Raw genomic sequence first — 115,343 nt, forward strand, 5'->3', positions numbered from 1 at the left:
TATGTTCTTCATAGTCAAAATCTGTATGAAACCGCTGATAGTTCTTGCCGACAATCTTATCAGCCGAACGGCCATAATATTCCTCCAGCTTTTTGTTGACGCGCAGGATTTTGCCGCTTTCATCCAGAAGGATAACGCAATCTGATACCATATTGAGCATGGTCCTGATCAGGTCTACATCCAGACGGTACTGTTCCTTTTGTTCAAGGTTTTCCTTTTTTAAACGGTAATTATAATAGAAAAAGGCAGTTACAATCAAGGCAATGATCAACAGCCAAAGGCTGATGTTGCCAATCAGGTTGAATATTAAAAATGTATCCATAAAATCTTCCTCGATTTTCTGTACTCATGCGCCAGTCCAAACTCTCTTTATCTATTTTGCACCATCATTCACTATTTTTCAATATAAAACTGAGTTGCCTTAGGGATTTTATGATAAAATAATAATATCCTGAGTATACCATACTCAAAAAAGATTAAATTTTCCTAAGAATATTGACCTTTTATAAAATAAATGTTATTATATCACCACATCACTTTATTGCGCTACTGCAATAAATCATCGGAGGAAAGCAATGCTCGAAAATTACACGATTGATGGCTTTGAAAATATTCAGTATCAGGGCTATCCCGCACTGCAGAAAATAGAAAATAACCTGGGGCAGCTTTTTGAGCTGTACGGTTATCATCCCATATCAACACCGACCTTTGAGGCCTATGACCTGTACGCTGCCGAGGATTCCATCGCCAGCGATGACCTTTTTAAACTTGTCAACCATCAGGGGAAGGTACTTGCCCTTAAGCCTGACGCCACTCTGGCTGTCACCCGCATGGCTGCCATTAATCACCACGATCCCGACGAAATAATCAAATTTTCATATTTAACCAATATTTACCGCAGTTTCGCATCACCGGAAAGCGTTAAAAAGGAAATGACTCAGATGGGCGTTGAGTATTTTGGGAATAACAGCCCCGAGTGCGATGGTGAGATCATCGCACTGGCCATTGAATCCCTTTTATCAAACCGCATTGAGGACGTCCATATTGACCTCGGACACGTTGGCTTTATCAATCACCTGATGGATGAGCTGGCCTTCAGTGTTAAGGAAAAAACGCAGCTGTTTAAATATATCGAAAATAAAAACATCGGCGATATTGGTGAATTTTTAAACCGTAAAAATCTCAATGCTAAAGTCGCAGCTATTATTTTAAAATTACCCAAACTTTATGGAGAACCACAGCAGGTTTTCAAAAAAATGGAAGCGCTCTGCATAAACGACGCCATGAGACGTGTTGTGGATAAGCTAAAGGCCATTTACCATCATCTGGAGGTTACGGGCTACGCAAAATATATCTCCTTTGATTTAGGCTTCACCAATCAGATGAACTATTATTCCGACCTTATTTTTAAGGGCTATATTAACAACTGGGGCGAACCCGTGATCAACGGCGGCCGTTACAACCATTTATCTGAAAAGTTCGGCATTTCCCGTCCTGCCTGCGGCTTTGGGATCGACCTGCTGAAAATGATGGAATATATGGAGCAGTACCATCTTCTGCCTCAATCTGAAAAGCGGAAAACCATCATTCTCTATGCTCCAGAAGACAAATGTGAAGGGTATAAAACCGCAGGCATCCTGCGTCAAAAGGGGCAGCCCACTGAGCTGTTTGTCTTAAAGACCACTCCTGAAGAATGCGCAGCAGCCCTTGCACAGAACGCGCTCTACCAGAATGCCCATTATTATCTGATCCGTGACCAGAAGAACTACCATTTTACAAAAAAGGGCTTCCAAGCCATTGACAGCATTGTCGAAGCAGAGGTGAATTAAGATGCAGATACGTTTAGCTTTAGCCAAGGGCCGGGTAGCCAGAAAAGCCATCGAGCTCTTACAGAAAATCGGATATATTTTTGAAGATTATGACGAAAAAAGCCGGAAGCTCATTTTTCAGGATACCACTGGTGCCATTGAGTTCTTTCTGGTAAAATCTCCCGACGTTCCAACCTATGTGGAAAAAGGAGCGGCGGACATCGGCATTGTCGGCCGGGATGTTTTAATGGAGCACCCCGCCAATGTCTATGAGCTTTTAAACCTGGATATCGGCCAGTGCAAAATGTGCGTAGCCGGCTTTAAGGATTCCAAGCCTCAGTTCGGTAAAAAACTGGTGGTGGGAACAAAGTATCCAGCCATCGCCAAAGATTATTTTAACAGCAAGGACGAGCCTGTGGACCTGATTAAAATTAACGGTTCTGTGGAGCTGGCTCCTCTTTTAGGCCTGTCAGACTGTATTGTGGATATTGTGGAAAGCGGCAGTACCTTGCGAGAAAACGGCCTGGTGGTGCTGGAGGAAATCTGCGATATCAGCTCACGGCTCATTGTCAACAAGGTCAGCCTTAAAACCAAAGGCGCCATGATTGACCCGATTATAGAAAGATTTGAAGCTAACCTTTCGATCAATTAAGGAGAATCCCATGAAAACTTACACATACAAAGAAAGCATTAACAAGCTCGACACACTTCTCAAGCGCGATGAGGGCGAGAATCAGGAAATCCGCCGCCGTGTTCTGGAAATCATCGACACCGTCAAATCCCAGGGTGACGCGGCGCTTATAAACTATACTGAAAAATTTGACGGCTGCCGTCTGGATACCCTGCGTGTGACTGACGCTGAAATCCAGGAGGCTTTTGACCTTGTAGGACGGGAGATGGCCGCTGTCATTGAGGAAGCCGCAGGCAACATCCGCGCTTTTCACGAAAAGCAAAAGGAGGAAACCTGGATGTATAATCCCGGTCCGGGCATTACCCTTGGGCAGCACATTACGCCTCTGGAGAGAGTTGGCCTCTATGTGCCCGGCGGTAAGGCCGCGTATCCCTCCACGGTGCTTATGGACAGCATCCCAGCCCTTGTCGCCGGTGTAGATTCCCTGGTCATGGTAACCCCACCGGGAAAAGACGGAAAGATCAACCCAAATATTCTGGCCGCTGCCAAAATTGCAGGCGTTCATGAAATTTACAAGGCAGGCGGCGCACAGGCGGTCGCCGCACTGGCCTACGGCACTGAGAGCATCGCCCCCGTCAACAAAATTGTCGGCCCTGGCAATATCTATGTGGCTACCGCCAAGAAAGAGGTCTTTGGCAAAGTCGCCATTGATATGATCGCAGGGCCCAGCGAGGTATTGATCCTGGCCGATGGAACCGCCAATCCTGTTTACGCCGCCGCTGATCTGCTTTCTCAGGCTGAGCACGATGAAATGGCCATGCCGATTCTGGTCACTACCGACGCCGATTTTGGGGAAAAAGTTATCACTGAGGTTTACCGCCAGATTGAAGCTGACCTGGGGCGCAAGGAAATTGCCCGAAAATCGGTGGATAATTACGGCTTTGTCTTTGTGGCAGAAAACCTGGAGCAGGCTTTTGAACTCTCCAACGCCATCGCGCCTGAACATATGGAAATTCTTCTTCCCGAGCCAATGCAGTATCTGGAACGCGTCCGCAACGCCGGCGCTATTTTCCTCGGAAGTTATACCCCAGAGCCGCTGGGAGATTATTTTGCAGGACCAAACCATACGCTGCCGACCTCTGGCACCGCCAAATTTTCTTCACCGCTTGGTGTTTACGACTTTATGAAAAAATCCAGCATTCTCTCCTATTCCGAGGATGCTCTGGAAAAGGTTTATACAAAGATCGCTGCCTTTGCCCGCTCCGAAGGGCTTGACGCCCATGCAAAATCCGTGGAGCGCCGCTATGAAAATAAGTAAAGGAGTCCGCCATGAAAAACTTTGCGCGTAAATGTGTTAAAGACCTCGAAGCCTATAAGGTCGAGGCCCCGCAGTATGACATTATCCTCAATGCCAACGAGAACCCCTGGGATTTTCCTGAAGCGCTGAAAAAAGAGCTCTGCGACGAGATCATGAAAGCACCGCTGAACCGCTATCCGGAGGCCTGTTTTCCAGAGCTTCTGGCTGAACTTTCAGACTACACTGGCGTACCGGAAGACCAGATTATCTGCGGTTCCGGCTCAGACGAGCTTATCGCCATGATCAACCAGTCCTTTATGAATCCTGGTGATACAGCGGTCACCCACACCCCGTCCTTTGCCATGTACCAGATCTGGACAGCCATTGCCGATGGACAGTTTGTGGGCGTACCTGATAAAAACGGGCACATCCCTGATGTGGAAGGAATTATCTCCGCCGCCAAGGTAAATGACGCCAAGCTCATCTACCTCTGTAATCCCAACAACCCCACCGGCTATCTCTTCCCGCGCTATGACATTGTCCAGATTCTTGAGGAAACCAATGCTCTGGTTATCCTGGATGAAGCCTATATGGAATTTAAGGGCAGTACACATGTGGATCTGATCGAAAATTATCCAAACCTTCTGGTTTTAAGAACACTTTCCAAAGCTTTCGGCATGGCAGGCATCCGCTGTGGTTACTGTCTGGGGAACAAAGCGCTTATTGACGTGATGTACAAGGTCAAATCGCCCTATAATCTCAACGTACTCACCCAGAAGGCAGCTGTCATCGCCCTTAAAAACCGTGAAAAGCTTCTTGACCGACTGAAAACCCTGAATGCTGAACGCCATAAAATGTACAAGGCACTGCGGGATATGCCCCTGGATTCGCTTTATCCTACTGCCTCCAACTTCATTTACTTTGAAACCGGCAAAGGCGAAGCAATCTATGAAGCCATGAAGGAAAATGGCATCCTCATTAAATTTTTTAAAGGAAACGAAACCATGCCTGCCAGTATCCGGCTGTCCATCGGCACCCCCGAGGAAAACCGGAAAGTACTTGAAATATTGAAAAAGGTATTATAAGATGGAAAGAAAAATCACATTAACAAGAAAAACCTTTGAAACCGACATTGAGTTGAGCCTGAATCTTGACGGCACCGGCCAGTGCGACGTCTCTACCGGTGTTGGCTTTTTTGATCACATGATGACCCTGTTCACCAAGCACGGCCGCTTTGATCTAACCCTGAAAGCAACAGGCGATGCTGCTGATAACCACCATGTACTGGAGGATATCGGCATTCTTCTCGGCAAGGCCTTTGCCGAAGCCCTTGGCGATAAAGCCGGTATCACCCGCTATGCTTTCCAGTTTACCCCAATGGATGAGGCTCTGTGCCGTATCTGTATTGACATCAGCGGACGGTCTTATCTGGTTTACGACGTTCCACTGACGCGAGAGTATATCGGGGAATTTGAAACCGAAATGCTGGAAGAGTTTTTCATCGCATTTACAAATAACAGCAAAATGACCATCCACGTAGCCTCTCTTTATGGCCGTAACAACCACCATATTGTGGAGGGGATATTTAAATGCTTTGGCCGTACCCTGAAACAGGCAGTCACCATTGACCCCAATGTTAAGGGCGTGCCAAGCACAAAAGGAGTTTTGGAATGATCGCAATCATTGATTATGACGTGGGCAATTTAAAAAATGTCTACACCGCATTAAAGGATGTGGATCTGGAAGGCGTGATCACCCGTGACCCAAAGGTCGTGGACAACGCCGAAGCCATTATCCTTCCTGGAGTCGGTGCTTTCAGCGACGCCATGGAACATCTCAGACAGTTTGACCTTGTCAACTGTCTGGACAAAAATGTGCAGTCCGGAAAAACCCTTATGGGTATCTGCCTGGGCATGCAGGTTCTGTTTGATAAAAGCACCGAGGATGGTGAGTGGACAGGCCTCGGCTATATTCCCGGAGAGATCGTCAAATTTGACGCGCCGGGGCTCAAAATTCCGCACATGGGCTGGAATAACCTTATCATCAATCGTGATGATTCGCTGGTTAAAGGCATCGGCAGCGAGGATTACGTTTATTTTGTCCATTCCTATTACGCACAGCCAAAAAGCTTTGATGACGTTGTCGCCTATGCCGACTATTCTGTTAAGGTACCCGGCATTGTCCGGAAAGAAAACGTCATCGGCATGCAGTTCCACCCTGAAAAAAGCTCGAGGGTCGGAACTCAATTACTTATGAATTTTAAGGAGAATCTCAAATGATCATATTCCCCGCCATTGATATTAAAAACGGAAAATGTGTCCGCCTGAAGCAGGGAGTTAAGGACGATGAGACCATTTATTTCGACAACCCTGTGGAGGTCGCTAAGCGCTGGGAATCCGAAGGCGCTGAATATCTGCATCTCGTAGACCTTGACGGCGCTTTTGACGGAAAGCCCCAGAATCTGGAGGTTGTCAAAGATATTGTCAAAGCGCTCGACATCCCGGTTGAGTTGGGCGGCGGTATCCGCGACGAAGAAATTGCAAAAATGTATGTGGATATCGGCGTCAGCCGCATTATCATCGGCACACAGGCCGTAAAGGATCTTGGCTTTATCGAAAGGCTTCTGGCCCTGTATGATGAAAAGGTCTGTGTCTCCATCGACGCCAAGGACGGCATTGTCTGTACAGAGGGCTGGGTGGAAAGCAGCAATATCGAAGCGCTGGAACTTGCGGCAAAGCTGGAGCGACTCGGCCTGTCCACCCTGGTGTACACCGATATTTCCAAGGACGGCATGATGAGCGGTCCTAATTTTGACATGTTAAATGTCCTCAACCTGCATCTGAACATGGATATTATCGCCTCTGGCGGCATCGCCTCTGCTGATCATCTCAAAAAACTGGAGGAAATGAACCTTTACGGCGCAATTACCGGCAAAGCCCTGTATGAGGGCACCCTCGATCTGGCCGCCTATCTCAAAGGAGAATGCTAAAATGCTGACCAAACGTATTATTCCCTGCCTGGACGTGGACCACGGACGGGTTGTCAAAGGAAAGAAATTTAAAGATATACAGGATGTAGCGGACCCGGTAGAGCTGGGGCGCTATTACTCCGAGCAGGGTGCAGACGAACTGGTTTTCTACGATATTACCGCCTCCTACGAGGAGCGCGATATCTTTATCAATATCGTGGAGAAGGTGGCTGAGGCTATCCGAATTCCCTTTACCATCGGCGGAGGCATCAGCCGGGTGGAGGATTTCCGTAAAGTTCTCATGGCCGGGGCAGACAAGGTTTCGGTCAACTCCTCCGCGGTTAAAAATCCCCAGCTGATCCGCGACGCTGCCCTTAAATTCGGCAACCAGTGCGTAGTGCTCTCCATCGACGCCAAGCGCAATGACAGCGGTTCTTGGGATGTTTATGTAAAAGGCGGCCGTGAAAACACTGGCATCGACGCCATTGAATGGGCCAAACGCGGCCAGGAGCTGGGCGCAGGTGAAATCTGCATCAACTCCATTGACACCGACGGTGTTAAGCGCGGCTATGACCTTGAGCTCAACCGCAAGCTGTCTGAAATTCTCACGATTCCCGTTATCGCCTCCGGCGGCGCGGGAGAAAAGGCACACTTTTCTGAGGTCTTGAAGGCCGGGGCAGACGCGGCCTTAGCCGCATCTGTCTTCCATTATAAAGAAATACCAATCCCTGAGCTAAAGGCCTATCTGGACAGCGAGGGCATCGCAGTAAGAAAATAAAATTTAGGAGAAACGAAATGAATAATGATATCGAACTGAAATTTAACCACCATGGCCTGATCCCGGCAGTCCTTCAGGACTATTACACCCGTCAGGTACTCATGGTGGCTTATATGAACAGGGAAGCCCTGGACAAAACACTGGAAACCGGCAAAGCCACCTTCTGGAGCCGCAGCCGCAAAGAATTGTGGACAAAGGGCGAGACCTCCGGCAACTACCAGGAAGTCGTCGCCATCGACTATGACTGCGACGCCGACACCCTGCTGGTACAGGTGCTCCCAAAAGGCCCTGCCTGCCACACAGGCGAAACTTCCTGCTTCTACCGTAATCTGTACACCAATGAAGAAAAAGCCACAGGAAACATGGATATCATCCATAAGCTGGCCGACCAGGTACAGGACCGCCGGGAAAATCCTGTAGAAGGTTCCTACACCAACTACCTCTTCCGGGAGGGCGTTGACAAAATCTGTAAAAAGATTGGTGAAGAATCCGCAGAAACCATCATCGCCGCTAAAAACGATTCAAAGGAAGAGCTCACCTACGAGGCATCTGACCTTCTTTATCATCTGACTGTGCTCTTAAATAACCAGGGTGTGACTTTTGACGATTTGTTTGTCGAACTAACTAAACGGCATAAATAAGCCTTATTAAAAAAAGAACCTGAAATTAAATTTTCAGGTTCTTTTTTTTATTTTGATTTTTTGTTTAAGATAACATTTTAAGGTTTTTATTATAATGCCGCATCAAAACTGCGACCATAACAGCGATGATCATCTCTGTAATGGGCATTGCAAACCACAGCGCTTGCGCGCCAAACAGGGCGGGCAGCGTATAAATAAGCAGTCCGCTTACCACCATTCCGCGCAGGACAGACACTGCGAGGGAGGCCTTCGGTCTCATGATGGCTTGGAAATAATAGGTCGAATAAATATTATAGCTTAGCAGCAGGAAGGAAATAAAATATTTCCGCATGATATCCGGCGCTATGGCCAGTACCTCTGGCGTCGGGTTCATAAAGAGGCGGATGAGCGGCTCTGGCAGAGCCATGGTCAGGGTCGTCCATACAATACTCAGCACCGCAACCGTGATCAGGCTCAGCCGCAGTGTTTTCCGGATACGATCTCCCTTCCCCGCACCATAGTTCATGGAAATGATGGGCTGGGCTGCCTGTCCCACACCGTATGCACAGGCCTGCACCAGGGTATTGACATTGATGATAACACCGTAAACCGCCAGTGCCGAGCTGCCGCTGTATTTCATAATCTGATTATTAAACATCATGGATAAGATCCCCATGGCGATATCAATGAAAAAAGTTGAAAACCCTGTGAGCACAATCTGACGGGTCATATGACCAAAGCCCACGGGCCTTTCAAACCTGAGACGGCATTTTTTTCTCAGAAAATGACTGCACAAAATACAGATTGACAGCACCTGTCCCAGAGCTGTCGCCAGACCTGCACCGCTGATCCCCATGTCACATACAAAGACAAAAATATAATCTCCGATAATGTTAAAAACACCCCCGGCCATGACAGCCATCGTCGCCGTTGCCGGCGCATTGTCATTTCGTATAAAGGCGGCCAAAAACTGCCCGAACACAAACAGCGGCGCCACAAATTTTATCCAAAAAAGATATTCCGATGAATGCCATTGTATAAAAGCTGTTTCCCCGACGCTCATCTCCCGCGCCCTTTGCCGCGCTCATCAAAACTGAACCGCCGATACCAAACAGCAGGCCCAGACTGTAGATAATATTCCAGACAGGCGCCACGGTCGCCAACGCGGCCACACCGTCTGGCCCTTCATACTGCCCCACCATTACGCAGTCCACCAGTGAGTAGACGGATACGATCAGCGCGCTGCCAAAGGACGCGAACAGATATTTAAAGTATATCTTTTTCAGATTTCCTTTTAGTAAGTCCATTGTACTGCTCCTCTATTTTCTAATATTCCCGGAAACGAAAAAAAGCCGGATAAAATGGTATCAACCATCTTATCCAGCATATCAATCTCATAGACTGTACACCCTCCGATGAACGCCTCTATTTTAGCAAAAGGTATTTAGAATGTCAATATATAACAAGCGGTTTACTCAAAGGGAATGACAATTTCCGTCATATATTTATTTTCGTTTCCCCTGAAAATGGCGCCCGGTCCTTTTATGTATTTTTCCCGTGATGGAATCAACAGCTTCAGGTCCTGTGCCCTGGAGTAATCCAGCAAGGCCTTGTAAGCGTGATTAAACTGGCTGTAGCTGCCCTGATGTATGGTCGAAACAGCACGTTCCACTGCCGGGAGCGTTCTGCACTCAATTCCAGCGGCTTCAATATAGCGCTTGACAGGCACACAGATTTCGATATCCGCTTTTTCCTGGTAGGCTTCATTGTAGTACAGGTTAAAGGGGATACCACCAGCGTTCCCCTTCACCGCCTTATAGATCCTGGCGATATATTTCCCCACCTCACTGTAAAGACCCTGATAGCGAATAGATGCGACAATTACGGGTTCCAGACGTTTTACCTCAATTTTATACTGCATAGGGCTTTCCTCCTGACCGGTTGGTTCGATATAGAGGGAGATTTTTTTCAGCAGTTTCTTTTCCTTTTCAATTTTATGCTCGATCATGGCTTTCTTTTCTTCCAGAAAATAGGCCAGATCGGTGTCCTCGTCAAAGTTTTCCATAACATCCCGCAGTTCGGAGATGGAAAATTCAAAGGACCGCAGCAGCGCAACCAGCTGTGCCCGTTTGAAATCCTCTTCGCTGTAGTAACGGTAGCCATTCTGACTGTCCCGATGGGATGGCACCAGGATTCCCTGCTCGTCATAATAGCGCAGAGCCTTGACCGTTAAATTGGTTATTTTGGAAAATTCACTGATTCTGTACATGATTCTCACCTCATATTTATCATACAGCCTGCCCCGCAGGGGAAGGTCAATCCCTTTCTACAGATACCCCAGCACCGTTTCCACCAGAAGCACCGCCGCACAGGCAAACACAGCCACTGTAACCAGCCCTTTTTCCTTCATGGCCAGAAGAATGGCGACGATCAGCCCCGCAGTGGCAGAGTACAGGCTTCCAGTCGAATAGAAAATAGCCGGAAAAGTCATGGTTCCCAATACCGCGTAAGGCACATAATAGAGAAAGGATTTCACAAACTTGCTTTCTATTTTCTTTTTAAACAGAGCCAGCGGCAGCACGCGTATCAGGTAAGTAACGCCCGCCATAACCAGGATGTATATTAGCAAAGTCGTCGTCATATTTCCTCCTCCTCACTGATGGGAAAGAACCAGGCGCCAAAGGCCGACGCGGCAATAGTGCAGATGATAATGGTAAAACCCGTTGATACCTGGCTCAGGATTGGCGCAAAGGTAAAAATACAGCTTAGTGCCACTGCAAAGATCAACACGGCTCTGACCGATTTTTTCTTTCTTGCCGGCGGTATGATAATGGCGATAAACATACCGTAAATGGCGATTCCCAGAGCGGAACGTATGAACTCCGGAAGAATAGTGCTGGCCGCCGCGCCAATGAGGGTTCCGCCCGACCAGCCAATATAAGGCATCACCATCAGGCCAAACATGTACCATTTTCCCAGCTTTCCAGGCTGCCCGCTGCTCACGGCAAAGATTTCATCGGTGTTTCCAAAGGCGATCAGGCAGCGCTCCAGGGTCGTCACAGAGTCTTCCAGTTTTTGCGACAAGGACAAAGACATGAGCGCATACCGCAGATTGATGATCAGCTGAGTAAGCGCCATCTCCACAAAGGGAGCGCCAAGTACAATCAAATCCAGCCCGGCAAACTGCCCCGCTGAAGTCAGGTTTGTCATGGAAATAAGTACCGCAGACCAGGCAGGAAGCCCCTGGGTGACGGCCATCATTCCAAAGGTAAAAGCCACCGACAGGTAGCCCAGGCCTATGGGAATCCCATCCTGCAATCCCTTTGCGAAGCTGTTGTTAATGATGATCTTTTCTTCTGTCGTTTCCATTCCTACTCCTCATAAACTCCAAATTCAATTTTTCGTACCTCATCCTCCTCACCGCAGACCCAGAGCTCGTAATCCGAAGCCAGCTCCAGACGTCTTAAAGAAACGCCTCCAGTCTGGCAGCCCTCATCAAGGATTTGGTATTCTTCCCCTTTTTGCTGTATCTCAAAGGCGCTCAGCGGCAGGGCAAAACCCAGCCCCCGGTATTTCATATAACTTTCCTTCTGCGCCCACAGCCTGTAAAATGCCTGTGTCCGTTTTTCATCGTCCAGAGCTTCCAACCCCCGGACCTCTCCGGGCGACATAAAACGCTTTGCCAGGGACATCATCCGTTTTGTCCGGTCAATCCGCTGCACGTCCACACCCACTGGGTTTTGAGACATGGCACATACCAGATAATCTCCCGAGTGTGAACCGTTAAAGTGCAGACTGGGGTATTCTTTCAAAAAAGGCTTTCCATAGCGGTTCTTTTCCACTTTCACCGGAACTGGCAGTCCCTTTTTCTCAAATATTTTATTTAAGAGCACCTCGACATGCACTGTTTTTCCTGTAACCGAAAAAAAATGCGTATCCAGCGTGTACACATCAATCATGGATTTTCCTCCAAAAGGTGATAACACTACTATTATACGCATTTTTTTACTGTAACTCAATTCTATTTTGGGGGAATCCCCTAAATTAATCTTTATTCTACCGCGGTATCCACTTCTTTTACGATCTTTTTATCTTCCCCTGTGCCCGTATGCTTCTTAGCATAACGGCGCACCAGCAGCGAAGCGCCAATACTCAGCACCGCGCATACGATAAGGATCCCGAAAATAGTGGTAAAGGCCGCGTTTCCCTGTCTGTCGATCATACCACCAAACCATTGGTGCATAAAGCTTTCCGGTAAAAAGCCAATGACAGAAACCATTCCGGTTGCCGCTCCGAATACATGAATAGGTACCTTGGTTTCTGTGAGCTGTGACGAGGCGATGCCAAAGGCACCGTTTCCCACAAACCCCAGAACCACCATGATCACGGCAACGACAATGGCCATGGCCGCTGTCTTTGGCAGGATCAGAAAAGATCCGTAGCAGAGGGCAGCCACTGCGGAAATAACCATAATAACCTTGGCCGGCGAGTTGATTTTTTCCGCTACCTTTCCAAGAATCGGCGATGAGATCAGGGTGATACCATAGGTTCGTATCATTCCCACTACGGATACCAGCCCAAGAGACGCGCCAAAAACATTCGTCAAAAACGGCGTGGTGTAATTCATGCCCTGATAGACAAAGCAGATAAAAAACATGGAAATTGAGGCCAGCCATACACCCGGATGCTTTAACGCTTCGGCAAACTCTGACAGGTTAAAAGACTTGCCGTCGGTTTTAATTTCTCCTTCAAACTTCGGGATAAAGAAAAAGGAGAGGATGCCAAACAGCAGGATAATGGCGCCCATAATGATCAGCACCGTAGTCACTCCCCTGGTCTGGTCAGCGATCATCCCGAAAACACCGAGGGCGATCATGTTGAAGATAAGCCCCGCCACACCGTAAAGGCCGTAGCTGAAGCCAATATTCTTAGGATATTCCTCCTCAGAGGATACCAGCCGGACCAGTTTGAAACGGGTGCCCCACCAGATCAGAATAGTAGTGACTGCCATCAGCCCAAAGATAAAGAGCAGCACGCCGTAAGACGGCATGGCAGCGTACCAGAATACGGCCAAGGCCGTCGCGGCAAAGCCTACCCAGGCCAGAGTCCGTACCCTGACCTTATCTGCTACAATACCAGAAGGTATATATAAAATCGTCGCCATAATGCCGTACATTCCCACCAGCGCGCCAAGCTGCTCATTGGACACGCCAAGGCCCACCATCAGCGGTTCATAAAAGACGTTTTTTAAATAAACCGGCATATAGATTATAGAGCTTCCCATACTGATAAGCACAATGAGAAACATTTTGTGAAATCTGGACAAGTCACTCAGCTTTTTTTCACCCTTTAAAAAATTCATTTATTACCTCACTTTTTATTTACATAAGGATCGCCGATCCTCCATTCTGCCTAAAGGTCAAATTTATATTGTTCCGGCAGCTCAGTGTTCAACAGCTTTTTTTGTTCCAGTGTGGTATCCGGCAGCTCATAAGCCTCCATGCGGGCGTCATAGACTTTCTTGGCGCGATCCCGGATATCGCCCTGCTCTTCACGGGTGTTCTCCTTGCAGCCCTTGCGGTTAAACACCTCGGAGGCCAGATAGTTATCTTCCCGGTATTCCTTAGGGGTACGTCCTCCCAGAAAGTTTCCTCTTGGACCTACCTTGGTGATATCCTTCAGCGCTTTTTCCTTCCGCTTGTCTGACACTTCAAAGCCCCTGCGCAGACGCATGAGATAGCGGATGGTTTCTTCATCCATGATGAATTTTTCATAGCTGGTCAGATTAAAGCTGCCCATTGTGCCGCAGCCGTGAGGTATCATCGCCGCCTGGCTCAGCATCGGCGCCATCAGCCCTACAAAGGATTCGACACCCGCCTGGTAATCGGTCTTAAAGGCATCCCCCAGAGCGCCGCCGACACGTACCGGAATTTTATAGAAATTTGCCAGGGCAATGTGTCCCAGTGTGATCAAAGCAAATTCCGGCGCGCCCATGCACAGCTGCACATAGCGCATATCCGACATGGAGGAAAGACTGGTATATAATACCGGAAGGCCCGGATTCATGAGCTGGGATAAAACCACAATGGATAAAATCGCCGCCGCATCCTCTACAACCGATCCATACAGAGAGCCCGGAGCGGTCAGGTTCGTCATGGAGCAGGCCGTAATGCTGATGGGCTGGTTCTCCTTAATGAAGCCCATAAAATGATCCATGGCCTCCCAGCCAACACCCAGTGGTGAGATGACGCAGGTGCCGCTGTAAATAACATATTTGTCATCATAGCCATAATATTTTTTGGCAAACTGAATATTCTCGCGCACACCCTGGGCTACGCTGCCTTTTTTGTAGTTGTGGATGGTCGCGCCCAGAATATTGTAGATAGGCTTGTGGCTGTATTTCATCAGCAGCGCCGTCTGCGCCAGCAGCGAATCCTTCGTTTTATCAAGACCCGGTACGTCCACAGCGATCTCACTGGTGACCTGCATCACATCCGAGGTGTCGATGAGCTTGTAAAAATTGACTAAATCATCGGTGTTGGTATCCGAATAAGAACCGTCAAAATTGAGTACCAGCGGTGTGCCGTTTGTCGGGATAACCACCGGGTCGTGGTCGAGGCCGACCTGTACTGTGCGGTCAAAACCCTGCAGCTCAAAGTTTGCTGGAACGGTTTCCAGTGCTTTGTTCAAAAGAGCCTCCCCAATATAAACCGTACCGTCCTCTACCCTCGCGCCATGCTGTTTAAAAATTTCAAGCGCTTCATCATTCTCAATTTTAACCCCAACTTCGCTTAAAACGCGTAAAACACCCTCATGCAGATTTTCAACATCATCCTTTGTAAAAAACACATCAGTTAAACTGTTACGAATCATTTGTCTCTCTCCTTAATCTCTCAAAAATTTTTCTAGTTAGTTGATGCTGTATATTAATGCAAGGTTTATGCCAAAACAGATTTCTCTATTTCTCACAGTTTCTTTGATTCTTATGTTTAATAAATATATTATTTTTAATACACTTATCTTATATTTCCTTTTCTATTTCTTTTATAAAGGGCTAATTAAAGGGAGTTGCCCCTTTGATTCATAAATGATACAATTGACCTGAAAATAAAACAAAAGCAGAACAAGCTTATTTTTACGAAGCAGAGAGGGCTGAAAATGAAAAAATCTGACCATGATCCTGAATACAGCGCTTACCTGAACAGCCTCCCCAGGGAAATGCTGTTGTCCATATTGGAAAATTGTTATAACGAAATTTTTGTCAATGACCGTGATGGCAGGATCGTCTATGTAAACCCGGCCTGTATCCGCCATTATGGCCTGAAGCCAGAAGATCTGGTCCACGCCAAAAACGCTGATGTTTTTCAGGGGAACTGGACGCCCATGGCTCTGGACTACGCCATTGATGAAAAGCGCATTATCTTTGCCAAGCAGCGTTTTATCCCCGCTGGCGAAGAGCTGGTTACCATTTTGACCCCGGTTCTGGATGAGGCCGGCAATATCGAGCTCATCATCGGTAATGTTCAGGAAAATGAAATCACCCACTGGGATGTTTCCTATAAGGATGACGACCTGAAAACCAGCCGTCGGCACAAGAGCAGTCATTTTAACTCCAATGAAACGCCCATCATCAGCCGTTCCTTTAACTATTGGAAAATCATCACTGAGCTCAAGCAGGTCTCAGACTCCACCATTCCAGTTCTCCTTCTGGGCGAATCCGGTACAGGGAAAACCTATGTGGCTGAGTACATCCATGAGAACAGCGGACGCGACGGGCTGTTCATCACCCTCAACTGTACCGCCATTCCTGAATCCCTGTTGGAATCCGAGCTTTTTGGCTACGCGCCCGGAGCCTTCACAGGCGCCAGCAGCAAGGGGAAAATAGGCCTGATCGAAATGGCCAGCAACGGCACATTGTTTTTGGATGAAATCGGCGACCTGCCCCTCTACCTTCAGGCCAAGCTTCTGGATGTGCTTGAAAACCAGCGGTATATTCCCGTCGGCGGCACAAAAATGGAGTATGTGAACATCCGCATCATCACTGCCACCAACAAAGATATCGACACACTGGTAAAGGAGGGAAAATTCCGAGAGGATCTGTACTGGCGTATCAGTACCTTTAATACCATTTTGCCGCCGCTGAGAAAACGGCGGGATGATATTCTTCCCCTGTCCAACTTTTTCCTCAAGCTGTTCAACGAAAAATACGAAAAAAATAAGACCTTCTCGCAAGAGGTCCTCAGCGCCTTTATGCGCTACAGCTGGCCCGGCAATGTGCGCCAGCTCAAAAATATGATCGAGCGCCTGGTGGTCGTCACCATGGGCAATATCATCGACCTCCAAAAGCTCCCGGAAACCATGCTCAGAGAAAACCACAATACCCCAGACAACAGCGCTCTTACCCTTGACGAACGTGTGGAGGCATTAAAAAAGGACATCGTCCGCGACGCCTATAGGAAAAACCAGACCGTCCGCAGGGCTGCCGCCGCACTTGGCATTACCGCCTCCAAAGCACAACGGCTGATTAAGGAGTACTGCGGAGATTTACAAAAAGAAAATGAAGGGTAGCTCTACCCTTCATAATTTTTTCTTATAGCCTGCATTATCTTCCTGATAGCCATTCGCTTCGTAAAAACGGCAGGCATCCTTCCGATTCTCTTCTGTTACCAGAATGATCTGGGTGCATCTGCGTTCTTTTGCCTGCTTTTCCAGAGCGCCAAGCAGAGCCTTACCAATATCGCTCTGCATGTCGAAAAACTGCATTTTTCTTATTTTCACAGCTATTCCATCCTTTTGAGCTGCTCCATCTGTCTCCTGAAGTCCGCTTTGTTTTCCTCTGGGGTCTTGGTGGGATCAGGGGTATCGAAATAGCGGCGGCAGGGCAGCTCTCTGCATTTTCCACAATGAGACTGTTTCCTCTCAAGGATACAGCATTCATAAATACCGCAGACATCCCCTCCGGTATACTCAAGCCAGAAAGCTTTCCCCTCAATGGCTGGACAGCCCGCACAGGTTTCAGGGTAATACTCACAGCTTGTACAGACAACGCCGCAGCAACTGATGATTTCTTTCATGATATTCCCTCCTTAAGGATTCGTGGAACAAATGACTTCTTTAAACCCAGCATAACGGAACTAAAGTCTTCTGTCAATCTTTTTACAGTCTGTATAATAAACTTGAGAGATGAAGCCTTTTACCTAAGAAAGAAAAAACGTTCTGCGGGTACTGGCCTCACACCGATATCTGTTTCACTAAAGTTGATACTTCATCTCGCCAGTGTCCGGCTGGGCGGATAATTTTACACGATTTCTGGCCGTTATTCAAAGCGCCTGAACTTTTTTTCTTATCTGGATAAAAGGCGCAGTCTCCAGCCGCGGCACTTTTGACAGTTTGAAACGAAGGGCTCACACCCTTCGTTCATTGCCCATTATTCTATAAATCAACTTTCTCAAACCGCCGGATGGAAACACGGCAGGCCACAAACATGCCCAATATGTAAATGACGATTCCGGCTGCCAGAACCGGCAGCTGTCTCAGCATCATAGATGGGTTGGTAGTGTCCAGATATGTACCGGACGCCGGAAAATGCACCAGAGCTTCCATCACAATAATATACAGCCACAGAGGGATCTGCGCTATGATAAAAGCTTTTCCAACATTATAGGCTGTTTTATAAAACTGTGTCAGAAATATTACGTTAAAAATGGTAAACATGATCAATACAAAGCCATAAAATGCAGGATTCGGCTCAATCCCTACCGGATTCGGCGGCAGCACATACGCCCGCAGAACCGCAAATGGAACAGAGATAAGCACCTCACCAAGCTCCACCAGCACTACCAGAAGGCATCTTGCCCTGACAACATCTCCTTTTGAGATGGGCAGCGCTGCGGTATAAAAGGTATCCTTGTTTTCGCGCCCGTTCTGAAAGGTAAAGAAAAGCCCAAGGCAGCCAAAGAAAAAAGGAACATAATAGGGATAGCCAGGAATCATCAGCATGGCGCCAAAGAACATAAAAATAAACATCGGCGGCAGACTGGTTAAAAGCAGTTCTTTATAAAGCAATGCTCTCATCATATTTTTTCCTTTCCATATGAACCATAATATCTTCCAGTGACAATTCCGGGTCGCTTTCATTATCTTTAAGATACTGGAAATGACGGACAAATGCTTCCCGATCTTCACTGGCGAGAATGGTGCCGTCCTTAATATAGGTAATCGTATCCGCGCATTTTTCCAGGTCTGATGTGATGTGCGTTGAAAACAGAATGCTGCGGTCACCCGACTGCACCAGTTTTTCAAACAGCATCAGCAGATCCTCTCTCGATACAGGGTCCAGGCCGCTGGTCGGCTCGTCAAAAATCAAAAGTCTGGCGTGGTGAGAAAGCGCCAGCGCTATGAGGTATTTAACCCGCATGCCGGCAGACAGCTGGTCCACCGTTTTACGCTCATCAAGCTCAAAAAGCTTTAAAGCCTGCTGATACTTTTCGTCATCCCATTTTTCATAAAACCGGCTGGTCACTTTTGTGATGGTCTTTAGCTTCTTTTTGGGATAGTAATCAATTCCTCCCAGCACCACACCGATATTCTGCTTGCACCATGCTTCGTTTTGATTGAAATCTTTTCCCAGCATTTCAATGGTGCCGCTGTCTGGATGGACCATATTCAGCATGGCCTTGAGGGTGGTGCTCTTTCCCGCCCCGTTTTTTCCAATAAAACCCATAATGCTGCCCTGCTTTACGTTAAAGGAAACCTCCTTTAACTCAAAAGCCGGATATTTTTTGCTGAGATTTTTGACAGATAACAGATTCATCTATTCCTCGCCTCTTTTCACTGCGTCCATGATCTGGGCGGCAAGCTCCATAAAAACATCTTCCTTTACAATGGCAATACCGGCTCTCTCAGGGTCTTCATCGCCAAGAACCATCAGCCGGTCACCGGGCTTTATATCAAAAATTTCGCGTGCCTTTTTGGGAATAACAATCTGCCCCCGCTCACCCACACTTACACAGCCAAACATATGCTTATCCTTTGGTGGGATGGCCAGTCCATCCTTTTCTTTTTCATTATAATTCACAAGGTCATCCAGGCTCACATTGTACATTTCAGCCAATGCGTTGCAGTTAATGACATCCGGCGCGCTTTCGCCGTTTTCCCATTTTGCCACAGCCTGACGGCTGACGCCGATTCTGGAGGCTACCTCTTCCTGCGTATACTGGTTCATTTTCCGGAGTGCTGTCAGATTCATACTTAAATGATTTTTCATATTTTTCATACCTCCTGATACCCATTTTAACAGAATCTGACCAATTGTCTACCAACCATCATTAACAAAATATGTTTGTTCTGGTTGCATTAAAAAAGGATGCCCTGAGGCATCCTTTAAGCTTCAACCTGCTTTTTACTGATAATGGCTTTGTTTTCCCACTTTTTACTGCGGTAGCGGATATAATTGACCAAAAGACCGACGCCCCATCCCATGGGGATAGACCACCAGATTGCGCTGGAACCGATCATTCCTGCCAGAATATACGCTGCTGCGATACGGACAACAAAGTTTGAAAGAGAGCCCATCATAAAGGCTGTGGCATCTCCTGCGCCGCGCAGCACACTGCCGGCTGAAAACATGAGTCCCATGACCACATAAAACACTGAAACGATACGGATATATTCAACGCCAACCTGAATAACACCCGCGTCTGCCACAGAATCCACAAAAGCGCCGATAAAGACATCCCCGAATAAAAAGATCAGCCCGGAAATCGCAAGGCACATGATTACAACAATCAGAATTGTTACCTTAAAACCCTCGTAAACACGCTCTGTACGGCCAGCGCCGATATTCTGCGCCGTAAAGGTGGACAGCGACATGGTGACGCTGAGCAATGGCTGAATCGCGATGGAGTCGATCTTAGTCGCTGCGGTATACCCTGCGATAAAGACCGAGCCAAAGCTGTTTACCAGGCCCTGGATTGCCATCATCGAGAACGATACAATACACTGCTGCACCGTTGAGGGAATGGCATAGGCCAGCAGATCCTTCAGCATTTTAAAATCAAAAACACAGTCTTCCCTGTGGAGCTTGAGCACCGGCACTTTAAAATAAACATAGATCAGGCAGGTAACTGCCGATACGCCCTGGGCGATCAGCGTAGCCCAGGCCACACCAGCCACACCCATGTTAAAATAAATAACAAATACCAAATCCAGCACAATATTCAAAAGAGCCGCGACAATCAAAAAATACAGTGGGGTTTTTGAATCGCCGACTGCACGGCATATTGCGGCCAGGCCGTTATAGGTAAACAAAAAAATGCAGCCCATGTAATAGATGTTTATGTAGGTGGACGCGCCTTCAAAAATATTGGCCGGCGTCTGGATTAAATGCAGCAGCCAGTCTGAAATCGCAAGGCCCAGCACACAGACCAAAGCTCCGACAGCCAAAATAAAAACCATGCTGGTAAACACCGCACGGCGCATATTTTTCTTGTCCCCCGCACCAAAATACTGGGAAATAAGTACAGAACAGCCCATACTCAGCCCCATGGCGACCGCCACCAGTAAAAATACCATTGCCGCCGTCGAGCCCACCGCTGCCAGCGCATCTGCGCCGACATAATTTCCAACAATAACGGTATCAACAATATTGTAAAGCTGCTGAAAAATGTTTCCGAGCAGCATGGGCAGCATAAAAACCATTAAAATTTTCGCCGGTTTGCCCCGGGTCATATCATTAACCATAAATTTTCACTCTCCTCCAAAATTCTCATTTTTAAGACGGCCTGCCTCAGCCGTCACTTTCCTGATTAAGCTTCCAAACTTTTACTGCTATCCTTTCTGACAGCTCATCAAACAAGGCCTTTTCCTCTTCTGTAAATTCTGCCATCACTTCTTCTTCCAGCTGCCTTCTGCTTTCCTTGATAAGGACTACCGCCTTATTGCCGGCCTCGGTCAGATAAACGCGCTTTTCTCTTTTGCTTTCACAATTGGTTTCACGTTTAATGAGCCCCATATCTTCCAGCGCGGACAGCGTTTTTGCCACAGTGGTTTTGTTAAACTGAAAAAAACGGGCAATGGCGTGCTGGTTAACACCGTCATTGTGTTTTAAATACAAAAGAATGGACTGCTCTGTATTATTGAGCTGCATACCGCCCAGCCGCTTTTGAAATAAGATTTCGCTGTGGCGGTAAATGATTGAGATATTTTTAAAAAACATCGTTTCCTCCATATCGTTTGGCCGTAAACAGTTTCTAGCTAAACAGTTTACCTATAAACTATTTTAAATTTAATTTTGTTTTTTGTCAATCAAAAAAAACAGGCAGATCGCCTGTTTTTCGTTTTCTAATTTTGACTTCCCAGCAGATTTTTAAGCTCAGGGATATATGATTCCAGTGAAGCCGCCGCGGTTTTTACCTGTTCGTTAGCTGAGGACAGCGCGTCATAATCTTTGTTTTCGATACCGGTTTTATATTTTGCCACCGCTGGTTTAAGCTGATTTGCCACATCGGTAAGCTTACTGTGAAGATCCACATAATTCTGAGGCACCTTATCATAACCAATAATGGCGTCACAGGCTTTATCCACCTGATCCAGCTGCTTATCCATATCCGATACCCACGCGCTGTCAGACAGAGAATCCTCTGTAAAGCCTGACAGTTTATCCTGAATATTCTGTACTGTAGTGGTCATCGAGGTAAACTGGCTGCCAAGAAATCCAAGGTACTCAGCCTTTCCTGCTGGCCCGTCCTTGCTGCCGCAGCCAGCCAATACCAATGAAGTCACCAAGACCGCCACTGTAGACATAAAAAGCTTCTTTTTAACTTTCATGTTTCCCTCCGCAGCCTCCACAGCTGCCGCAGCCCTTTCCTGAAGCTCTGCAGCACGCAGCGATTGTGTCTTCTGTAATGCCAAACCAGTTGGCGATTTCCGTGTTGGACGGGTAACCGCCCTGCTTTACCAGCACACCGTCGATCAGGGTAATGGGCAAAACCTCAGGTCCTTCGGCGTCCAGCAGGTTTTCAACCATTTCGTTTTCGGCAAAATCCTTTTTCATTCCGATTATATCATAGCGCTTCACCGTTTCCCCGGCGTTAACAAGTGCCTGAATCACCGCGTCCATACGCGCGTCTTCATCCGACACGTCAATGGCCGCCGGCTCGAAAAGCTCTAATACTTTCATTCGAATCCTCCCAATTTATGATAATCTCATTGTAACACCAAAATCTTAATAAATTCAGTTAAAAGTAAAGATATTCTTTCAAGACCACAAAAAAACAGCCCTTCTATCATTTACAAGGCTGTTTTTCTGCCGCTTCAGAGCAACGCGCTCAGAATATTTTCTCGGCCTGCCACCGCACCATGTCCTGGCAAAAACTGCTGACAATTGGTTTCAAGCAGCTTTTGTAAAGAGTTTTTTACCTGCCGCTCATCGTTGGCAAAGGGTGGATAGACCTGCTTGTTTCTATGGATAATAGCATCGCCAACCAATGCAATATCTTCATTCAAAATCAGACTCATGGAGCCCTTTGTATGGCCAGGTGTGTGAAGCACACGCAATCCCGGCCCAATGTACTGTCCATTTTCAACCGCCATGACATTTCTGCAGGGCTCAAAGCAAGTCCAAAGCCCAAGGGCTCCCGCCACGCTCACAACTTTTTTGGTAAAGGGAAGCGTTCCCTGGGGCAGCGGGCAGCAGCCGTCCCGAAGCGCTGTCCGCTCATGAGCATGTACGTAGACCAGACAATTGAATTTCTTTTGAAAACAGGCAGCATTTCCCACATGATCGGTATGGACGTGGGTTAAAATAATACCGTCGAGCCCGCTGATTCCAAGCTTCTTAAGCTGCCGTTCAATACTCTGGCGCTCCATCACCACGCTGGTATCTACCAGATAGACAGCGCCGGCACACTGAATCACATAGCAATTACATCTTAAGGTATTTAAACGCTCAATGGTGATCCCGCCTGAGGTTGTCCATCTTTTCATCTCCGTCCCCCCTTCTGTCAATTCACATCTTTTATCCCGCCTTGACAGGCCGCCGGAACAAGCGTACAATGAATTCATTCTGATTACAAGTGAGGATAAATATGGAACCTATCTACCCTACCGACATTTATGAATACCTGCCCCACAGCAACTGCAAACGCTGCGGGGAAGATAACTGCATGGCCTTTGCCGACAAACTTTCTAAAAATGAAGCCAATCTCAGCAGCTGCGCTCCACTCCGGCTTCCTGAACAGGAGAGAAACCGGAAAGCGGTGGAAAAACTGCTGAATGGCTGACGTTTGCTTCGTTGCGCTCAGCCTCCCGCGCAGACGGGCACAAAGGTGACGACATCGCTGGGTTTCAGGCCTGTCCGCATGCCGTTGTGCAGATTGACATTATCGCTGTTCAGCAGGATCAGACACCGCTTGGCTTTCGCTGCCGCCTCTTTTCCATGGGCGGCTTTTATTTTTGCCAGCACCTCTTTAATATTTGCCGCCTCCAGGCTCTCCTGCGCTGTGCCGGTTAATGCCCTCAACGCTCCGAAATATTTTACTGTAATCATAAGCTTCCAAGCCCCAGGCGCTTGAGCGTTGGCCATGTTGGCACACCGCGCTCATCCCAGCCCCTCACCTTGTAGTATACCGGAAGCATTGTCTCGAGATCTACCCTGGTGCTGGGATCAGTTGGTTCCTGAAGTTCGTCTGTCAGCCGGCCTGGCAGGCTGTCATTCTCAGCAGTCAAACCTTCCCGCAGATTAAAGAGCCGTTCAATGGTAAAACCGCGCTCACCAACTTGAAGGAACTCTCCGGTCGTCATACGCATACCGGTAGCCAGCTCAATGGCCTTGCAGTGGGGCATCAGATACATGGTTTTAACAGGTAGCAGTCCCGGCATCAAAGGCCACATATTTCCAAGAACTCCCCGGGCCATGATCATAGCCTTTCCTGCCGTATGGGTTACCGGGCTGACTGGTCCCATATGATACAAAATCGACGGGATCATGGTCTGCATGGTGAACAGGCAGAAGCCTGCCGCCGAACCGGCTTCCATGCCGTTCTGCATAAAAGCGGTAAGCTCAGGCTTTCCCTTTGTTCCCTGTGCACCGACACTCATGACACCCACGGATTCCATCAGCGCCAGATAGCCGCCGTTCAGATGACAGCCTCCGCGGTTGGAGGTCGCATAGCCAAGGCCCATGCCAACTGAGCGCCGCGGCTCATAAGATGCCAGTTCCATGCCCTTAGCGTTGATGGCAAAATCTGCCCCGCCGTATTTTTGGGCCAGCCTGGCGCTGCCCTCAGCCAGCTCGTCACCAATGTCCTGGCGATACGCAATTTTTTCGATGATCTCCAGCAGGTTGCCGGTTTCCCCAAAGCGAAGTCCAAAGTCTGCCATTTCCCTTTCCTGAAGTTCCATGGCAAAGGCCAGTGTACCCGCCAGGGAAATAGTATCCAATCCCAGAATATCGGCTTTATAATTAATCTCATTGATCAATTCCAGATTGCTGTTTTCAATATTTGAGCCAAAAAGACCCACGGTTTCAAACTCCGGCCCTTTTACCTCGCGCCCGTCAACCATCACACGCCGCTCACACCGTATGGGACAGCTTACACAGCCACTGTTGCGGGTCAGGTACTTATCCGCAAGGGTCTCCCCGCAGATTTCCTCCGCAGCTTCAAACTGGCCCCTTTTAAAATTATGGGTCGGAAGCGCGTGTGAGGCATTGGCGTTATTTACCAGACCGGCAGTACCGTAATGGGGCAGGCTGTCACCCGTCATGGGATGATTCTGAATGAATTTCACCCACTTTTTCACATAGGCGTCAAAAGCTGGTTTGTTGTAAAGCTCTGGCCGTTTGGTTCCATAAGCCACAATACCTTTCAAATTTTTAACGCCCATTACCGCGCCGCAGCCGCATCGTCCGGCTACCCGTTCGCCTGAAACAGCGCAGGCATAGCGCACCCTATTTTCTCCGGCCGGCCCGATGACCACCTTCCCATAAATCTTGGGAAAGCGTTCCTGAACAGCCTCGGCATCCAGCCCCCACAGGTTTTCTGCGTCACGAATCGTCACCTCGCCGTCCAGAATTTCCAGATATACCGGTTTTTCTGCTCCGCCCACCAGAATAAGCCCGTCCACTCCGGCGCGCCGCATCATCATACCAAAGCTTCCGCCGCAGTTGGATGAGGCGATTCCCCCAGTCATCACATTTTTAAAGGTCATGTTAAAACGACTGGATGAGGGCGCACCAGTGTCCGTCATAATTCCTGTGTTGATAATCAGAATATTTTCTTTTGACAGAGGGTCTACACCCTTTGGCAGCAAATCATAAAGCAGCTTGGCTGCCAGCGTTTTACCGCCTAGATATGCCCTCACAACCCCTTCTTTGATGGGCAGCGGGCGTATTTTACCTGTGCTCAGGTTAATATGCAAATAATTCAAAGGCTTCATTGAATCACCTCCATGCGAATTGCTGAAAGAGGACACAGGCTTTCGCACAGGCCGCATCCCACACAGGCCTTTGGTTTGACCAGATCTGCGTATACGCGGATATCGCCTTTAAAAGCCGGCATCGAAATTGCCAGACATCCAAATCGGCAGCCGTCCACGCACATTGAGCAGGCACTGCACACAGCTGGTTCTATCATTGGTTTTTTCCATTGATCCTTTGGCTCTTTATTCGTGATCTCTCCTCTGTTGTCCAAAATGGCAGCCTGTGGACAGGATCTTCCGCAAACACCGCAGTCGATACAGCGCTTGTCATTCACCACATGCTGCTTTTTCTTTTCACCGGTGATGGCCATCACCGGACAGTTTCTCGCACAGATCGTGCATCCGATACATTTCTCTGTAATGGTATAGGCCATCTTTATCCCTCGCTTCCTTGTTTATTATCTTTATTATAACAGGTTTTTTGTGAATTTGGGGAACAAAAAAGACTCTGATAAAAACTCAGAGTCTCTTGTTCTTTTGTATTCTTAATTTTAGAATTGACTTTACCGCGCTCGTTCTCTCGCTGTCGCTCGCTCCTTACTCGCTGCCAATTTTGTTTTTCAAAATTGGACGGCTTCGTCTTTATTTGTAAAAAACTTTATTCCTCCTTCGGAGGTTTTTTTCAAACAAGACGTTTGCTTCGTTGCGCTCGTTCTCTCGCTGTCGCTCGCTCCTTACTCACTGCCAATTTTGTTTTCCAAAATTGGACGGCTTCGTCTTTATTTGTAAAAAACTTTATTCCTCCTTCGGAGGTTTTTTTCAAACAAGACGTTTGCTTCGTTGCGCTCGTTCTCTCGCTGTCGCTCGCTCCTTACTCACTGCCAATTTTGTTTTCCAAAATTGGACTCAGCTTCAATAATCAACTGGTTCTTCGACGCAGTCCATGACCATTTTGGCGAAGGCCATGCAGGCGGTTTTACAGGCGGACTGAGTCCCGGTTACGATGGCGCCGCCGCGGTTGGAGACGGTTGGCGGTCCAAAGAATTTTACAACCTCTACATCAGCGGCTGTCAGAGCTTCATCGACGCCCATCATAGATTCCAGCGGAGGGCCGACAAGATAGGCGACGGATGAACCAACAGGCAGATCACAAACTTCTGCGAGGTAAGTACCAATTTTTGAGATAACCTGTGCATAAAATTGTACCCCGTCATCTTCACGGGCGCTGAACAGACAGGCATTGTGCTCGGTAAAATGTGTAATGGTCCGCAGACCGCTCTCAACATCGCTGATAGATGGCCCTGAGATAATGCCGATCATTTCTCCACCGTAGGCACAGCCAAGTCCCCCGTAGGTCGATTTGGCATAGCAGACCTGCACATTGGCCTTTTTGGTCGCTTCATCTGCCGCCACATAGCCAATATCCTCATTATCGGTGGTAAAAAGGCCGATGTCAATGTGGCCTTCAGGCAGACCGAATTCTTCAATCATGATATCTTCAATGTCTGTCATCAGTTTGCTGGACAGAACATGTGCTTTCAATAAATCCCCGGTCATTTTTTGAACTCCCTTTTTTAAGATTTCTGTATTGTTTATTATCATACCATCTGTTATTTTGTTAGTAAAGAAGAAACTCTGCCCGAGTCATGGAAAAATTTGCACCAAAAATGATATATACCCCCTTTCCACAGACTATTCACACTTTTATCACGAAAAAACACAGTTTATCCACATGGTTATGCACAACCTGTGGACTTAATTCCTGTAATTTTCGTTAAAAGCCATTTTTTATTCTAAAACTTATCCACATTATCCACGTTAAAATGTGGACAAAAAGTGAACAAAAAGTGGAAAACTAATCTTTATATTCCTCGCAGGCTTGAACAAAAGCCTTAAGAGGAGGTGATAAAAACTTGTTTTTGTGATAAATCAGCGTAAAACTCCGCAGCAAACGGATTCCCTGGATCGAGAGTATGCAAAGCCGCCCCTGCTCAAAATCCCGTTCTACCAGGCGTTTGGAGAGCACTGCCAGACCCTGGCCATCCATTACTGCATTCTTAATGGCTTCTGTATTTGTACAGGTCCATTTTTCCACAATCTCCACACTTTCTCTGTCCAGTATCTTTTCAAAAAAGCTGCGGGCTCTGCTGCCTTTTTCACGTATCACAAAATATTGTCCCTGCAGTTCATCAAGACTGATGGTCTTTCGGCCGGCAAAAGGATGCCCCGTGCCACAGATCAACACCATTTCATCCTCCACTGCCGGTATCTGGATAAGATCCTCGCTGCTTACCTCGCCCTCAACAAGCCCGAGGTCCAGATCACTTTTTAAAATCATAGACTCAATGACTGGTGTGTTGTCCACCAGAACTGTCAGTGTAACTGGCGGATTTTCTGCCTCAAACCGGCTCACCAGCTCGCTGAGAATGGTAGTTCCAACTGTCACTGTTCCGCCGATTTTAAGGGTTGTATGTTCAGTGGAATACTTCATCTCCAGTTCCATTTCATCAAACAGCGCCACAATATGCCTGGCGTAATCTAAAAGCCTCTCACCTGCCGGCGTGATGTAAAGCTTGCGGGAAAGCCGTTCAAACAGACGTACATTATAGTATTTTTCAATATCTGCGATGGCCTGGCTGACAGATGGCTGGGCAATAAACAGCTGGTCGGCAGCAGCGCTCATCTTGCCTGTCTCCGCAACTGCCAGAAATACTTTCAGATGCCTGATAGTCATAATTATCCCCCATTGTTCTTCTATAGGTATTTAGCTATTAAACTGATTATAAAATACTATTTTACAATCGTCAAGAAATCCGTTAATCTATAGACTGAAGAACAAAGAATATTTTCACCTAAACGGAAAAGGAGATTTACAAGCTTATGAACATCGCACCTGAAGAAATTAAACGCGTCAAGGGACAGGGCTTCCTGTTCAATAATGACCACGAACATTTTGCTGCCCGCGTTATCACAGAGGACGGCGTTTTAAACGCCGCTCAGTTTGCCTGCCTGAGTGAAGCGGCTGAGAAATTCGGGAATGGCAACATTGCCTTTACCACTCGTCTTACCGTGGAAGTACAGGGCTTGACCTGGGATGATATTGTACCTTTTCAGGAATTTATCGCTAAAGAGGGCATGGTAACCGGCGGTACTGGCCCAAAAGTCCGCCCTGTTGTTGCCTGTAAAGGAACGGTCTGCACCTATGGCCTGATTGACACACAGGGTCTTGCCCGCGAAATACACGAGCGTTTTTACGAGGGCTATCGGGACGTTACACTGCCTCACAAATTTAAAATTGCTGTTGGCGGTTGCCCAAATAACTGCGTAAAACCTGACCTCAATGACTTAGGTATCGTCGGCCAGAAAATCCCCAATTATAATGATGCGCTGTGCAAGGGCTGCAGCAAGTGCTCTGTTGAGGACCGCTGCCCAATGGATGCTGCCACTGTAACAGACGGAAAACTCGTCATTGACGAGGAAAAATGCAACAACTGCGGTTTATGTGTTGATAACTGCCGTTTTGACGCGATTCCTGACGGTGAAGTCCGTTATAAAGTTTATGTTGGAGGCCGCTGGGGAAAATCGATCCGCCGCGGCACTGAACTAAAAACATTGTTTACCCGCGGCGAAATCATGGATGTTGTGGAAAAAGCCATTCTCTTATACAAAAAAGAAGGGCAGAACAGCGAACGTTTTGGCTCTACCGTTGAACGCCTGGGCGCGGAAGCTGTAGAGCGCGCTCTGACCACTAATGATTTATTAGACGAAAAAGACAATATTTTGGGTATTGCGACCGTATCTGGCGCTACCTGCTGATTTTTTTAAAGGCCTCCAGAAACAATGGAGGCTTTTTATACGTTGTTTTTCACAGAACAATCTTCTATAATGAAATTATAATCAGGAGGTAACGCCTAATGTCTGTATCACTCAACGAAAAATTCTATCGTGTCATCGCAAATATCCCAGAAGGCCGGGTAGCCACTTACGGGCAGGTAGCTCTTCTGGCTGGCCGTCCCCGGGCTGCAAGAGCCGTGGGCGCTGCCCTCCGCCATGTTCCCGCTCATCTGGAACTCCCCTGTCACCGGGTTGTCTTCAGTGACGGCTCCCTTTGCAAGGGACTTATTTTCGGCGGTCCTGGTATTCAGGAACAGCTTTTGAAAAAAGAAGGCGTGGCTTTTCTGCCAAACGGCAAGGTCAATATGCGGTGCTGTCTCTGGAAAATTGCTGAAGACTTTTCCCATTAAAAGGGAAAGCTGACAGCTTCACATCCTTAAAATACAGCTCCCTTAATACCGCATTATCCGCTGGAATACCAAGATTTTCAGCTATACCCTCAAGATGGTAATAGACCTCACGCACATCTTCCAACAGCTTTTTTTCTTATAACAAAATTTCTGTTTTTCATGTCCGCTGTCTGATTTTATGGTAAACTATTAAAAAACTCTGGGGTCTCTGACATGAAATCAAAAAATATTCAGAATACCCTCATTGCCTTTATTCAGACCTTTCCGGCACTATTGGCTTTTGAGGTTGTATATAAAATACTTTGCTCCGTTCTGCTGAAACCGCTGCTGTCATTTATCATGCAGATTTTTTTGAACCTCAGCGGCTACAGTCTGGCATTTAACGAGCGAATTCTTAATTTTTTTACCAATATTCCCGGGGTCATTACCCTCATCATCATGCTGGCGCTGGGCGCACTTATGGTTTATTATGAGTTTTCTGTCATCATCTTAATGCTCTACCACAGGCTTCATAAAAATCCAATCCGCCTTGGCACTGCCATGAAAATGGCTTTAACGACCTATAAAAGCCTTGAAAATTTTGGCTCGGTTGGTTTTACTGCCTATGCGCTGGGGCTCCTGCCGCTGATACATATCGGCTTACGCCCGTCGCTGCTGCCGCAGACCCGGATTCCCAATTTTATCACCGGAGAGCTGTCAAAAACCCTGCTTGGAAATATTGGTGTTTACCTGTTTTACGTGGTTATATTTGTACTTTTTGTTATTCTGCTTTTCGTACTGCCCGCCATGGTTCTGGACCGCGTTTCGTTCATGAAGGCTTCACGGCGAAGCTTCAGTATTTTAAAAAAAGGGCGTCTGCCTGATGCTTTAGCGCTTGGCATTTACCTGATTTTATGGATTGTTTTGTTTAACTTTCCAGGGTTTGTACCCACTTATTTCCCCGGTATCTCCGGCAACGGCCCTTTCACTGTTTTCCTGAGTCTCTTTTCAGGAAATATGTTTGCGCCGCTTATGGGCTTTCTGCTGGCAGGCCTGCTGCGCATCACCCTCATTCTTTTGCTTTTAACGATCCTGACTGCGGGCTACAGCAGGCTCGATGGACGGGTAAATATTGACGGGGAAGCCCTTCCCTTTATTGACGAAAGGCTTGGCCACACAAAGGAAAAGGCCATGAGTTTTTTTCATATTTCACGCCATACGGCCAAAAGCGCCTGGACGCATATCAAAGCCCATCCCTTTTTTATCAAACACCAGAAGCCCATTGCTCTTGGCGTTGTTATTCTGGCTGCCGTAGGCATGTTCAGCCTCTTTTATAATCCACCCGCTTTGCACAGCCCCATCGTCATCGGGCACCGCGGAAGCTCGGAGGGTGTGGAAAATACCCTCGGCTCCATCCAGGGGGGGATTGACCAGGGCGCTGACTACGCGGAAATTGACATTCTTTTATCTAAAGATAACGTGCCAATGGTCATCCACGACAGTAATCTCCAGCGTCTTTCCGGCGAAAATGTCAACGTCTATGACCTGACCGCTAAGGAGCTCGGTGAACTGACCTTGTTCCAAAACGACGCTAAGGGGAAGATATCAACTCTCGAAGAAGTAATAAAGGCCACAAAAGGACAGATCAAACTGCTCATTGAGTTGAAAACCCACGGACACGAAACCGCTGACGTTGCCGCTGAAACCGCCAAAGTCGTTGAAGCGCAGAATGATGAAAAAAATTGTATGTTCATGTCCCTGGACTACAGCCTGGTGGAACAGCTAAAAACCCTGCACCCCGAATATACGGTTGGCTACTGTGTCTACGGCAATCTGGGCAAGGCAGACACAAGGCGGCTGGTCAATATGGACATTGACTTCCTCACCGTTGAGGAGAATATGGTCACAAAAAGCCTGATCAGCAAAGCCAGAAAAGCATGGCTCCCGGTTTATGTCTGGACGGTGGATGAGTCCAAGGCCATGCGACAGTATCTCGATCTTGGGGTGCTCGGCCTGATTACCGATAAACCCGCCGCAGGCCGTGAGGTTATTGACCAACAAAACCCATGAAGCCAGTCGATGTTTGAAGCTGTTTAAAATGGGTATTTCTATTTTAATAATTACTAACCATTATAAAATAGAAGGAGATAATTGATATGTTTGATTTGACAGATAAAGTAGCGGTCGTCACAGGCGCCTCCAGCGGGTTAGGCGCAGATTCCGCAAGAGCATATGCGCAAAACGGCGCAAATGTTGTACTGCTTGCCAGAAGAAAAGAAAAACTGGAGCAGGTGGCCTCCGAAATTTCCGGAATGGGCCGAAAGGTTTTGGTCATTTCCTGCGATGTGACTGACGAAGAATGTGTTAAAAAAGCCGTTGAAGAAATAATCGAAAAATTTGGCAGAATTGATATTCTGCTCAACAACGCCGGCGTTGCTGTCCGCGGCGGTGTAGATACCCTGACCGTAGAAGACTGGGACCACGCCATGGATGTCAATGTCAAAGGGATGTTTATTATGAGCAAATATGTCGTCCCGCATATGAAAGAACAAAATTACGGAAAAATCGTTAATATCAGTTCTGTCAACGCGCTGATCGGGGACAAGGCCGATATGTTTATCCGCCACTCCTACAACGCCTCCAAAAGCGCGGTTCTTGGTCTGACAATCGGGATGGCTGCCTCCTATGGGCAATTTAATATCACCGTTAACGCCGTATGCCCAGGGCTTTTTGAATCCGAAATGACAAAGGATACGCTCTTTAAGTCTGAAGCCTTCCTTCAGGGGTACAGCGCCCAATGTCCTATGAGCCGTCCTGGAAAACGCGGCGAGGTCAGCGGACCGGTACTTTTCTTTTCCAGTGATGCTTCCAGCTATGTCACTGGCCAGCACATTGTCGTAGACGGTGGCACTTCAATCGTCTGACAAATAAATTTACGCCCTGTCATCTCCCCTCCGCACTGCTGCGCATAGTGGAGAGACAGGGCTTTTTATTTTACAGTCCAAAAATACGGCGGGCTTCCTGCATATTGACAACAACATCCACACCAAAGGGACAGCGCTTCAAACAGCTTCCGCATTCGATACAGTCTGAGGCGTGCACCGCCAGCGCTTTATAATGCTCAGCTGTGGCTCCTGGTAGTCTGCCCCCATGCTCTCTGGCGACATCCAGATATTTTGTCACTGCCGCCACATCAATGCCCATGGGGCAGGGCTGGCAGTGATTGCAGTACATGCATTGCCCCTGCATCTGAAAGCTGGGCGCTTCGGCAATAGCGCTGTAGTCCCTTTCCGCCTCAGTGCTCTGGCAGTAGGCTGCCGCCTCGTCAATTTCATGAAGCGTGGAAAGGCCAGGCAGCACAGACACTACTCCAGGACGATCCAGCGCATAGTGATAGCACTGCGCCGGTGTCATGGCTTTTCCAAAAGGTGAGCTTTCCGCTGACAAAAGCCGCCCTGCAGCCAGCGCTTTCATGACAGTAATGCCAATTCCAAGGGCCTCACAGAGCTGATACAAAGCGATTCTGGCCGGAGCGATCCCCAGCGCCCTTTCATCCACCGATACGCCTCTAAATTCCATGATATCCTCAACCTCCCTCTGTCCGTGGTCCAGATCATAGGCTGGGTTGAGGCTGAACATGAGCATCTCGTACAAGCCGGTCTCCACCTGTTTCATGGCAGTAACAGCATTGTGCGAGCTAAATCCAAGCTTTCGGATAACGCCATGGCTCTTTAAATCCAGGGCATACTCCAAAATACCGCTTTTTTCTACTGCTTCACAATCCTTTTCCGAATCCAGAAAATGAATTATCCCAAAGTCCACGTGGTCCTGCTTCAGCCGGTCCAGCATATCCTCAAAGGAGCGCTTCACCTCTTCCAGATTTCTGCTGCGGATATACTGCCCATCACCACCGCATACTGTACATAAATGCCCCTGTATCATCATTTTGCCAGGGTGCGTCCTTATTGCCTCTCCAATCGCATCTCTTATTTCCGGCTGGGGCATGTAAAGATCCAGCAGGTTAACGCCAAGATCCATGGCGTGGTGGATCATCTCAATGATTTTCTCCCCGGGCATTCCCTCCAGATAGACGCCTCCAAAGCCAATCACACTGACTGGTGTCTCGATCCCCTTTATTCTTCGATATTCCATAGCAATTGCTCCTTTCCCCATTTAACCGTATTATATCACCCTTTTCTCCTGCGAAACAGATGTAAAATTTCGTCGGACAAAAGCCCTTTTCTTCTTGACCCTGCTCCCTCTTCAGACTTACAATAAAAGCAGCCCACCAAAGGAGTTCTTTATGACTAATTATAAAACCAGTATTTTCAATGATGTGCTGGGGCCTGTGATGACTGGACCTTCCAGCTCCCACACAGCCGGCCCAGGCCGTATCGGATACTTTACCGGCAGTCTGATGCCGGATTTTAAATCCGTTCAGCTGATTTTTCCCAAAAGCAGCTCATATGCCACCACCTATAAAGGTCAAAAGTCGGATATTGCCTTTGCCGCTGGCCTTCTTGGCTTGCCGCTAAACCATCCTGACTTTAAAAACAGCCTCCGCCGTCTTAAAGAAAAAAGCATTGGCTTTGATATCTGCCTGACCGACACAGCCTGCGAGCATCCTAACACCTGTGACCTTGTTCTTGGGGGCCCTTCCGGGCGTCTCTGTGTCACTTCTCTTTCCATAGGCGGCGGAATGTTCTGCATAACTGCCCTCAACGGTGCCCCCGTCGATTTCAAAGGGGACTGTCCTGTACTCGCAGGATTTTACACTACGGAAACACAGGGCGCTCTCAGAACCTTTCTGGAGACGCTGCCACCAGCCATCGCTGACACCAAAAGCCTGATCTGCGGCACTGGTTTTTATGCGCTGCCGCTGAAAGCATCCACTTCGCCCGATGAAATTAAAAGACTCATAAAAACAGCACCGGAAACACTGCGCTATATTCCCGCCATCCTTCCTGTACCCACGCCCGCGCAAGCAGCGCTGCCTTTCAGCACCTCTGGCGCGCTCACCGCATTTTTAGACAAAAATCCCATGCCACTCTGGCAGGCCGCAGTTGAATATGAAGCCGCCAGGAGCGGATGGGCTGCGGAGAAAGTGCTGAGCTATTCCAAAATGCTCGTAAAAACCATGCATCAATCCATAAGCTTTGGTTTGCTGGACGCTTCAAATGGCGAAAGCCTTACAAACCGTTCGGCCCGGTCAATGGCAGCGGCAGCTTCTGCCGGCAGGCTTCTTTCCGCCAGTCCTTATCAAAACGGAGCAGTCTACAGCACCGCTGTCATGGAGGCCAGCAACGCCATGGGCGTCGTGGTCGCCGGACCAACGGCAGGCTCCTGCGGCGTGCTTCCCGGAGTGCTCTTCGCACTGCTTCAAGAGACAGGAATACCCCCTTCTTTCCCGCCTGTTTTACCTGAAAAGGCTTTAGAACAAGCTGCGAAGGCCTTACTGTGCGCTGGCATCATCGGCGTATTCATCGCAGAGCAGGCTACCTTTGCCGCCGAGCTTTGCGGCTGCCAGGCAGAGAACGGCGCTGCCAGCGCCATGGCCGCAGCGATGGCGGTCTCCCTCGTGAACGAAGACCCGATCTTATCTCTGCGCGCTGCCTCTACCGCGCTGCAGAATGTCCTTGGACTCATCTGTGACCCGGTTGCCTGCAGAGTTGAGATCCCCTGTATCAGCCGGAACGCCATGTCGGTTTCCAATGCTCTGACCAGCGCGGAAATGACGCTCGGCGGCTACGATTCCCAGATACCTCTTGACCAAACCATCGAGACAATGTACCGCGTGGGCCGCCAGCTCCCATCTGAACTTCGCTGTACTGGAAACGGCGGACTCTGCCTTACTCCGGCTGCTCTTGCGATGGCAAAAAATGCGGGACAGCCGCACGAATGACGCTTTTTACCGCTTAAATAAACTCACGATTTTTTTAAATTGTGCTATAATGATAAAAAGCCTAAAATGAAGAGGAACAGCCATGATAAAAATTGCCATCTGCGACGACCAGCCCGATGAGCTGGCTGAGCTGGCCGCCATTATAAAAAACTACTGTAAAAGCAGACAAAAGACGATCTCTCTGGACTGCTTCCAGTCCAGCCATGCCCTGCTGGATACCGTGGAGGGGCAAAACCACTTTGATATTCTAATTCTGGATATTATTCTGCCAGAGATGGATGGCATCGCCTTAGCCAAGGCGCTTCGGACCATTGATGATGAGAGCACAATCATCTTTTTGACCACTTCCCCAGACTATGCGCTGAAATCTTATGAAGTAAATGCTTTTCAGTACCTTCTTAAGCCCCTTGACAGACAAAAATTTTATGACATCCTGGATAAGCTGTTGGACCGACTGACGCTGACCCAGACTCAGCGTCTTGTCATAACTACCCCTCAGGGCATCCAGAGCCTGAAGGCCTACGACATTACCTATGTGGAGCATATCAGTCATGTGCTCTATATCCACAAAAAGGACGGCGCCGCCATTGCCACGGCCAACTCGACCATTACCCTGACCGAACTCGAAAATCATCTCAATGATCCCGGCTGTTTTTTGCGGCCACACCGCGCATTTATAGTAAATCTCCATGCTATCAGCACCTTAAATTCAGACAGCTTTATTCTGGAGGACGGCACGATTATCCCCATTGCCGGACGCCGTTACACAGCGGTCAAGGAACAGTATCTCAATTTTCTTCTGCATAATAAAGGCGGCCTCCTGCTATGATGTCCGGAACCTTCTGCCAGTCATTTTTACGGGCGTCTTTATCCCTTTTATGTACCATTAGCCTGATTTTTGTTATGACAGAGTTCCGCTATTCCCGCAGGAAGTGTTTTTTGATCATTTTCTTTTTCTTTGTAGCCGCTATGACGATCAATGGCATTATTCTCTATGCAGCAGGTCTTGACGTGCTCTTTCGATATTTTCTGTTCACCACGACCCTGCCCTGTGTTATTCTGCTGGCCGTTTTGGCAAAGGATGATATCTTTAAAGCCCAGTTTAACTTCTGGACCCAGATCAACCTTTTTTTTGCCATTGTCATACTTTCCTATTATGGCACACAGGCCCTGGGCGGCGGTTTTTATACAGAACTGCTTCTGAGGCTTCTGCTCTATGGGGGTGTCTTTCTGCTTTATACCCGGTATCTGCGCAAGCCCTTCCGGCTTTTCGCAAAATCATTGGAAACTGGCTGGATTTTGATCTCCTTTGTACCGGCACTGTTCTGTACAGTGATCATTTCTCTGGTGCTTTTTCCCACAATTTTTTATGAAAGGCCCCAGGTCCTTCCTACACTGGGGCTGGTCTACCTGACCATGTTTGGCGTTTATGCGGTGATCTTTATTACCTTTCAGCGTTCCTATGAGCTCACCAGCGCCCGCCGGGAGGCCGAATTTCTAGGCCTTCAGATCAATCTGCAAAAACGCCAGTTTGATACTCAGCAGCAGAAAATGGAGGTTATCCGCATGTACCGGCACGATATGCGCCACCACATTGGTATTATCATCGCTTTTTTGCAGGATGGACACCCGGAGAAGGCCGAAGCCTATTCCCGCCAGATACAAAGCATGATTGATGAAACTTCCTATTATCAGTTCTGTGAAAATTATCTGGTGAACACGCTGGTTTCTTTATACACGGATCTGGCCATGACAAAAGGCATCACGATCTGCAGCGATCTGTCCATTCCCAGAGAGCTTTTTGTAGAGGATACCGACCTCTGCGTCATTTTCTCAAACGCCCTTGAAAATGCCCTTAACGCCTGCAGCAAGCTCCCTGCTTCTGATGAACGGAGCATTGATCTGATCTGCCGGAAGTATCCGGATAAGCTTGTCATTGAAATCAGCAACAGCTTTAACGGCCAGGCTGAGTTTAATGAAGAAGGCCTTCCCGTCAGCCACGACGAGCATCATGGCATCGGCACACAGAGCATTGCTTTTATTGTAAAAAAATATAGCGGCATTCTGCATTATAAAACAGAGAACCGCCTGTTTACACTCCAAATTTTGCTGAACCATTAAAAAAACGGCAGTATGCCGTTTTTTTAATGGTTCATTTTACAAGCTCAGACAAATTTTCCATAACGCTCACGTGAGGCACTGTTTCAAAATCTGCGGCGGTGGTTGTGCCTGTGGTCACGGCTGCAAAGTGCACCCCTGCATTCTGGGCGGTGCGGGCATCAACCAGACTGTCACCGATATAGAGTGTTTCTTCTCTGCCACATTTCAGCCTGTCCAACGCCTTCCAGACCCCTTCCGGGCTTGGTTTGGCTGTTTCCACATCCTCGCCGCCGATAACCAGGTCAATCAATTCATCCATACCATAAAGGCGGATAGTGCTCTCAATCCGATAGCGGTATTTCGTGGAGATAATCCCTGTTTTCACTCCCTGTTTTTTTAGTTTTCTAAGCATGGGCAGCGCTTCGGGGAACAGCTTAGTGTTTGCCACCATCACTTCATCGGACTTCTCGACATACTGTTTCCGGTAGCCGGCAACGGTCTCCCGGTCCTTAATGCCCGTCAGCAGCATAAACGCCTCCTCCAGGGTTAAGCCAATGGTTTTCTTAATGGCATCCTCCTCAATCCCTTTAAAGCCATTGCGTTCAAAAACATGCTGGAAACACATGACGATGCCCTTTTCTGAATTTGCCAGTGTATAATCAAAATCAAAAAGATATGCTTTGTAATCCATTTTCTACCTCCTGGTATCACAATAGCTTTATTATAGCAGTTCTGCTGTCTTTTTTACAGCTTTCCCTTTGTTTTATGGTAATCCGGCGTTATAATAGAATTCAGAATTTAAACGAAGAAGGGATCAGTATGTTTGGAGAATGCCATGCCCACATGATCATGGATGGTGTATGCTTCCGTGAAGCCGCGGCAAAACACAGAAACGGCCCCGATGAAGCCCTGATCCGGCAGGTCCTGTCAGCCTACCAAAAACGGAATGTCCTCTTTATCCGTGACGGCGGCGATAATCTGGGCGTTTCACGGCTGGCTGCCGACCTGGCGCAAGAATACGGTATTGACTACCGGACGCCGGTATTTGCCATCCACCATCGGGGTTACTACGGCGGAATCGTTGGCTTTGCCTATGACAGCCTGAAGGAATATGCCCGGCTTGTTCAGAAAGCCCGCTCCTATCGGTGTGATTTTATAAAAATCATGACTGCCGGCATCATGGATTTTGACCACGCCGGACGTTTAAGCTGCCCGGGCCTGCCAGGGCAGGAGGTGGCTGAAATGGTTCGTATCGCCCATTCTGAAGGCTATTCAGTCATGACCCATGTCAATGGCGCCGATCATATAAAAGTTGCCCTGGAGGCTGGTGTGGACAGCATTGAGCATGGCAACTTCATGGATGCGGAATGTCTTTCTCTTTTGAAGGAAACCGGAGCAGTCTGGTGCCCTACCATTGCCATAACCGGTAATATCATCGGTAGCGGACGGTATAATGACACTGTTCTGACAAGCATCCATGAGCGGCAGCTCGCCAATATCCAGAGAGCCTTTGACCTCGGGGCCGCCGTAGCCCTTGGCAGTGACGCCGGAGCCTTCCGGGTGACGCATCCCCGGGGGGTTTTTGATGAGTATGGCTATTTCAGGCAGGCTGTACCTGACCAGGCCTTTCTGGACGCCCGGCTTGCAGAGGCAGAGGCAACGGTGCGGGAAAGGTTTAAGGCTGGAGGGATTATAATGGAAAATTGAAAATGGAGAATTTTTCATTTTTAATTTTCGTATGCAGCAGCGTCTTTATTGAGAAAAGCCCTCCTTTGGAGGGCTTTTCTCAACAAGACGTTTGCTTCGTTCCGCTCGTTCGTTCGCTGCCGCTCTCTCCTTACTCGCTGCCAGTTTTGCTTTGCAAAACTGGACTCAGCTTCATTTTACCCCTGCCCAGCTGGAGATGACCATGCGCTGGACTTCGGAGGTGCCTTCGTAGATTTCGGTAATTTTGGCGTCCCGCATCATCCGTTCTACCGGGTAGTCCCTTGTAAAGCCGTAGCCGCCGAAAAGCTGGACGGCCTCACAGGTAACGTCTCTCGCTACTTCTGACGCGACGAGCTTGGCTAAAGCGGCAAGATGATTATAGGGTTTTCCTGCATCTTTCGCGCAGGCTGCCTGATAAACCAGCAGGCGCGCCCCTTCTGCCCTGGCGATCATGTTGGCCAGCTGGAACTGGGTGTTCTGGAAAGCCGACAGCGGCTGTCCAAACTGTTCCCTGCCCTTGACGTAAGGGATGGTTTCATCAATGGCTCCCTGCGCCAGTCCCAGAGCCTGAGAGGCAATGCCGATCCGTCCGCCGTCCAGGGTTTTCATGGCGATCTTAAAGCCCTTTCCGACTTCGCCGAGCAGGTTTTCCTTTGGCACAATACAGTCCTTGAAGATCAGCTCGGTTGTGGAGGAACCGCGGATTCCCATTTTGTCCAGCTTTTTGCCGATGGAGAAACCCGGAAAATCCTTTTCCACAATAAAAGCGGTGATACCGTGGTTGCCTTTTGTGATATCCGTCATGGCAAAAATAACATAGGTATCGGCTTTTCCACCGTTGGTAATGAATATTTTGCTGCCGTTTAAAACATAGTGGTCGCCTTCAAGAACAGCCGTCGTCTTTTGTCCCGCCGCGTCTGTTCCAGCGCCCGGCTCCGTCAGGCCAAAGGCTCCGAGGTGTTCACCTTTTGCCAGTGGCACCAGATATTTACGCTTTTGTTCCTCTGTTCCAAAGGCAAAGATCGGCCATGCGCACAGAGAGGTGTGGGCTGAAATAATAACCCCGGTGGAGCCGCAGACCTTTGAAATTTCCTCGACGCACATGGCGTAGGCCAGATTGTCCATACCCGCTCCGCCGTATTCTTCCGGAAAAGGGATCCCCAGCATACCGGCTTCAGCCAGCTTGGGAATGGTCTCTTCTGGAAAACGTTCCTTTTCATCCAAATCCTTGGCGATGGGCTTTACTTCCATCTGGGCAAATTCACGGAACATTTCACGCAGCTCCTGATGTTCCTTGGACAGTTCAAAATTCATGGTTTCTTCCTCCTCGTCCGTATGGGTTTTATCAACCGTATTAATCTTTTTAATCTCACGCTTTGGTCCTCTTTCTAAAGGAACCGCTGCTGTTTCTTCTTTCTTCTCAATTTCAGGCGTCTGATGTTCCTGGTCCTTAGATGCTTTTTCTTCGAAATAAGCCGCCTGTGTATCGGTTGGATTCTGGCTCCGCTCTGCCGGTGATCTGAGCTGGCGCTTTTCACGGATCATCCCGGCAAGGGCCGGAACCACCTCGAACAAATCGCCAACCACACAGTAGTGGGCAATTTTAAAGATAGGGGCCTCTGGGTCATTATTGATGGCGACAATAATATCCGAGTCCTTCATGCCCATCGTGTGCTGTACCGCCCCGGAAATACCGCAGGCGATATAAAGCTTCGGGTGGATTCTTTTACCAGTAACGCCTACCTGATGCTCAATGTCAATCCAGCCATCCTCCACTGTTGGCTTGGAAGCGCCGACCGCAGCGCCAAGGGCGTCTGCCAGCTCCCGTATGACATCAAAGCCCTCGGGACCTCCGAGGCCGCGTCCGCCGGCCACCACAATATCTGCTTCCTCCAAATCATCCGCAACCTTTGAGACTGCCTCGACATATTCCAGCAGCTTCACCCGCAGCGCGCTTTCCTTTATCGGAATATCTTCCTCGATCACCTCAGCCTTCAGGCCCTCCACTGGCAGGCCCTTGGCAAAAATACCAGAGTGGACACTGCCGATCTGGGGACGTGTGGCCATGGTAATTTTGGCGAACTCCTTACCGTCGTAAGCCGGGCGGATAAAGGTAGCGGCATTATTTTCTTCCAGTTCAATCTCTGTACAGTCCGCCGCAAGGCCAAGCTCCAGACGGGTTGCTAGACGTCCGCAGAGGTCACGGCCATTATGGGTCGCTCCCACCAGCAGGAGATTCGGCGTGTAACGCCGGATCAGGGCTTCCATCGCATCGGTATAGGTGTCGGTGCTGTAAATTTCATAGCCATCGCCCGGGACATTTAAAATAATATCCGCCCCATAACCTGAAAGCTCGGTGGTCATATCACAGGAAAGATAGCCAAAAACCACAGCAACCAGCTCGCCATCTTCATGCTTGAGCTTTTTTCCCTTGGACAAAAGTTCAAGACTTACGCGCCTGATCTGCTCCTCCTCTTTTTCAATAAAGATCCAAATCGCATTTTCTTTCATGATGTTTCCTCCTTACCACACGCCCAGGCTTTCCAGGGTTTCAAACAGGACTTTTGCGCCTTTCTGACCGTCCTTCGCGTCAATCCGGACGCCAGTATCCAGAACTGCTGGTGAAAAAGTCCCGGCCACCTGGGTCGCTGAGCCCTTAAAGCCAACATCATCCGGTGTTAACCCAATATCCTCCGCTGATAATGTCCGGATCTCCACACTTTTTGATTTCATTTTGCCCTTTATCGAGGGGTGTCTCGGCGCATGGGCTTTTTCCGTAATAGTGCAGACTGTTGGCAGCGCGGTCTGCAGGATTTCAACACCATCTCTATTTTCACGTTCTGCTGTCAAAACATAATCTTCAACCTTCAGCCGGTTCACATAAGTGACCTGAGCCCAGTCCAGCCGTTCGGCAATTCCAGGGCCCACCTGCCCTGTATCGCCGTCGCTGGCCTGCTTACCGCAGAGTACCAGATCATAGCCGCCCAGCTTCTCGACCGCTGCAGCCAACACGCGGCTTGTGGCAAGTGTATCTGACCCCTGCAAAGCGTCGTCACAAAGCAGAACCGCTTCATCTGCCCCCATGCCGACACACTCCCGGAGCGCTTCCTCGGCCTGGGGCGGCCCCATGGTTAAAACCGTTACCCTGCCTCCATGCTTTTCCCGAAGTCTGAGGGCCTCCTCCAAAGCATTTTTATCACAAAGGTTTACAACCGCAGGCACATCCTCTCTCAACATTCGGTTTGTGCCCTTTTCAAGCTTAATTTCCGACACAGCAGGAACCTGCTTAATACATACAGCAACATTCATCTGATTACCTCCTTTTTTCAATCGGTTTCAAATAAAAAAGCAGCATCTTACGTGCAGCTCAAACAAACACAATTGTCAGGCATTTAACTTATAACATGAATATATTTACCCATTTGTTTGTATTTTATCCACTAAAAAAGGTCTCTGCAAATAAACACATATTTCGCAGAGACTTTTAAGCGGCTATTCTTCTTTCATTTTTGACCATACAGTGACCATCATGGTAATAAAGCAGGCTGCTCCCCCAATGAAATTGGAGATGGGCTCTGCCAGAAAAATACCGTTGACACCAAGGCCGAAAACCGTTGGCAGGAACATGGTGAGCGGGATAACAATGATTGCTTTTCGAAGCAGCGAAAAGAAAATAGCCTGCTTCGATTTGCCGAGGGCAATGAAAACGGTCTGGCCTGAGAATTGCAGCACCATCATAAAAAACCCGAAAAAATAAATATACAAAGCTGGCACACCAAGCCTTATAAGCTCCGGCTCACTGTTGAAAATATGGATAAAGGCCTGGGGCGTAAGCATCAGAATCAACCAGGCAATAAAGGTGTACGCCACCCCGATGATGGCTGTAAACTGAATTCCCTTCCGCACTCTGCCGTAAGCCCCAGCCCCATAATTAAAGCCGAGTACCGGCTGCGCCCCATTGGTAATCCCCTGCACTGGCATGGTGAGCACCTCACGAATGGAGTTTAAGACGGTCATAACGCCCACGTAAATATCTCCGCCATAAAACTGAAGACTCGCATTGCATACGATCTGCACCGCGCTGTTGGTGACCGACATAATGAACCCCGACAGGCCCAGCCCTGAAATCTCGCCGATCAGCGAAAAATCCAGCCTCATACTTTTCAGACTGAGGCGGTAGATGGCTTTTTTTCCTGTCAGAAAGCGTAAAACCCAGAGGGCTGAAAGCAGCTGAGACAGCACTGTCGCCAGAGCTGCGCCCCTGACGCCCAAACCAAAGATAAAAATAAATACCGGGTCCAGCAGAATATTAACCAGGGCCCCCAGGGCCACAGTCATCATTCCAGTTTTTGCAAAGCCCTGTGAATTGATGAAGCTGTTCATTCCCAGGCCGATCATCACAAAGAGACTGCCGCAGAGATATATTTCAACATAGTCGTCAGCGTACGGAAAGGTCTGGTCACTGGCGCCAAAGGCGTATAAAATCGGCCTCTTAAAAATCAGGCATACGATCATGAGCAAAACGCCGGAGATGAGCAGCATGGCAAAGGAATTCCCCATAATACGCTCTGCCCTGCGGTCATCTCCCTTCCCCCTGGCAATGGAGCAGAGCGGCGCGCCGCCCATGCCAAAAAGGTTGGCAAAAGCCGTAATGATCATGATAATTGGAAAGGTAAGACCCAGACCTGTCAGCGCAAGTGTCGAGGCATCCGGTAAATGGCCGATATAGACGCGGTCAACCACACTGTACAGCACATTAATCAGCTGTGCGGCCATCATCGGAAATGCCAGGCGCATAATATTGCCGGATATGCTCCCTTTAGTAAAGTCATTCTGTTTTTCCACAGGCATCCCTCCCTTTATTGTAATATTATAACATTAGGCAGAGATTTTAAGAGCACTTTTATTTATTCTTTTAACACTAGCTTATTTTCACTTTTTAAACTTAATTTTTATATATATAGAGAGAGTCTTTTATATAATCTTTTAAATAAATACGATCCAAAATATCATACAATTTTAAAAATAAATGGGCCAAATTAATGGTGCGAAAAAAATGTAAACTAAAAAACATATTAGAAGAAGTGGCAATCCTATTTTCATATAATCTTTAAACTGATATCCTCCACTGGCCATGACAATTGTATTACTTCCTGTACCAATAGGGGTGATAAAAGCACAAGAAGCCGCAACAGTTACCGCAATCACGATAACTTTAGGATTACAATTCAAACCACAAGCGACAGCAATTGCAATCGGGTATAAAAGCGCTGCACTTGCTGTATTAGACATAATTTGTGTAATACCCGCAGCTGCAATAAAAATTAAAGCTGTAAATATAACAGGACTTGCTGTCTCGCCTCCCAGCTTAATCAGATTATCTGCAATCAGCTTAACGCCTCCTGTTTTATTTAATGCGAGTACTAAAGGAAACATTCCCGCTAAAATACTTAACCCTGACCAATCAACCATGTTTACCATTTCCTTCTCATTAATGACACGAAAAAACAAAAGTAAAAGCATTCCAATAAATGCAGTAATATGAACCGGCATCTTAATTCTGTTTTCAAAAATAAATCCTAAAATACAGAATACAAAAATCACCGTAGCAAAAATTTTATTTCTATATTTTGTTTTTGGAGAAATACTCTTTTTTTCATTACTTGTTACCGTTTCCTTTATCGTTCCATTTACAGGCAACATTTTATATCCCCAGAAATAAAAATATAAAACCCCTGCTATCGAAAATAAAATTCCCATTTTAGAAAGTTCAAAAAATCCTAAACTTTGCATTTCATTTATCTCTAAAATGGAATTTGCGAGAAGATTATGGGGTGCTCCGATCGTTGTATTCATTCCACCCAGGGAACAGGCAAATGCCATGGGCATTAACAAGCGCGACGGAGAGTACTTAGCCGATCTGCATACCCCAAGTGTTATTGGTAACATTATCATGGCTGTGCCAATATTACTGAGAAAGGAAGACATTAAAATTGTAGCAAGCATAATGATGACCACAGCGCTTTTTTCACTCTTAATATACTTTATTATGTAGTTTCCTATATCCTCTGCTACCCCTGTTGACAGTATACTCCCGCTGATCACAAACATGCAACCTGCTAAAATTACACTTTCATTGGTGAACGCAACAAAGATTTCGTTAATCTCCAGTACTCCGGTAAGATATAAAAGAATAGGGATACTCATCGATATTGCCAAATAGGAAAATTTTCCACAAACATAAAGAATAACCGCCGCAAGTAAGATTAAAAGTGAAATATACATAGGGTTCATTGTCTTTCCTCCATAACCAAATAGTTTTTACTACTTTTTGGTGAACCATGTGCCACTGCGCCAATAAAATCCGGTCTAATCGGCGCAGTGGCTTTTTCTTACATTTCGATTAAAATCATTCGAAATGCTGAAACAATTTTCTCTCTTTTTTGCGGATCACATTCCCAAGAAGCGTCCTCTGCTAATTCTTTTAATAATTCATCCAATGTTTTTTCTTTCATTTTAATTTCCTCAATACTTTCCATATTCATGTGCAAATTGATAGACAGCAAATAAGTTTTCCGGATTCACATCATTTTCACTAATGAGCGGTTTGTCTGTTGTGAAAATGAAACCTCCTCCAGGCGCAAAGGTATCAATGGCTTTTTTAGCAATATCCAAACATTCCTGCTTTGATAAACATTTTAATTGATTTGTCGTAATACCACAAGCAATGGTAGCATGATCGCCTATTTTCTCATAAACTTTATAAGGATCATCTTCCATATCTAATTGAAGTATGAATGAAGATTTAGGACAATCCTTTAATACGTCTAAAATATGCCCGCACCGTCCTTCACTTTTCATAAAGATCCTTCCGCCTTCTGCAATAATGGGGTCAACAACTTTTTTATAGGTAGGCCACCAAAATTTTTCAAAATCAGACTTTCGAATAAAAGGAACCGCATGACAGGCAGTAAAAGGAAACGGCACGGTGGATCCATTTTCCCTGAGTTTTTCTAATCCGGGGTTTCCATAAACCTCAAACACATGTTCCAGTGCGGTTAACAACTCATCCGGCTTTCGCTTCATGTCAAAAATTGTTTCTCTAAATCCTCGAATACGATCAAACATTGTATCGCAGGCTGCCTTTGTTCTTCCTCCACATACCGCAACAACGCCCAGTTCATTTTGAAGGGCAGCACTAAGTTTACCGGCTGCTTCCATGTGCTTTGAAAATGCCATAATCGCATTTTTTAAGACAGCGTAGTTTTCATTGTCCGAACCATTCAAATTAGAAAACTTACGTTTTGGCAAAATATTTAAAATAAAATTTTCCGTGTCCCTGATCAGCTCTCCATACTCTTCAGCTTCCATCGTGCAATTCTGCGTATGCTGAATGGTTACTTCATCTTCCGAAATAAAGTATCCTTTTCCGCCAAGTATATTTAAAGCAACCAATGGATAAGGAATTCCTGCTGAGGTAATGCAGTCACAATATATTTCCCTGAGTGTTTTCGTAAAAGTTCTTACCATTAAATCTGCATCTTTGATCAAATCCGCCGTTTTCTTTTTCTGATATGCGATCGGCCAGGAAATCACATCTAACATAACCGGAACATATTGAGGCTCCTGATGCCCTGTCGTCGCAATTAAATCCGCTTTTCTGTTTTCATACTCTTGTAATTTTGTCAACATAATCTTCCCCTCTATAAAAATAACATCATAATAAATTTGAACATCTCTTCTTCATAATTCTGTATTTTTTCTGTTTTACACGCGTTATCAGAAATATTCAAATGTTCTTCTTGATATTTTTCCCATGTCGTGTAGTATTCTGATTCAAACATATTCTCCTCCTAGTAATTACCATGTAACGAAACATACTCCAGCACCGCACGGTAATTCTCCGCAACAGAACCTTTTAATGACATAATATTTTTATCAACATTAAAAATGTATCCTCCATCAGGCGCGAGAATATCCAGTAATTCCTTTGCCTTATCAATACACTTTTGTTTTGTCTCTGTTTGAAGCAGGACGGTTGGATAAAATCCTGTAATAATATGTTTATTTATCTTTTTCTTTGTTAGCTGAGGGTCTCCATACTCGAAGCGCATGTACATCCGCCCTGGCAACTCATTGAGCTTATCTAAAAAACGCATCCAATCCTGCTCCATAAAAAGGTGTAATGTCTGTCCTGCCGACACACACCTGGAAATTAATTTTTCAAAAGATGGCCAGAAAAATTCGTTTACCGATTTATCTCCTAAATAAGGCGCCATATGCAGCGGTACACTCGCATAACGATACTTCATCGGCTTAGGTGGAATAAGCGTCTTTTCTATTAATGGTACGGCAGCATCACATGCCTGTTTCACTTTATCAGGATATCTTCTTATATCCTTAGAAATTCCAGTAAATGATCGGAGCAAATCCGAAAGAAAATCAAAGGGTGCTTCACCGAATCCTGCACCGCCAATCACAGCATACTCATAAGGCTCCGCTGCCTCACGACTGGCCTTCCGGGCAATATTATCTTCATCTGTTTTTGCTTTAAATGCTTTTGCTAAAACCATCGCTGCTTGCATTGGAGAAGTGTCCAACTCCGTATACAACCGGGGTAACAAGATATCACACATAAATTTAAACGGATCTTTTATAAAATCATCGTATTCATCTGGTTCCATAGCTGTAATTTCAGGATGCTGCATTACCCCCGTCTCTGACATTACATAACTTTTTGCCCCTAAAATTTGATAAAATAGCGGATTACGCATTGTCGGACTCGTACAGGGTGCGTCTGTTTGAAAATCCTCATTTATTTTTTTAAACACTTTATACGCAATTTCGCTGTCCCATTGTCCTTGCTTTAAATCAAATCCAGCATACTCAATGGCTGCTTCATACATGATATTCCCCATAACAGGTACTCTTTCAGGTATTTTATTGTCGATAACATCATTAAAAAGCTGTTGTCGTTCATTTATTTTTTGTTGTATCATTTTAACTCCTCTCAGCTTCAAAAAACAATTATTTATAAAATTTATTCTGTTTTACACTTATTTAATTTGTTCTGTTTTTACAGCTGATGTACACTTTCTTTCATCAATTTCCTGCTGCATCTCTGCTACTTTTTTAGAATTTAACCGGAAGCCGAAAAGTATTAATAAGGAAGCGATCAGAGCACCTGTCGCCGGAAAAATAATGTATGCGTTGGCAATCCCAACCTGAAGCTCTGGCGTTGGCGCCGCTCCTGCCACAAAGCCGGCAGCCGCCAATGCGGAGGCAATAATCAATCCTTTCAAAATCTGCGATATCTTAGAAGGTACAACAATCATTCCCATAATAAAGGATGCCGTATTTTTACCAGTTTTCCACTCACCATAAACAATCGTATCACTGTAAAGAACTACCGTAAGTGCCTGAAGCCCACCTACGCAAAATTGAACCATTGATAAGCAGAACATAAACACTGGAACATTCTGATAAAAAACACGCCCTAATACCAAGAAAACAGTAATCCCTGCAAACAGAATGACACAGGACATCTTCGCCTGGAGTTTTTTACCAATAAACTTAGCAAAATAAGCGCCCAGCACTGCTGCACATGCTGTGATAAACAAGTGTAACGGAAATAATCCCATATCCTCTGCAATGTACTTATAATAGTAACCAGCCAACGCTGACATTAGCATATTAACAAGCGTTCTCCCGGTATCTGCAAGAATAATAACCATTAAAGGATAATTGGTGAGAAAATTCCTTATTAAGTCTTTCGCCTTAACTTTCTCCCCATTCGATTCTTTCCTGATTTCCTCCTGAGTTGGCTCATATCCCTCTGTCATTTTAAAATGCGCAAAATAACCTATACAGAATAACAATGCACAAAGGCCAGCCAGTATTGTATATCCTGTTACTTCATTATGCAAAGCAAATCCAAGATAAATCGCCAATGGTGGTCCGATATATGAAAAGAATACTTTCGCAAGATTATTAAACATACCTCTTCGCGATGTAAGAATAATTTTATCATCTTCATTACTTGAAAGCATCGGAACAAGCGAAACGTTTGCAACTGTAGCTAAATTCCAGGCAGCATGGCTAATAATAAATCCCAAGCAAACTATTACTGCAGCAGTTATATCTGAACCTATCTTAGAAAACTGAAATATAAAAGTCATTAAAACAATTGGCGGACAGATCAACAACCACGATCGAATTTTACCCCACTTCATTGGCTTAACCATATTTACGATTGCCCCGCTAAATAGCGAAATAATTGCATCTACAGCCCCCGTTATCGTTGTTATGGCTGCAACTATTCCTAAAGGGAATTTAGCAACATCCGTCAAAAACAGCATAAATAAAGACAACTCAGCAGCAGTCATCATACAAAAACCAAAGTCACCAACTCCATAAAACCTTTTTAGAGTTTTACTTAATGGCTTTTTCATATTTTTACACCTCCATCTTTTTTATTTGAATTCCGGCCGGAAAAACAAACTTTTTACTTTACATGTTATATTTTAACTTTACATGTAAAGTAAGGTTATGGTATCATGTTTTTATCGTAAAATCAACATTTTTTTATTTTATTTTTTAATTTTATTAGAAAAATGAAAAAAACTATGCTAAAATACTAAAATATGGAGGTGTATAATGGCCGAAAAAACCGAAATACGCGAATTATTGTTAGAAAAAGCAAAAATATCTTTCTATGAAAAGGGCTATCAAAAAACTTCTTTTGAATATCTGGCCAATGAGTGCGGTGTCACAAAACCAACAATCTCATATTATTTTAAAAACAAGGTTAATTTAGCCAACGAAGTCTATTCTCGCTATATTAGTACAATACGAAAACTAATTTCAGAAAGAATCATGATTACGTATGGAACACAAGATTTTCTTACAGTATCCGCTGTACAAATCCGTATGCTTTTGGAGATGTACCATCAGGATAAGAACGCTTACCGATTTTATCACGAACTGATCAATTGCGGGTTCACCTCTTTTTCTGTAGAACCATCTTTGAACTATAATCGTCTGATTCATCAACAATACCATCTAGATATTGATGAAAATATTGATGAAGTACAATTACTGACCTATGCTATTCGCGGTGCTGCTACTTCATTAGTTGTCGCTTTTTTTGACGGGAATTTAAACTGTACATATGAACAATTTATGAAATATCGTTTAACAATTGTGTTTAAAATTATGAATCTGCCAGAAACAAAAATCGAACAAATTTTAGAAGACGCTGATAAAATCATACAAGATTTAAACTTTAAAATTAAACCTTATTTTCAAATTGTATAATTAAAAAAGCTCTATATCCCTCTTAATTTGATATAGAGCTTTTTTAATTTGTATCTTTTTTACATTGCAAGCCACAATACTGCAATTCTTTAAGAATCTTTTATTGTTTTTCTTTTCATTTTAGAAAATTTATTATATAATATAAAAAGAATTTATCGAACCATTGGAAGGTTTTTATGCATATCATAAACGCGCAGACACTGACCCAAGAGCTTGTCCGTATCGACAGCTCAGATCCCGGCGCATACGAGGGGGCCATCAGCCTTAAAATCGTAGAGCTTCTGGAATCAGCGGGCGTTCCTGTTGTCAAAGAAGAGGTTCTGCCCGGCCGTTTTAATGTCATGGGCAAAATCAAAGGAGAAATTGACGATCCAGCGCTTATTTATATCTGTCATATGGATACAGTGACATTGGGAGAGGGCTGGAGTATTCCGCCACTCTCTGCCAAAATAAAAGACGGACGGCTTTACGGCAGAGGCGCCTGCGATATGAAATCCGGCCTGGCCTGCGCCCTTTCCGCTTTTCTAAAAGCCGCTGTTTCTGGAAAACAACCGCGCCACTCCTTTGTTTTCATCGGAACAATCGATGAAGAATACTATATGCGCGGTGTGGAAGCTGCCATCGCCTCAGGCTGGGTAACTGAAAAAAGCTGGGTGTTGGACACCGAACCCACAAACGGGCAAATTCAGGTTGCCCACAAAGGCCGCACCTGGTTTGAACTGACGGCAGACGGCGTAACCGCCCATGCCAGCACACCCTGGAAAGGGGCGGACGCCATTTCTGCCATGGCAGAAATGATCGTTGCTGTGCGGAAAGGAATTGAGGCAACAGCACCCCATCATGACCTCGGCCGCTCCACAGTCACTTTCGGGCAGATCAATGGCGGCTATCGCCCATACGTAGTCCCGGACCACTGCACAGTCACCATTGATATGCGCCTCGTGCCGCCTATCACCACTGCTGCTGCGGAATCCATTGTAAAATCAGCCATATGCCGGGCAGAAAAGCAGATTCCTGGCGTCCATGGTCATTATAAAATTACCGGTGACCGTCCTTTTGTTGAAAAAGATGGGCACTCCTACCTTTTAAAAATGTTGAGAGAAAGCTGCGCAGCCGTAACCGGCAGCCCTGCCCAAGTCAGCTTTTTCCCAGGCTATACCGATACCGCCGTTATCGCGGGAAAACTGAATAACCACAATTGCCTTTCCTACGGCCCCGGCGACCTTGAACTGGCCCACAAACCCGATGAGTACGTTCCTCTGGCCGATATCGCCCGATGCGAAAATGTACTGACCGACCTGGCAGACAGGATGCTGTTTGTCTAAGTTGTTTTTCAAAAAACAATACGCCCTGCCAATACGGCAGGGCGGTAAAATATGGACCGGTTCTATTCCACCATTCCTTTTTCCTGATAGTATGCTTCGTCAATCCCAACTGATTCCAACTGTTCTGAAATCCTCAGGGGTGTAAAACAGCTGATTATTTTAAGCATGACAATGGTTAGCACAAAGCTGTAAAGCATGACGATAACCGCGCCCGCAAGCTGTGTCAGCATCTGCCCTGGATTGCCATAAACCGCACCTGTTACAGCATTGATTGCAGGACTCGCGAAAATACCCGTCATAATAATGCCAACGGTGCCTCCGACTCCATGCAGCCCAAAAACATCCAGTGTGTCATCCAGATTCTTTTTAATACGCAGCTGAATCATTCCATAACAGCACAGCGTGCCCGCGACACCAATTATCGCTGCCGCCCACGGTTCCACAAATCCTGACCCCGGGGTTATACATACCAGCCCTGCCAAAGCCCCCATCATTGCACTGAGAACACTGGGATGTTTTTCCTGTATCCAGCTGGCAATTATCCAGGTCATAAGTCCAAAGCCCGCCGAAATCTGTGAATTGGTGATGGTCATTGCTGCAATTTCATTGGCCGCCAGGGCGCTTCCTCCGTTAAAGGCAAACCATCCAAACCATAAAAGCCCTGCGCCAATAGCGACATAGACCATGTTATGTGGAGTATAATCACGTTTTTTTCGTCCGCCGATTACAAGCACTGCCGCCAAAGCCGAGAACCCTGCGCTCATATGAACCACTGTACCACCGGCAAAATCTGCCAGACCCATCTGAGACAGAAAACCTCCGCCCCATACCCAATGCGCTACCGGAATATAAACCAGAAGGCTCCACAGCGTCAGAAATACCATATAGCTTTTAAGCGTCATACGCTCTGCCACCGCGCCGCAGATGAGCGCAGGCGTCACCAGCGCAAACATCAGCTGAAAGACAAAAAACGCAATAAACGGAATGGTCGGAGCCCAGAGTGCCGAGGGCGCGAGACTGACATTCTGTAGAAATGCAAATTCCAGATTACCGATTATTCCCGAAACATCATCGCCAAAAATCAGGCTGAAACCACCCATAAACCAAAGAACCGTTACAATACCCATGGCAATAAAGCACTGAAACATAATATCAACAATATTTCCTTTTCTCAGCAGCCCTGCGTAAAAAACAGCTAACGCCGGTGTCATCAGGCACACCATTGCCGCACAGACAAGAATAAATCCTGTATCCGCAAAATTAATCATACTTCCCTTTTCTCCTCATAAAATCATACAAAATTTATATTCAAGATTATCAGCTTTTACTTTGTCTGTCAAATGAGTTCTCTATAAATTTTATCTTTATAAATCTTATAATTATTTTTGTTGAATTTTTACTTTTCTAGTGCAAAGTTTAACTGCATATTATCTTTTCTCATAAATTATGATTTTTTAATTTTTGTGAAATTATTTTTTAAGTCATAAAAATTGATTTCCATGACCTTTATTATAAAATAATTTGAAAATTCCACCCAACAAATCTCTTTAAAGCCTTTCTGCACACGCTAAACTCCCTTTTTTTTGTGTAAAACCGCATTTTATGACAAATTTCACTATTCAGTTGCAAATACGCTGTCTTTTTACTGCTTTGCAATGTATACTTGCAATAATCTTTATCGAAACAAAGAAAGGAATATACAATGCTTAACCAATCTCAATTGATTCTCGAGATGAGCGATTACCTGGCAAATGACCCAAGACGAATCCATCATTTTCTCAAAGTACTGGGATTTGCCCAAGTTATCAGCAGTTGTGAGCAGCTTGACCCTTGCACGGCGACTATCCTTGAAACCGCTGCAATTGTCCACGATATCGGAAGTAAGATCAGTGAGGCAAAATATGGTCAAAGTAACGGCAAGCTGCAAGAGCAGGAAGGCCCCGCTGAAGCCCGAAAGGTACTTGAAAGCCTTGATTTTCCATCGAATATCATTGATCGTGTCTGCTATCTTGTTGCTCATCACCATACCTATAACACCATTGCAGGCTTAGACTATCAGGTTCTTATCGAAGCGGATTTTCTTGTCAACGCCTATGATCACAGCCTGTCTCCTGAGTCAATCCAAAGCTTTGGCAGCCGATATTTTAAAACACAAACCGGAAAATATCTCCTTGAACGCCTGTACCTGAAAGATCATCGCACTTAAACCATCAACTGTTTTCTCAGGGGGCAGATCTGCACTGTCTCTAATTCACAAAAAAAGAACCTCTTACCCAATGTAAGAGGTTCTTCTCCATATGGTATTATCCAGCGTATGTCTGTTGAATTGAAATTTACTGTCTTACTGAAAAATAAGGACCATTCCATTTTTCAGCCTGCATTTCCGCAGGTCCTGACCTGCGCTGCTCCTGATCTTGCCCTCTGTGACTCGTTCCAGATAATCCTTCTGTGACAGGCACAGCTTATCCCGCACCAGTGTGGAAACCTTGACTGGAAACGGGTATTCGCTTTGTATCTCCACCTCCGATACTTCTCCGGATGCGGGAATATCGCCTAAAACAGAGCAGGATGGCCGAAGGACATCGGCGCCGTTTCCTTTCAGAAATTGAAAATCCATGGCATACTGCCGGGCAAGCCCTTCTTCATTGCTGTAAAAGCCTTCCAGCAAATTGGCGTTCAACGCCTGTGGTGAAACACGCGAATAAACCGCCGCATTCCAGGTTGTGTCACATTTTGCGCATTTGTAAATCAGCCAAATATCCAGATATTTCCGCTGGGCATTGACACGAAATTGTCCCGAACAGCTAAACTCTGACGTTTTACCACATTTTTTGCAATGCCTCAACACCAGGGGCAGCCCAAGGGGTTCTATTTTCCAGATAATTTTTTTCATTGTCTGGCTCCTTTCACTATTATAAGAAAGAAGCCTAATAAGGTGGATTGTCACAAATTCTTTTCATCCTGTGCCTCCCTGATTCGTATTTCTTTTATGAATCCATTGTAGCATGATGCTTCTGTACGCCCTACCTAATACTCTTTTCATAAATAAACATAAGAAAAAAGCTGACCCAGTCTGTAAAACTGAATCAGCTGTCATTAGCCGTTATTCTCTTTTTTTAACTGCCCGACAATTCTCTGGATACTCTTCAGGCTCAAAAAGTATTTCTCCGCCAGAACTTCCATAGACGCTCCGGCCAGATAGTCTGCGTAAATATTGGTATTCCGGTCCTTCAATTCCTGACGGGTCGAGGTTGATGCGCCCCAGACTTTTTTATTGTCAGAAATTCTCGGAATGTAGATAAACTCTCCGTCAATATACTCCTGAACCTTTTCCAGAAGCTCCCGCGGCAGAATATGTGTTGCTTTCTTATAGCTCATTTTGCGCTCCTGATATTGTTTTTCAAACGGGAACAGCAAAGCTACCGACAAGCATTTATTCAATTTATAAACCGTTGCGACAGCTCTGCCTACGCAACCATAACGATAGGATTAAGCATAAAACTTCACCCCTCCTTCTTCATTGTTCTTTTCCTGTCCAATTCTATCACAATCTAAAAAAAGACAAAACCTCATTCTTTTTTATTAAAGGAAAATGAGGTTTGTCTTCAAGTATGATATCATATTTTATTATTTTATTTTTTCGTAGTAAAAATATACAATCAATTCCATTCCATACATAACAATCAAAAAAATAGTTAACCCCAGTACAATACCGATAAATAAAAGACTGGGCGTAAAATAATTCAGTGCAGCCGTCAAACATAAAAGAATAACACAAGCGATTTTAGCATATCTAAAGGCTAAAGCTCCGGCTTCCAGCTTCAAATACTGTTCTCGTTCATCTTTATAAATCACTATTCCCGCCCGGGCATCCATGATCCGGCTGACCTGCTCTAAACCTGCGGGAATAATAATGCATAATATCCACAACTGATTTTGAGGTGCTCTGTTTTCTATCAAGTCGCTCAACACCAGGAAAAAAGAAAAGCCAATACAAATTATTAACACTACTAACCTTATCCAAGGCATCCAGCTATAAATTTTCCATTTCATTTTTCAGATTCTCCTCCAGACAATATAATGCTTCAATCGTTGTACCAAACAGACGCGCAATTTTGTAGGCTAACATAATCGACGGATTATACTGCCCTTTTTCCAGCGAAATAATCGTCCGAGTCGACACGCCCACCGCATCTGCCAGCTGAAGCTGCGTCAACCCCTTTTCTTTTCTCAGCTCTTTTATCCTGTTTTTCAATTTATCCCCAAATTTGAAGTTCCTTTCACGTGAAGTATACTTCATATTGTAGCACGTTTTATGGGAAATGCAAAATGTTTTAATTCTTCTTAAATAAAAAAGGATGAAAATAGTATACACTGTTTTCATCCTTAAAATTCAACACACTTTTCTATGATTCTTCCCCATCAATTCTTAGTCAGGATAAAAATCAATTTATCCATTATTTTATCTCTCTCTATTTCCTGCATTTCACTATCTGTCTTTTCTTGCTTCAGACGTTCGAATAATTCTTTTACGGTATTATTTTTTTGCGTGCTTTCCATTTTTCCACCTCACAAACAGCTTTTTAGTAAGTTCCATACATTTTGACTGCCTCAATCATTGCTTTGATATTTTCAGGCTTTGCATCTCCTAAAGTGAGAATCCCTTTGTCTGTACTGATCATAAACCCGCCGTCCGCTGCGCAGTCATCAATCATCCTTTTCACGCAATCCTTCACTTCTTCTTCACTTCCGAATGCCAAGAGGCTGATCGGAACACCGCCGCACACACAAAGCTTATTGCCAAGCTTTTCTTTAAACTTTTTACAATCGCCGTTCTCCTGCAGACAGACCAGCTTCCCATCATTATCCGGAAGCTCCTGGAGCAATTCGTAGTATGGCTCCCAGTTGCCCTCCATAAACACCCCCACGGTATAGCCGCAGGTATTCATTGCATAATCCAGCTGCGCGCGGAAATAAGGAAAATAGAATTCCTCAAAATCCTTTGGTTTTAAAAATGGCGCGATATGTGTTGCGCAAAACAGAAAGTGTGCGGAATCTTCCCGCTTCCTGTATCCATCACAACTATTATGAATAAGAAAATCATTAAAGCTTTCCATGGCGTGCTTCAGCTCATCTGGGTGTCTGCGGATGTCTGTCATAACTCCGGAAAAATCTCTGCAAAAATCCATAATACTGTCTAATGGGTGGTTAATAGCTCCGTTTGACAGCACTGGATAGCCGTCTGCCTCAATGCGCATATTGGCTTCAATTGTTTTTTTCATATACCAGCCAAATTTATCAAAGGCCTCGCACAAAGCCTCGTAAGCCTTTTCTCCGGTCTCGTTGAGGACAGGATACTTTCGGGGCAGTAAATAATCACGGAAATAGGCAGCTGGATCTTTTGCAAGCAATGGATACTCATCTTCATTCATAACATTACAACTGAGGTTTGAAACCTGCAGGCCCTTTTCCGTTACGATATAATGTCCGCCTCCAAGCGCGTTTGTAGCTGGAATCGGTACATTATTCCCCATGGTAAAGAATGCGTCAAAATCAAATTCTTTAGCCAGACGCGAATGGACATCATAGGTCAATTCTGGTTTTGTGTCATAAACCTCTTTGACGCTGTAGCCATAGTAGTTTTCTGCCCATGCATAAATATTCGCCACAACAGGAACCCTGTCCGGCACTTTTCTCTGAATTGCTTTTTCACAGCGTTCAAGTCGTTTTTGATATCCGCTATTTTTATTTTCCATTTTAAACTTTCACCTCATGTCCTTAAATAAATCCAACAATACTGCCAGCTAACGGGAACCATACCGCCATCAAAACAACCAGTATTACCTGAATAAGGGCGGTTGATTTCGGCATTTCGCTCATCTTGTAAAAACCTTTGGAATAGGTAATCATTGGAACGGTATCGAGCGGCAGTAAATAGGCATTGCCAGCACAGATCCCGAGAATAATCATCAGAATTGCCGGGCTGTATCCACAGTTTGCAGCAACAGAAATCATGGCTGGTGCTAAAACAGCAATAAACGCCGGAGCGACTGGAACAACAATCAGCATCGCAAAACCAATGAAGCCGCAGATTGCAATAAGAATTGGCCCTGTGATACTCATTTGTTCCGGCATAAACGACGCAACCAGCCAGTTTCCAATCCCATTGGCTGAAATGGCCGTACCCAGTGTAAGCACCGTACCCACCAGAAAGAAGACCTGCCAGCTGACACTTTTTACAAATTCATCCCATGTGAGCGCACCAATCTTTGGTAAAAAGAGACAGAATAATCCACACAAAGCGACCATTGTCACATTAAATACAGGGAACCAGGAACTGGCGATCCAGCATACCAGCATGATCAATGTTACCAGAATAACAAATTTTTCCTTTATGTCCATCTTGTCATGTGTATTTAACGTGTTGACATAGGCCTTCAAACGATCCGGGTCCATGTCTGCCGGATGATAAACCTTGGTAATAATCAGCCAAGCAGCCGGAAGTATCACAATCGCAAGCGGTATTCCAAACACCATCCATTGAACAAAGCTGACTGTAATACCTGTCATTTGCTCAAGCATACCGATAACCAGCAAGTTAAGTGATGAGCCGGCCGGCGTCATAACGCCCCCAACCATTGCGCTGACTGGAATGGCAATCATCAGCGCCTTACCGGTTCGCTTCTTTTCATCTTCATCTTCAAAAATATCAAGGAACCCCAATGCGATTCCCATAAAAATGGCCGTCGTCGGAATATTTGATACCATGGATGAGAACAGGGCTGTGTACACCATGATTCCAAAGATAATTCCCCGGGTACTCCCTTTTAACAGTCTGATAATAACCAATAGAATTCGATGGGCAATCGGCATTTTAGCGATCGCCGCTGAAATCCCAAAGGATGCCAGAATGAAAAAGGTAACAGGGTTCGCAAATCCTGTAAACCCATCTCCAATACTTGGAACCGCTCCCAATACAGGCATCAATATCAGAGTAATGATACAGATAACCCCAGCCGGAAAGGCTTCGGTTACAAGCAAAATCAGAAAGACCAGCAAAATACTGATCGTTCGCCATCCAGCTACACCCAGATCTGCCGGTGCCGGCATAAAATACATAATAATGACAATTGCAATGCTGACCAGCATGCCAATTATCTGCTGTTTTTTTATTTTGTTATCCTGCTGCATTTCGGATCCTCCTCTTTATGCACTCTATAAAAACAAACTGAAAATAAACCGGTATAAATCTTCTTCATAGGGCTGAACATACTGTGACGCATCAAATTCATCGTCTGAATTTAATTGAGAGCTCCTACGTTTACATTCTTCTTCATAATTATGATAATATGCGGGCTGCATTTGTTTTCACCTCCTGTCATTATATTGTCTCTACCTCTGCCGTATATATTTAATAGCGTCCGTAGGTTTTCACAGTTTCAATTACGGCTTTGAGGTTATCCGCGATTTTACCTTCTAAAGAGTATATTGTTTTATCTGTATTAAAAATATATCCGCCATCCAGAGCAAGTACATCGAGCAAAGCCTTTGCCTTATCGGTACACTCTTTTTCGGTACCAGTCTGGAGCAGGGTGATCGGATATAATCCCGATATAATATGCTTATTTCCCAATGTCTGTTTAATCTTTTGGGGATCACCATATTCAAATTGAAACTCAACTCGGTTGCCGAGTTCACCCAGATGATCAATTTTATCTCCCCAGTCATGTTCCACAAAGGCCTTTACCCCTACGTTTTTCTCAGCGATATAATCCATTAATTTTTTAAAGGTTGGCCACCAAAATTGATCAAAATCTTTTGGGCGCATGAACGGAGCCATGTGCAGCGGTATAAAGGTTCTTGAATACCGGGAGGAACTCGGCACAACCGCTAATTTCTGCATGTGCGGCAGAACTGCATCACACGCCTTAAGCACCTTCTCCGGATATCTTCGTATATCTTTTGCAATGCCGCTAAAAGAACGAATGAAATCCGCCAGAAAATCAAAGGGCGCCTCGGTCATCCCTCCTGCTGGAAAAGCAGCAAACTGATATTTTTCAATCATCTCCGCCATGGTTGCTCCCATGACTGCACCCGTTCTGTTCTTCGCATGAAAAGCCCGGGCTAAATTCAGCGCCTTTTCATCTTTACCGGCGTCCAGCCCTTCATAAAGCCGTGGAAGAAGTTTTTCAACCATACATTGGTATGGGTCTTCAATAAAAAGATCATATTCCTCCGGTTCCAGGCAATATATTTCAGGATGCTGCATATAGCCGGATTCACTCATTATAATTGCCTTTGAACCAAGCAGCCAGTAATGAACCGGATTTCTCAATGTGGGCATGATCGGCGATTTATCCGTGTTAAATTCCTTGCAAACCTTATCAAAGAAAACCCCGTAAAGTTCTGTATTCCACTGCGCTTCTTTCAGTTCAAGACCGGAATACCGAATTGCCGCTTCCCATGAAACCGACACCTCGACAGGAACCCGTTTAGGAATTCTTCCCTCATAAACGTCTTGAAATAATTCTATCCTTTCAGCCTGACTTTCTGTAAATTTTCTTTCTCCCATTTCTCCTCCAATTTAGGCTTTTTATTAATTTCACCTATTTAATTATAATTAAATTATACCTATATTTCTTTTTTTGTCAATATTTTTATATTTTTTCTTAAAAAACCTATTTCAAGAATGTCAAAACAAGTGTTTTCAGGCATTTTCTTCAGATTTTTATGATAAATTATGGATAAATATAGTAATGCTGTAGTATAATGGGCTTAAACAAGTAAAAGAAAATCTGGAAAGTAGGCTGAAAAAAATGGCTGTATCGAAATCTAAGAGAGGTTTAAAAACCCAAAAGTTAATTCTTCAAACAGCAAAAGAATTTTTTTATGAAAAAGGCTATGAAAAAACAACGATAAAAGAAATCTGTGAAAAAATTGATATAAGGACAGGTAATTTGGCGTATTACTATAAAACCAAAGATGACCTTGTCAAAGCGATCTATGATGATCTTTTCTTAGAATCCTATACTTTTGTGTCAACTCATCTTGAACATAAAACTTCTGCACTCGAACGGAACACCATCAACAGTCTCGTCGACTTCCGCGCACGGCTCCGGGACAAAAATACGACAAGATTCTATTTAGACAATTTGAAAAAAAAACAGTTGTCACTCTACCTTGACAATAATTTAATCCGTTTTGTAAAGCAGTTTATTACCGAATTAAAATTGGATATTTCTGAAAAGGAGCTTCAGGACATTCTATACGCCGAGTATGGCCTGCGCCGCGAACTTACGATCCGTATGATCGAAAATCCAGAGGAAAATGATTTTTGGGATTACTTTACAACGATCAATATTTTCAGATGCCGGCTCTATAAAATTGATGAAAACCTGATGCGCGCCTTCTTGTTTAACGCAATGGAGTTTGAACGGAAGAACGACTTTTCACAAATCCGGCTATTGATTTAAAATTTTCAGCTGTGGTCGGATTGCTCTACAACAATCGAGAACTCTGTCTCTTTTAAAATAATACAAGCCAGCATCTTTAGATGCTGGCTTGTATTATTTTAAACAGACAGCAAGTGCCGTTTCCCTTAACACACCTTACTTCCTGCCGGCATTGTGGAATCCTCTACTGTCAGCAGCGAAAGTCTTTTCCCCCCGATGGCGGACAAAATCATTCCATTGGATTCTACGCCGCGCAGCACAATGGGTTTGAGATTAACGCATACCACAACCGTCATTCCAATCAGATCTTCCGGTTTATAATATTCCGCAATTCCTGAAACGATCTGACGTTTCTCACTGCCCAAATCAATTTGAAAAACCAAAAGCTTATCCGCGTCCGGATGCTTCTCACAGGCTAATATCACGCCGATTTTCAATTCTACCTTTGAAAAATCATCGATAGTAATCTTATCGCTGTTTTGTATTTCAGCTTTCTTCTGCTTTTCCTTTTGCGCCGCCTTGTTTTTCTTATTCTGCTTTTCTGTCTCCACTCTTGGGAACAGCACATCGCAGTTTTCTATCTTGATGTTCTCTGGATATTGTCCAAACACCTCAAGGCTTTTCCAGGTTCTCAGTGTTTCTGGCACGTTTAAGCTTTCAAGTATTTTTCTGCCTGTTTCCGGCATCACCGGACCTACCATAACGGCCGTAAAACGCAGAGCCTCTGTCAGGTTATACATAACTGCCGCCAGACGACTGTGGTTTTTCGGGTCTTTATACAAAATCCATGGCTCGGTTTCATCAATATATTTATTGGTTCGGCCGACCAATCTCCAAACCGCTTCCAATGCTCTGCTGAAATCCACCTTGTCCATATACCCCGCAAAAACCTCTGGGGTGTCCTGTGCCAGTTTAATCAGCTCAGAATCCAACGCGGCGGCTTCCCGCTGCCCGGGTATTTTTCCATCAAAATATTTCACAGTCATTGCTGCGGTTCTGCTCAGGAGATTTCCAAGGTCATTGGCTAGGTCCGAGTTGATACGGTTTATCAGCAGCTCCTCACTGTACACGCCGTCTGCACCGTCCTTCATTTCCCTGAGCAGGTAGTAGCGCAGGGCATCCACTCCGTATTTACCGGCCAGCTCTACAGGGTTTACGACATTGCCAACCGATTTTGACATCTTTCCGCCCTTAAGTAATATCCATCCATGCCCGTAAATCTGGTTGGGCAGCGGCAAATCCAGCGCCATCAGCATAATGGGCCAGTAAATGGTATGAAAGCGTATGATGTCTTTTCCTACCAGATGCACATTGGCTGGCCAGTACCGTTCCATCAGGTCAGGCTTATCATTGAGATAACCCAGGGCTGACAGATAATTTGGCAGCGCATCGATCCAGACATAGACGACATGCTTAGGGTCAAAATCAACCGGAACACCCCAGCTAAAGGAGGTTCGTGAGACACAGAGATCCTGAAGGCCAGGCTTGATAAAATTATTGATCATTTCATTTTTCCGAGACTCTGGTTTAATAAAATCCGGATGGGTTTCAATATGCTCAAGCAGACGGTCTGCGTATTTGGACATTTTAAAGAAGTAAGCCTCCTCTGAGGCCATCTCCACTGGCAGGCCGCAATCCGGGCATTTTCCGTCGACGATCTGGCTTTCTGTCCAGAAGGACTCACACGGGGTACAGTACCAGCCCTCATATTTTCCTTTGTAGATATCGCCTTGGTCATAGAGCTTTTTAAAAATACGCTGAATGGTTTTCATGTGCTCGGGATCTGTGGTGCGAATGAGCTGGTCATGATCAATCCGCATCAGCTTCCAGAGTTCAGCGATACGCGCAGCCTCTTCGTCCACAAAAGCCTGGGCAGACATGCCCTTTTCCTCTGCCACCTTTTCAATCTTCTGTCCGTGCTCGTCAATCCCTGTAATCATGTAAGCATCGTAGCCCTGAAGCGCCTTAAAGCGTTTGAGGGTATCTGCCGCCACAGTTGTATAGGTATGGCCGATATGCAGGTCACTGCTCGGGTAATAGATGGGCGTTGTAACATAATACTTTTCTTTCAATTCTGTCTCCTCTTTACCTGTTAATTTTTGACGCCAGGCAGGCAGCGCCGAACCCATTGTCAATATTCACAACCCCAATGCCGCTGGCACAGGATGTCAGCATTCCCAGCAATGCCGAAACGCCGCCAAAGTTTGCACCATATCCAATACTCGTAGGTACGGCGATGACTGGTTTATCCGTCAGTCCGCCAACCACACTTGCCAGGGCGCCTTCCATCCCGGCAATGACAATGATCACGCCTGCACGGTTGATCCGTTCTACATTGTCAAGCAGCCTGTGGATACCTGCAACTCCGACATCATAAATCCGGTCCACACAATTTCCCATGACCTCCGCACAGACTGCCGCTTCCTCCGCCACCGGGATATCCGAAGTTCCTGCGGATACGACTGTAATACTTTTTTCACTCACCTTAAATGCCTGCCGCTTGACAACAACAATTCTGGCATCCTCGTAATACTCGGTTTCATCAGAAAGCTCCGCGATGGTTTTGTAAACATTCTCGTCAGCCCGGGTTGCCATAATATTTCCATCTGTACGCTCAATCATATCCTTGACAATGCCACGGACCTGCTCAAGGGATTTCCCAGGGCTGTACACAACTTCCGGAAAACCATTGCGCAATTCTCTATGATAGTCGACCTTTGCGTATTCCAGATCATGATATGGTATATCCTTTATTTTTTCAAAAGCGCTGTCAACACTGGTTTGACCGCTCTTTACCTCACCTAATAAATCTTTTAATTTTTTTGCATTCATTTTCTGTCCTCTGTTCTTTTTAGATGAAAGACTGGAAAGGAAAAATCCTTTCCAGTCTGTTACTTGCAAAACAACCTGTTTAGCTGAAAAAGCCAATAAACCCTGTCGCAAGGAAATATATGAATACCGGCACAGTGAGGAACTTGTATAAAACATCTTCCCATGCTCCGTATTTGACAACAGAGGTCGGATTAATCCACTCCTCACGTACCCGCTTTGCCTTATAGAACCATGCCAGGTAAACAGCAAGGCCAGTGGCAGCGGCAGTATACAGAAATGTCCCAACCAAGTAGTCGAAATGTTCCAAGAATTCAGAAATCCAGATGCATGGAACCGCGCCGATAATAGCGACAAGTGTCACGATAATAACCGCTGTTCTCCGCTTCATTCCAAAGCTGTCAATTAAAACAGTAACTGGAACCTCCCAGGCGGAAATAGTGGTGGATAAACCAGCGAATAGTAATGCAATCAGGAAAAACACCAGCCAGACAGGACCGCCAGCAAGCTGTTCAAAAACCTTCGGCAATACCATGAAAATAAGACCGCTGCCTGCGTCTGGGTTCATTCCAAAAAGAATAACCGCGGGAATCATGGCAAAGCCACTTAAAACACAGATTAGCATCTGGGTAATATTGACAGTTACCAGGTCTGTCCCGATATCCGCTTTGTCGGAGCAGTAGCTCCCAAAGGTTATGAGGTAGCCCGGCCCGCAGCCTATTGCAAACAGCGCCATACCGGCCGCTTCAACCCAGAGCTTTGGATTTGCCCATTGTGAAAAATCTGGACGGACATAAAATTCAATCCCTTCCATAATCCCTGGCAGTGTACAGATACGGACAACCAAAACGACCAGAATAACAAACAATGCCGGTAAAAGAATTTTACACGCCTTTTCAATACCGCCCTTGATACCGCCCAGACAGATAACACCTGTCAGAATATCAAGCCCGGCAACCACCAGAAACACGACGATTTTATTGTTTGCAACAACATTGTAAAATCCTTCAGGATCTGCCAGAAACGGCGACCCTGCAACAGTATAATAAATGTATTGCACAACATTCGCCATAATAACAGGATAATAGAACATTAACAAAAGCGGAATCAGTGCAATGAATGTTCCGATCACTTTTCCTTTTTTACCGGCCAGAGACTCAAGCGCACCGGCCACACCGGATTTTGTATGTCTTCCCAGTCCAACTTCTCCCCAAGCGGCCGGGATTACAATAATAATACTGATTAGAAAAAACGCCAGGACAAATGCGCCTCCACCATACTTTGCAGTCAGCATTGGAAAACGCCACATCGCACCGACGCCAATCGCCATCCCCAGGGTTGACAGAATATAGCCTATCCGTGATCCCCATGCCCCACGGCTTTTTTTATCACTCATTTTATTTCTCCTCTTCTAAATCTCTTTATTCCTTAACGAATGCGCAATTAGGGCAATACTGCCTCCACCGAGAACAACGCCGTAAAATATCAACATAATCCAAGTACCAATCGACATTTTTAACCTCCTGATTTTTAAAACACTTTACCAATTACTGTCAAATTAATAGATTTTCACTAATCATGCCGATAAAACTCGATCTTCTTGAGAAATAAAATGAATTTTTAAAATAGACTTGCTAATTATAAAAACCGTGGTATTATTAGTACAAGAGAGATTAGTGAAAGATAACCCTTAAAGAAAAGCTTTGCTGTGCGTCTATTCCAATAATCAGCAATCTGCACTGCTTTACTTTTTTGCTATTCTCTTTTATTTATTATACAAAAGGGCTCTGACCAGCTCTTTTGTATATATTCTGTGTCATACTTGAAAATATTTTTAGACTTTTCTTATCAAAGGGGAGCTTCTAAATAAACACGAAGATTTTCCAGCACTTTTTCACTCAGCCGAACTTTAGATAGTGTTGATGTCCCTGCGGTTTTATTTGGACAAAACACATTTGGATACCTAAGCAGCTCTTCTGCACCAAGCCCGCCTGCCGTATCGCTCAAGGCATAATTTTTCTCATTGCTAAGCCATCTTTTCAAAGCATTAATATTGTGTGATGGACCGATTGATGTGTTAACAAAAATTTTTCCAGCTCCAAAAATTTCAAACTCACGCTCATTCATTAAAATGACATTTTTATTGAGGCATGTACACAGAATATCTACCTTTTCAAGCAATCCTTCCTTGTTCATCCATATAAAACCTTCCTGCTCTTCAACATCTGGTTTTCTTGTCCTGCTATAGTAATGCACATTTGCACCAAAGAATTTCAAAGCTTTAGCGACCATTGTCCCACTGGTTCCCAATCCCATAATACCAACGTTTATATTTGTCAGTTCCATCGGAAAGCTCTTCCACATAGTGCCGCCAAACCCATGCAGCAAACGTACAAGCTCGCTGATTACATATTCTGGCACGCCTTCATCGCCATAATCACGGACCCCTTTAACCACAATTCCTTTTTCCTCTGCCGCAGCGATATCCACATTGGCGTTCTCCGGCGCATACAGGCTACAGCACATCCCAATATACTTAATATTCGGGCAGGCATTCAGCACCTCACTGTCAATCTGGCTTGTATAGCTCAGAAGTACCGCGTCGGCATCGCCGATCCGTTTGATAATCGCCGGATTATCCTCTGGAATACTGTAGTAAAACTGTACCTTTTCTGCATACTGTGAAAGCCTGTTTTCAGCTTCCGGTGTCAGATTTAACCGTTCAATTGCCACCATTTTTTTGAACATACTTTTCCCCTTATATAAGTCTGTCGAATTAAAACTAATTTATCTTTTCTTCATCCGCATCGCTGTATCTCCGGCCAACCTTTACTTCATCGCCGACAATACCTTGTACAACAAAAACATTTCCTGGAGGACACCCTTTTACAGAACGGCCTTTACCCTTGAGCGGATTGGTGCATTTACCGATTAGCACAGTATTTTCTGGTGTGGATTCCGGCGGCAGTTCTTCTTCTTTTACCGGCCCCACCACCAAGATTTTTCCTTCCAGATACTGGGTTAATTCCTGGCTTTTCAAATCCATCAATGAGCTGATAACGGTATTTCGACAGCCTGTACAGGCTCCTTCAGCAAAAATCAGCTTATATGGCGGCAGACCTTCAATTTCCACTTCACTTGAGCGTTTAAACCGGTGTTTAACGTCTTCAATAGGTTTTCCTTTAATCTCAATTTTATCAAGGTCCATTTCCCCAAGCCCTCTGGCATTTGCCTCAACCGTGAGCATTGGCTCATCCACCTTGTAGCCCATAATAACACTGGCCACCGCGTCACAAGCGACAACATCCTTTGAAGCAACAATGAGATCCATTACAACTGTTTCGCCAAAAATCGGCCCCAGACCCTGCTGACAAAATGTACCATCAATAACATTGAGGACAGGCTTTACCGTCTGGATAATATCGATGACACCGTTTATTACGCCAATGGAATGAAACTCCTTTTTCTGAACATCGCCGATCAGCCCCTTAAGATTTTTCAGTCCAAGGGTAACCTCTGTCTGGTCATGTGTTTTCATAACAGGCACTGTGATAATGGCGTCAGCCTCTGCCACAACATCCCAGGAGCTCAGCTCACTGATCAGTTTTCCGTCCGGCACAGGAATTTTAACTTTCTTTGCCTGCTTTTTTAAGTCGATAACCGAATAGCCTTCTTCGCGCAGCTGGTCATACCCGCACGCTTTTATGACTTCCTCGGTATCAACGCCCGCTGCGCTGGACTCCGCAATGATCGGCACGCCTCCCTCCTCCTTCACCATCTCGGCAATGGCCTTAACAACTTCCCAACGTGTAACACCACCGGACAAGCGGTCATCAGGGACGGCCACCAAATTGGGCTTAATTAGGACTTTGTACCCTGGCTTTACGATGTCACTGAGACCGCCGCAATCAGCAATGGCTTTCTGCACAGATGCCTGAATACTCGCATAATCGTTTCCTTCAGTTTTTTGAATCGATACTACTGACATTCTTTTTACTCCTTTCTGCTTTACTGGAACGCGCTTTTTGCGATTCCACTATATGGAATTATTAATTCCATATTATAGTCAAATTATATCCGGTATCTGTGCAATTGTCAATATGAAATTTATTGTAAAAACCATATTTCAAAATAGGGAACTGTTTTTAAATCCGCAGTTACATGATTCTCTCATTATAAAAATCAACTGCTTCCAACGCCTCTTCAACCCCAGAGGCAAGGTGTTCATTTTTCAATTGGTATAGCGCATCATCATAATGATTCTCCCTGATACCTATGATGATTTTCCTCATACTTTCAATGACCTGTTTTGCATAATCATTATCCCTTTTGCGGTATTTAAAAATCAAAACCATAATTCTCACAAGCTCATCCTGAAGGTTGAGGTAAATCTGATCAATCCTTTTATTGTCTAAAACACTGACCATTGTCCGGTGTACCTCGCTGTCCGCATATTCAAAGGCATAGTAATCATGGTAACTGGCCTTCATACGGACAAATTTTTCTTCAAGCTTAAATGAAAAATCCCAATTCAACTTTTTTTCAAAAATGGTGTCCAGAGCCTTGACCTCCAGAATTTCCCGGATTTCGTAAATCTCCCTTACATCCTTTACTGAAATTCCCTTCACATAAACTTTTTTGCGGAAGCCTGTCTCAATCCATCCCTCATTGGTTAATTTTTGGATCGCGATATGAACCGGCATACGGCTTACTGAAAATTCCTCAGCCAGATTTGCTTCAGTAATGGCAATCCCTGGTGGATAATCAAGTGTCAGTATCCTTTCCTTAATTTTTGAGTATACTTGCTCTGTTAGTGATTTTTCCTCACTATATTTTTCTTTCATAGTTCCTCCACATTTAAATACAATATATATTTTAGTATACTAAAACATGTGTTGTATTCATGGTATTACTTTCCTGTTTTCTTGTCAAGCTATTTTCGTAATTTATTACTTTTATCCAAATTAAAAAAGTCCTTATGATATATAATGTTATCACAAGGGCTTTTTAAGCATTAACGGATTGTTGAGGATAGCTTATCTACATCAATATATGTAAATCTTTTTTTCAAATCCAGTGAAATCTGAGATGCTGTGGACTGCATCATACCTATAATATTCTCTTTATTGCTTTCATTCAGTCTTATCTTAGGGATACTCGTGCTGATTGCCGCGACAACACGGTCATTCGCGTCCCATACCGGGGCAGCGATGCAAAAAAGTCCAGGCTGAAACTCTTCATCCTCTGTCGCATAGCCATTCCGCTCAACTTCTTCCAGCATTTCATGAAATTCGTTGATATCTTTATTAAAATTCGGCTGCAGCCTGATCATTCTCTCAACCTTATCCCACGGCTGGTATGCCAGCAGACATCTGCCAAGAGCGGTATTCAGCGCAGGATAGGCTGTTCCTACTGTAAAATTGGGGCGCAGAATATGCGGGGAGTCCACCTTTGTCAGATAAATGACGCTCTTTCCCTGCAAAATAGCCAAATTGACGGTTTCCTGTGTCTTTTCGACCTGTTCTTCCATATGCGCTTTGGCCACCTCTACCCAGTCACGGCTGTTGGAATAACGGCTGCTGATATTAAAAAACGCAATGCCCAGCTGATATTTTAAAGTATGCGGATTTTGCACCAGATACTGCTTCATAACAAGGGTATTTACGATTCGCTGCACGGTGCTGGCAGGGATTCCCGTACTCTCGCTGAGCTCCTTGATTCCAAGCTCATCCGCTTTGGAATATTGTTCCAGAATGCTCAGTGTCTTCAGGATCGATTTTGAAAATGAGGTTTCCTTTTCTGCGGTTTTCCCTTTTGCCGCTGTGTTATTTTCATTTTTAGCCGTATTTCTCACCTCGATTCTTTAATTTAGAATTCCCGATTCTATATTACTAACTATATAACAATTATTCTATTTTTTCAATTCTTTTTTTATGTCTGCAATTTACAGAAAAGCCCGAATCGTATCGACCAGTCCCTCAGCGTTATTATCGCAGGACACACCAAGAGCGCGCAGATCATCGCTGACGTCCACGGCCAGATCACTGCCATCCTTGTTTTCATTGAGAAGCCCGCCCATGATCAGGTGCGCGTCCATGCCGCTCTTTTCAAGGCCTTCCAGCATTTCCCGGGCAAAGCTGAGCGCAATGCCATTAAAACTGCTCATCACAATAAAACGGCTTTCACTTTCAATCATCGTATCCAGGATATCCTGCACCGGAACGCTTTTACCCAGGTCAAACACGTTCGCTCCGGCCTGAAGCAGAATACTTTTCACGATTTCTTTTCCAAACTCATGGCCATCGGTTGAACCGATAATCACGTTAACGTCCTGGAGGGCCCCTTCAAGATTCTGGATCTGGTCGCTGATCTCACGCTGGCGTTCATTGATGGTCATGACGATGTTGGTTGGGCGCACCGGTACGCGCCCGCGCATTGCCAGCTTATCTGCTTTTCCAACGCCAAAAACTTCTTCGAGCTGTTCTGATCCAATGGATTTTAACGCGCCCAGTATCTCTCCTGCGTGGGTAATATCCACATCTAAATCATCAAGTCCATTCATGATCCGCTCAAAAAAGATTCTGCCGCACGCCACCAGCAGGTTTTTTTCGGCGTTTATCTCTGTCCAGTTGATGTACGGCAAATAATAGCGTCCTTTTTCAATCATCATATCCACCGTCATATGTGCCTGTACAATCTCTTCAATCGACGGAACACGGGCCGCCTCTGTCACAGGAATCGGCGTTACCGCGTGGCCGGTCGGACACTTCGACTGCCCCATGCTGTCTGCCATGACAAAGGAGGACAAAGCGCCGAAGTTGCGGTCATAGTCAAAGCCGAAGTCAATGGTGTTCCCATAGATCATGGACCCTGGTGTTTTGTAGGTGTTGATTTCCCACATCGCCTGATTAAAGGTCATACGCAAAACAGGGTCGCTGAAAAGATTACCGAAGCAATGGCACATTCGGCCGCCCAGCAATTCCTCTACGATATATCTTTCCATGATACACCAGCCCACAAGGTTGGCCAGGTCATGGAACTGAGAACCGAATCCATCGTCTACATTTGAATGGATAATGGTCCCCTGGTTTTTAAATTTTCCCATTAGAACAATGGCCTTGAGCATGTCAATAACACGCTGCTCCTCAATATCTACCCCGGGATACTCATAGGTATAGTAGTGCGAAACGTTTCCAATTGTTGTTACACCGGCTGCCAGTGCGTAGCGTGTGTTTTCAAAGGAATTGCACGAGGCGATCATATGGTCGCCCAGATGCGGCTGAACAGGGACAATCTGCCCAAGCTTCTGCCACTCATCAGGGTTTTTAAACGTCAGCCCTGTTCCTACAGGCAGCTTATCACGGTATTCTGCCGGCACACCCATAACCCAGTCCAGGCAAAATCCAAAACGATCGACATAGCTGCCCCGCTTCTGAAGGGTATTATAAACCTCTTCCACACCCTTTGCGGTGGCGTCCCATGAGTTCCAGCCAATATGACTGTGCTTCATGATATGGCCCTCTTCTGCCATTTTACGCTTATATTCGGCTTCAGACGTCACTCCCTTTTCTTTCATGAACAAAGTTTTTCCAATAACGGTATCCGCGGCCACTTTATCCACTTCGTCCAAAATACTCTTCATATCCGGCAAATTCTTATACTCAAATCGTTTTTTCATTTTAATTTCCATGGTTAGTGTCTCCTTGATCCTCTTATTTTTTTATGATACTGTTCATCCCAACAGCAAACGCCAAATCTTTATCAACATAGCTCAGCAGACCCACTGCATATAGAATATAATCCCGATCCACCACAAAATCACCTGCCGAAGGAAGCAGAGCGTCCTTCTCTCCTTTTTTCCTCCTGAGGACATGCTTCAGAATCGCTTCAGGATTTTCACTGTTAATAATCGGGCCGCCTGTGCCGATAATGGTCCGCACATGCGTTAAATTCTTTCCATGCTGTATCCTGCGGCAGTAATTGCTGCTTTTATGCTCAATAACTCCCGCGTGCCGTCTGGCCGCCAGATACGCGGCGCTCTCGGCAATGATCTGGTCAATACGTTTTTCAAGGGAAGTGCCCGGCAGAAATTTAGTATTGTGCACCCTATACGATATGGACTTTTCAAGCACCTCCTCCGGCACCCCTATTTCATTTGCGAAAAATTCCATCCCAAGCTCACGCACCAGCACATCGGACGACTCGCGCATTCCCAGATCACCCTCAACCGTTCTTCTGGCATAGGGCTCGTCTGCGCCTACTAGCCTTGCGCCCTCATAGGAGGTGTGCTCGGCGTAGGAATGTATGTCTGTTGTCGCGCCTCCGATATCCACAAGCATTAACTCGCCAAGACCGTCATGCCCACTGGTACCCTGAGACAGCAGAAGGCCTGCGTCCAAAACCGCTGCCGGTGTCGGAACAATGGGGCCGTCAACCAGCTTGATAATATCGCCGAGTCCCTTCATATCTACAATACGGTTCATAAACAAATGGCGGATAATCTCTTCGGCCACATCAATATCCAAAACCCCGACCTGAGGAATAATATTGGGTGCCTGAAAACATTCCTTTTTATTTTGCAGGAGCTTCGCGCGAATCTCCTGTGCAACCTGGCTGTTGCCGCCATAGATAACCGGACAGCTGATCTGGCTCTGGGCAATCATTTCCGCATTATGTCTGATAATTGTCTGGTTGCCATTTTCATAGCCTCCGCACAGCAGAATCATCTCGGCTGGCAGTCCTTCTATTTTTTCAATTTCTTCCTTTGTCAGAGCGCCGCTTGTGACGTGAATAATTTTAGCGCCTGCGCCAAAGGCCGCATTTCTCCCCGCAGAAATGCTCAGGTTATAGGTCAATCCAACCACCACAATCCGGAGTCCGCCGGCCGCGCTGCTGGAAGCGTACTTCTCAGCCCTGTCCGCCGCGCTCCCGCCAATGGCTCTGCGGATATCCGAAAGGCACGCTTTCATGGCAATCCGCGCGTCCTCTTTCACCGTCGACGGATGGCGGGTGGTAAAAACTACTGCCTTTTCTTCTTTGCAGATTACTGCCGCCTTTGTAAAGGTACTTCCAAAATCAAATAAAATACGATACTCCATGCTGCTCCCCCCTATGTCTGATAATCTAATTTTACAGTTATAACCCTCAAAGTCAAATCTAAAAAAATAACTCTTTTATCATTCTTTGCCCATAAGCACGTAGGAAATAAGGAAGCAGGCATTTTTCTGATAAAAGAGTTATTAGCAATATATTAAAACTTTGCAACATTCTGCACGATCTTACCGGCGCATCATGTCTCTGATTTCGAAGTGTATTCGATATGGTTATTTCAAGCAGGAGGTGTCTTCTCCGATAAGATTGTTACAAAGTTACTGCCCAATAATCTTATATCATGGGAAGATACCGCGGATTCTTGTCGCCATGCTCAGGCGCTTAAGCCCAAGAATGTAGGCTGCCACACGAAATGTCACACCATCGGTATCGTGGATATTCTGAACTTCACCAAAGCTGTCAACCATAATTTTACGCAGCGTGCTGTTGACATTGTCTTCATCCCAGGTCAGATTCTGGGTGTTCTGAACCCACTCAAAATAAGATACAACAACGCCGCCGGCATTTGCGAGAATGTCTGGGATAACAGCTATATTTCTCTTTGTAAGAATTTCATCGGCTTCCACGCTTGTCGGGCCATTAGCGCCCTCAACGATTAATTTTGCCTGAATCCGGTCTGCGTTATCTGCGGTAATCTGGTTTTCAAGCGCGCAGGGAATCAGCACATCACAATCGCAGCACAACAGGCCGTCGTTATCAATTTTCTCGACGCCCTCAGCGCTGTACCCTTCCAGAGAGTGGCTGCTGCTGTTTGCAATATAGGCTTCCAGGTCACGGATATCCAGTCCGTCTGCCTTATAGTATCCGCCGGAGACATCGCTGACACCAACGATCTTATAGCCAGCTTCGGACAGAAGGCGCGCAGTGGTGCCGCCAACATTCCCCATACCCTGTACGGCAATGCGGAGAGACGGCGAATCAATGCCCAGGTATTTAAAGGCTTCCATGGCCACAATGCTGACGCCGCGGCCGGTTGCTTCATTTCTTCCAAGAGACCCGCCGATGTCAATGGGCTTTCCTGTGACCACGCCGGGAACAGAATAGCCTTTGAACATACTGTAGGTATCCATGATCCAGCCCATTACCTCCGCGTTTGTGTTCACATCCGGCGCGGGAATATCGCGTTCAGGCCCGATAAGCGGTAAGATTGCCGCGGTATAGCGTCTTGTCAGGCGTTCCATTTCTCCTCTGGATAATTCCGAAGGGTCGACTTCAACGCCGCCCTTGGCGCCGCCATATGGAATGTTGACAACCGCGCATTTAAAGGTCATCCACGCCGCCAGAGCTTTTACCTCATCGATATTGACATTGGGATGAAAGCGGATACCGCCCTTGCTTGGGCCGCGGCCGCTGGAATGCTGCACACGGTAGCCCTTGAACACGCGGATGGAGCCATCGTCCATATGTACGGGAACCGCTACCTGCAGTTCTCTTTCAGGATAAGTGATGGTAATGTATTCATTTTTATCTAGACCCAGCTTACCTGCGGCTGTGTCTACAACTTCCAAAAAGTTATCATAAGGATTGTATTCTGATTTTTGACTGTTCAATTTCTTACTCCATATTAATCATAAATTTAAAAGGTTTGGTATTTTGGTAGAGAGATTAATGGTATTTTTACATTTTTATTTTTTGCTTATTTATTTCAAGAGGGGGATAGAGGATTGTTTATCTTTAAAATAAATTAATAGTTTTTCTTAACGTATGCGTCAATTCGCTGAAGGGCTTCCTTCAGATTTTCGTCTGAATTTGCAAAGACAAAGCGCATATAGCCTTCACCCATACTTCCGAAAGCAGAACCGGGCACGGTGATGACCTTCGCCTCGCGGACTAAGTCCTCCGCGAATTCCTGTGATGTCTTTCCAAAGGCTTTAATGTTGGCAAATGCATAGAAGCTGCCTGGAGATTTTTTTACACTAAAGCCTGGAATTGCGTTGAGCCCGTCAATTAAAATCTCACGGCGTCTGGTATAGTCTGCGATCATCTGCTGCACTGCGGTTTGGGGACCCTTCAGCGCTTCGATGGCAGCTACCTGCGTAAAGGTGGACACGCAGGACACCATCCCTTCCTGGATCTGGGCCATTCTTTTTGTCAGCGCGCTGTCTGCCAGCAGACAGCCAATACGCCAACCCGTCATGGCATAGGCTTTTGAAAAGCTGTTCATAACCATCACCTGGTCTGTCAGCTCTGGTATCTGCGCCATGCTGAAGTGCTTGTGCCCGTCGTAAATGATTTTGTCATAGACTTCATCGGAGAAGACATACAGATTGTATTTTTCAACAACCCTGGCGATTGCTCTCACATCCTCTTCTTCCAGTATGGAACCAAGAGGGTTGCTGGGGGAATTGAGAATAATCGCCTTGGTTTTGGGGGTTATGGCCTTCTCAATATCTTCTGCCTGAATTTTATAGTCATTTTCTTCATATACAGGGACGGTTACCGGCTTTGCCTTGGTAATCATAATCTGACCCAGGTAGTTGGGGAAACATGGATCCGGCACAAGCACTTCGTCTCCCGGGTTAACGATGGTTAAAAGGCCCAGGGTCAGCGCCTCTAAGGCGCCGACGGTAATGATGACATTATCTGCCTGGTAACCGCAGTTGTAATGGGCGTAGCTTTGGGCTACGGCCTCACGCAGCGCCGGCATGCCAGCATTTGGATTGTAGTGGGTAAATCCATCGTCGATGGCTTTCTTTGCCGCGTCCTTTACATTCTGCGGCGTATCAAAATTCGGCTCACCAACGGTTAAATTCACAATTTCCTTTGGGTCATACTGTGCTGCTATCTCAAACATTTTCCGGATTCCGGAAGCCGGGTATTCATTCGCTACCTGCGAAAAATAAGTATTGATCTCGTTGCTCATCTTTATTCTTCCTCACTTTTATCAGAGTGGATTCCTGCCAGGTGCGCTGCAAACTCCTTCTTTTTCTCCAGATTGGAAAGCTTGGAGTACATGACCTTCTGGGCCTGGGGCGATCCTGCGCCATGCATGCTTTCCACCAGTGCCGTACCGCCGGTCATATTTTCGATCAGGCGTCCGATGCGCATCCGGTCCTCGGTTGGCACATCTGCCACGCCTTTCAGGTATTTATCCACATATTTGCCGATTTCCGGATTCCGCAAATCAGATTCCGATGGCATTGTAGCAATTATACCACCGCCGATATCCTGTGCCAAACGGTCGATGTCGTAAATCAATTGTGTCACATTGTGTTTACCGACATTGGCCAGCAGCGGGTCTACAAAATAAGCGCCGGATTCCGTGGGCTTTCCTTCACAGGAGCAGGCAAGGGAGCAGGCATAGAGGGTTTCTGTCAGGTGAATCATCTCGTTGATCTTTTCCTTAACATGGCCCGCCTTTCCATATCCGCTGTAGTCTGCCATCAGCGCAGCCGCGCCGACCACAACATCGGAAACACCGCCCTTACAGCCGCCGTAATTCTGTCTGTGGTAGCAGGCAAAACGTTCGACCAGAAGCCCCGAGCAAGAGGTTTCGCCGCACATGAACACACGCTCCCACGGGACAAAAACATCATTGAGAACCGTCAGGCATTCGCCGCCGACAATACCGAATTTTGCGTTGCCCTGGTCAATCTCGCCTTCCATTTTCCGGTCGTCATTTGTCTGGCGGCCAAAGATATGGATCACTCCCGGGGCGTCCACCGGCAGCGCGCAGCAGACTGCATAGTCCGCGTCATCTTCCTTCATTCCCATGGTGGGCATAATCAGCATCTCATGAGAATTAACCATCCCGGTCATATGCGCTTTCGCGCCGCGGATAACAATGCCCTCTTCGTTTTTGTCCACGACATGGACAAACAAATCCGGGTCTGCCTGCTGGCTTGGGCGCAAACTGCGGTCACCCTTCGGGTCTGTCATGGCTCCGGCAATCATCAGGTCGTTTTCCTGTACATACAGAAGAAATTTTTTAAAACGTTCATGGTACTCTGTCCCCATTGCCTTATCCATATCATAGGTAACGGAATAGGTCGCGTTCATGGCGTCAAAGCCCACACAGCGCTGATAGCAGGTACCTGTCTTCTGAGAGATCATGCGAAGCATCTTGACCTTTTTCACCAGATCGCTGACGCTTTGATGGATATGTGTAAACCGGTTGATTTTTTTTCCCGTTAAATGGGAGGTGGTGGTCATTAAATCTTCATATTGCGGGCTACCTGCCAGAGCGTAGGTCATGGAAGCTGCATTGACATGGCCTTTAATAAAGGGATGATCAATGACCTTATCGCTGTCGATCAGCTCTCCCTTTATATAAACTTTGATATCCCGATCGCGCAGGCTGTCAATATAATCGCGTGCTGTTTTCATCTTTTTCTCCTATTTCACCCAATCTCTGCGTATTTTTTCCCAGGTTTCATCTCTGCCTTCGGTGATAAGTGCAATGTCATTTTCATCGAGATGTGAAAACCGGCCCTGCTTTGAGAGATAATCCGAAATATCGGTAAACTCTTTAGGGTTGCGGTTGAGTGTAAATTCCTTGTTTTCATATTCTGCCAGATACCACAGGCCGTTATCGACAGCTTCTTTTGCCAGCTCGATTGAAATATCCGTGGGTGTCTGCCAGCCTGTCGGGCAGGGGGCGAGTACGTGGATAAAGGAAGGCCCATCACAGTTCTTGGCTTTTTCCAGTTTTCTCAAATAATCTTCCGGATAGCCGACACTGGCAGTAGCCGCATATGGGATTTCATGGGCTGCAATGATCTCAAAGATTTTTTTCTTTGGCCGCGCCGCGCCGTGAATATTTTTTCCTGCAGGCGTGTTTGTGGTCTTTGCTCCATAGGGCGTTAAGCCACTTTTCTGGATTCCGGTGTTCATGTAAGCTTCATTGTCGTAGCAGATAAAAATTTCCTTATCGTTACGGTCAATAGCACCCGACAGAGCCTGCAGGCCAATATCGGAGGTGCCGCCGTCTCCGGCAAAGCCAACGACATGGTAGTCCTCAAGCCCCAGGGCCTTTGCTCCTGCCAAAACACCGGACATCACTGCCGCAGTTGCGGCAAAGGGAGGTATAATCCCATTGACAAACAATGGCATATGCGGATATACGAAAGCAACCGTTGACATGCAGTTCGGCGGAATAACCGCAATGCTTCGTTCTCCCAGCACCTTAAGGGCCAGACGAATCGCAAGGGCTCCGCCGCAGCCGCCACAGGCCTTATGACCATAAAACAGTTCTTCATTTGGGATTGTTTTTGCATTAAGCGCCATAATCAATGTCCCTCCTTACATTAATGAATTCAACAGGCTTTTCAGTATTGCCTGCCAGCAGTGCGTCAAAAATACCGCTGATATCTTCCTTTGAGATGCTGCGGCCGCCTAAGCCCCCAACATAATTACAGGTCGGTACATCCACACCCTGCTGTTTGAGGGCAGAGTTAAAATCAGAGTAGACTGCGCCTTCAAATCCAAAGCTGATATCACGTTCCATGACACCGACCGCTTTAGCGTTTTTAACGATCTCTGCTACCTTTTCCGTTGGGAATGGGCGTACACAGCGGAGCTTCAGCAAACCGACCTTTTTACCTTCTGCGCGGCAGGCATCCACAACCACGCGGGCTGTTCCCGTCACACTGCCGATTGTCACCAAGATTGCTTCCGCATCCTCACACTGGTATGCTTCTACCATACCACCGTAGGTGCGTCCGAAAAGCCTGCCGAATTCCTCGTCACTTTCGTCAATCACTTTCTCAGCCTTCAGCATTGCGATCTGCTGCTGATAACGGAACTCTGTATTATAGGTCGGTCCCGCAGTAATACAGGTGCTCACCGGGTCCTCCAGATTAAGCTTATTGATGTAGTCCTGATAAGGGATATACGCATCTACTGCCGCCTGATCGGTCATCTCAAGAGGCTCGTAGGTATGGGTTAAAACAAAACCATCCAGGTTGACCATGACCGGCGTCATGACCTCAGGATCCTCGGCGATTTTGAAAGCCTGAATGGTGGTATCAAAGGCTTCTTGAACGTTTTCAACATATAGTTGAATCCAGCCTGATTCCAGCTGAGATAAAGAGTCTCTCTGATCACCGTAAATATTCCAGGGCGCTGCCAGTGAACGGTTTGCGTTCATCATAACAATTGGAAAACGGGAACCGCTGGCATAGTGCAGGCCTTCAACCATGTATAAAAGCCCCTGGCTCGATGTTGCGGTAAAGGAGCGGGCGCCCATGGCTGCGGAGCCGATAACAGCCGACATGGCGCTGTGTTCAGATTCCACATACATGTACTGGCAGTCAAGACTGCCATCCTCTACATAATCCGCCAGACGTTCTACTACAATTGTCTGAGGTGTGATGGGGTAAGCGGCAATCACATGTGGTTTTGCCTGTCTGACCGCCAATGCGACAGCCTCGTCGCCGGATACAAATAATTTTTCGCTCATGCGTCTGCCTCCTTAATCATCGTAATGGCCTCAACCTTACATGCTTTCGCACATACGCCGCAGCCTTTACAGTAATCATAATCTATTTCAAGGATATCTCCTGATTTATCAATGGTGCCATCGGGACACACTAAAAAGCAGCGCAGGCAGTTAACACATTTTTCCGCGTCGATCACCGGCCGGAATGTCCGCATCCCTGAGCTCACGTCAATCAGATGGCCCGAACGTGTCGACGGCCCCATGGGCAGCTGCTCGATCGTGCCTGACGGCTGTGGCGGCGATAATTTAGGTCGGTTCATTTAGAGTGCCTCCTTTACAGTATTATAGGTTTCTTCCAAAAGCGTTTTATTTTTTGCCCGCACCTTTTCAGGGAGCTGCGTATCAATGGCCTTATAGATGGAGTCAAGGCTTGTCAGCTCTGTGGCCGCTGTCAGCGCGCCCAATAAAGGGACATTTGTGATGGGCCGTCCAAGGATTTTCAGCGCAAGGCCTGTCGCATCGACGGTAATAACCTTGCAGTCCTCACAGTCGCTGAAATCAAATACCTCTGCAGGCTTCATTGTATTGATAATCACCTTTGCCCCAGGCTTTAACCCCGCCTTAACCGGCGCGCCTAAAAGCGTCTCATCCAACACAATGGCACAATCACAATCGACAACATCGCTTCTATCCTTGATTGGCGCATCATCAATTCGTGTAAAAGCTAATACCGGAGCCCCCCTGCGTTCTGGTCCGAACGATGGAAAAGCCAACGCCGATTTATCGTCGCACACAACGGCATCTCCCAAGAGCCGGGCTGCTGTGAAGGCACCTTGTCCCCCACGACCATGCCAACGAATTTCAATCATTTAATACTTCCTCCTGTATTCCATAATACGGAATCATTAATTCCATATTTGTATTATAATTCCATAATCAGGTTTTGTCAATTCCATTTTCTAAAAAAATAATAAAAAATTAAGGCACTTTTTTAAAGGTACCATTTGGCTGAAAAATGTATTTAAAAAATAAGACTCTTTATAATTCTATAATACGGAATTAATGTTTTTATATTATAGAATTTTAATCAATTTTAAATGCTATAATTTATATTTAAATCATAATATTGTTTTTTAATTGATTTACTTGCTATATTTATTTTGTTATAATAATAAAAAATTGCTGGAGGAGCGTATGGAGAAAAAATTCAATCTGATTGCAGGCATCTTCATTATCCTGTTTTTTTTAATGATTTTAATTATTACCTCAACGATGAAAATACAGCCTGGCACCTGGGAGTCAGAAAGCGACTCTACCCTCCGCATTACCCTTTACCCGGATGATACCTTTGAATCCAGCATTTATGGAAATGGAACCTACGCGGTCCAGAAAACCGGGGTCACCCTTCACAGCAATACTGACATTACCCTGACCGTCATCCGGAAGCCTTTAAAGCTTGTGCTTTATGACAGACAATCCCAAAATTATTTTTACCCTGCAAATACAGATCTCAAAAAATAAAAAAGCCCTGGAAAGCATTCCAGGGCTTGCTTAATAGAGCAAAGCATTGTTGCCAATCAAATCATAATTTCATATTTTCTGCCGTCACCATCATGTTATCAAACTCTAAACGGGCCCTTTTCCAGAATTTGTTCGACAGCTCCGGCTTTTGTGCTCCCCTTTTGAAGTTTTTAGCTGTTTTCAGACGCGCGCTTTCCCAAAAACGGATACTTATGTTTTAAACTCAAAAACGGATCACATTGTGCCAGCTTTGTCGCACTGGCTAATCTCTAAATCACTGTAAACTACACATCCAGCAAAGCGCTTTTTCCAACTTGTCTTTCCATTCCCCTTAACGCATTCGGCTGAATCAGCGTATTCGTTTTTGGCGGCTGGCTTAAAGCTCATCTTCAGCGTCAATGCCTGGCTGCTTTATTCTTCATTGATTTAACTTAATCATACGCCATCTGCCTCCTGCCTGCAAGCCCATTAAGAGAGCAGTTTTCTCTAAACCCCATTTTTTTCGCAGATGTCTGCCAGACAGCAGCGGTCACAGTGCGGCTTTGTCCTGGCCGTACAGATTTCCCGCCCGTGGAGGACCAGACGGTGGCAAAAGCTGTTGCCTTCTTCCGGCGGGATAAGCTTCCACAACGCCATCTCCACTTTTTTGGGGTCCTTGGTGTTTTCCACCAGCCCCATCCGGTTAACCAAACGAATACAGTGTGTGTCTGTGACAATGGCGGGTTTTCCAAAGACATCTCCCACGATCAGATTCGCGCTTTTTCTTCCTACTCCGGGCAGCTTTAAGAGCGCGTCAAAGTCATCTGGAACCATCCCGTCATACTGGTCCCGGAGAATCTTCATACAGGCGCTGATATCTCTGGCTTTGCTTTTACCAAGACCGCAGGGCCTCACAATGGCCTCGATTTCCTCAGGCTCTGCCTGAGCCAGGGCCGCTACATCCGGAAATTTTGCATAGAGCTCCTTAACCACCACGTTGACGCGGGCATCCGTGCATTGAGCCGCCAGCCGCACACTCACCAAAAGCCGCCAGGCTTCTTTCGGGTCATACTCCAAACTACACTCCGCATCCGGGTATTCTTTTTTGAGCCGGTCAATGATCGCCAGTGCCCGTTTCTCTTTTGTCATATAAAGCTTCCTTTCTTTTTATTCCCTGCCTTAAAACCCATCGGTTTTTAAGGTATTCATATTGCGATGAATTTGTCTGTTCTTCTTTTGATTATACCAATATTTTGATAAATCACAAGACGCCGACCTTTTTAAATCAAAAAATTCAGCTTTTATATTGAAATAATACGCAATTCTTATTTGTTTTTTCAGGTTAATAATTTTTTCCTGCTTCAATTCATTTATTATCGTTATTTTTCTCCCAAGAAGGTCCCCCAATTTTTTCTGCCCTCATTATTTTAAACAACATCAGTATTAAAAATTATTTTTAAGGTTTGCGTGTTCTTTTTATTTCTGATATACTGAAAACGAATCCATCTTTTTTATTTAACGTATGTTAATAACCAACATTTAATGCTATTTATCACTATCTCAAACCTACAAAATATACGAGGAGAGCCATATGGAGTTAAATACCGATATTCTTTTTGAGGCTTTAAGTAAAATATATAAGGTTGAAGCCGCGGGCTGCACCTTGACAAACTTATCTCTAGATCTTCCTGAACATTATCTTGGGGGCGGGTCTGCCTTTAAAAAAGACCACGTTTATATCGCACGAACCGACCAGCTGCCGCCTTCTCCAGAGCTTGAAGGACCAGCTCTGCTCATTTGTTTGGGCGGAAGCCCGCCCAACTGGTATTTTAACAGTGAATTCTCTTTGCTCATCGTCAAGACAGCGCCGGATATCCTTACCTTGTTTAATAAAGTACAGGCTATTTACCGAAAGTACAATGAGTGGGCGGATGCTCTGGACAAGATTTTGGAAACGACCGCCGATATTCAGGAATTGATTGACGTGAGCCTGCCAGTTTTTAATAATTTTATGGCTGTCATTGATGGACAGATGAATTATCTGGCTTATACAAGGGAAATGTCATGCAAAACCTGCAAAAGCTTTCTGCCAGATTATAGCGGTAAAGTACCCATAATGATTTTCAAAAATCTGGCAAAAATACAAAAAGCGGAGACGTTACAGCCTGAATCAGATTTTATTCCCACGGGCTCCTCATTTTCAACGGCAAAGTTCTCGTTGGTATCTTCGCGATTTTCCCTTTACACCATTCACTGACTAAGGGCGAGCTTATTCTTGCTTCATACCTTTCAGGTAAAATCTGTTTAGCCCTGTCACGCCACTCAAAAATTCTGGGAAGCAATATCAACACATTTCAAAAACTTTTGAGTGATTTACTTTGTTTGCTCCCTGTAGACCGCAATGCCCTTGAGCATTGTCTTCGACAGCGCGGTGGAGATCTCACAGATACGTTTGTCTGTATCAAAATCAAAGCTTTTTATGAAGACACTGACATTTCCGTTGAATACATCTGCTCTGTTTTAGAAGCATCCTTTGAGTTCTGCGTAGCTTTTGAGCACGAATCAATCATTGCTGTTTTTATAAATTTGAGCCGTACCTCTTATAAAAACATAGCCTCTCTCAGAAGCTTTGGAAAAGATCACAACAAATCTTTTATTAAAAGCCGGCATCAGCTATCCCTTTAATGATTTATTTCAGGCTTATTTTTATTATCGTCAAGCCTGCTGTGCTTTTGAGATTGGGTATGCTCTCAACCCCGACAAAATGATTTTTAATTTTTCGGATTGCCTGCTCAGTTATATGACCACAAAATGCATCGGAGAATTTCCACTGGACGTGCTCTATCCTCCTGAGATACTGGAACTGATCGAACACGATAAGTCCTCCAGTGTCAAATACGTCGAGACTCTGAAAGTCTATCTCGACAGCAGTCTCAGCATCACGAACACTTCTAAGACACTGGGTATCCACCGCAGCACCCTGATTGCCCGAATTAAAAACATATCATCGGTCCTCGCCGGCAGTTTAGATGATCCGGATTATAGACTTTTGTTAAATATTTTGTTAAAGGCCTATCAAAAATAGCGCAGACACCTCTACCATCTAAAAGCTGCCGCTAGGACAACCCGGCGGCAGCTTTCAGATGCTTATACCCTTATTTTTTCTTATTTTCCCCGGACTCGTCTATTCTCCGGATCATAGAATACCCGCTCAGAAAGCACAGCATCTATGCCATCACCGACTACGGCAGCATCACCAATTTTTGCTTTGTCCACATCAACCAATGCAAATCCAATGTTTTTCTCAACAGTGTATCCATAGGTGAACATTGTAACCTTTCCTGCGACGATTCCACCAACTTTAACATCAGCTCCAGGTTTAACCTGAGCTGCATCATCTTCAACAGTAAACCCGATAAGCTTTCTTTTTGCTCCATTTGCTTTTACTTTTTCCAGGGCACTCTTCCCAACAAAATCTTTATTCCAGTCGACTGTCCATCCGAAATCAGCTTCCAGGGGATTCGTCCCGGCCAGATCACTCATCAATACAAATCCCTTTTCCCGGGGCAGGCTTGTTATAATAACATCCGTTGTAATTTTTTTAATATCAAATTGCTTGCCACTATCAGCAAGCTTTTCTTCAATGAAAGTCTTGTCTTCAGGAAAACAGTAAATTTCAAACCCCAGTTCTCCAGTATATCCGCTTCTTGCGATCTTTACTGGTATATCACCAACCATGTTATTTTCAATGGTAAAGTACTTCATGCTGTCAATATTGTCTTTTAGAAAATCATTCAACACAGCCCTGGAGTCTGGTCCCTGAACCGCATACATTGTGGTTTTTTCTGTAATATCGCGATATTCTACTTTGGCATTTTCTTTGTGGGCATCAAACCAGGCGATCAGTGCATCGATATATAAGGTCGATATCCAGAGCACTTCTTTCTCGACGCGAAATACAATAACATCGTCGATAATGATTCCGTCATCGTTGAGCATCGTGGTATATTTAGCCTCTCCTATTTCCATTTTTCCAATGGATGCAACCAACATTTTATTGAGGAAAGCTTGAGCGTCGGGCCCCTTTACCTCCAGTAATTGATGTGTAAAATCATAGTATCCTACGCTATTTCTGATGGCTTCGTGTTCTTTTCTTACATTTGTTTCATTTTTGCGCATTGGTTTTTCCTCCATATTCTTAACATTCACCTCGCGTTTCTTTTGGGTTTCTTTAAGGAATTTCCAGTTTTAGCCACCAGGCCATCACTCCCCAGATTCCGAATCGCCGCGATGTTTTGTTTGAATATATGATAGCGAATTTTGACAAGCTTTTCAATTCTGCGTTTTATAGGTTCTTTATGGGGAAATCCCCTATAAAATGTAGGCTAAAATATACTTCTTTTTTAATGAATTTCTTTTTTGTGTTTTTGAAACCAGAAAATCACACCTGCGCTTGACACACTCAGCAGTACCATTCCAATAATGCCCCCCCAAAAACTATCTGAATGAACTTTTCCCGACATTTTTTCATCTGTTTCCGGTAAATATCTTGTTCCTCGTACCAGCAGCCGATGCGTATTGACTCCATAAGGGGTACAGGTCATTAAGGTAATCTTGTCTTCGCCCGGCAAAATGGCAAGCTCTTTTTCCACTTCTTCAGGAAGAACTATTAAAATTTGATCAATTCTATAATCGTATACCTGTGCAAGAACCGTTACGCGAAAAACATCATCTTTTTTCAACTGATCAATATCCGTAAAAAGCTTCGCACTTGGCAATCCATTATGAGCAACCAGCACTGAATGCGTTCCCTGTCCACCGATCGGAAAGCTGCTTCCTTTTAAATGTCCCACAGCAGTCTGGAGGGTTTTTTCATCTGTACCATGCCGAATCGGGAGATGGAGCCCCAGCTTTTCGATGTCGATGTATCCAATAATACCAGAAGCTCCTAAGTCTAAAATATCATCACCCTCTGTCAGATCACGCTGAGCGGACACAAGAGGCGATGGCAGCTCCAGAAGCGCATTGTTATATTCCTGCGCTTTGGACGCCATCTCTGACAGCTTATTCGAGTCGGTTTCTGCCACCTGCTTTTTATAGCTGGCAATGGCGCTGCGCTGCTCATACTCAAACAGAAAATTGGAGAGGGCTGGATAAAGAAAAACAGCCAGCCCTCCCACCATCATAAACACTGCCACGATTGGTATTATCCAGCGTTTTATGGAATAACGCCGTCTCATTTTTAGACTTTCCTTTTTTTAATTCGGCTGACAACCAGCAGGACAACCGCACTTCCAATTAGAACACCTCCGATTAACAAGTACATTATTGTACCGCTGCCGCCGGTGTTTGGCAGTTTAGAACCTGAGATGTTTACGACTGTCATTTCAAGAATTCCTTTATCTGCCGGGGTTACGTCAATGGTATATCCGCCAGATACATTTTTAGCTTCTACCGTGACCAAAGCACCCACTGTGTCATACTGCGCTTCAAGATTAAAGGTTATTGGCGCCGTGAGGGGCTTATAACCTGTTGGATTCCCCGTTTCTGTTAAGGTATAATTTTCAAGACTTTTAAGACCATAAAAGGTAAAGCTTCCATTTGTACCGGAATTACCAGACCAGCTTGCATAGTAGGGTGCTTGACTGCTATTTCCGCTTAATGTAAAAACAGCACCATCCAGCGGATTTCCATCTTGATCAATCTTATTTACGTTCAGCCCAAAACTATAGACCTTTGGAAGCTCTGGTATTTCATAAATCTCGGTTAGACTTTCATCTCCTGGGTCATTTGAATAAACAAGCTTGGCATCATTATTGTTTCCACTTTCTCCGATTGCTGCGTTTTCATTTACAGTTGCTGTATAAGTAATTATGACCTCCTCACCGATTGTGTATATCGCTGCCCCTGTTCCATTAACCATTGGGACAGCCACAGTAAAGGTATGGGGCGCATCTGGCGTGGTAACAACGGTCGTAGCTGTCACGTCAATCCCACCCACACTTACTTTAAGATCGTTATTAAAGCTCAGTCCTTCAGAAAATGTATCGAAAATTTTATAGGTATAGTCCCCAAAGCCTGTCGTATTTGGTACCTTGCCCGTAATAGTATAATTTACGGTATCACCAATCTGCGCTGAAGTCCCCCTTTTCCCATTGACGGTTTTATCAATGGCAGGCAGGTCACTTTTTACATAGACTGTTTCATTATTCAGATGAAAGGAATGCAGTATCGGAAAGGAGGCCGCCATTCTGCTATTTGCACTTATGTCATCTGCATCTACAATCAAATAATAGCCCCAGTCAAGGCCGGAAAACTCAACATTTGTTGCACCAGCCATACCTGTTACAGTTACTGTTGGTTCTGCCACACCGATTTCGCTCTTCAAATTTTGGGCAAACTCTTTAATTTCCTGGCTGTTTGAAGGCATTGCGCCTTCCAGCCAATCAACCAAGGCTGCATTAATTTCCGCATCTGTTTTTCCTGCTGTTTCAATATTTGTTACGGCAATCAGCGCTGTTTTAAATTCTGGATTGACCTCATAAACAATATTCTCACCGTTGACACTTGTAATTGTAAACAGATTGTAAGCATTGATGGTTCGATTTTCAAAGGACTGCTTTGTATTTCCCATACTGTCAATTGTCAAATTCCCATTTCCAGCAGTAACCGGAGCCGCAAAGGCTGTCAGTCCAGCGGCTAAAAACAGGAGGACTGCCAAAAAGCTGGAAAAGCTTATTTTTTTTATTTTTTGCAACATAATTTTCTCCCTTTTTATTTATATAGAATTATTTTTAATTCATCCATTTTATTATTTTATTGTGTGTATGTTTTGCTTTAATCACATTCTTCCGCTCATTTTAATCACCTCAAATTACTTTTTTATTTTTTAATATCAGCAATACCATACCTATTCCAGCAATGCTCATCAAAATCCCTACCGCTGCAAAGACTGCATTCCCGGGGCCTCCCGCTTCAGGCAGCTCTGCGCTGACACCGTTATTTGCTTTTGAATAAGCTACCACAAACGGTCCAAAGCCTTCCATGCTTCCATTTGTTGTAAACTGAATTCCCCCTGTAAGCTTTGTAATCGCAAGTGGTCCGCTGCTTGTATAAACCGGAGCCTCTCCTGCGGCCCGGTTGGTTTCATAGAAATGGAAAACCATAAAATCATCGTTATGGTTCATCCCCTGTGGATACGGATAAAAAATTATTACATCTTTATTCGATTCGACAACAATATTTCCATCTTCATTATCAACCAGCTGTAAATACTTCATTTCATAAGTTTTATTTTCCATATCTGCCCTCTGGCTCAAAATGCTGGCAATCCCATTGGCTTCATCCGGTAAAACACCATCTGACATCAGTGTAACATTGGCTATTTGTGATGCGTTCAATAAAATGCCTGCTGTATTGTAAAGCTGGGCCTCCGCTTCCACAAACACTGCCGGAGTTGCTGATTCAAAATTTTCCGGCAGTGGTCCTGCTGTATAAGGTGTGTACTGTGTTGGCGTTTCACTTTGCGCTCGAACTTCCAGCCTGCCCTCCTGTGATAACCTAAAATCATACTGCTTTCCCTGTGTATCAAAAGCATTGACAGTATAATGATGTGCTGTTTCAAAATCCTGTGTCGTAAGCTTGATCTGATAAATTCCCGGTGCTTCGTCAAGTGCCCGCGGGTCATTGTGCACAATCCCAGTCTGCTCATTAACATATTGAGATCTGAATGGGTAAGGATAGATAAAAAATGTGTGGCTGCCTTCCTCAAAGGGCTGACCGTCAATAGTATAGTTTAGTGCATTGAGCTCTTCCGATATCAGCGCCTTTCCTGGCTGCCCGTTATCATCCCAGAAGAAAGCGAAATAAGGACGTGGAAATGGGTCGCCCGAAGTGGAGTTTCCTTCTTGATAGGCAATCATATCCAAAGCTTTAACATGGATGAGATTCATGTTACTTGAATCCCCCCTAACGATGGGGACTTCGAAATCTACAGTATTGGATTCCGTAATCTCTCCTGTTATCTTTTGATATGTCAGCGTTGTTTTTCCATTGGTTGGATAGTCGGTTCCGTTTTCAAATCCTTCATCATCAGATTTCAGAAAAACATTATAGGAAAGCTTATAGCGGAACCTTCCAGCTTCCTCCGGGGTACCATTAACCGCAAGAAGATTCCATTTCAATATACCTGTATCCGCATCAAAGAATGCTTCCGATGATGTTTGCTCATCGGCAAAACCCGCAAACTCAATATAATCGGCCATAGGATCTTCAACAAACCATGGGGCAATTGATTCCTGAATCTGTTTTTCGATTTCTGTAAAAATTTCAGCAAAAGCACCAGCATTTCCCGGTGAAATTTCTGTATATTGTCCAGAAGACGCACTGTTTTTCATAACAAATACTCCTGCTCCGTACTCTAAATCATTTAGCGCAGGATTATGATAGAATACGCTGTAAATATCAATTCCCTGATCCTTGGCAAGCAGTGCTTCTGACACTGCGGCCACCGTATGGGCATTGACATTTCCATTAGTTGTGTAAACACCATCATTATAGACAGCGCTGCCCTGTGCCCCATAGTCAAAACCGTCAAACTTAAAAGTCATATCGTATATTTTGTCCCCAAAGGTGCAGGGACTTATATTTGCACCACCAAGCTCACCGGCGGATGTTGGGCGGGCTGAGCGGTTAGTCGCACCATCGCTGAATACCAGAATAAACTGCGGATTGCCAGATGTGTCTGCTGCCAGAATATCTCTGGCTGTTTTTATGCCCATCTGTACATCCGTTTCACCGCTTGGTGTCTGAAGCCCATCAACTACCTGCCCGAATATATCGGAATTTTCCGTCATTGAGTATCCCTGGACATATTTAATCTCATCATAAGCATCATAGATTGGAACTCCAGAACCACTGGAATAGGTAACAAGCCCAAGTTTGTTTCCTGAATTACCATTTTTTAAAAATTCATTTGCAAATTCTTTTAAAGCGTCCCGGGCATAATCCGCCGGTGTGGGCGAACTCCCCCACCCCATGCTTCCCGAGTTATCAAGAACCAGCACAATTGATCCGCTTTTTCCGCCAATGGTTTTTATATCTTGACCGGTAACTGCTTCCAACGTAATTCTGAAAGTATCTTTATCACTCTGCTCAATGGATTTCCTATAAGAAAGTAATGTGCTGTCCGAAGTCTGGAATTCCGGATTGTAAATCACCTGATTCGAGTAAGCTCCTGCCGCATCGGCATTGCTGGCCGCACTTAATAAAAACACAAAACAAAACAATATTATTGTTAGCATTGCGATGCTTCTATTTATCCAAAATTTTAATTCTGAAAAAATATCTTTTGGTTTTTTTCTATTATAAAACCGCATACGTAGCACTGTAATCAACCTCCATTTCTTTAGACTGTTTTTTTAACTCTTCTTTAAAAAGCGCTTCTTTCATTGGCTTTGCATAATAAAATCCTTGAACCATATCGCAGTCAAAATGCCGCAATAGGTTTACCTGCTCTTCAGTCTCAATCCCTTCAGCCACGACCCTTAAATCAAGCTCATGTGCCATCAACAGAATATGCTTAATAATTGTCTCAAACTTCTGCTGGTTTTCAATCCTATCAAAAAAGGATTTATCTAGCTTCACTGTATCAATGGGCATATTCTTAAGGAAGCCAAGAGACGAATAGCCACTTCCAAAATCATCTAAAGCCACAGAAAACCCCAATCTCCGAAGCGCTGCGAATGAACGCTGTATCTGCACGATATTTTCCATTGCTATACTTTCGGTCACTTCAATTTCCAAAAGACTTCGCGGTACTTTCCAAGAGTCAGCAATTTTTCCTAATTCTTCCGCAAAGCCTTCGTTTGCCAAATGTCGTCTTGAAAAATTAATTGATACGGCAACCTCTTTAATTCCCGCACTACGCCATGAATGAATAATCTCACATACTTTTTCAAACATATATAAGTCCAAATTGATAATAAACCCATTTTTCTCAAAGAAAGGGATAAAGTTATTGGGGTAAAGAAAAATTTCCCCCTCTGTAATCCAGCGCACAAGAGCCTCAGCACCAACAATAGTTTCACCTTTAAGCTCATATTTAGGCTGTAAAAAAGCTTCAAAAGCTTTTTCTTCAAGAGCGGCATTCATTGAAACGTCTGTCATATATTTAATGAATACCTCCTCGTCCTGTCTGCATATGTTAGTCTCTCTCACTTCATTCGTAACATTACTTGTCTTTTCTTTCTCTGGCATATTTTTTCTTGATTGCCTAAAATTTAATCCTTTTTTATGTTTATTTATTTTTACTGAGAGTATATAGAAAACAAAGAACGTAAGTATAAATGTTATGGTGCTTGATATAATGATTTCTTCCATATCATAAATGTCTCCTTCCCTGATCTATTTAAGATCCTTTCTTAAAAAAGAAACAGCCTTATCAAGATCATCTGATGTTATTTTACAAAAACAAACTCGTTTTGAATATAGAAATATAGCACTTGGCAATAAATTGGCAATATTTTGTTTGGTGCCATTTTTATCTGAAAAATGGCATTAACACCATAATTGACATTGAACATTGCCAATTATGGTGTTACAATATGCAAAAGCTACCAAAAACCCGAACGCTAAAAAAGAAAAGAGGATCTGATAATGGCAAAAAATAGAACACGATTTGGCAAGGTTATGGCTTTACTTGATATTACCCTTAATGAAATTTCAGAATACCTGCATATTGATAAAACAACGGTCAGTAAATGGCGCACAGGCAGTCGTAAACTTACACCGCGTTCCCCTTATTTTGATCCCATTCTGTCTCTGATCATTGAACGGAATAATGCTCTGCCGCAAAGGCCACTCGTAGGTTTTTTATACGACTTATATCCCGATGAACTTTTTGATAACCCTAAGCAAATCTATGATTTTTTAAAGCTTTACCTCAGCACACCACTAGATGTCAAACAGGATTCTGAAGCTGCTCCACAGGAAAGGAACCTTTCACATCAAGTGCTTACAGGCGTCGAAGGAAGACAAAAGGCCCTCGATCTGGTCTTAAGTCAAGCTGAAAAAATGGTTGTTCCGGGCACTATTAAAATACTGGAGCTGGAGCAAATATCCTGGCTCTGTCGTGACCCCGTTTATTTAAAAAGTGTTGTCACACGTTTGAAACAGTTGGCTGAAAAAAACTTCCGCATTGATTTCGCTTTTTCTTCTGCCCAGCTCCGCCCAAACTATATCGGTTTTATTTCAGCTGTAGGGGGGCTCCGCTTTCACAAAAACATACATAAATACATCATTGACAATGACCGCATTCAGGGTCTCTTACCATGCATCTATTTGGTAAGTGACGGATGTGTATCTATCGGCCTGGATAGCGATGAACCTTCTATCCCTATACATACCAACTTCTTTTCAGATCCTCTTAACCTGCATAAGTATTCAAAACTTTTTGATAAAGTCGTTCAATTATATGGAAACAGGGTACTTGTAACTAGCTCCGCAAAAGACGTTGATCACATTTTAGAAAACATAAATTTTTTCAGCACAAAAAAAGAAGACTTTCTTTTTTATGGCAGCTATCCCAGCGTTACGACAATGAGTGCAGCGTTACTCTCTGAAATTCTAGATAATAATAATATACATGGCAATGTTCGAAATCGATGCATACATTACTATACTAGCCTCCGTCATATCATGACTTCAACACCAACAAATTATCTTGGCGTTTATAACTTGATTTTGGGTTCGCTTGAAAAAGCCCTTTCTTTTGAATACCATATCGAATATGAGCTTTCAGCTATTACGAACCGGCAGATTCAAAAAACTCCTGACCAATATAGAAAACATTTAAGCGAAACCGTTGAATTTTTAGAAGATCACCCCAATGTCAGGGCAATGCTCCTTTCAAATGGTTATCAAAAGGGGACTCCCTGCGTCTGGGTAAAGCGAAACTTATGGAGTCTCATCTTTAACACCACTAATCTTCCCAGTGAATACCAAATTATCTTTTGGGACGATGTCAACCTTGTTAACATGGCTATGGATGCAAGTAAATTCTTTGTAACAAACAACTACTCTATTGAACATCGTCAAAAAGAATATAATCTTCAGATTCTACAGGCGCTAAGTGAAGGAAAAATTATTTAAAGCAGTAAGTTTGATTAATTGAAAATAAAAGCGTTATAGTTTACTTCTGTAATCTCAGTGACAGTTGATAGTTGATGGACTTCTTTGCATTAATAAAGCTCTTCATTTGGGGTACAAAAAAGCAGGCCAACCAAGCAAATTTGCTTGATTGGCCTGCTTTTTTTCATTTATTGGTTAGATGTCTATTATTTTATTTAAAAGGCTCACATCATTTTCTTTTTTAGGCTAACGTTTTATTCTGCACATAAAAAACTGGGTTTCAGAATCTCTGAAACCCAGTATTTATACCGTCTGGCGGAGAAGGAGGGATTTGAACCCTCGCACCGTGTTAACGGCCTATACCCTTAGCAGGGGCACCTCTTATAGCCACTTGAGTACACTCAGAGTCCAACAACTTTGGAGAGTCCTGAACCCCGCATAAATACTAGGTTTTTGAAGTTTTTCTTTTTTTAAATTTTAGCTTACTGACTATTTTTTAGTTTATACTGACTATTTTTATAAACCTTGAATCATTTCGACCGCAGCCTTACATGCCTGTTTCTTATCTTCTTCATTAACATCCGTATATACCTTTAAAAACATATTTGGATTGGAATGTCCCAGAACTTTTGCACCAACAGTAGGCGATACCTTTCCACGTGCCATTGCCGTTGCAAAATTATGCCGAAAGCGGTGGGGATGAATCCCCTCAATTCCGCAACGCTCCGCAAAGTTTCTAAGTTTTAATGCTAGCACATTTGGTTGTACAGCGGTTCCCCGTTGGCTAATAAAAATAAAATCTTTATTTCCTTTCTGCCTGATTTTTTCCATAAGTTTTTTATCTTCACGATAACTTTCATGCAGTTTGATAAAATTGTCGATAATCTCATCCGGTACATAAACGAATCGGTTTCCCGATACTGTCTTAGGCGGAACGGTAATGACACCACGTTTTGTAATGTTAAAGTCCTCGTCAATTTCGATATTATAGGTCAATGTCTTTGTAACCGCTATTTTTTTATTCTCTTTATCTATATCCTGTATCTTAAGGCCTGCCAATTCTCCAATACGCAACCCCGTTGCAAGCAAAGCCGTAACCATGACATAAACAAAGAAATTTTCTTTTCGGCTGCATTCTATAAGTTTATGGTAATCCTCAACACTTACCTCTCTTACCACTCTCGATTTCTTTTTACACAACGGCAATTCAAGTTTTTCTTTTTTCAAGATATTGCTTTCGATCAATTTTTTCTTAACTGCATAATCCAATGTCTGTTCAATAAAATTTAGTTTTCTTAAAAAAGTAGTCTTTACTATCGGCTTTTTTCCAAGCAGTAAGTCTTTTGCAAACTTTTCAAAGATTTCAATATTATCAACCGTCTCCTGTAATGTAACGTTCTTAAGATATTTTTGGATTGTTTTATAATTATCAACATAGGTTCCTAACGTCCGGTCCGTCACATAACCACGCTTTTTTTGATTGACAAATTCCTTGTAAAATTCAGATAAGAGAATCCCATTTTTATTTATTTTTTCTTTTTCAATCTGGGATTCTATTTCAAGAAGTTCTTTGTGAAGCGTCTCTTCCAATTTGGAATAATGGTCCATTACTGCTGTTTCAAGGTTCTTAAAAGCGATTTCTTTTGTTTTTCCAGTACGCACCTTTCGGATTCGTTTTCCATTTGAATCAATCCCTAAATCAATGGAAGCTTCCCATATTTTACGCTCCTCACGATATCTTAATCCACCGCTCCCTTTTTCTCTTCTTTGGTTATCAATGCTTTCCATACTCACGATCTTTTTTGATCTCAATATTTCAATCGCACTAAGTATTGCATTTCTTCTAGCTTCCAGTACATCTGACATTGTCATTTTTTAAATATACGGTACACCAACAGTGTATAATATATTTTCATGCAATGCAATTATGTATTAGCCAGTGTATATACAACTAACCTTAGCGGCGTTATTCCTTTACGTTTCGACGTGATAAAAATCGAAGGAAAAGTAGGGTCGTGGTAGAGTTTTTCCTGAATCGTTTTGTCGCTAACCTGAAAGAAATCTTTTAATTCTTTGGAGCCAAGTATTTCTTTATCATAATTTTTCTGAAGTCGGCTTGATTCATTTGTGATTGTCACATTTAACGCTTTAAGTAAGTTAGAATAATATTCTTCTTGCTCTTTTTTAACAGCATTTTTTAAAGTCACGTTATTTAATTCAATTGTCGCGCTCTTTTTTCTTATAATAAGCTCGTGACAGATATTTTTTCTGCTTAATATTTCATTCTGTATCTTTAAAATACTGTTGTCCATTTATAGGCACCTCTCATTATTAAAAAGATGTTTTAAACAATTTATTTCTATGTCGGTTTGCCATACACCACCGACAAGGCATTATTAAGGCATCGGTTTTGGTTAGAAACCGACGAAGGTAAAGCGAACCCATCTTCCCTCTCTCCATATTGCATAGAGAGCAGCACATAACCGTCGCATTGCCCTTTCTCCAGTATCCTTGCAAAAAATACTACCATGAATTTTTTATAGCCGTAGTTGACCGCAAATGCGCCTGCGCTAACGTCGCTCACTGCCGGATCAAGGGGTCTACCTTAATAATCTTAATTCAGTTTTCAAAGACCTAAAAGGATTTGAAACAATTGTTTTCAAATGGATATTGTGATCATTTTAAAATCAATTTTCTGATCTTAATATTTATCCTCTTATATCTATATAGGAAAAAATCTGAAAAGCGTCGAAGCTTTTTTGATTTCTTAAGAAACGAGCCTAAACCAAAAAGGTTTAGGCTCGTGAATTACTTACTTTTCAATAATGCTCTTTAACTTTTTGAGAATCTTTATTTTTCGACTGGTAATCGTTGATCTGGGTATGCCTGTTTCCCGGGCAAGTGCTGTATCTGTTTTCTGCTCAAAAAACAACGCGTTAATGATGAACATTTCCTGCTCGTTAAGCTGATTTAACGCATTTTCTAGCGATTCCAATAACATTCCTGTCTCAACAATTTTAAAAACATCTACATTTGCCTTAATGAGCATACTCTTGTCGTTTTTTAATTCATTAAGTGAAATAGGATTATAATAATCATCTAAGTTTTTTAAGTATCTTTGCCTTTCTAAATCTCGATATAAAGATTTATACTGTTCTGGTGTTACTTCTAAAAGCATCCCTTGTAATGGAAAGAATTTTTTGCTTGCATACTCCTCTGGGTAAGCTTCACAATACTTACAAAGCTCATCGTAAGTGATTTCGTCATACTGGCCGACCTCATTCTTAACAAAACATTTTGCAGTTGCTTTCATGGTTTTATCCTCCGTTCAATTTGATTTTTAAAGTTCAAATTAAACGGAGGCGGACCGCGAGGGTAACGCAAAAAAAAGGCACGATATTTCTCAGTGAAATAAGCGTGCCCTACACAATGTAAAAATTTTAGTTTTAGAAAATACTTAGAAGCGTTTTATTATTACATATACAACAAACAGTTAAAATATAAAAATAATATAGAATATTTCATTTTGTTGTTTAGGTATACCTATTTCTACTCCCTCTTTTCTTTAAGCATTTCTTAAGATACTATTATTCTACCATTTTTAGGTGGGATAAGCAATATTTTTAAGCATAATATAATGAATAAAGATATTTATTATATTAATTATTAAAATATTTATTGATTTACTTTTTGATTTACTTTTTTCTAAAATAAGATATCGAATTTAAGCGCAATCATAACAAAAAAATACATCTAAAATATATCCTCAGGTAGCCAATCCTCTCGGATTCGTGTTCGGATAACATCATAGACAATCTCTTTTTCGTATTGATCAAAAGTTTTTCCGATAACACCCATATTAATCGCAAGCATCGGTTTTAAACCACGTCGTATTGTTCTCAAACTTCCCATGATTCCCCTTAAATCCACCGATTTAGTTGAAATTTCTGAGTTCATTGCCTTTTCCTGCAAATCGAGGAATATTCCAGCAAATTGTCGCAACATATCCTCTTTTGCATCAGAAAATTCTTGTTTTAAAATAACCATTAGCGTTTCTTCATCAATCTGAGGAATATCTATAGTCATAAAACGGGATACTAATGCTTCGTTCAATTCTTTTGTTCCTGCGTATTCGTAATTCATCGTACCAATAAAGCGTGTCGCGGGATCAAGACTAATTTTTTCATATCCTGGCACATCAATAATTTTTCGATAGTCAAGTGCAGAATGGAGCACAACAAGCGCATCGTTTTTTGCCATATTAATCTCATCGAAAACACCGAATCCGCCATTCGCTGCACATTCATAAACAGATCCGCGGCGCAGACGCACTTCATTGTCAATGAATGTATCCGTTCCAATAAGGCTTGTACTGTCAGTATTAACATGAAATGATGTGTTCCATTGAGGTCTTCCAAAAACCTCACAAAGATTATCGGCCAAAACATTCTTACCTGTTGCCTTTGGCCCACTCAAAAGAATATTTTCACCCTCTAATATAGCGGTAATACACATTGACCATATATCCTTTCCGTAAAAAATCGTTTCACATTTTGGTATACGATCTTTAAGATTTTCAGCAACAAGATACTCTTTTCTAAAGCATTCAACATCCTTGATTAATTTTTCATTAACGCCTTGTTCTTCTAATTTTTCAAAAATAGTCATTTTCTTTTATCCTTTTTCTAGTAATCTTAATTTGTAATAACTCTTTTTAAATAGGTCGTGACAATATCCGCAAAATGGTTAATATTTCGGCTAAAAACAAAATCTTTGCCATATATATGTTTTTCTGCTTCCAGATCACGCTCATCGCCTGTAAAAACGCCTAACACTGAAATTCCTCGCTGCCTGGCAACACGGACTTCTTTTGCCGTATCTGCAACGCCCAATCCTCCATTATATGCTAATATTCCCCTAAATGGATTTGTTCTATCCGTTGATTCCATATGAACATCATTGGGCTTTCCATCGCTTAAAATAATTAATATTTTATTTTCTTCACTACGTCGGTATAATCCGTCACAAATACTTCGAATTGCCAAACCATCCCGATTGCTACCCTCGCAGTAATACTCAAATATATTTTCTGTCGTTTTTATTGAATCGGAATAATCTCGGAAACGCTTCATGACTGTAAAATTCATAAAACAATTAAAACCAGTCACCCTGCAAGGTATTCCAGATTCTAGTAATGCCATTGCAATGATATAGGCTTGAATCGCCACTAACGGCTCACGCCCTTTTTGAGACATACTGCTATCTAAAAGGAGGTCAACAACAAACCCGCCTTTATCATTACTTTCAAAATGCTCAAATAGACGACTTGTCGGAGTTTTTCCAACTCTCCATACTGTTCTTGCATTAATACTTCCCCAATCGCTCAGAACAGGATACTTAGAACGCTCCATCGTTAAAGTACGTAATAACGCGTCACGGAGTCTTTTTATCGTCCGCGTATAAATACGCAAATTTTCCTGATAAACATTGATATTGCGGTGTTGGTCTCTTAATGCATATTTTTTCTTGAAATCACTATCACATTTACTTCTTAAAACACCATCCGTAAAATGCAAACAACAATCACGATGTGCCCCCTTGCATAAAGTATTTTGAAGTTTTTTAGTCTGATAAATTTCTAAATAGGGACTTCCGCAAAAATGCGCGACCTGTTTCTGCATATTATCAACATCATTTTGATTAACAAGGACTACCTCCGTTTTTCCAATCTCCCATTCTTCTTCCTCACGATTATCTTCTTCCCGCTCCACTTCTCTCAGCTCTTTTATTTGAAGCAGATCATCAACAGACTTATTAATGAATTCTTCGGTGTTAATAACTTCTTTTTTGCTGTTTTCATCCAGTAAATACTGGATAGGTTCTACCTCTTTGACATTCTGCCATTCAATATAAAGGTTATCCACCCCATTAATAAATTCTTCAGTGGTATCCGATCGTGAGATTTCTAAAATTTTTTGGCTCATTGCCAGAACGTTTTTTTCTGCTTTGCTGCTAATTTCGGCTAATGCTTCAAAAATCGCAAATTCTACCAAATCTAAAAACTGTTGTGATTTTGGATTTTTAAGCAGTGTAACGATTTCGGAACACGCTTCTTTTTGAATGTCTGCTACACCCGGACGCTCTTTGGATATCTGTCTGATTACCATTGGATTCACCGCTAAAAAGATTAAAGTTTGAAGTTTTTCAAGATTGAAATTCTGTCTGATTCGACCTTTTACATAACCGTTTACTTTCAGCCAATCAATAAATTTCCGACGACCGCCTGCCATAATCCCATAATAGAGTGCAATATTTTTTGATAAACTTGCTTTTTCTTTTGGCCCCATTTGTGCTGTGTAATCGCCGCAAATCGTCCACATCAGATTTGAAACCCTGTTATCAAATTCACAGTCATCATATTCCCAATGTATATTTTCGTTCATATTGAACCTCTTTTTCCATACAACAACTACTTTAAAATTTTTTTAACAATTCAACAATATCCTCAATTTCAAGGTTGCTGCCATTTTTTATTACACAATCATTAATCACTAATACCGCCTGACTTGTTACTTTACATCCAGCAATGTTTTCAGAATCTTTAATTCTCTCGCATTGTCCTTCTTTCTTCAAAATTGCCAAAGCATCCTGGGCTTTTTGAAGCAATCGGGTGCACTCCGGTTCTTCTGCACCTAATACTTTTATATAAAAAAATTGTTCACCCATTTCTTTCATTGCTTTTTCCATAGAATCTTCATTTCCAAACATATTGTCCAAAATCGACATTTTATTTCCTCCTGAAATCATAAAATTAACGTTGAATACTTGATTTTATATTAGTGATATAATAATATAATAATAAACTTATTTAAAAGGAGCACTAAATGAAAAAAGTAGCCTTTATATGTGTACATAATTCTTGTCGTTCTCAAATTGCAGAAGCCCTCGGAAAGCATCTTGCCAGTGATGTTTTTGAAAGTTATAGTGCTGGTACCGAACCAAAATCAAATATTAATCCCGATGCTGTCCGCATAATGAAAACCTATTATCATATTGATATGGAACAAACCCAAAGACCAAAACTCCTCGAATCCTTACCCCCAATTGATATTGTCGTTACAATGGGCTGTAATGTTACTTGTCCACACATTCCCTGCTCAATTCATATGGATTGGGGACTGGATGATCCAACTGGTAAAGATGACACGGTCTTTCTCAAAACAATAAAAGAGATCGAAACTAAGATACTCTTACTAAAGTCAAAACTTAAGTGACAATTCATTTATAATTATATAATTATTTTAGCATATTCTCAAATGCTTTTCTATAGCGAATACGGGTAATATTTTATCGCAAAAAAAGGAAGCAACGCTAACATCGCTTCCTTTTGCATTTTCATTTATTCATTTTAGTTAACAACAGCCACTTCCGCCACTGCAGCAGCCACCGTTTTGTGCCACTTTTTCCTGAATTAATAATGTTACCAATTCTTCCTTTGACATCCCACTCCAATCAAGTAATTCATCGTTTGTCGGATACTCGCCTTTTTTCAAAACTGCGCCATCCACCACTGTAACTGGCAGTGCATCTGCTCCTTCCTTCAGAATCACATCATTTACTGCTGCATTATCAATGTAAGCCTGCGGTTCTTCGGAAAGATTATGCCGCTTAATCTCCTTTCCTGCTTTTTGCAGATTGCTGACCATGGTGGCCATCCGCAGCAATTCAGGATCAACACCCGGGCCGCAAACACCTGTTGAACAACACATTGCCGGATCAAATATTTCGATTTTCTTCATTTTAACTGCCTTCTTTCTGTTCATACTTTTTTTCCAAAAGCATTTTTGTCACACATGCGCAGGGAATGTTTTCCGCTATATACGCATTAAAATTGTCCAAATCTTCCTGTAATTGCTTTTCTTCGGTCAATCGGTCAAACACTTCCATAATAAAAGGATTCGCCTTTACAAAATCCTCGTTTATTTTATAATAAGCAAATTTATTTTCGCGCCAGGTATCCAGTAACCCCAACTGGTTCATATTTCGCAGATGTCTGGAAAGATTCGATTGGTTTAATTCCAACAGATACTCTATTTCGCACACGCACAAAGGCTTTTGATTCAAAAGGTTTAAGATTCTCAGACGATTGACGTCAGATAAAGTTTTTAATATATTTATGATCATGATTTTCTCCATTCCAACACACATGAATTTATACTCATATTATTATAAACTATTTTCATATGTTTGTCATCAAAATGGTGTCCATCTTATTTTTGCCATGGAATAACGACATAATTTCCTTTGGTTTCTTCTGCAATGCGGTTAATCCATTTTTCTTCATTTGCTGCACGTGCTTTTAAAAATGGATCATTCGTATCCGCAGCCAATAAACTGGCGTTGATGACCCACCACTTATTGTCAATATCGGCTCGGTTCAGGTCTTCTTCCAAACGGTAGGCTTCGAAATAAGGTGTTGCTTCTGGAAGAGCAACAATCACTACTTCGGTTTCGTTTTTATTTTTCAATCGTGGCAACAGTTTCATCACTGACTCAGGAATCTCCGCATTCGAGCGCTCCATTTCCTTGTGGTAGCTTTCTGTTGAGTTGAGCAATAATAAGGTGTGTCCGGTAGGTGCCGTATCAATAACGACGACTTTTTCCTCTGCTTTTTCAACAATATCCGCAAAAGCCCGGAATACAGCAATTTCCTGAGTACATGGAGAGCGCAGATCTTCTTTGATATAGTCTAAATCTTCTTTGCTCACACCGCCTGCAATGGCTTTACTGATTACTTCATCTTTATATTTCTGTAATTCTTCGGCTTCGTCAATATTGCTGACTTCCACATTTCGGTTGGCAATGGCCTGTGCACTGATATTTCCTGCCGGATCAGTAGTGGTCAAATGTACTTTTTCGCCAAACTTTGCTAATCCCAGAGCAATGGCCGCTGCGATTGTTGTTTTGCCGACACCACCTTTTCCCATTGTAAAAATAACTTTTTTCTTGCTTTTGTGCAGATCGTTGATTAATGTGGTTAATCCGGGAAACTCAAAATTGTTATTAAAATCATCCAATTCTGACAGATCATCGCTTATCAACATTCTCCGGATATTGTCAATACCGCTGACATTATAGGAGCGGAGTGGCAGCACAAAGACCGGCATTGCTTTTAAAGATTCAGGAATTCCTGCCATAGCCTTTTGCTGCTTTTCAAAAAAGCTTTCTGAAACTGGATCGCTGTTATTTACTCTTTCCAAAACACCATTAATGATAAGCTCCTGATTATTTACACCAATATCGGATAATTCTTTTGATGCCCTGGCGGCTTCGTCAAGCGGTGCTTTTTCAGGTCTAGAAACCAAGATTAAAGTCGTCATATCTTTATCGGACAGAGTTTTAACCGCATGGGCATACATTTCTTTTTTGTCTCCCAAACCAGAAAGCTGTCCTAAACAGGAAGCCCCATGAGTGCTTTCGTCAATAAATGAATCCCAAGCAGATGGCAATTGAAGCATCCGCAATGTATGACCCGTTGGTGCCGTATCAAAAATAATATAATCATACTGATTATTGATTTTATCGTCAGTAATAAAATGCGCAAATTCATTAAATGACGCAATTTCTACTGTACAGGAGCCAGATAATTGTTCTTCCATATTCGCAATAATGGATTCCGGCATTTTCCCTCGATAAGGGCCAACCACAGACTCGCGATATTCTGCTGCCGCTTCTTCTGGATTAAGATTCGCAACCACTAAATTTGGTACTTGTTTGATGGAAACGCCTTTGTTATCCAGCTCTGTTTCAAAAACATCCTGTAAGTTTGAAGCAGGGTCTGTACTGATCAAAAATACTTTTTTCCCTTTATCTGCAAGGGATACTGCTGTCGCGCAAGCTGTTGATGTTTTTCCAACACCACCTTTTCCTGTGTAAAATAAATATTTGGTCAGACCGGCATTTTCCGGATTAAAAACTTCATACATATTAACGCCTCATTTCTGTTATTATTTACATGATCCAAAAATCATATGTTTTTATAATCATATGATAATACACTCATATGATTTTGTCAACGATTTTTTGAATTTTTTTTAGATGCTTTTATAAAAGCTTTAAAAAGCTTTTGTGCATGAACATTATCAGAATAAAGCAGTTCTGGATGCCATTGCACCGCTAATCCGAAATCTAATGTTTTAATCTGAACTGCTTCAATCAGTCCATCATTACTCCTAGCCACAACTTCCAGATGGTTCCCAAGTTTTTTAATCCCCTGATGATGAAAACTATTTACATCTATATGTTCTTCTTTTGTAATAGCGTATAATAGTGAAGCCGCTTTGATCGTAATACTATGAACCGGTACATTCACTGCTGCTTTTTGTTCATGTTGTAATGGCATTTTCCTTTTGTTTTGAATGTTTACATCTTGAAAGAGCGTGCCGCCTAATACAACATTAATGAGCTGCAATCCACGACAAATACCAAGCACTGGCCTATTCACTTTGAGAATTTCTTTAAAAAGTTGTGTTTCCAGCTCATCCCTTATCGGCAGTATCTCATTAGAACAATGACACATATCCTGATGATATAATTCCGGGCTGACATCCTGTCCGCCGGTAAAGAGAAAACCATCTAGTTTTTGCACTATTTTTTTTAAATCCTTTTTACGTCTGGCAAAGGGTAAAAGAAAGGGTATACCGCCCGCGTCCATGATTGCATCCATATATTCCGGAAAAATTCTAATTTTGTGTTCTGCAACCTGATATTGTGGTAAAACACCAATTAATGGTTTTTTATTCATCCAATCCCTCTCTACTTTCACGCAACTCACACTGCGGCAAAATCAAATCCAATTCACAAGTTTAACAGCACGTTCCGCAGCTACAACCTACCCCAGATTCTTCACGGAAAACTTTAAGAATATCAAGTAATTCTTCTGAGTTGAGCTGTAGCCATTCACCAATTTCCGCATTGTTTGGAAAAGTACCCATTCGTTTTACTTCGCCATTGATTAACGTTATTGGCAAAAGTCCTTCACCTTCCATTATGAGTGCTTGTCCGATAATTGGGTGATCTAAAAATTCCTCTTCATCGGTAGCAAAATTAAAAATTGAAATAGAATAATCTCTCTCGATTAAGGCATCTAACAATGGGGTGATCTTCCGCAATTGTTCTTTTTGCTCATTTGTCATACGAGCCGGTTCATAAATTTCAAATTTTGTTTCATCTTTCATTTTTTATTCCCTCACATGATTTTAAATTCATATGTGTTTATAATCATATAATATATCCGACTTCCCTTTTTGTCAATACAATGATTGACTTTTTCATAAAAAAATAATATTATAGCTATATAATTAAATATTTATTTAAGGAGATTGTTATGGTTGCTTATCTTGACAATGCCGCTACTTCTTTTCCAAAACCATCAAATGTGATTGAGTCAATGACGGCATTTATGGCTCAAAACGGAGCAACTTCCGGACGTGGCGCGTATCAGAAAGCTTTATTGTCCGATCAGTTAGTCTTTCAAGCCCGTTCTAAAACAGCACGCTTCTTTAATCATCCCGATCCAAAGACCGTTGTATTTACTAAAAATGTAACAGAAGCCGTCAACATTGCTTTGAAGGGATTTTTAAAGTCCGGGGATCAAGTTGTCACAAGCGCAGTGGAACACAATGCGGTTTGGCGCTGTCTTAAAATGCTTGAAAAAAATAAGGGTGTTTGTATAAACGTGGTACCCGCAGATAAGAATGGACAAACATCCCCTGAATCTGTTGAGCGCGCTCTAACCTTTAAGACAAAACTGATTGTTTTTAACCACGCATCAAATGTACTTGGAACAGTTCAGCCGATTCAGGCCATTGGTGAAATGGCAAATCTACGGCACATTCCCTTAATGGTCGATACCGCGCAGACTGCCGGACATTTTCCCATAGATATGCAAGATTCTCATATTGATATTCTCGCTTTTACCGGACATAAGGGTTTAATGGGGCCGATGGGGATTGGCGGCCTGGTTCTTTCTCCAAACTTAGATATTGAACCGCTAATCTCTGGCGGCACCGGGGGCGATTCCGCTTATCCCTATCAACCGGATTACTATCCGAATCATCTGGAAGCCGGTACACTTAATGTTCCCGGAATCATTGGCCTAAGTTCAGGAATTGACTTTATTAATGAAACGGGACTTGAAGGCATCCATTCAAAAATTAAAATGCTTTATAATTATGCAGTACATCAGCTTGATACAATACCAGGTATTGAACTTTATGGCCCACTTGATGCGCAAAAAACGGTCGGAGTTATTCCTTTTAACCTTAAGGGGTGTCCTCCTGAAGAAATTGCTTTTTATTTAGACCAGAAACACCATGTTATGATCCGGGCCGGTCTGCATTGTGCGCCTTCCGCCCATCAGTTAATGGGTACCCTTGAACGTGGGGCTTGCCGCATTGGATTGGGCTATTATAATTCAAAAATGGATGTTGATCAGCTGGTTAATGGCCTGCGTGGCTATTTGAGAAACAAGGGAGCAGTATTATGTATTTAGACCATATTGCGATTGTTTTTATGGAACCCTGTACAACGGGGCATGGAAGAATTAAAATCCGCGCTCAATTAGCGCGCAATATTGATGACTTACTGCCCTATCTCAACGCAGTTATTAAAACGGCAAATTACAACCCAAAGGCGCCGTCTTTCAGCTATAAAACAGGAAATCATATCATCACTGTTCAGGGCGATACTCTTTCTGCCACTCAAATGGAGAATGAAAGTGACGCTTACGAATTTCTTGAGCAATTTCAAATAATAGTTAATGACACCGCAGATAATAAAGCGCATATTACCCCTCTAAATAAGCAACGTGAACGGCTGAAGCCGTTTGAGTTGTATCGCTATCTTCCCAAAACAAACTGTAAGTCATGTGGCGAAGCAACCTGCATGGCTTTTGCCACAAAGCTTGTAGACGGCAGCCAAAAACTAGATCGCTGCACTCTTTTAAAAGAACAAGAAAATTCCCTGAATTATCAACATCTTGCGTTCATCTTAAAAGAATCCGGTTATGATCTTCACTAAATACACAAAAGAGACAGGAGGCACTGCTTATTCCTGTCTCTTTGTCAAATAAAGCCCTTCATTCAGTTTGAGCTTTTTCAAACGCATCCGTAAAAACAGAAAGCATACTATAGAAATATGCTACTAACTGACAATTCGCATTGAAATTAGGGGATTGTAATAATTCTTTTACTTCTTCTGGAGTGTAAAATCCACCATGAATTTCTTCATGCTCATTCATAAATGCATCTGATATTTCTCCTGTAACTTCAGCAACAACAAAAGTCATTCGAAGGTCAGTCATTGATGCTGCTGCAAAAGTTGATGGTAAAACTGTTACAATGTTGGACACTTCAAGTCCAGTCTCCTCATATATTTCACGATGAACACAGTCTTCAATGTTTTCTCCCGGCTCAATGCGACCAGCAACTAAATTATACACATAGTCATTGACTGCCATACGAAACTCACGTAACAACAACAATTTTCCTTTATAAAGGGCAATAATGGCTACTCCATTGTTTGTTTTTCCAATATCATCCGGATTTACTAGTTCGTTAAAACTGATCATTTCATATTCTTTTTGTCGTCCATTTGTATTGAGAAATGTAAGCTTAAAATTTTTGATAAAGTGACCATCTTTAATTTTTTCCATATTAATCAGATGTAATTTACGGTTCCCCATTTTTCCTCCATAAACATTTATTTTGTCCATATACATTCCACTCCGAAAAAAAACTTCTAAAGGGTATCAAATATTTTACATATTTCTGCTGCTACTTGATCCACATATTGTAGCTGTTCTGGCGTTAAATCCTTGGTAGAAATGGTTTGATGATCCAGAGCTATTTCTTCTCCGAGTATGGCTTCTACATCAACGATTCCTGCAACTGCATTACTGTATTTCTCGATGGCCCGTTTCGCACAGCATTTACTGCATCCATCCACTGAAATTGTTGGGTGATTCTGAGCAAAAGCCCGCTCTTGGTCACCGCCTGCAATGAAAAGGGGCAGACATAAAGTGCTCACTGCTCCTGGTCTCAAAGTTTCCATCATCTTTCGAACAGCCAGACGGGAAATCGTTCCGCCTAAGCATTCTTCGCCACTGCATGCAATAATTCCAATATTCTGTTCACCCATTTGATTATTCCCCCTTCTTCATGGCTTTTACTTCATCAGCCATTACCGCTGCCAATTCATCCGCAAATTTCCATCCATCCTCAGACAGATAAGTGCCCGTACCATGTTCTTCCCCCCGGTGCGCTTTCATAAAGTCAATGACACGATGTTTACCGCAGATCGCTCCACCGGCGGCTTCCACACTCTTTTGGGCACAGCATTTCGCGCAGCCGTCAATGGTGATGCACGGCTGGCCTTCAATTTTCGATACTATTTCTTCATCGCCGGTCACGATGTGTGCTAAGCACAGACGTTCTGTGTCTTCCGGCAATAATTCTCCTGTCACTTTTAGTGCTGATTCACGGGCAATCAGTCCCAGCACCTTTCCAATACCACTACATGGAATGATTTTTACCTTACTCATTGATTTCCTCTACTTTCTTCTTCATAATTTCAAAATATTCCTCATAAGATATGAGCATTTCTATATCTTCATCCCAATCTGTGAGTTTTATCTCAGCAATCCATCCCTTTTCATAAGGACTTTCATTCACGCGTTCAGGTTCTTCTTCCAAAACGTCATTGATGGCTGTAACAATGCCGCTTACCGGCGAAACCAGTTCAAAAATTGATTTTCCGGATTCCACAGATCCTACATCATCAAACTGCTCGATTTCGCGTCCAATCTCCGGGAAATCGACAAATAGAATATCGGATAAATTTTGCTGCACAAAATCCGTAACACCCACATGTGCAAAGCCGTTTTCAATAAAAACCCAACAATCATTCTCATTAAAATAATAGGCTTCCTTTGGTACTTTAAAAACAAATTTTCCCTTGCTGAAAGAAGCATAGTCAACGGCCTGGGGCATTACGAAAACAGATTGTTCTCCTTCCTCAGGTTTTGCTTGAAAATCTTCAGCGATTCCATTGATAAAATCTTTGAGTTCTTCATCTATTTCAAGGTAATCCCCTAATGAAAGCCCGGCATCCTTGGCTTTTTCACTCACATTAATCCGTTCTGTTACTTTTAAATTGTTCTCAGATGCCAATTTACTTGCACATCTCGTATTGCAGCCATCAATGACTAATAGGGGCTTTTCTTCTAAAATTTTGTTATAACGTTTTTGAGCGGCATGGTAAAGCACGGGACAAATCAGTTCATTATTTCCTTCTTCCAAAATTTCCAAAGCGACCTCACGTGTCAAGGAACCGGCAAATTTATCCAATCCATTGCAAGGCAGAATACAAAAATCTTTTTCCATATTATTTTCCTTCTTTACGTATAGCTTTGATTAACTTGGTTGTTGCTGGCTTATCTGGAAATGAAATGGCATCAAGACCGCATGTTTTTCCACACGCCCGACAAAAGACCACACAATTATCAGGATTCTTAACCACTAGTTTATGCACACCATTTTCCTGCTTTTCAAAAACTTGGTGAGGACAAAAATCAAAGCAATCCATACAATCGTTACATTTGCTGTAATCTATCCGCGGAGACCAGTCAATCCGCTTTCGTTCTACTCCCATAAAAGTAGTATCACTCATATCTATACCTCCAATCCCATATCTTCGAGTGCTTTTTCAACTTTTTCAAAGGCCTGTTCATTTGTCATATCACGTATATCTAACATAACAGCGTCTTTTTCAATGTCGAGTCCAGCATCTTTAAAAGCATCTTTAAACATTTTTCGCTGCATATTCGGCGCACAAGCACCAATCACAACTTTTCGTCCTGTCTTTAGAAAATCTGCAAAAAAACGGTCTCCATCTTCCTCGCACATTTGAGGGTGAATAATAGCATATTCTACTGGAAGCTCTACCCTTACTTGATTAATAAAATCCCATATATCCATTGCTTGAAATCCTGGGCATTTCCCCGTACAGACACACATTAAAAATCCTGGCAAATTATCATTCATATTAGCACCTCTTTATATAATTATTTAATTATATTTTTATACTATTCTCTTTTTGAATAAAAGTCAAGTATCTTTTAATATGTTTATCCATAATATCTTAATGAAGCCTCCTTTAACAACATCCTTTCTTTACGTTTTTCTGATCTTTTCCAGAAAAGAAACGCTTAAGATTATCTGGTAACTGGTAATTTTTTTCTTTTTGATTAATATGTCCAAAGACCACTTCTAAAATACCTTCCACAATCATCGCAACCGGAGGTTCTTCATATTCTTCTCCCTGATAAATAAAAATACGGCAATCAACAGTTTCTCCACAGAGATCGCCACAATCTTGACACCTGTTCTCCTTCACTTCATCACAAATGTCGATACCGTTCACTCGGATCGTCGGGGAACTAATGAAATGATATTGTTCAGCCAGCTCTTTTGTTGTCACATTAATCTTGTGAATTTCGACATGAAAATCGAGTAGCTTGAAAATATCTAATAACAACGTTACAGCCAGATCAAACGATGCACCTGTTGCTTTACAGCGCTCACAAGTGTTTAAATCCAAATAAAGGAAATCTAAAATAACTTCCCTCCGTTTTTCATAATTACAACGCAGCTCCGAATCTGTAGTCCTTTTCATTTTTTTGTCAAAACAATTTTCAGACATGTTAATCCCTTTCTATTTAATAACTTTTTAATTATATTTTTATAATATTATAATATTATTTTTTTACACCGTCAAGATATTTTTACTTGTCATTCCATACGTCTTCCTATATAATCATTATATAACATATCAATTATATCATTATAGAAAAGGAGTTATTATGGATAGCGAATCTTTATCCGTCAAAATATTGAAAGCGATGGGCCATCCCATTCGTTTAAAAATCGTTAAGTTCTTATTGGATAAACCACACTGCGTGTGCGAACTCAAAGAAAACTTAGATTTTAGCCAGCCAAATTTATCTCAGCATTTAAAAATTTTAAAAGAAGCAGGTATTATTGCCAGTGAAAAAGTTGGAGTACAAACACACTATCACGTATGTTTAAAAAATACAGAAGCGCTCATTGCAGCAGCTGAAGCAATGAGCCAAGAATATTTAAATCAATTTAAGTAAAAAGTGCCATATTCCAAATTAATTCTACAGAAAAAGAGGGGACAATTTTTATGAAAATCGTCCCCTCTTTATTACTCTACTGGATCATGTGATAAAAGAAACAGCGTCAAAATTTCCTCTGCGAATTTCCCTTTTTCCGCCGGACACCGCTCTAACAGTTCCAATAATGCTGCATATTTTGTCCCCATATACTCTTTAGGGCCATAGAGAATAGCATCAGCTGACATTTTTAAAACGTTGCTAAAGCGATTCAGGCTTTTAAGTGAAAAGCCTTTTGTTCCAAGTTCAATATCGGCAAGGAACGTGGGTGTAATTCCAATCTTTCTTGCCAGTTCATCCCGGGACATATTCAGAAACGTTCTTTGCTTGCGGATACGCAGGCCAATAGCCTTGTGATCGAGCTCTTCCATTAAAATTCCTCCCTCGTCTATATAAATAGATTATTTTTTACAATGTTCAGTTTGCGGATTTTCAGGGGAGAGTAAGCTCTCCCCGTCATCCTCCGTAAACTTCCCAAACAAAAAAGCTATGCAAGGTTTATAATAATTACCCATACACAGCTTCAAAAAATAATCCGAATATTTCTATCCTGATTTGAAAATGCTTTACATTGTGCCGGTTTGCCTTTTACATAATAAAAACCTTGTCTTACTGATTGCTATCATGTAAAATAGTATGCAAGCGGTACGTGGCTGACGCCCGTTGTGTAGGGTGGTGTATTCACCTAAAGCAAGCCGATGAGGTGTGACCGCACCAAGTCGGATGCCGCTTTTTTATTTGTTCGTTTACGCTTTCATTCTATATTCAAATTTCCACATTTTCAAACTTCATTTATCCTGAAATCTTCAAACTGGAAAATCAAATATATCTTCCCTTATCCTTTTGATTTTCTCTTTATCGGATAAAAGTTCAAGAATTAGAAAACATAGCAGACGTGACAGGAGCGAATGAACCAAAAGTTATCCATAGTCCGTCCGTCCTTTCGGAAAATAAAAACTGCGCGTGGCAACTACCCACACACAGTTAAGAAAGTTCAAGAAAAAACTCAACAATATCACAAAATCAACTATGGCTATTGAATAAAGATGAAAAATAGCATATAATTAACTTTGCGGTACTCCTCGGAGGTGTGGTGCCCAAACACCGCATGCCGCATTGTGGTTGCGTCACAATGCGGATGCCGCAATTTTTATTTTTATAGTCTTTATTATAGTTTATATTGAAATAATATGCAATTCTTATTTGTATTTTTAGGGAAATAGTTTCTCTCGTATTCCATTTTTTCTTTCAGCGTTTCTCCCATTTCTCTTTAGGTACAAAAAATAAAATCTTTTAGGATAGATATTTATTTTCAGTTTTCACAATTATTTAAACGGATAGATTTAATCGGTCATTTTTCCTATTTTCTAACGGGAAAGACAAATTTTTTCTTGGTATCTATCAGGGCAGAGATAGCCTAATTCCATAAAAACCATCTCATCCCTAGAAATCAGGTTCACTTTGAGGTACAACACGTACATGCTTCATCCGTCTATCCCTGTCCAGACATACCGATCAACGATCAGGAAGCATACAGCACAGCCAGGAAGTCCCCCGAGCCGCTTTTCTTTTACATGGGTCTGCGCTCTCCACTCCATTGACGACGGCCAACTGCAAGTGAAACAATCGACCGCCGGGCTGACTTTCTGCATTTGCTCAGCCACACATATTTGTTGTTTTGATATTGGGGATCAACAAAAGCTTAAAAACCCCGGCTATCCTGATTTTTTGCGCAAAAATAAAAGGGAACGCGAAAGACTTTTCTTCCGGTTCCCTGTTTTTGACCGATTTTCATCCGCCAAACTCCATAATCTTTTTCAGTTTCAATAAGCGGGCACGCCGTACCCCAGAATCATGTAGCCCCCAAGCGGGTAGCTCCTCCTTGCGCAGCTGTCCGTGGTGTTCCCCTCAATGGTATTCACCGTTCCGTCCGTCACATTCTCAACAAAACCGACGTGATCCGCGCTGCCGTCGCCACTCCATGTGAAGAAAATAATATCCCCGGCCTTTGGGGTATAACTCCCGTCCTGCCACTGGCCCTTTGACTGGAAATAATTTACGCCGTCCGATACCAGTGCAAACTTGGGGATTACCCCCGCGTCGATATAACCGCACTGATCCGCGCACCATGAAACAAAGCAGGCGCACCATTCCACCCGCCCGGAAAAGCCGTACCAGCTCCAATAGGGCTGTCCTCCGACATTCCCGATTTGGTTGGCCGCCACGTTGACAATATTGCTGTTGCCTGCCCCTGTCGGGATACGCCCAAAGGGGTAATACCTTAAGACATTCGGCACATAGCTCACATCGCCGTAGCTGCCGCCGTGCAGATTGGCGAACTCCTGCGCGTTGGCCTGCGTATAACCGCCATAATTTTCCAAAGCCCAGTCAATATACCCGGCCCCGAAATTGTATCCCTGTAATCCGAGTTTGATATGTTCTAAATCCATGGGACTGGTAACCCCCGCGGCATGTAAACAGTCGGCCAGATACCGGATGCCAATATTGATCGAATACTCCGGATCGGTGATGCCGCCGGGATACTGGTCATTATAGCCGCACGCTGAACACTGCATGGGATCGCCCCCGCGACCGCCGGATTCCTGCATCATGACCGCTTTGATCAGTTCAACATATTCCTGTATCCCGTGTTCCCGGGCATACTTTGCGATCAGCAGTTCATAGGCCTGCACTTCTGCCGAAACAGGTTCAACCGCATTGGCATTACCCGCTCCCACCAGACACAAAGCCCCGCCAAAAAGCACAATGATGACAAGGATCAGCACGGCCACCCATCCCCCCGCCGCAAGGGCACTGGCAAGGGCTTTTCCCGCCGTCGCTGCGGCTTTGGCAGCTGCGGCAGCAGCCTTGGCGGCGAGCTTCCCGGTGGTGATGGCTGCTTTCGTCGCGGCCTGAGAAGCCTTAACGGCCACCTTGGCGGATGTCTGACTGGTCTTAGCTGCTGCCTTTGCAGCGGCCTGTGATGCTTTTGCAGCGGCCCTACTGCTTTCTCTGGCCGTCTTTGCCGTGGCCCGCCCGGACTTGATGGCGCGTTTCGATGCCTTCGCTGTCCGGATGCTGTTTTTTCCTAGTTTACGGGCTTCACTGGCTGTTTTAATGCGCAGCCTGCCTGTCTGGTCACTGGTTTTTATGGTGCGTTTGGGGGCCTTTTCAAGCCCTGTCCTGGCCGCCCGCCTGCTCTTGGCTGCGGAGTAAATGGACTGCCGGATATTCTTTTCTTTTTCCGGAAGGGCCTTGATCGACGGCTCGGTACTGCCTTTGGCTTTCACCATGCCGTCTGCGCGCTCCCGGGTTTTAATGCGCACCTCATCCCCGATATTCCGGACACCCTGTTCCGCTTCGGCGCGGGCATTTTCCGCGGATTCAGCCATACGGTCTGCCCGGTGGGCCTGAACCCTCTGAACAGCACGGCGGCTCTGATCCTGAACTTGACGGGCTGCTCCATGGGCCGCACGATCCGCGTAATCGGATGTTCGGTTGATGGCATAATCATTTGCGGATGTTTCCTGCGGCGACGGACTGCGCTCAGCGGCATCCTTTGTCCGGATGGTCGCTTCCCGTATCCGCTCGGCAGCTGTTCCGGCCTTGTCGAGTACCCGTATATCCTTTTTTACCTCCCGGGTCTTGATTGCTTTTCCGATGCTTAACACCTCCCTTCATCGAAAACGCCGGAAGGATCAAAGGGTTTCTTCTCCTGGCTTGGTCGTCATCAACCTGTACAGTCTGGTCTTTCTCGGAAACTTGTTGACAAAGGGCACTAAGGCACTCCCATACCTTATCAGGCCGCAGCCCTCATCCGCATTGGTGATATAGCTCAGCTGCTCCCGCGAGATATTCAAAAGATTGGCAAGCTTCTGGCGGTCACTAGCAGCCTGATTCAGCATGACGATAAACTCCGAGTTCGACAACATGGTGCTGGCTAAAACACTGTCTAAAAGGTACTCCACGTTCTGGGTGATGGCGGTCGGGAACGCATTACGCTTCCGGAAACGCCGCCACGCAGAGTTGAAAAAGGCCCCGGAGTATTCATTTTCAAAGACGACGTGGAACTCATCTAAAAACAAATGTGTCCGCTTGCCCTTTTTCCAGTTCTCCGTGACCCGGTTGATCATGGCATCTGTAATGACCAGCAGGCCCATGGTTTTGAGCTGCTTGCCTAAATCCATGATGTCATAGACCACCATACGGTTCTGGGTGTCCACATTGGTTTTATGGGCAAAGGCGTTCAGACTTCCGTCCGTGAAAAGTTCAAGCTCCAAAGCCAACTCCTGGGCTTCCGGCTCTGGCTGATCCATGAGCTTCTCCCTCAGCACACACAAGGTCGGCAGCTCCCCGCCGCGTTGATAATCGTCATAGACCAGTGCCACGCAGCGGTCGATGATGGATTTTTCTTTTGCCCCCAGTCCCTTTTTGTCCAACTGCTCAAAGAGGGATAAAATGAACTCGGACTTATCGACAATGGGGTTTCCACCATCACCGTAGCCCTCCACCATATCCATGGCATTGATATGATCCTCACTTCCAGCCGCAATCCGGATCGCTTCACCTCCGAGGGCTGTAATCAGGGAGACATAC

At 44.2% G+C, this 115,343-nt stretch carries 118 protein-coding genes and 1 pseudogene (2 of these 119 cut by a window edge); 31 read left to right on the forward strand and 88 right to left on the reverse strand.

Annotated elements, in window-relative coordinates:
- A protein-coding gene (locus BUC22_RS14225; RefSeq protein ID WP_013378703.1) for a GGDEF domain-containing protein crosses the window boundary here: on the reverse strand, positions 1–322 show its 5' portion. It extends 1,484 nt beyond the left edge of the window; the window shows 322 of its 1,806 coding nt (coding positions 1–322); it begins with the start codon at positions 320–322; its stop codon lies off the left edge, out of view.
- A gap of 253 nt (positions 323–575) precedes the next feature.
- Between BUC22_RS14225 and hisZ the strand changes: the two genes are divergently transcribed.
- The 9 genes from hisZ to hisIE are packed head-to-tail and all read left to right on the forward strand — an operon-like array spanning position 576 to position 8,123.
- The gene (gene hisZ / locus BUC22_RS14230; RefSeq protein WP_013378702.1) at positions 576–1,829 is read left to right on the forward strand and encodes an ATP phosphoribosyltransferase regulatory subunit; all 1,254 of its coding nucleotides are present in this window, start codon (positions 576–578) and stop codon (positions 1,827–1,829) included.
- 1 nt (position 1,830) lies between these two features.
- Complete coding sequence (gene hisG, locus BUC22_RS14235) at positions 1,831–2,460, forward strand: ATP phosphoribosyltransferase (protein ID WP_013378701.1); 630 nt, start codon at positions 1,831–1,833, stop codon at positions 2,458–2,460.
- A 10-nt stretch (positions 2,461–2,470) separates the two neighbouring features.
- Positions 2,471–3,757: a histidinol dehydrogenase gene (gene hisD, locus BUC22_RS14240; protein ID WP_013378700.1), complete on the forward strand. Its 1,287-nt coding sequence runs from the start codon at positions 2,471–2,473 to the stop codon at positions 3,755–3,757.
- Positions 3,758–3,768: 11 nt separating this feature from the next.
- Positions 3,769–4,821, forward strand: coding sequence for a histidinol-phosphate transaminase (gene hisC / locus BUC22_RS14245; protein ID WP_013378699.1), 1,053 nt, complete (start codon positions 3,769–3,771; stop codon positions 4,819–4,821).
- Between the two features lies 1 nt (position 4,822).
- Positions 4,823–5,410: an imidazoleglycerol-phosphate dehydratase HisB gene (gene hisB, locus BUC22_RS14250; protein WP_013378698.1), complete on the forward strand. Its 588-nt coding sequence runs from the start codon at positions 4,823–4,825 to the stop codon at positions 5,408–5,410.
- Positions 5,407–6,015 carry an imidazole glycerol phosphate synthase subunit HisH gene (hisH, locus tag BUC22_RS14255; protein ID WP_013378697.1) on the forward strand — a complete coding sequence of 203 codons (609 nt, stop codon included), beginning with the start codon at positions 5,407–5,409 and terminating at the stop codon, positions 6,013–6,015. The genes hisB and hisH overlap by 4 nt, the downstream gene beginning before the upstream one ends.
- Positions 6,012–6,725, forward strand: a complete 714-nt coding sequence (gene hisA / locus BUC22_RS14260; protein WP_013378696.1) for a 1-(5-phosphoribosyl)-5-[(5-phosphoribosylamino)methylideneamino]imidazole-4-carboxamide isomerase — start codon at positions 6,012–6,014, stop codon at positions 6,723–6,725. Before hisH ends, hisA begins: the two co-directional genes overlap by 4 nt.
- 1 nt (position 6,726) lies before the next feature.
- Positions 6,727–7,482: an imidazole glycerol phosphate synthase subunit HisF gene (gene hisF, locus BUC22_RS14265; RefSeq protein WP_013378695.1), complete on the forward strand. Its 756-nt coding sequence runs from the start codon at positions 6,727–6,729 to the stop codon at positions 7,480–7,482.
- A gap of 17 nt (positions 7,483–7,499) precedes the next feature.
- Positions 7,500–8,123: a bifunctional phosphoribosyl-AMP cyclohydrolase/phosphoribosyl-ATP diphosphatase HisIE gene (gene hisIE / locus BUC22_RS14270; RefSeq protein WP_013378694.1), complete on the forward strand. Its 624-nt coding sequence runs from the start codon at positions 7,500–7,502 to the stop codon at positions 8,121–8,123.
- Between the two features lie 64 nt (positions 8,124–8,187).
- Here hisIE and BUC22_RS14275 read toward each other — a convergent pair whose 3' ends face one another.
- The 8 genes from BUC22_RS14275 to mtcB all read right to left on the reverse strand — a co-directional run bounded on the left by BUC22_RS14275 (position 8,188) and on the right by mtcB (position 14,975).
- The gene (locus tag BUC22_RS14275) at positions 8,188–9,099 is read right to left on the reverse strand and encodes an MATE family efflux transporter (RefSeq protein WP_317416970.1); all 912 of its coding nucleotides are present in this window, start codon (positions 9,097–9,099) and stop codon (positions 8,188–8,190) included.
- On the reverse strand, positions 9,047–9,409 hold the full coding sequence (locus tag BUC22_RS22560; protein WP_317416971.1) for an MATE family efflux transporter: 363 nt from the start codon (positions 9,407–9,409) through the stop codon (positions 9,047–9,049). Before BUC22_RS22560 ends, BUC22_RS14275 begins: the two co-directional genes overlap by 53 nt.
- A gap of 164 nt (positions 9,410–9,573) precedes the next feature.
- Complete coding sequence (locus tag BUC22_RS14280; RefSeq protein WP_013378693.1) at positions 9,574–10,371, reverse strand: MerR family transcriptional regulator; 798 nt, start codon at positions 10,369–10,371, stop codon at positions 9,574–9,576.
- A 57-nt stretch (positions 10,372–10,428) separates the two neighbouring features.
- Positions 10,429–10,743 (reverse strand): AzlD domain-containing protein, encoded by a 315-nt coding sequence (locus tag BUC22_RS14285; protein ID WP_013378692.1) that lies wholly within the window; start codon positions 10,741–10,743, stop codon positions 10,429–10,431.
- Complete coding sequence (locus tag BUC22_RS14290; protein ID WP_013378691.1) at positions 10,740–11,471, reverse strand: AzlC family ABC transporter permease; 732 nt, start codon at positions 11,469–11,471, stop codon at positions 10,740–10,742. The genes BUC22_RS14285 and BUC22_RS14290 overlap by 4 nt, the downstream gene beginning before the upstream one ends.
- Positions 11,472–11,473: 2 nt before the next feature.
- Positions 11,474–12,061 carry a 4'-phosphopantetheinyl transferase family protein gene (locus BUC22_RS14295; RefSeq protein ID WP_013378690.1) on the reverse strand — a complete coding sequence of 196 codons (588 nt, stop codon included), beginning with the start codon at positions 12,059–12,061 and terminating at the stop codon, positions 11,474–11,476.
- Positions 12,062–12,153: 92 nt separating this feature from the next.
- On the reverse strand, positions 12,154–13,464 hold the full coding sequence (locus BUC22_RS14300) for an MFS transporter (protein WP_013378689.1): 1,311 nt from the start codon (positions 13,462–13,464) through the stop codon (positions 12,154–12,156).
- A gap of 50 nt (positions 13,465–13,514) precedes the next feature.
- A complete protein-coding gene (gene mtcB / locus BUC22_RS14305; protein WP_013378688.1) occupies positions 13,515–14,975 on the reverse strand; it encodes an L-carnitine--corrinoid protein Co-methyltransferase MtcB in 1,461 nt (486 codons plus the stop codon).
- A 285-nt stretch (positions 14,976–15,260) separates the two neighbouring features.
- On the opposite strand from mtcB, the gene BUC22_RS14310 reads away from it, so the two are divergent.
- A complete protein-coding gene (locus BUC22_RS14310; RefSeq protein ID WP_013378687.1) occupies positions 15,261–16,670 on the forward strand; it encodes a sigma-54 interaction domain-containing protein in 1,410 nt (469 codons plus the stop codon).
- 9 nt (positions 16,671–16,679) lie between these two features.
- Here the strand turns inward: BUC22_RS14310 and BUC22_RS14315 are convergent, their stop codons facing one another.
- The 10 genes from BUC22_RS14315 to BUC22_RS14360 form a co-directional block, all read right to left on the reverse strand.
- Entirely contained in the window at positions 16,680–16,880 is a 201-nt protein-coding gene (locus BUC22_RS14315) for a GNAT family N-acetyltransferase (RefSeq protein ID WP_013378686.1), read from the reverse strand.
- 2 nt (positions 16,881–16,882) lie between these two features.
- The gene (locus tag BUC22_RS14320) at positions 16,883–17,176 is read right to left on the reverse strand and encodes a DUF3795 domain-containing protein (protein WP_013378685.1); all 294 of its coding nucleotides are present in this window, start codon (positions 17,174–17,176) and stop codon (positions 16,883–16,885) included.
- A 358-nt stretch (positions 17,177–17,534) separates the two neighbouring features.
- Positions 17,535–18,179 (reverse strand): ABC-2 transporter permease, encoded by a 645-nt coding sequence (locus BUC22_RS14325; RefSeq protein WP_013378683.1) that lies wholly within the window; start codon positions 18,177–18,179, stop codon positions 17,535–17,537.
- Positions 18,157–18,915, reverse strand: coding sequence for an ABC transporter ATP-binding protein (locus BUC22_RS14330; protein WP_013378682.1), 759 nt, complete (start codon positions 18,913–18,915; stop codon positions 18,157–18,159). The genes BUC22_RS14325 and BUC22_RS14330 overlap by 23 nt, the downstream gene beginning before the upstream one ends.
- Positions 18,916–19,368, reverse strand: coding sequence for a helix-turn-helix domain-containing protein (locus BUC22_RS14335; RefSeq protein WP_013378681.1), 453 nt, complete (start codon positions 19,366–19,368; stop codon positions 18,916–18,918).
- Positions 19,369–19,484: 116 nt separating this feature from the next.
- A complete protein-coding gene (locus BUC22_RS14340; RefSeq protein ID WP_013378680.1) occupies positions 19,485–20,843 on the reverse strand; it encodes an MATE family efflux transporter in 1,359 nt (452 codons plus the stop codon).
- Positions 20,844–20,889: 46 nt separating this feature from the next.
- Entirely contained in the window at positions 20,890–21,318 is a 429-nt protein-coding gene (locus BUC22_RS14345; protein WP_013378679.1) for a MarR family winged helix-turn-helix transcriptional regulator, read from the reverse strand.
- Positions 21,319–21,443: 125 nt separating this feature from the next.
- On the reverse strand, positions 21,444–21,929 hold the full coding sequence (locus BUC22_RS14350) for a DUF6376 family protein (RefSeq protein ID WP_013378678.1): 486 nt from the start codon (positions 21,927–21,929) through the stop codon (positions 21,444–21,446).
- On the reverse strand, positions 21,919–22,281 hold the full coding sequence (locus BUC22_RS14355) for an arsenic metallochaperone ArsD family protein (protein ID WP_013378677.1): 363 nt from the start codon (positions 22,279–22,281) through the stop codon (positions 21,919–21,921). The genes BUC22_RS14350 and BUC22_RS14355 overlap by 11 nt, the downstream gene beginning before the upstream one ends.
- A gap of 134 nt (positions 22,282–22,415) precedes the next feature.
- Positions 22,416–23,087 carry an MBL fold metallo-hydrolase gene (locus tag BUC22_RS14360; protein WP_013378676.1) on the reverse strand — a complete coding sequence of 224 codons (672 nt, stop codon included), beginning with the start codon at positions 23,085–23,087 and terminating at the stop codon, positions 22,416–22,418.
- Positions 23,088–23,188: 101 nt separating this feature from the next.
- Between BUC22_RS14360 and BUC22_RS14365 the strand changes: the two genes are divergently transcribed.
- A complete protein-coding gene (locus tag BUC22_RS14365; protein WP_013378675.1) occupies positions 23,189–23,383 on the forward strand; it encodes a (Fe-S)-binding protein in 195 nt (64 codons plus the stop codon).
- A gap of 17 nt (positions 23,384–23,400) precedes the next feature.
- Here the strand turns inward: BUC22_RS14365 and BUC22_RS14370 are convergent, their stop codons facing one another.
- From BUC22_RS14370 to BUC22_RS14390, 5 genes are all read right to left on the reverse strand, one after another.
- On the reverse strand, positions 23,401–23,649 hold the full coding sequence (locus BUC22_RS14370; protein WP_013378674.1) for a MoaD/ThiS family protein: 249 nt from the start codon (positions 23,647–23,649) through the stop codon (positions 23,401–23,403).
- Positions 23,646–25,538 carry an aldehyde ferredoxin oxidoreductase family protein gene (locus BUC22_RS14375; protein WP_013378673.1) on the reverse strand — a complete coding sequence of 631 codons (1,893 nt, stop codon included), beginning with the start codon at positions 25,536–25,538 and terminating at the stop codon, positions 23,646–23,648. Before BUC22_RS14375 ends, BUC22_RS14370 begins: the two co-directional genes overlap by 4 nt.
- Positions 25,535–25,954, reverse strand: coding sequence for a 4Fe-4S binding protein (locus BUC22_RS14380; RefSeq protein WP_013378672.1), 420 nt, complete (start codon positions 25,952–25,954; stop codon positions 25,535–25,537). The genes BUC22_RS14375 and BUC22_RS14380 overlap by 4 nt, the downstream gene beginning before the upstream one ends.
- Positions 25,955–26,432: 478 nt before the next feature.
- Entirely contained in the window at positions 26,433–27,077 is a 645-nt protein-coding gene (gene eutL, locus BUC22_RS14385; protein WP_038351958.1) for an ethanolamine utilization microcompartment protein EutL, read from the reverse strand.
- Between the two features lie 298 nt (positions 27,078–27,375).
- Complete coding sequence (locus tag BUC22_RS14390; protein WP_013378670.1) at positions 27,376–28,254, reverse strand: LysR family transcriptional regulator; 879 nt, start codon at positions 28,252–28,254, stop codon at positions 27,376–27,378.
- A 146-nt stretch (positions 28,255–28,400) separates the two neighbouring features.
- Here BUC22_RS14390 and BUC22_RS14395 point away from each other — a divergent pair, with 146 nt between their 5' ends.
- The 4 genes from BUC22_RS14395 to BUC22_RS14410 all read left to right on the forward strand — a co-directional run bounded on the left by BUC22_RS14395 (position 28,401) and on the right by BUC22_RS14410 (position 32,667).
- Positions 28,401–29,336 (forward strand): 4Fe-4S binding protein, encoded by a 936-nt coding sequence (locus BUC22_RS14395; protein WP_013378669.1) that lies wholly within the window; start codon positions 28,401–28,403, stop codon positions 29,334–29,336.
- A gap of 98 nt (positions 29,337–29,434) precedes the next feature.
- On the forward strand, positions 29,435–29,764 hold the full coding sequence (locus BUC22_RS14400) for an MGMT family protein (protein ID WP_013378668.1): 330 nt from the start codon (positions 29,435–29,437) through the stop codon (positions 29,762–29,764).
- 213 nt (positions 29,765–29,977) lie between these two features.
- The gene (locus BUC22_RS14405) at positions 29,978–31,813 is read left to right on the forward strand and encodes a glycerophosphoryl diester phosphodiesterase membrane domain-containing protein (protein WP_013378666.1); all 1,836 of its coding nucleotides are present in this window, start codon (positions 29,978–29,980) and stop codon (positions 31,811–31,813) included.
- A gap of 86 nt (positions 31,814–31,899) precedes the next feature.
- Positions 31,900–32,667, forward strand: a complete 768-nt coding sequence (locus BUC22_RS14410; protein WP_073383109.1) for an SDR family NAD(P)-dependent oxidoreductase — start codon at positions 31,900–31,902, stop codon at positions 32,665–32,667.
- A gap of 70 nt (positions 32,668–32,737) precedes the next feature.
- Here BUC22_RS14410 and BUC22_RS14415 read toward each other — a convergent pair whose 3' ends face one another.
- On the reverse strand, positions 32,738–33,895 hold the full coding sequence (locus tag BUC22_RS14415) for an aldo/keto reductase (protein WP_013378664.1): 1,158 nt from the start codon (positions 33,893–33,895) through the stop codon (positions 32,738–32,740).
- 151 nt (positions 33,896–34,046) lie between these two features.
- Between BUC22_RS14415 and BUC22_RS14420 the strand changes: the two genes are divergently transcribed.
- The 3 genes from BUC22_RS14420 to BUC22_RS14430 all read left to right on the forward strand — a co-directional run bounded on the left by BUC22_RS14420 (position 34,047) and on the right by BUC22_RS14430 (position 37,766).
- Positions 34,047–35,645: an L-serine ammonia-lyase, iron-sulfur-dependent, subunit alpha gene (locus tag BUC22_RS14420; RefSeq protein WP_013378663.1), complete on the forward strand. Its 1,599-nt coding sequence runs from the start codon at positions 34,047–34,049 to the stop codon at positions 35,643–35,645.
- A gap of 82 nt (positions 35,646–35,727) precedes the next feature.
- On the forward strand, positions 35,728–36,474 hold the full coding sequence (locus tag BUC22_RS14425) for a LytR/AlgR family response regulator transcription factor (protein ID WP_013378662.1): 747 nt from the start codon (positions 35,728–35,730) through the stop codon (positions 36,472–36,474).
- Positions 36,475–36,584: 110 nt separating this feature from the next.
- Positions 36,585–37,766 (forward strand): GHKL domain-containing protein, encoded by a 1,182-nt coding sequence (locus BUC22_RS14430; protein ID WP_158308575.1) that lies wholly within the window; start codon positions 36,585–36,587, stop codon positions 37,764–37,766.
- Between the two features lie 31 nt (positions 37,767–37,797).
- Here the strand turns inward: BUC22_RS14430 and BUC22_RS14435 are convergent, their stop codons facing one another.
- A complete protein-coding gene (locus BUC22_RS14435; protein WP_013378660.1) occupies positions 37,798–38,436 on the reverse strand; it encodes an HAD-IA family hydrolase in 639 nt (212 codons plus the stop codon).
- A 128-nt stretch (positions 38,437–38,564) separates the two neighbouring features.
- Between BUC22_RS14435 and BUC22_RS14440 the strand changes: the two genes are divergently transcribed.
- Positions 38,565–39,452: an amidohydrolase family protein gene (locus BUC22_RS14440; protein WP_041689799.1), complete on the forward strand. Its 888-nt coding sequence runs from the start codon at positions 38,565–38,567 to the stop codon at positions 39,450–39,452.
- Positions 39,453–39,623: 171 nt separating this feature from the next.
- Here the strand turns inward: BUC22_RS14440 and BUC22_RS22325 are convergent, their stop codons facing one another.
- The 10 genes and pseudogenes from BUC22_RS22325 to BUC22_RS14485 form a co-directional block, all read right to left on the reverse strand.
- A complete protein-coding gene (locus BUC22_RS22325; protein ID WP_041689989.1) occupies positions 39,624–40,766 on the reverse strand; it encodes an acyl-CoA dehydrogenase in 1,143 nt (380 codons plus the stop codon).
- Between the two features lie 354 nt (positions 40,767–41,120).
- Positions 41,121–41,963: pseudogene (locus BUC22_RS22330) on the reverse strand (electron transfer flavoprotein subunit alpha/FixB family protein); the annotation flags it as partial.
- A gap of 12 nt (positions 41,964–41,975) precedes the next feature.
- Entirely contained in the window at positions 41,976–42,761 is a 786-nt protein-coding gene (locus tag BUC22_RS14460; RefSeq protein ID WP_013378657.1) for an electron transfer flavoprotein subunit beta/FixA family protein, read from the reverse strand.
- Positions 42,762–42,944: 183 nt separating this feature from the next.
- Positions 42,945–44,297, reverse strand: coding sequence for an MATE family efflux transporter (locus tag BUC22_RS14465; RefSeq protein ID WP_013378656.1), 1,353 nt, complete (start codon positions 44,295–44,297; stop codon positions 42,945–42,947).
- 174 nt (positions 44,298–44,471) lie between these two features.
- Positions 44,472–45,746 carry an SLC13 family permease gene (locus tag BUC22_RS14470; RefSeq protein WP_013378655.1) on the reverse strand — a complete coding sequence of 425 codons (1,275 nt, stop codon included), beginning with the start codon at positions 45,744–45,746 and terminating at the stop codon, positions 44,472–44,474.
- 98 nt (positions 45,747–45,844) lie between these two features.
- Positions 45,845–45,967: a hypothetical protein gene (locus tag BUC22_RS22470; RefSeq protein WP_013378654.1), complete on the reverse strand. Its 123-nt coding sequence runs from the start codon at positions 45,965–45,967 to the stop codon at positions 45,845–45,847.
- 10 nt (positions 45,968–45,977) lie between these two features.
- Entirely contained in the window at positions 45,978–47,144 is a 1,167-nt protein-coding gene (locus tag BUC22_RS14475; RefSeq protein ID WP_013378653.1) for a uroporphyrinogen decarboxylase family protein, read from the reverse strand.
- Positions 47,145–47,155: 11 nt separating this feature from the next.
- Entirely contained in the window at positions 47,156–47,296 is a 141-nt protein-coding gene (locus BUC22_RS21915) for a hypothetical protein (protein ID WP_013378652.1), read from the reverse strand.
- A 9-nt stretch (positions 47,297–47,305) separates the two neighbouring features.
- Entirely contained in the window at positions 47,306–48,451 is a 1,146-nt protein-coding gene (locus BUC22_RS14480; RefSeq protein WP_013378651.1) for a uroporphyrinogen decarboxylase/cobalamine-independent methonine synthase family protein, read from the reverse strand.
- Positions 48,452–48,508: 57 nt separating this feature from the next.
- Positions 48,509–49,903, reverse strand: a complete 1,395-nt coding sequence (locus BUC22_RS14485) for an MFS transporter (RefSeq protein ID WP_013378650.1) — start codon at positions 49,901–49,903, stop codon at positions 48,509–48,511.
- A 205-nt stretch (positions 49,904–50,108) separates the two neighbouring features.
- Between BUC22_RS14485 and BUC22_RS14490 the strand changes: the two genes are divergently transcribed.
- Both BUC22_RS14490 and BUC22_RS14495 read left to right on the forward strand, forming a co-directional pair.
- Positions 50,109–50,768, forward strand: coding sequence for a TetR/AcrR family transcriptional regulator (locus BUC22_RS14490; RefSeq protein WP_013378649.1), 660 nt, complete (start codon positions 50,109–50,111; stop codon positions 50,766–50,768).
- A gap of 176 nt (positions 50,769–50,944) precedes the next feature.
- On the forward strand, positions 50,945–52,093 hold the full coding sequence (locus tag BUC22_RS14495) for a M20 family metallopeptidase (protein WP_013378648.1): 1,149 nt from the start codon (positions 50,945–50,947) through the stop codon (positions 52,091–52,093).
- Between the two features lie 62 nt (positions 52,094–52,155).
- Here the strand turns inward: BUC22_RS14495 and BUC22_RS14500 are convergent, their stop codons facing one another.
- Positions 52,156–53,361, reverse strand: a complete 1,206-nt coding sequence (locus BUC22_RS14500) for an ammonium transporter (RefSeq protein WP_013378647.1) — start codon at positions 53,359–53,361, stop codon at positions 52,156–52,158.
- Between the two features lie 434 nt (positions 53,362–53,795).
- Here BUC22_RS14500 and BUC22_RS14505 point away from each other — a divergent pair, with 434 nt between their 5' ends.
- On the forward strand, positions 53,796–54,299 hold the full coding sequence (locus BUC22_RS14505; protein WP_013378645.1) for an HD domain-containing protein: 504 nt from the start codon (positions 53,796–53,798) through the stop codon (positions 54,297–54,299).
- A gap of 135 nt (positions 54,300–54,434) precedes the next feature.
- On the opposite strand, the gene BUC22_RS14510 is transcribed toward BUC22_RS14505, so the two are convergent.
- The 8 genes from BUC22_RS14510 to BUC22_RS14540 all read right to left on the reverse strand — a co-directional run bounded on the left by BUC22_RS14510 (position 54,435) and on the right by BUC22_RS14540 (position 60,665).
- On the reverse strand, positions 54,435–54,986 hold the full coding sequence (locus tag BUC22_RS14510; RefSeq protein ID WP_013378644.1) for a DUF1062 domain-containing protein: 552 nt from the start codon (positions 54,984–54,986) through the stop codon (positions 54,435–54,437).
- 203 nt (positions 54,987–55,189) lie between these two features.
- Positions 55,190–55,507, reverse strand: a complete 318-nt coding sequence (locus BUC22_RS14515) for a CD3324 family protein (RefSeq protein ID WP_256168581.1) — start codon at positions 55,505–55,507, stop codon at positions 55,190–55,192.
- A 213-nt stretch (positions 55,508–55,720) separates the two neighbouring features.
- Positions 55,721–56,146 (reverse strand): hypothetical protein, encoded by a 426-nt coding sequence (locus BUC22_RS14520; protein ID WP_013378642.1) that lies wholly within the window; start codon positions 56,144–56,146, stop codon positions 55,721–55,723.
- The gene (locus tag BUC22_RS14525; protein ID WP_041689986.1) at positions 56,127–56,348 is read right to left on the reverse strand and encodes a helix-turn-helix transcriptional regulator; all 222 of its coding nucleotides are present in this window, start codon (positions 56,346–56,348) and stop codon (positions 56,127–56,129) included. Before BUC22_RS14525 ends, BUC22_RS14520 begins: the two co-directional genes overlap by 20 nt.
- Positions 56,349–56,515: 167 nt before the next feature.
- On the reverse strand, positions 56,516–56,653 hold the full coding sequence (locus BUC22_RS21920) for a hypothetical protein (protein WP_013378640.1): 138 nt from the start codon (positions 56,651–56,653) through the stop codon (positions 56,516–56,518).
- Between the two features lie 23 nt (positions 56,654–56,676).
- Positions 56,677–57,849 (reverse strand): uroporphyrinogen decarboxylase family protein, encoded by a 1,173-nt coding sequence (locus BUC22_RS14530; protein WP_013378639.1) that lies wholly within the window; start codon positions 57,847–57,849, stop codon positions 56,677–56,679.
- A 22-nt stretch (positions 57,850–57,871) separates the two neighbouring features.
- A complete protein-coding gene (locus tag BUC22_RS14535) occupies positions 57,872–59,284 on the reverse strand; it encodes an SLC13 family permease (protein ID WP_073383116.1) in 1,413 nt (470 codons plus the stop codon).
- 220 nt (positions 59,285–59,504) lie between these two features.
- Positions 59,505–60,665 carry a uroporphyrinogen decarboxylase family protein gene (locus BUC22_RS14540; RefSeq protein WP_013378636.1) on the reverse strand — a complete coding sequence of 387 codons (1,161 nt, stop codon included), beginning with the start codon at positions 60,663–60,665 and terminating at the stop codon, positions 59,505–59,507.
- A gap of 244 nt (positions 60,666–60,909) precedes the next feature.
- On the opposite strand from BUC22_RS14540, the gene BUC22_RS14545 reads away from it, so the two are divergent.
- A complete protein-coding gene (locus BUC22_RS14545) occupies positions 60,910–61,566 on the forward strand; it encodes a TetR/AcrR family transcriptional regulator (RefSeq protein WP_013378635.1) in 657 nt (218 codons plus the stop codon).
- A 125-nt stretch (positions 61,567–61,691) separates the two neighbouring features.
- Here BUC22_RS14545 and metG read toward each other — a convergent pair whose 3' ends face one another.
- From metG to BUC22_RS22150, 16 genes are all read right to left on the reverse strand, one after another.
- Positions 61,692–63,674 (reverse strand): methionine--tRNA ligase, encoded by a 1,983-nt coding sequence (gene metG / locus BUC22_RS14550; RefSeq protein ID WP_050814033.1) that lies wholly within the window; start codon positions 63,672–63,674, stop codon positions 61,692–61,694.
- Positions 63,631–64,377 carry a nickel pincer cofactor biosynthesis protein LarB gene (gene larB / locus BUC22_RS14555; RefSeq protein ID WP_013378633.1) on the reverse strand — a complete coding sequence of 249 codons (747 nt, stop codon included), beginning with the start codon at positions 64,375–64,377 and terminating at the stop codon, positions 63,631–63,633. The genes metG and larB overlap by 44 nt, the downstream gene beginning before the upstream one ends.
- Positions 64,378–64,456: 79 nt before the next feature.
- Positions 64,457–65,770, reverse strand: coding sequence for a sodium-dependent transporter (locus tag BUC22_RS14560; protein ID WP_013378632.1), 1,314 nt, complete (start codon positions 65,768–65,770; stop codon positions 64,457–64,459).
- 452 nt (positions 65,771–66,222) lie between these two features.
- Positions 66,223–67,122: a D-isomer specific 2-hydroxyacid dehydrogenase family protein gene (locus tag BUC22_RS14565; protein ID WP_013378630.1), complete on the reverse strand. Its 900-nt coding sequence runs from the start codon at positions 67,120–67,122 to the stop codon at positions 66,223–66,225.
- Between the two features lie 34 nt (positions 67,123–67,156).
- Entirely contained in the window at positions 67,157–68,362 is a 1,206-nt protein-coding gene (locus BUC22_RS14570) for a DUF362 domain-containing protein (protein ID WP_013378629.1), read from the reverse strand.
- 169 nt (positions 68,363–68,531) lie between these two features.
- Positions 68,532–69,218: a GntR family transcriptional regulator gene (locus BUC22_RS14575; RefSeq protein WP_013378628.1), complete on the reverse strand. Its 687-nt coding sequence runs from the start codon at positions 69,216–69,218 to the stop codon at positions 68,532–68,534.
- Between the two features lie 170 nt (positions 69,219–69,388).
- Positions 69,389–70,228 carry an IclR family transcriptional regulator gene (locus BUC22_RS14580; protein WP_013378627.1) on the reverse strand — a complete coding sequence of 280 codons (840 nt, stop codon included), beginning with the start codon at positions 70,226–70,228 and terminating at the stop codon, positions 69,389–69,391.
- A gap of 90 nt (positions 70,229–70,318) precedes the next feature.
- The gene (locus BUC22_RS14585) at positions 70,319–72,064 is read right to left on the reverse strand and encodes a cobalamin-dependent protein (protein WP_013378626.1); all 1,746 of its coding nucleotides are present in this window, start codon (positions 72,062–72,064) and stop codon (positions 70,319–70,321) included.
- Between the two features lie 22 nt (positions 72,065–72,086).
- On the reverse strand, positions 72,087–73,472 hold the full coding sequence (locus BUC22_RS14590) for a glutamate mutase L (protein WP_013378625.1): 1,386 nt from the start codon (positions 73,470–73,472) through the stop codon (positions 72,087–72,089).
- 291 nt (positions 73,473–73,763) lie between these two features.
- Positions 73,764–75,035, reverse strand: a complete 1,272-nt coding sequence (locus BUC22_RS14595; protein ID WP_013378624.1) for a Glu/Leu/Phe/Val family dehydrogenase — start codon at positions 75,033–75,035, stop codon at positions 73,764–73,766.
- Positions 75,036–75,169: 134 nt separating this feature from the next.
- Complete coding sequence (locus BUC22_RS14600; RefSeq protein ID WP_013378623.1) at positions 75,170–76,348, reverse strand: pyridoxal phosphate-dependent aminotransferase; 1,179 nt, start codon at positions 76,346–76,348, stop codon at positions 75,170–75,172.
- Positions 76,349–76,350: 2 nt separating this feature from the next.
- Positions 76,351–77,811, reverse strand: a complete 1,461-nt coding sequence (locus BUC22_RS14605; protein ID WP_013378622.1) for a 4-hydroxyphenylacetate 3-hydroxylase family protein — start codon at positions 77,809–77,811, stop codon at positions 76,351–76,353.
- 9 nt (positions 77,812–77,820) lie between these two features.
- Positions 77,821–78,711: a thiamine pyrophosphate-dependent enzyme gene (locus BUC22_RS14610; protein WP_013378621.1), complete on the reverse strand. Its 891-nt coding sequence runs from the start codon at positions 78,709–78,711 to the stop codon at positions 77,821–77,823.
- Positions 78,701–79,885 (reverse strand): transketolase C-terminal domain-containing protein, encoded by a 1,185-nt coding sequence (locus tag BUC22_RS14615; RefSeq protein WP_013378620.1) that lies wholly within the window; start codon positions 79,883–79,885, stop codon positions 78,701–78,703. The genes BUC22_RS14610 and BUC22_RS14615 overlap by 11 nt, the downstream gene beginning before the upstream one ends.
- A complete protein-coding gene (locus BUC22_RS22145) occupies positions 79,882–80,184 on the reverse strand; it encodes a 4Fe-4S binding protein (protein WP_013378619.1) in 303 nt (100 codons plus the stop codon). Before BUC22_RS22145 ends, BUC22_RS14615 begins: the two co-directional genes overlap by 4 nt.
- Entirely contained in the window at positions 80,185–80,733 is a 549-nt protein-coding gene (locus tag BUC22_RS22150) for a 2-oxoacid:acceptor oxidoreductase family protein (RefSeq protein WP_013378618.1), read from the reverse strand.
- A 325-nt stretch (positions 80,734–81,058) separates the two neighbouring features.
- On the opposite strand from BUC22_RS22150, the gene BUC22_RS14630 reads away from it, so the two are divergent.
- Entirely contained in the window at positions 81,059–81,385 is a 327-nt protein-coding gene (locus BUC22_RS14630) for a hypothetical protein (RefSeq protein ID WP_013378617.1), read from the forward strand.
- A gap of 486 nt (positions 81,386–81,871) precedes the next feature.
- Here the strand turns inward: BUC22_RS14630 and BUC22_RS14635 are convergent, their stop codons facing one another.
- Positions 81,872–82,513, reverse strand: coding sequence for an endonuclease III domain-containing protein (locus tag BUC22_RS14635; RefSeq protein ID WP_013378615.1), 642 nt, complete (start codon positions 82,511–82,513; stop codon positions 81,872–81,874).
- A gap of 442 nt (positions 82,514–82,955) precedes the next feature.
- Here BUC22_RS14635 and BUC22_RS14645 point away from each other — a divergent pair, with 442 nt between their 5' ends.
- Together BUC22_RS14645 and BUC22_RS22220 are read left to right on the forward strand one after the other, a co-directional pair.
- Positions 82,956–83,621, forward strand: coding sequence for a hypothetical protein (locus tag BUC22_RS14645; protein WP_013378613.1), 666 nt, complete (start codon positions 82,956–82,958; stop codon positions 83,619–83,621).
- Between the two features lie 372 nt (positions 83,622–83,993).
- A complete protein-coding gene (locus BUC22_RS22220) occupies positions 83,994–84,449 on the forward strand; it encodes a helix-turn-helix domain-containing protein (RefSeq protein WP_013378611.1) in 456 nt (151 codons plus the stop codon).
- An 80-nt stretch (positions 84,450–84,529) separates the two neighbouring features.
- On the opposite strand, the gene BUC22_RS14655 is transcribed toward BUC22_RS22220, so the two are convergent.
- The 5 genes from BUC22_RS14655 to BUC22_RS14675 all read right to left on the reverse strand — a co-directional run bounded on the left by BUC22_RS14655 (position 84,530) and on the right by BUC22_RS14675 (position 91,744).
- Complete coding sequence (locus BUC22_RS14655) at positions 84,530–85,543, reverse strand: aminomethyl transferase family protein (RefSeq protein ID WP_123876021.1); 1,014 nt, start codon at positions 85,541–85,543, stop codon at positions 84,530–84,532.
- Positions 85,544–85,767: 224 nt separating this feature from the next.
- Complete coding sequence (locus BUC22_RS14660; RefSeq protein ID WP_013378609.1) at positions 85,768–86,604, reverse strand: class C sortase; 837 nt, start codon at positions 86,602–86,604, stop codon at positions 85,768–85,770.
- A 2-nt stretch (positions 86,605–86,606) separates the two neighbouring features.
- Positions 86,607–88,124 (reverse strand): SpaH/EbpB family LPXTG-anchored major pilin, encoded by a 1,518-nt coding sequence (locus BUC22_RS14665; protein ID WP_013378608.1) that lies wholly within the window; start codon positions 88,122–88,124, stop codon positions 86,607–86,609.
- A gap of 109 nt (positions 88,125–88,233) precedes the next feature.
- Positions 88,234–90,741, reverse strand: coding sequence for a VWA domain-containing protein (locus tag BUC22_RS14670; protein ID WP_041689797.1), 2,508 nt, complete (start codon positions 90,739–90,741; stop codon positions 88,234–88,236).
- Positions 90,728–91,744: an EAL domain-containing protein gene (locus tag BUC22_RS14675; protein WP_013378606.1), complete on the reverse strand. Its 1,017-nt coding sequence runs from the start codon at positions 91,742–91,744 to the stop codon at positions 90,728–90,730. Before BUC22_RS14675 ends, BUC22_RS14670 begins: the two co-directional genes overlap by 14 nt.
- A gap of 276 nt (positions 91,745–92,020) precedes the next feature.
- On the opposite strand from BUC22_RS14675, the gene BUC22_RS14680 reads away from it, so the two are divergent.
- Positions 92,021–93,514 (forward strand): hypothetical protein, encoded by a 1,494-nt coding sequence (locus BUC22_RS14680; RefSeq protein WP_013378604.1) that lies wholly within the window; start codon positions 92,021–92,023, stop codon positions 93,512–93,514.
- Positions 93,515–94,009: 495 nt separating this feature from the next.
- Here BUC22_RS14680 and BUC22_RS14690 read toward each other — a convergent pair whose 3' ends face one another.
- The 6 genes from BUC22_RS14690 to BUC22_RS14715 all read right to left on the reverse strand — a co-directional run bounded on the left by BUC22_RS14690 (position 94,010) and on the right by BUC22_RS14715 (position 100,279).
- Positions 94,010–95,281: a tyrosine-type recombinase/integrase gene (locus BUC22_RS14690; RefSeq protein ID WP_038351944.1), complete on the reverse strand. Its 1,272-nt coding sequence runs from the start codon at positions 95,279–95,281 to the stop codon at positions 94,010–94,012.
- A gap of 137 nt (positions 95,282–95,418) precedes the next feature.
- Positions 95,419–95,805, reverse strand: a complete 387-nt coding sequence (locus BUC22_RS14695; RefSeq protein ID WP_013378602.1) for a hypothetical protein — start codon at positions 95,803–95,805, stop codon at positions 95,419–95,421.
- Positions 95,806–96,305: 500 nt separating this feature from the next.
- Positions 96,306–96,806 carry a sigma factor-like helix-turn-helix DNA-binding protein gene (locus BUC22_RS14700; protein ID WP_013378601.1) on the reverse strand — a complete coding sequence of 167 codons (501 nt, stop codon included), beginning with the start codon at positions 96,804–96,806 and terminating at the stop codon, positions 96,306–96,308.
- 440 nt (positions 96,807–97,246) lie between these two features.
- Complete coding sequence (locus BUC22_RS14705; protein ID WP_013378599.1) at positions 97,247–98,161, reverse strand: AAA family ATPase; 915 nt, start codon at positions 98,159–98,161, stop codon at positions 97,247–97,249.
- A 26-nt stretch (positions 98,162–98,187) separates the two neighbouring features.
- Positions 98,188–99,936 (reverse strand): vWA domain-containing protein, encoded by a 1,749-nt coding sequence (locus tag BUC22_RS14710; protein WP_013378598.1) that lies wholly within the window; start codon positions 99,934–99,936, stop codon positions 98,188–98,190.
- A gap of 31 nt (positions 99,937–99,967) precedes the next feature.
- Positions 99,968–100,279: a thioredoxin family protein gene (locus BUC22_RS14715; protein ID WP_013378597.1), complete on the reverse strand. Its 312-nt coding sequence runs from the start codon at positions 100,277–100,279 to the stop codon at positions 99,968–99,970.
- A 98-nt stretch (positions 100,280–100,377) separates the two neighbouring features.
- Between BUC22_RS14715 and BUC22_RS14720 the strand changes: the two genes are divergently transcribed.
- The gene (locus BUC22_RS14720; RefSeq protein WP_013378596.1) at positions 100,378–100,767 is read left to right on the forward strand and encodes an arsenate reductase ArsC; all 390 of its coding nucleotides are present in this window, start codon (positions 100,378–100,380) and stop codon (positions 100,765–100,767) included.
- Between the two features lie 138 nt (positions 100,768–100,905).
- On the opposite strand, the gene arsD is transcribed toward BUC22_RS14720, so the two are convergent.
- The 5 genes from arsD to BUC22_RS14745 all read right to left on the reverse strand — a co-directional run bounded on the left by arsD (position 100,906) and on the right by BUC22_RS14745 (position 104,730).
- Positions 100,906–101,292: an arsenite efflux transporter metallochaperone ArsD gene (gene arsD, locus BUC22_RS14725; RefSeq protein ID WP_013378595.1), complete on the reverse strand. Its 387-nt coding sequence runs from the start codon at positions 101,290–101,292 to the stop codon at positions 100,906–100,908.
- Between the two features lies 1 nt (position 101,293).
- Positions 101,294–101,677, reverse strand: coding sequence for an ArsR/SmtB family transcription factor (locus BUC22_RS14730; RefSeq protein WP_158308574.1), 384 nt, complete (start codon positions 101,675–101,677; stop codon positions 101,294–101,296).
- Positions 101,678–101,763: 86 nt separating this feature from the next.
- Positions 101,764–103,479: an arsenical pump-driving ATPase gene (gene arsA, locus BUC22_RS14735; protein WP_013378593.1), complete on the reverse strand. Its 1,716-nt coding sequence runs from the start codon at positions 103,477–103,479 to the stop codon at positions 101,764–101,766.
- Positions 103,480–103,565: 86 nt separating this feature from the next.
- Positions 103,566–104,297, reverse strand: a complete 732-nt coding sequence (locus BUC22_RS14740) for a gamma-glutamyl-gamma-aminobutyrate hydrolase family protein (protein ID WP_013378592.1) — start codon at positions 104,295–104,297, stop codon at positions 103,566–103,568.
- Positions 104,298–104,358: 61 nt separating this feature from the next.
- Complete coding sequence (locus tag BUC22_RS14745; protein WP_013378591.1) at positions 104,359–104,730, reverse strand: arsenic metallochaperone ArsD family protein; 372 nt, start codon at positions 104,728–104,730, stop codon at positions 104,359–104,361.
- A 149-nt stretch (positions 104,731–104,879) separates the two neighbouring features.
- On the opposite strand from BUC22_RS14745, the gene BUC22_RS14750 reads away from it, so the two are divergent.
- Both BUC22_RS14750 and BUC22_RS14755 read left to right on the forward strand, forming a co-directional pair.
- Complete coding sequence (locus BUC22_RS14750; protein ID WP_013378590.1) at positions 104,880–106,046, forward strand: cysteine desulfurase; 1,167 nt, start codon at positions 104,880–104,882, stop codon at positions 106,044–106,046.
- A complete protein-coding gene (locus BUC22_RS14755; protein WP_013378589.1) occupies positions 106,037–106,573 on the forward strand; it encodes a (Fe-S)-binding protein in 537 nt (178 codons plus the stop codon). Before BUC22_RS14750 ends, BUC22_RS14755 begins: the two co-directional genes overlap by 10 nt.
- A gap of 58 nt (positions 106,574–106,631) precedes the next feature.
- Here BUC22_RS14755 and BUC22_RS14760 read toward each other — a convergent pair whose 3' ends face one another.
- From BUC22_RS14760 to BUC22_RS14790, 7 genes are all read right to left on the reverse strand, one after another.
- Positions 106,632–107,267, reverse strand: coding sequence for an NUDIX hydrolase (locus BUC22_RS14760; RefSeq protein WP_050814032.1), 636 nt, complete (start codon positions 107,265–107,267; stop codon positions 106,632–106,634).
- Between the two features lie 26 nt (positions 107,268–107,293).
- A complete protein-coding gene (locus BUC22_RS14765; RefSeq protein ID WP_013378587.1) occupies positions 107,294–107,692 on the reverse strand; it encodes a putative zinc-binding protein in 399 nt (132 codons plus the stop codon).
- Positions 107,693–107,696: 4 nt separating this feature from the next.
- Positions 107,697–108,095, reverse strand: coding sequence for a putative zinc-binding protein (locus BUC22_RS14770; protein ID WP_013378586.1), 399 nt, complete (start codon positions 108,093–108,095; stop codon positions 107,697–107,699).
- Entirely contained in the window at positions 108,088–108,936 is an 849-nt protein-coding gene (gene gcvH, locus BUC22_RS14775) for a glycine cleavage system protein GcvH (protein ID WP_013378585.1), read from the reverse strand. The genes BUC22_RS14770 and gcvH overlap by 8 nt, the downstream gene beginning before the upstream one ends.
- Before the next feature lies 1 nt (position 108,937).
- Positions 108,938–109,222, reverse strand: a complete 285-nt coding sequence (locus BUC22_RS14780) for a 4Fe-4S dicluster domain-containing protein (protein ID WP_013378584.1) — start codon at positions 109,220–109,222, stop codon at positions 108,938–108,940.
- Positions 109,223–109,224: 2 nt separating this feature from the next.
- Positions 109,225–109,596, reverse strand: a complete 372-nt coding sequence (locus tag BUC22_RS14785; RefSeq protein WP_013378583.1) for a hypothetical protein — start codon at positions 109,594–109,596, stop codon at positions 109,225–109,227.
- 112 nt (positions 109,597–109,708) lie between these two features.
- Positions 109,709–110,254: a DUF2703 domain-containing protein gene (locus BUC22_RS14790; protein ID WP_013378582.1), complete on the reverse strand. Its 546-nt coding sequence runs from the start codon at positions 110,252–110,254 to the stop codon at positions 109,709–109,711.
- 160 nt (positions 110,255–110,414) lie between these two features.
- Here BUC22_RS14790 and BUC22_RS14795 point away from each other — a divergent pair, with 160 nt between their 5' ends.
- On the forward strand, positions 110,415–110,708 hold the full coding sequence (locus tag BUC22_RS14795) for an ArsR/SmtB family transcription factor (RefSeq protein ID WP_013378581.1): 294 nt from the start codon (positions 110,415–110,417) through the stop codon (positions 110,706–110,708).
- 71 nt (positions 110,709–110,779) lie between these two features.
- Here BUC22_RS14795 and BUC22_RS14800 read toward each other — a convergent pair whose 3' ends face one another.
- From BUC22_RS14800 to BUC22_RS14810, 3 genes are all read right to left on the reverse strand, one after another.
- Positions 110,780–111,118: a helix-turn-helix domain-containing protein gene (locus BUC22_RS14800; protein ID WP_013378580.1), complete on the reverse strand. Its 339-nt coding sequence runs from the start codon at positions 111,116–111,118 to the stop codon at positions 110,780–110,782.
- Positions 111,119–112,570: 1,452 nt separating this feature from the next.
- Entirely contained in the window at positions 112,571–114,418 is a 1,848-nt protein-coding gene (locus BUC22_RS14805) for a lysozyme family protein (protein WP_242946565.1), read from the reverse strand.
- A gap of 27 nt (positions 114,419–114,445) precedes the next feature.
- Positions 114,446–115,343, reverse strand: the 3' portion of a protein-coding gene (locus BUC22_RS14810; RefSeq protein ID WP_013378576.1) for a VirB4-like conjugal transfer ATPase, CD1110 family. It continues 1,427 nt past the right edge of the window; 898 of the gene's 2,325 nt are visible here — the last part of the coding sequence; its start codon lies off the right edge, out of view — the gene reads right to left on this strand; it ends in the stop codon at positions 114,446–114,448.

It is taken from the genome of Eubacterium callanderi (assembly GCF_900142645.1).
Lineage (GTDB): Bacteria > Bacillota > Clostridia > Eubacteriales > Eubacteriaceae > Eubacterium > Eubacterium callanderi.

What these genes read in the sequence shown, in the direction of transcription:
- BUC22_RS14505 (WP_013378645.1), top strand. Translation starts at nt 53,796, where the DNA reads ATGCTTAACCAATCTCAATTGATTCTCGAGATGAGCGATTACCTGGCA.
- BUC22_RS14710 (WP_013378598.1), bottom strand. Translation starts at nt 99,936, where the DNA reads ATGAACGAAAATATACATTGGGAATATGATGACTGTGAATTTGATAAC.
- BUC22_RS14535 (WP_073383116.1), bottom strand. Translation starts at nt 59,284, where the DNA reads ATGCAGCAGGATAACAAAATAAAAAAACAGCAGATAATTGGCATGCTG.
- BUC22_RS14745 (WP_013378591.1), bottom strand. Translation starts at nt 104,730, where the DNA reads ATGAAAGATGAAACAAAATTTGAAATTTATGAACCGGCTCGTATGACA.
- hisH (WP_013378697.1), top strand. Translation starts at nt 5,407, where the DNA reads ATGATCGCAATCATTGATTATGACGTGGGCAATTTAAAAAATGTCTAC.
- BUC22_RS14355 (WP_013378677.1), bottom strand. Translation starts at nt 22,281, where the DNA reads ATGAAAGTATTAGAGCTTTTCGAGCCGGCGGCCATTGACGTGTCGGAT.
- hisB (WP_013378698.1), top strand. Translation starts at nt 4,823, where the DNA reads ATGGAAAGAAAAATCACATTAACAAGAAAAACCTTTGAAACCGACATT.
- BUC22_RS14760 (WP_050814032.1), bottom strand. Translation starts at nt 107,267, where the DNA reads ATGGACAAAATAAATGTTTATGGAGGAAAAATGGGGAACCGTAAATTA.
- BUC22_RS14680 (WP_013378604.1), top strand. Translation starts at nt 92,021, where the DNA reads ATGGCAAAAAATAGAACACGATTTGGCAAGGTTATGGCTTTACTTGAT.
- BUC22_RS14695 (WP_013378602.1), bottom strand. Translation starts at nt 95,805, where the DNA reads ATGGACAACAGTATTTTAAAGATACAGAATGAAATATTAAGCAGAAAA.
- BUC22_RS14415 (WP_013378664.1), bottom strand. Translation starts at nt 33,895, where the DNA reads ATGGAATATCGAAGAATAAAGGGGATCGAGACACCAGTCAGTGTGATT.
- BUC22_RS14350 (WP_013378678.1), bottom strand. Translation starts at nt 21,929, where the DNA reads ATGAAAGTTAAAAAGAAGCTTTTTATGTCTACAGTGGCGGTCTTGGTG.
- BUC22_RS14700 (WP_013378601.1), bottom strand. Translation starts at nt 96,806, where the DNA reads ATGAAAGCAACTGCAAAATGTTTTGTTAAGAATGAGGTCGGCCAGTAT.
- hisA (WP_013378696.1), top strand. Translation starts at nt 6,012, where the DNA reads ATGATCATATTCCCCGCCATTGATATTAAAAACGGAAAATGTGTCCGC.
- BUC22_RS14335 (WP_013378681.1), bottom strand. Translation starts at nt 19,368, where the DNA reads ATGAAAAATCATTTAAGTATGAATCTGACAGCACTCCGGAAAATGAAC.
- hisF (WP_013378695.1), top strand. Translation starts at nt 6,727, where the DNA reads ATGCTGACCAAACGTATTATTCCCTGCCTGGACGTGGACCACGGACGG.
- gcvH (WP_013378585.1), bottom strand. Translation starts at nt 108,936, where the DNA reads ATGGAAAAAGATTTTTGTATTCTGCCTTGCAATGGATTGGATAAATTT.
- BUC22_RS14565 (WP_013378630.1), bottom strand. Translation starts at nt 67,122, where the DNA reads ATGTTCAAAAAAATGGTGGCAATTGAACGGTTAAATCTGACACCGGAA.
- BUC22_RS22560 (WP_317416971.1), bottom strand. Translation starts at nt 9,409, where the DNA reads ATGGACTTACTAAAAGGAAATCTGAAAAAGATATACTTTAAATATCTG.
- BUC22_RS14490 (WP_013378649.1), top strand. Translation starts at nt 50,109, where the DNA reads ATGGCCGAAAAAACCGAAATACGCGAATTATTGTTAGAAAAAGCAAAA.
- BUC22_RS14285 (WP_013378692.1), bottom strand. Translation starts at nt 10,743, where the DNA reads ATGACGACGACTTTGCTAATATACATCCTGGTTATGGCGGGCGTTACT.
- BUC22_RS14545 (WP_013378635.1), top strand. Translation starts at nt 60,910, where the DNA reads ATGGCTGTATCGAAATCTAAGAGAGGTTTAAAAACCCAAAAGTTAATT.
- BUC22_RS14425 (WP_013378662.1), top strand. Translation starts at nt 35,728, where the DNA reads ATGATAAAAATTGCCATCTGCGACGACCAGCCCGATGAGCTGGCTGAG.
- BUC22_RS14480 (WP_013378651.1), bottom strand. Translation starts at nt 48,451, where the DNA reads ATGATACAACAAAAAATAAATGAACGACAACAGCTTTTTAATGATGTT.
- BUC22_RS14380 (WP_013378672.1), bottom strand. Translation starts at nt 25,954, where the DNA reads ATGGCCTATACCATTACAGAGAAATGTATCGGATGCACGATCTGTGCG.
- BUC22_RS14520 (WP_013378642.1), bottom strand. Translation starts at nt 56,146, where the DNA reads ATGAAATGGAAAATTTATAGCTGGATGCCTTGGATAAGGTTAGTAGTG.
- BUC22_RS14730 (WP_158308574.1), bottom strand. Translation starts at nt 101,677, where the DNA reads ATGATCATAAATATATTAAAAACTTTATCTGACGTCAATCGTCTGAGA.
- BUC22_RS14280 (WP_013378693.1), bottom strand. Translation starts at nt 10,371, where the DNA reads ATGTACAGAATCAGTGAATTTTCCAAAATAACCAATTTAACGGTCAAG.
- BUC22_RS14440 (WP_041689799.1), top strand. Translation starts at nt 38,565, where the DNA reads ATGTTTGGAGAATGCCATGCCCACATGATCATGGATGGTGTATGCTTC.
- arsD (WP_013378595.1), bottom strand. Translation starts at nt 101,292, where the DNA reads ATGAAGAAAATCGAAATATTTGATCCGGCAATGTGTTGTTCAACAGGT.
- BUC22_RS14325 (WP_013378683.1), bottom strand. Translation starts at nt 18,179, where the DNA reads ATGATGAGAGCATTGCTTTATAAAGAACTGCTTTTAACCAGTCTGCCG.
- BUC22_RS14780 (WP_013378584.1), bottom strand. Translation starts at nt 109,222, where the DNA reads ATGAGTGATACTACTTTTATGGGAGTAGAACGAAAGCGGATTGACTGG.
- BUC22_RS14420 (WP_013378663.1), top strand. Translation starts at nt 34,047, where the DNA reads ATGACTAATTATAAAACCAGTATTTTCAATGATGTGCTGGGGCCTGTG.
- BUC22_RS14585 (WP_013378626.1), bottom strand. Translation starts at nt 72,064, where the DNA reads ATGGAAATTAAAATGAAAAAACGATTTGAGTATAAGAATTTGCCGGAT.
- BUC22_RS14475 (WP_013378653.1), bottom strand. Translation starts at nt 47,144, where the DNA reads ATGTTGACAAAATTACAAGAGTATGAAAACAGAAAAGCGGATTTAATT.
- BUC22_RS14740 (WP_013378592.1), bottom strand. Translation starts at nt 104,297, where the DNA reads ATGAATAAAAAACCATTAATTGGTGTTTTACCACAATATCAGGTTGCA.
- BUC22_RS21915 (WP_013378652.1), bottom strand. Translation starts at nt 47,296, where the DNA reads ATGTTTGAATCAGAATACTACACGACATGGGAAAAATATCAAGAAGAA.
- BUC22_RS14570 (WP_013378629.1), bottom strand. Translation starts at nt 68,362, where the DNA reads ATGTCAGTAGTATCGATTCAAAAAACTGAAGGAAACGATTATGCGAGT.
- BUC22_RS14495 (WP_013378648.1), top strand. Translation starts at nt 50,945, where the DNA reads ATGCATATCATAAACGCGCAGACACTGACCCAAGAGCTTGTCCGTATC.
- BUC22_RS14295 (WP_013378690.1), bottom strand. Translation starts at nt 12,061, where the DNA reads ATGATTGATGTGTACACGCTGGATACGCATTTTTTTTCGGTTACAGGA.
- BUC22_RS14310 (WP_013378687.1), top strand. Translation starts at nt 15,261, where the DNA reads ATGAAAAAATCTGACCATGATCCTGAATACAGCGCTTACCTGAACAGC.
- BUC22_RS14755 (WP_013378589.1), top strand. Translation starts at nt 106,037, where the DNA reads ATGTATTTAGACCATATTGCGATTGTTTTTATGGAACCCTGTACAACG.
- BUC22_RS14715 (WP_013378597.1), bottom strand. Translation starts at nt 100,279, where the DNA reads ATGTCGATTTTGGACAATATGTTTGGAAATGAAGATTCTATGGAAAAA.
- BUC22_RS22145 (WP_013378619.1), bottom strand. Translation starts at nt 80,184, where the DNA reads ATGAACCGACCTAAATTATCGCCGCCACAGCCGTCAGGCACGATCGAG.
- BUC22_RS14330 (WP_013378682.1), bottom strand. Translation starts at nt 18,915, where the DNA reads ATGAATCTGTTATCTGTCAAAAATCTCAGCAAAAAATATCCGGCTTTT.
- BUC22_RS14500 (WP_013378647.1), bottom strand. Translation starts at nt 53,361, where the DNA reads ATGATTAATTTTGCGGATACAGGATTTATTCTTGTCTGTGCGGCAATG.
- metG (WP_050814033.1), bottom strand. Translation starts at nt 63,674, where the DNA reads ATGGGTTCGGCGCTGCCTGCCTGGCGTCAAAAATTAACAGGTAAAGAG.
- BUC22_RS14470 (WP_013378655.1), bottom strand. Translation starts at nt 45,746, where the DNA reads ATGAACCCTATGTATATTTCACTTTTAATCTTACTTGCGGCGGTTATT.
- BUC22_RS14720 (WP_013378596.1), top strand. Translation starts at nt 100,378, where the DNA reads ATGAAAAAAGTAGCCTTTATATGTGTACATAATTCTTGTCGTTCTCAA.
- hisC (WP_013378699.1), top strand. Translation starts at nt 3,769, where the DNA reads ATGAAAAACTTTGCGCGTAAATGTGTTAAAGACCTCGAAGCCTATAAG.
- BUC22_RS14750 (WP_013378590.1), top strand. Translation starts at nt 104,880, where the DNA reads ATGGTTGCTTATCTTGACAATGCCGCTACTTCTTTTCCAAAACCATCA.
- BUC22_RS14635 (WP_013378615.1), bottom strand. Translation starts at nt 82,513, where the DNA reads ATGACAAAAGAGAAACGGGCACTGGCGATCATTGACCGGCTCAAAAAA.
- BUC22_RS14575 (WP_013378628.1), bottom strand. Translation starts at nt 69,218, where the DNA reads ATGAAAGAAAAATATAGTGAGGAAAAATCACTAACAGAGCAAGTATAC.
- BUC22_RS14320 (WP_013378685.1), bottom strand. Translation starts at nt 17,176, where the DNA reads ATGAAAGAAATCATCAGTTGCTGCGGCGTTGTCTGTACAAGCTGTGAG.
- BUC22_RS14460 (WP_013378657.1), bottom strand. Translation starts at nt 42,761, where the DNA reads ATGAATGTTGCTGTATGTATTAAGCAGGTTCCTGCTGTGTCGGAAATT.
- BUC22_RS14705 (WP_013378599.1), bottom strand. Translation starts at nt 98,161, where the DNA reads ATGACTATTTTTGAAAAATTAGAAGAACAAGGCGTTAATGAAAAATTA.
- hisZ (WP_013378702.1), top strand. Translation starts at nt 576, where the DNA reads ATGCTCGAAAATTACACGATTGATGGCTTTGAAAATATTCAGTATCAG.
- BUC22_RS14340 (WP_013378680.1), bottom strand. Translation starts at nt 20,843, where the DNA reads ATGGTTAATGATATGACCCGGGGCAAACCGGCGAAAATTTTAATGGTT.
- BUC22_RS14800 (WP_013378580.1), bottom strand. Translation starts at nt 111,118, where the DNA reads ATGGAAGAGCTCGATCACAAGGCTATTGGCCTGCGTATCCGCAAGCAA.
- BUC22_RS14510 (WP_013378644.1), bottom strand. Translation starts at nt 54,986, where the DNA reads ATGAAAAAAATTATCTGGAAAATAGAACCCCTTGGGCTGCCCCTGGTG.
- BUC22_RS14765 (WP_013378587.1), bottom strand. Translation starts at nt 107,692, where the DNA reads ATGGGTGAACAGAATATTGGAATTATTGCATGCAGTGGCGAAGAATGC.
- BUC22_RS14300 (WP_013378689.1), bottom strand. Translation starts at nt 13,464, where the DNA reads ATGAATTTTTTAAAGGGTGAAAAAAAGCTGAGTGACTTGTCCAGATTT.
- larB (WP_013378633.1), bottom strand. Translation starts at nt 64,377, where the DNA reads ATGAATGCAAAAAAATTAAAAGATTTATTAGGTGAGGTAAAGAGCGGT.
- BUC22_RS14665 (WP_013378608.1), bottom strand. Translation starts at nt 88,124, where the DNA reads ATGTTGCAAAAAATAAAAAAAATAAGCTTTTCCAGCTTTTTGGCAGTC.
- BUC22_RS14615 (WP_013378620.1), bottom strand. Translation starts at nt 79,885, where the DNA reads ATGAGCGAAAAATTATTTGTATCCGGCGACGAGGCTGTCGCATTGGCG.
- BUC22_RS22150 (WP_013378618.1), bottom strand. Translation starts at nt 80,733, where the DNA reads ATGATTGAAATTCGTTGGCATGGTCGTGGGGGACAAGGTGCCTTCACA.
- BUC22_RS14605 (WP_013378622.1), bottom strand. Translation starts at nt 77,811, where the DNA reads ATGAAAACAGCACGCGATTATATTGACAGCCTGCGCGATCGGGATATC.
- BUC22_RS14660 (WP_013378609.1), bottom strand. Translation starts at nt 86,604, where the DNA reads ATGAGACGGCGTTATTCCATAAAACGCTGGATAATACCAATCGTGGCA.
- BUC22_RS14670 (WP_041689797.1), bottom strand. Translation starts at nt 90,741, where the DNA reads ATGCGGTTTTATAATAGAAAAAAACCAAAAGATATTTTTTCAGAATTA.
- BUC22_RS14400 (WP_013378668.1), top strand. Translation starts at nt 29,435, where the DNA reads ATGTCTGTATCACTCAACGAAAAATTCTATCGTGTCATCGCAAATATC.
- BUC22_RS14410 (WP_073383109.1), top strand. Translation starts at nt 31,900, where the DNA reads ATGTTTGATTTGACAGATAAAGTAGCGGTCGTCACAGGCGCCTCCAGC.
- BUC22_RS14370 (WP_013378674.1), bottom strand. Translation starts at nt 23,649, where the DNA reads ATGATTACAGTAAAATATTTCGGAGCGTTGAGGGCATTAACCGGCACA.
- BUC22_RS14530 (WP_013378639.1), bottom strand. Translation starts at nt 57,849, where the DNA reads ATGGAAAATAAAAATAGCGGATATCAAAAACGACTTGAACGCTGTGAA.
- BUC22_RS14610 (WP_013378621.1), bottom strand. Translation starts at nt 78,711, where the DNA reads ATGGCGCTTAATGCAAAAACAATCCCAAATGAAGAACTGTTTTATGGT.
- BUC22_RS14690 (WP_038351944.1), bottom strand. Translation starts at nt 95,281, where the DNA reads ATGGAAAGCATTGATAACCAAAGAAGAGAAAAAGGGAGCGGTGGATTA.
- BUC22_RS14405 (WP_013378666.1), top strand. Translation starts at nt 29,978, where the DNA reads ATGAAATCAAAAAATATTCAGAATACCCTCATTGCCTTTATTCAGACC.
- BUC22_RS14560 (WP_013378632.1), bottom strand. Translation starts at nt 65,770, where the DNA reads ATGAGTGATAAAAAAAGCCGTGGGGCATGGGGATCACGGATAGGCTAT.
- arsA (WP_013378593.1), bottom strand. Translation starts at nt 103,479, where the DNA reads ATGTATGAAGTTTTTAATCCGGAAAATGCCGGTCTGACCAAATATTTA.
- BUC22_RS22325 (WP_041689989.1), bottom strand. Translation starts at nt 40,766, where the DNA reads ATGAATTTTGAACTGTCCAAGGAACATCAGGAGCTGCGTGAAATGTTC.
- BUC22_RS14345 (WP_013378679.1), bottom strand. Translation starts at nt 21,318, where the DNA reads ATGTTTTTTAAAAATATCTCAATCATTTACCGCCACAGCGAAATCTTA.
- BUC22_RS14360 (WP_013378676.1), bottom strand. Translation starts at nt 23,087, where the DNA reads ATGAAAAGATGGACAACCTCAGGCGGGATCACCATTGAGCGTTTAAAT.
- BUC22_RS14365 (WP_013378675.1), top strand. Translation starts at nt 23,189, where the DNA reads ATGGAACCTATCTACCCTACCGACATTTATGAATACCTGCCCCACAGC.
- hisG (WP_013378701.1), top strand. Translation starts at nt 1,831, where the DNA reads ATGCAGATACGTTTAGCTTTAGCCAAGGGCCGGGTAGCCAGAAAAGCC.
- mtcB (WP_013378688.1), bottom strand. Translation starts at nt 14,975, where the DNA reads ATGATTCGTAACAGTTTAACTGATGTGTTTTTTACAAAGGATGATGTT.
- BUC22_RS14590 (WP_013378625.1), bottom strand. Translation starts at nt 73,472, where the DNA reads ATGGAGTATCGTATTTTATTTGATTTTGGAAGTACCTTTACAAAGGCG.
- BUC22_RS21920 (WP_013378640.1), bottom strand. Translation starts at nt 56,653, where the DNA reads ATGGAAAGCACGCAAAAAAATAATACCGTAAAAGAATTATTCGAACGT.
- BUC22_RS14485 (WP_013378650.1), bottom strand. Translation starts at nt 49,903, where the DNA reads ATGAAAAAGCCATTAAGTAAAACTCTAAAAAGGTTTTATGGAGTTGGT.
- BUC22_RS14785 (WP_013378583.1), bottom strand. Translation starts at nt 109,596, where the DNA reads ATGAATGATAATTTGCCAGGATTTTTAATGTGTGTCTGTACGGGGAAA.
- BUC22_RS14435 (WP_013378660.1), bottom strand. Translation starts at nt 38,436, where the DNA reads ATGGATTACAAAGCATATCTTTTTGATTTTGATTATACACTGGCAAAT.
- eutL (WP_038351958.1), bottom strand. Translation starts at nt 27,077, where the DNA reads ATGACCGGGGATTTATTGAAAGCACATGTTCTGTCCAGCAAACTGATG.
- BUC22_RS14290 (WP_013378691.1), bottom strand. Translation starts at nt 11,471, where the DNA reads ATGGAAACGACAGAAGAAAAGATCATCATTAACAACAGCTTCGCAAAG.
- BUC22_RS14770 (WP_013378586.1), bottom strand. Translation starts at nt 108,095, where the DNA reads ATGAGTAAGGTAAAAATCATTCCATGTAGTGGTATTGGAAAGGTGCTG.
- BUC22_RS14655 (WP_123876021.1), bottom strand. Translation starts at nt 85,543, where the DNA reads ATGCGCAAAAATGAAACAAATGTAAGAAAAGAACACGAAGCCATCAGA.
- BUC22_RS14675 (WP_013378606.1), bottom strand. Translation starts at nt 91,744, where the DNA reads ATGGAAGAAATCATTATATCAAGCACCATAACATTTATACTTACGTTC.
- BUC22_RS22470 (WP_013378654.1), bottom strand. Translation starts at nt 45,967, where the DNA reads ATGAAAGAAAAAACATTGGATGAATTATTAAAAGAATTAGCAGAGGAC.
- hisIE (WP_013378694.1), top strand. Translation starts at nt 7,500, where the DNA reads ATGAATAATGATATCGAACTGAAATTTAACCACCATGGCCTGATCCCG.
- BUC22_RS14540 (WP_013378636.1), bottom strand. Translation starts at nt 60,665, where the DNA reads ATGGGAGAAAGAAAATTTACAGAAAGTCAGGCTGAAAGGATAGAATTA.
- BUC22_RS14395 (WP_013378669.1), top strand. Translation starts at nt 28,401, where the DNA reads ATGAACATCGCACCTGAAGAAATTAAACGCGTCAAGGGACAGGGCTTC.
- hisD (WP_013378700.1), top strand. Translation starts at nt 2,471, where the DNA reads ATGAAAACTTACACATACAAAGAAAGCATTAACAAGCTCGACACACTT.
- BUC22_RS14790 (WP_013378582.1), bottom strand. Translation starts at nt 110,254, where the DNA reads ATGTCTGAAAATTGTTTTGACAAAAAAATGAAAAGGACTACAGATTCG.
- BUC22_RS14390 (WP_013378670.1), bottom strand. Translation starts at nt 28,254, where the DNA reads ATGACTATCAGGCATCTGAAAGTATTTCTGGCAGTTGCGGAGACAGGC.
- BUC22_RS14375 (WP_013378673.1), bottom strand. Translation starts at nt 25,538, where the DNA reads ATGAAGCCTTTGAATTATTTGCATATTAACCTGAGCACAGGTAAAATA.
- BUC22_RS14795 (WP_013378581.1), top strand. Translation starts at nt 110,415, where the DNA reads ATGGATAGCGAATCTTTATCCGTCAAAATATTGAAAGCGATGGGCCAT.
- BUC22_RS14600 (WP_013378623.1), bottom strand. Translation starts at nt 76,348, where the DNA reads ATGAGCAACGAGATCAATACTTATTTTTCGCAGGTAGCGAATGAATAC.
- BUC22_RS14645 (WP_013378613.1), top strand. Translation starts at nt 82,956, where the DNA reads ATGGAGTTAAATACCGATATTCTTTTTGAGGCTTTAAGTAAAATATAT.
- BUC22_RS14630 (WP_013378617.1), top strand. Translation starts at nt 81,059, where the DNA reads ATGGAGAAAAAATTCAATCTGATTGCAGGCATCTTCATTATCCTGTTT.